The organism is Xanthobacter flavus (genome assembly GCF_017875275.1).
Classification (GTDB): domain Bacteria; phylum Pseudomonadota; class Alphaproteobacteria; order Rhizobiales; family Xanthobacteraceae; genus Xanthobacter; species Xanthobacter flavus_A.
The window spans coordinates 4,985,072-5,099,566 of the sequence record NZ_JAGGML010000001.1 but is presented as its reverse complement, the minus strand read 5'-3'; the positions used below and the strand labels follow the sequence as shown (position 1 = coordinate 5,099,566).

Annotated in this window: 98 protein-coding genes, 5 tRNA genes, 2 pseudogenes and 1 riboswitch (2 of these 106 only partly in view); of the genes and pseudogenes, 45 read left to right on the top strand and 60 right to left on the bottom strand. The window is 68.2% G+C overall.

Annotation, left to right across the window (positions count from 1 at the left end; all coding sequences use genetic code 11):
• The 4 genes in view from J2126_RS23875 to J2126_RS23860 are tightly spaced (at most 2 nt apart) and all read right to left on the bottom strand, a layout consistent with a single transcriptional unit that may run on beyond the window.
• Positions 1-264, bottom strand: partial view of an ABC transporter ATP-binding protein gene (locus J2126_RS23875; RefSeq protein WP_209490547.1) — the start only. Its footprint begins 504 nt before the window's first position; the window shows 264 of its 768 coding nt (coding positions 1-264); it begins with the start codon at positions 262-264; its stop codon lies off the left edge, out of view.
• A gap of 2 nt (positions 265-266) precedes the next feature.
• Positions 267-1,202: an ABC transporter ATP-binding protein gene (locus tag J2126_RS23870; protein WP_209489288.1), complete on the bottom strand. Its 936-nt coding sequence runs from the start codon at positions 1,200-1,202 to the stop codon at positions 267-269.
• Positions 1,202-2,689 carry a high-affinity branched-chain amino acid ABC transporter permease LivM gene (gene livM, locus J2126_RS23865; protein WP_209489286.1) on the bottom strand — a complete coding sequence of 496 codons (1,488 nt, stop codon included), beginning with the start codon at positions 2,687-2,689 and terminating at the stop codon, positions 1,202-1,204. Before livM ends, J2126_RS23870 begins: the two co-directional genes overlap by 1 nt.
• Positions 2,689-3,606, bottom strand: a complete 918-nt coding sequence (locus J2126_RS23860) for a branched-chain amino acid ABC transporter permease (protein ID WP_209489285.1) — start codon at positions 3,604-3,606, stop codon at positions 2,689-2,691. Before J2126_RS23860 ends, livM begins: the two co-directional genes overlap by 1 nt.
• 396 nt (positions 3,607-4,002) lie before the next feature.
• On the opposite strand from J2126_RS23860, the gene J2126_RS23855 reads away from it, so the two are divergent.
• The 5 genes from J2126_RS23855 (at position 4,003) to J2126_RS23835 (ending at position 9,859) form a co-directional block, all read left to right on the top strand.
• Positions 4,003-5,067, top strand: a complete 1,065-nt coding sequence (locus J2126_RS23855) for a bile acid:sodium symporter family protein (protein ID WP_209489283.1) — start codon at positions 4,003-4,005, stop codon at positions 5,065-5,067.
• A gap of 159 nt (positions 5,068-5,226) precedes the next feature.
• Positions 5,227-5,745, top strand: a complete 519-nt coding sequence (locus J2126_RS23850) for a (2Fe-2S)-binding protein (RefSeq protein WP_209489281.1) — start codon at positions 5,227-5,229, stop codon at positions 5,743-5,745.
• A gap of 76 nt (positions 5,746-5,821) precedes the next feature.
• Positions 5,822-8,200 (top strand): xanthine dehydrogenase family protein molybdopterin-binding subunit, encoded by a 2,379-nt coding sequence (locus J2126_RS23845; protein WP_209489279.1) that lies wholly within the window; start codon positions 5,822-5,824, stop codon positions 8,198-8,200.
• A gap of 9 nt (positions 8,201-8,209) precedes the next feature.
• Positions 8,210-9,010: an FAD binding domain-containing protein gene (locus J2126_RS23840; RefSeq protein WP_209489277.1), complete on the top strand. Its 801-nt coding sequence runs from the start codon at positions 8,210-8,212 to the stop codon at positions 9,008-9,010.
• 240 nt (positions 9,011-9,250) lie between these two features.
• The gene (locus J2126_RS23835; protein ID WP_209489275.1) at positions 9,251-9,859 is read left to right on the top strand and encodes a TMEM175 family protein; all 609 of its coding nucleotides are present in this window, start codon (positions 9,251-9,253) and stop codon (positions 9,857-9,859) included.
• 76 nt (positions 9,860-9,935) lie between these two features.
• Here J2126_RS23835 and J2126_RS23830 read toward each other — a convergent pair whose 3' ends face one another.
• From J2126_RS23830 to J2126_RS23810, 5 genes are all read right to left on the bottom strand, one after another.
• Positions 9,936-10,277, bottom strand: a complete 342-nt coding sequence (locus J2126_RS23830) for a hypothetical protein (protein WP_197023024.1) — start codon at positions 10,275-10,277, stop codon at positions 9,936-9,938.
• A 167-nt stretch (positions 10,278-10,444) separates the two neighbouring features.
• Positions 10,445-11,617, bottom strand: a complete 1,173-nt coding sequence (locus tag J2126_RS23825) for an isovaleryl-CoA dehydrogenase (protein ID WP_209489273.1) — start codon at positions 11,615-11,617, stop codon at positions 10,445-10,447.
• Positions 11,618-11,744: 127 nt separating this feature from the next.
• Positions 11,745-12,848, bottom strand: coding sequence for a serine/threonine protein kinase (locus tag J2126_RS23820; protein WP_209489271.1), 1,104 nt, complete (start codon positions 12,846-12,848; stop codon positions 11,745-11,747).
• Positions 12,849-12,857: 9 nt separating this feature from the next.
• Positions 12,858-14,303 carry a methylenetetrahydrofolate--tRNA-(uracil(54)-C(5))-methyltransferase (FADH(2)-oxidizing) TrmFO gene (gene trmFO / locus J2126_RS23815; RefSeq protein WP_209489269.1) on the bottom strand — a complete coding sequence of 482 codons (1,446 nt, stop codon included), beginning with the start codon at positions 14,301-14,303 and terminating at the stop codon, positions 12,858-12,860.
• A 203-nt stretch (positions 14,304-14,506) separates the two neighbouring features.
• A complete protein-coding gene (locus J2126_RS23810; protein ID WP_209489267.1) occupies positions 14,507-14,668 on the bottom strand; it encodes a DUF1127 domain-containing protein in 162 nt (53 codons plus the stop codon).
• Positions 14,669-14,973: 305 nt separating this feature from the next.
• Here J2126_RS23810 and J2126_RS23805 point away from each other — a divergent pair, with 305 nt between their 5' ends.
• On the top strand, positions 14,974-15,690 hold the full coding sequence (locus J2126_RS23805) for an FkbM family methyltransferase (protein ID WP_209489265.1): 717 nt from the start codon (positions 14,974-14,976) through the stop codon (positions 15,688-15,690).
• 279 nt (positions 15,691-15,969) lie between these two features.
• Here the strand turns inward: J2126_RS23805 and uvrA are convergent.
• Positions 15,970-18,867 (bottom strand): annotated as a pseudogene (uvrA, locus tag J2126_RS23800) (excinuclease ABC subunit UvrA); the annotation flags it as partial.
• A 444-nt stretch (positions 18,868-19,311) separates the two neighbouring features.
• On the opposite strand from uvrA, the gene ssb reads away from it, so the two are divergent.
• The 4 genes from ssb to recQ all read left to right on the top strand — a co-directional run bounded on the left by ssb (position 19,312) and on the right by recQ (position 25,495).
• Positions 19,312-19,860, top strand: a complete 549-nt coding sequence (gene ssb / locus J2126_RS23795; protein WP_209489261.1) for a single-stranded DNA-binding protein — start codon at positions 19,312-19,314, stop codon at positions 19,858-19,860.
• A 350-nt stretch (positions 19,861-20,210) separates the two neighbouring features.
• The gene (gene gyrA, locus J2126_RS23790; RefSeq protein ID WP_209489259.1) at positions 20,211-22,973 is read left to right on the top strand and encodes a DNA gyrase subunit A; all 2,763 of its coding nucleotides are present in this window, start codon (positions 20,211-20,213) and stop codon (positions 22,971-22,973) included.
• Between the two features lie 38 nt (positions 22,974-23,011).
• On the top strand, positions 23,012-23,623 hold the full coding sequence (locus J2126_RS23785; protein WP_209489257.1) for a LysE family translocator: 612 nt from the start codon (positions 23,012-23,014) through the stop codon (positions 23,621-23,623).
• A 54-nt stretch (positions 23,624-23,677) separates the two neighbouring features.
• Positions 23,678-25,495: a DNA helicase RecQ gene (gene recQ / locus J2126_RS23780; protein WP_209489255.1), complete on the top strand. Its 1,818-nt coding sequence runs from the start codon at positions 23,678-23,680 to the stop codon at positions 25,493-25,495.
• Between the two features lie 176 nt (positions 25,496-25,671).
• Here the strand turns inward: recQ and J2126_RS23775 are convergent, their stop codons facing one another.
• Positions 25,672-26,556: an ATP-binding protein gene (locus J2126_RS23775; RefSeq protein ID WP_209489253.1), complete on the bottom strand. Its 885-nt coding sequence runs from the start codon at positions 26,554-26,556 to the stop codon at positions 25,672-25,674.
• Between the two features lie 231 nt (positions 26,557-26,787).
• Between J2126_RS23775 and J2126_RS23770 the strand changes: the two genes are divergently transcribed.
• Positions 26,788-27,426, top strand: a complete 639-nt coding sequence (locus J2126_RS23770; RefSeq protein WP_209489251.1) for a hypothetical protein — start codon at positions 26,788-26,790, stop codon at positions 27,424-27,426.
• A 15-nt stretch (positions 27,427-27,441) separates the two neighbouring features.
• On the opposite strand, the gene J2126_RS23765 is transcribed toward J2126_RS23770, so the two are convergent.
• Both J2126_RS23765 and dusA read right to left on the bottom strand, forming a co-directional pair.
• Positions 27,442-28,278 carry a sulfite exporter TauE/SafE family protein gene (locus J2126_RS23765; protein WP_209489249.1) on the bottom strand — a complete coding sequence of 279 codons (837 nt, stop codon included), beginning with the start codon at positions 28,276-28,278 and terminating at the stop codon, positions 27,442-27,444.
• 133 nt (positions 28,279-28,411) lie between these two features.
• Positions 28,412-29,404: a tRNA dihydrouridine(20/20a) synthase DusA gene (dusA, locus tag J2126_RS23760; protein WP_209489247.1), complete on the bottom strand. Its 993-nt coding sequence runs from the start codon at positions 29,402-29,404 to the stop codon at positions 28,412-28,414.
• Positions 29,405-29,676: 272 nt separating this feature from the next.
• On the opposite strand from dusA, the gene J2126_RS23755 reads away from it, so the two are divergent.
• The 5 genes from J2126_RS23755 (at position 29,677) to J2126_RS23735 (ending at position 42,989) form a co-directional block, all read left to right on the top strand.
• The gene (locus J2126_RS23755; protein WP_209489245.1) at positions 29,677-39,786 is read left to right on the top strand and encodes an autotransporter outer membrane beta-barrel domain-containing protein; all 10,110 of its coding nucleotides are present in this window, start codon (positions 29,677-29,679) and stop codon (positions 39,784-39,786) included.
• Positions 39,787-39,910: 124 nt separating this feature from the next.
• A complete protein-coding gene (locus tag J2126_RS23750) occupies positions 39,911-40,279 on the top strand; it encodes a hypothetical protein (protein ID WP_209489243.1) in 369 nt (122 codons plus the stop codon).
• Between the two features lie 146 nt (positions 40,280-40,425).
• Positions 40,426-40,920 carry a copper chaperone PCu(A)C gene (locus tag J2126_RS23745; RefSeq protein WP_209489241.1) on the top strand — a complete coding sequence of 165 codons (495 nt, stop codon included), beginning with the start codon at positions 40,426-40,428 and terminating at the stop codon, positions 40,918-40,920.
• Between the two features lie 102 nt (positions 40,921-41,022).
• Positions 41,023-41,266: riboswitch (cobalamin riboswitch) on the top strand.
• Positions 41,267-41,302: 36 nt separating this feature from the next.
• Positions 41,303-41,986, top strand: coding sequence for an energy-coupling factor ABC transporter permease (locus J2126_RS23740; RefSeq protein ID WP_209489239.1), 684 nt, complete (start codon positions 41,303-41,305; stop codon positions 41,984-41,986).
• Between the two features lie 166 nt (positions 41,987-42,152).
• Positions 42,153-42,989, top strand: a complete 837-nt coding sequence (locus tag J2126_RS23735) for an aldo/keto reductase (RefSeq protein WP_209489237.1) — start codon at positions 42,153-42,155, stop codon at positions 42,987-42,989.
• Here J2126_RS23735 and J2126_RS23730 read toward each other — a convergent pair.
• The 5 genes from J2126_RS23730 to J2126_RS23710 form a co-directional block, all read right to left on the bottom strand.
• Complete coding sequence (locus J2126_RS23730; RefSeq protein WP_209489235.1) at positions 42,986-43,897, bottom strand: cation diffusion facilitator family transporter; 912 nt, start codon at positions 43,895-43,897, stop codon at positions 42,986-42,988. The two genes, J2126_RS23735 and J2126_RS23730, sit on opposite strands and share 4 nt — an antisense overlap.
• A 70-nt stretch (positions 43,898-43,967) precedes the next feature.
• A complete protein-coding gene (locus J2126_RS23725) occupies positions 43,968-44,684 on the bottom strand; it encodes a TIGR02281 family clan AA aspartic protease (protein WP_209489225.1) in 717 nt (238 codons plus the stop codon).
• Between the two features lie 6 nt (positions 44,685-44,690).
• The gene (locus J2126_RS23720; protein ID WP_245327552.1) at positions 44,691-44,927 is read right to left on the bottom strand and encodes a DUF1289 domain-containing protein; all 237 of its coding nucleotides are present in this window, start codon (positions 44,925-44,927) and stop codon (positions 44,691-44,693) included.
• Positions 44,928-44,987: 60 nt separating this feature from the next.
• A complete protein-coding gene (cobS, locus tag J2126_RS23715) occupies positions 44,988-45,776 on the bottom strand; it encodes an adenosylcobinamide-GDP ribazoletransferase (RefSeq protein ID WP_245327551.1) in 789 nt (262 codons plus the stop codon).
• Between the two features lie 184 nt (positions 45,777-45,960).
• Positions 45,961-46,488 (bottom strand): outer membrane protein assembly factor BamE, encoded by a 528-nt coding sequence (locus J2126_RS23710; RefSeq protein ID WP_394101946.1) that lies wholly within the window; start codon positions 46,486-46,488, stop codon positions 45,961-45,963.
• A 128-nt stretch (positions 46,489-46,616) separates the two neighbouring features.
• On the opposite strand from J2126_RS23710, the gene J2126_RS23705 reads away from it, so the two are divergent.
• The 6 genes and pseudogenes from J2126_RS23705 to J2126_RS25545 form a co-directional block, all read left to right on the top strand.
• A complete protein-coding gene (locus tag J2126_RS23705) occupies positions 46,617-47,180 on the top strand; it encodes a ubiquinol-cytochrome C chaperone family protein (protein WP_209489223.1) in 564 nt (187 codons plus the stop codon).
• On the top strand, positions 47,177-47,686 hold the full coding sequence (locus J2126_RS23700; protein ID WP_209489222.1) for a YceD family protein: 510 nt from the start codon (positions 47,177-47,179) through the stop codon (positions 47,684-47,686). Before J2126_RS23705 ends, J2126_RS23700 begins: the two co-directional genes overlap by 4 nt.
• Before the next feature lie 167 nt (positions 47,687-47,853).
• Entirely contained in the window at positions 47,854-48,924 is a 1,071-nt protein-coding gene (gene plsX / locus J2126_RS23695; protein WP_209489221.1) for a phosphate acyltransferase PlsX, read from the top strand.
• Entirely contained in the window at positions 48,921-49,895 is a 975-nt protein-coding gene (locus J2126_RS23690) for a beta-ketoacyl-ACP synthase III (RefSeq protein ID WP_209489220.1), read from the top strand. The genes plsX and J2126_RS23690 overlap by 4 nt, the downstream gene beginning before the upstream one ends.
• A gap of 200 nt (positions 49,896-50,095) precedes the next feature.
• On the top strand, positions 50,096-50,413 hold the full coding sequence (locus J2126_RS23685; RefSeq protein ID WP_168457829.1) for an integration host factor subunit alpha: 318 nt from the start codon (positions 50,096-50,098) through the stop codon (positions 50,411-50,413).
• 159 nt (positions 50,414-50,572) lie between these two features.
• A pseudogene (locus J2126_RS25545) lies at positions 50,573-50,831 on the top strand (MerR family transcriptional regulator); the annotation flags it as partial.
• A gap of 2,391 nt (positions 50,832-53,222) precedes the next feature.
• Here the strand turns inward: J2126_RS25545 and J2126_RS23675 are convergent.
• On the bottom strand, positions 53,223-53,582 hold the full coding sequence (locus J2126_RS23675) for a septal ring lytic transglycosylase RlpA family protein (protein ID WP_209489218.1): 360 nt from the start codon (positions 53,580-53,582) through the stop codon (positions 53,223-53,225).
• Positions 53,583-53,843: 261 nt separating this feature from the next.
• Here J2126_RS23675 and J2126_RS23670 point away from each other — a divergent pair.
• Positions 53,844-53,921: transfer RNA gene (locus J2126_RS23670), tRNA-Pro, on the top strand.
• Between the two features lie 468 nt (positions 53,922-54,389).
• Entirely contained in the window at positions 54,390-55,259 is an 870-nt protein-coding gene (locus tag J2126_RS23665; RefSeq protein ID WP_209489217.1) for an MBL fold metallo-hydrolase, read from the top strand.
• 160 nt (positions 55,260-55,419) lie between these two features.
• Here the strand turns inward: J2126_RS23665 and J2126_RS23660 are convergent, their stop codons facing one another.
• On the bottom strand, positions 55,420-55,884 hold the full coding sequence (locus J2126_RS23660) for an SAM-dependent methyltransferase (RefSeq protein WP_209489216.1): 465 nt from the start codon (positions 55,882-55,884) through the stop codon (positions 55,420-55,422).
• 121 nt (positions 55,885-56,005) lie between these two features.
• Here J2126_RS23660 and mazG point away from each other — a divergent pair, with 121 nt between their 5' ends.
• Positions 56,006-56,866 carry a nucleoside triphosphate pyrophosphohydrolase gene (mazG, locus tag J2126_RS23655; protein WP_209489215.1) on the top strand — a complete coding sequence of 287 codons (861 nt, stop codon included), beginning with the start codon at positions 56,006-56,008 and terminating at the stop codon, positions 56,864-56,866.
• A 15-nt stretch (positions 56,867-56,881) separates the two neighbouring features.
• On the opposite strand, the gene hflX is transcribed toward mazG, so the two are convergent.
• The 10 genes from hflX to dusB all read right to left on the bottom strand — a co-directional run bounded on the left by hflX (position 56,882) and on the right by dusB (position 70,431).
• Positions 56,882-58,207 (bottom strand): GTPase HflX, encoded by a 1,326-nt coding sequence (gene hflX / locus J2126_RS23650; protein ID WP_432445355.1) that lies wholly within the window; start codon positions 58,205-58,207, stop codon positions 56,882-56,884.
• A 221-nt stretch (positions 58,208-58,428) separates the two neighbouring features.
• A complete protein-coding gene (gene hfq, locus J2126_RS23645; protein WP_209490536.1) occupies positions 58,429-58,683 on the bottom strand; it encodes an RNA chaperone Hfq in 255 nt (84 codons plus the stop codon).
• A 163-nt stretch (positions 58,684-58,846) separates the two neighbouring features.
• Positions 58,847-59,704 (bottom strand): D-amino-acid transaminase, encoded by an 858-nt coding sequence (locus J2126_RS23640; protein ID WP_209489213.1) that lies wholly within the window; start codon positions 59,702-59,704, stop codon positions 58,847-58,849.
• A gap of 14 nt (positions 59,705-59,718) precedes the next feature.
• Positions 59,719-61,128 carry a hypothetical protein gene (locus tag J2126_RS23635; protein ID WP_209489212.1) on the bottom strand — a complete coding sequence of 470 codons (1,410 nt, stop codon included), beginning with the start codon at positions 61,126-61,128 and terminating at the stop codon, positions 59,719-59,721.
• Positions 61,129-61,151: 23 nt separating this feature from the next.
• Complete coding sequence (gene trkA, locus J2126_RS23630; RefSeq protein ID WP_209489211.1) at positions 61,152-62,528, bottom strand: Trk system potassium transporter TrkA; 1,377 nt, start codon at positions 62,526-62,528, stop codon at positions 61,152-61,154.
• Positions 62,529-62,635: 107 nt separating this feature from the next.
• Positions 62,636-64,003, bottom strand: coding sequence for a sigma-54-dependent transcriptional regulator (locus J2126_RS23625; protein WP_209489210.1), 1,368 nt, complete (start codon positions 64,001-64,003; stop codon positions 62,636-62,638).
• Positions 64,004-64,006: 3 nt separating this feature from the next.
• Positions 64,007-66,202, bottom strand: coding sequence for a sensor histidine kinase NtrY-like (locus J2126_RS23620; protein WP_245327549.1), 2,196 nt, complete (start codon positions 66,200-66,202; stop codon positions 64,007-64,009).
• A 443-nt stretch (positions 66,203-66,645) separates the two neighbouring features.
• The gene (ntrC, locus tag J2126_RS23615; protein WP_209489208.1) at positions 66,646-68,088 is read right to left on the bottom strand and encodes a nitrogen regulation protein NR(I); all 1,443 of its coding nucleotides are present in this window, start codon (positions 68,086-68,088) and stop codon (positions 66,646-66,648) included.
• 7 nt (positions 68,089-68,095) lie between these two features.
• Complete coding sequence (locus tag J2126_RS23610) at positions 68,096-69,181, bottom strand: two-component system sensor histidine kinase NtrB (protein ID WP_209489207.1); 1,086 nt, start codon at positions 69,179-69,181, stop codon at positions 68,096-68,098.
• Positions 69,182-69,411: 230 nt separating this feature from the next.
• Positions 69,412-70,431, bottom strand: a complete 1,020-nt coding sequence (gene dusB / locus J2126_RS23605; protein ID WP_245327547.1) for a tRNA dihydrouridine synthase DusB — start codon at positions 70,429-70,431, stop codon at positions 69,412-69,414.
• Between the two features lie 169 nt (positions 70,432-70,600).
• Between dusB and J2126_RS23600 the strand changes: the two genes are divergently transcribed.
• Positions 70,601-71,800 carry a bifunctional 2-C-methyl-D-erythritol 4-phosphate cytidylyltransferase/2-C-methyl-D-erythritol 2,4-cyclodiphosphate synthase gene (locus J2126_RS23600; protein ID WP_348634371.1) on the top strand — a complete coding sequence of 400 codons (1,200 nt, stop codon included), beginning with the start codon at positions 70,601-70,603 and terminating at the stop codon, positions 71,798-71,800.
• Between the two features lie 17 nt (positions 71,801-71,817).
• Complete coding sequence (locus J2126_RS23595; protein WP_209489206.1) at positions 71,818-72,306, top strand: CinA family protein; 489 nt, start codon at positions 71,818-71,820, stop codon at positions 72,304-72,306.
• A gap of 54 nt (positions 72,307-72,360) precedes the next feature.
• Here the strand turns inward: J2126_RS23595 and J2126_RS23590 are convergent, their stop codons facing one another.
• The 3 genes from J2126_RS23590 to J2126_RS23580 all read right to left on the bottom strand — a co-directional run bounded on the left by J2126_RS23590 (position 72,361) and on the right by J2126_RS23580 (position 77,367).
• On the bottom strand, positions 72,361-74,241 hold the full coding sequence (locus J2126_RS23590; protein WP_209489205.1) for an SPOR domain-containing protein: 1,881 nt from the start codon (positions 74,239-74,241) through the stop codon (positions 72,361-72,363).
• Between the two features lie 123 nt (positions 74,242-74,364).
• Positions 74,365-76,125 (bottom strand): arginine--tRNA ligase, encoded by a 1,761-nt coding sequence (gene argS / locus J2126_RS23585; RefSeq protein WP_209489204.1) that lies wholly within the window; start codon positions 76,123-76,125, stop codon positions 74,365-74,367.
• Between the two features lie 36 nt (positions 76,126-76,161).
• Positions 76,162-77,367 carry a deoxyguanosinetriphosphate triphosphohydrolase gene (locus J2126_RS23580; RefSeq protein WP_209489203.1) on the bottom strand — a complete coding sequence of 402 codons (1,206 nt, stop codon included), beginning with the start codon at positions 77,365-77,367 and terminating at the stop codon, positions 76,162-76,164.
• A gap of 145 nt (positions 77,368-77,512) precedes the next feature.
• On the opposite strand from J2126_RS23580, the gene erpA reads away from it, so the two are divergent.
• On the top strand, positions 77,513-77,887 hold the full coding sequence (gene erpA, locus J2126_RS23575; RefSeq protein ID WP_209489202.1) for an iron-sulfur cluster insertion protein ErpA: 375 nt from the start codon (positions 77,513-77,515) through the stop codon (positions 77,885-77,887).
• 89 nt (positions 77,888-77,976) lie between these two features.
• Here erpA and J2126_RS23570 read toward each other — a convergent pair whose 3' ends face one another.
• Both J2126_RS23570 and J2126_RS23565 read right to left on the bottom strand, forming a co-directional pair.
• Positions 77,977-79,143 (bottom strand): alginate O-acetyltransferase AlgX-related protein, encoded by a 1,167-nt coding sequence (locus tag J2126_RS23570; protein ID WP_209489201.1) that lies wholly within the window; start codon positions 79,141-79,143, stop codon positions 77,977-77,979.
• Positions 79,144-79,153: 10 nt separating this feature from the next.
• The gene (locus J2126_RS23565) at positions 79,154-80,560 is read right to left on the bottom strand and encodes an MBOAT family O-acyltransferase (protein ID WP_209489200.1); all 1,407 of its coding nucleotides are present in this window, start codon (positions 80,558-80,560) and stop codon (positions 79,154-79,156) included.
• Between the two features lie 167 nt (positions 80,561-80,727).
• On the opposite strand from J2126_RS23565, the gene xth reads away from it, so the two are divergent.
• On the top strand, positions 80,728-81,516 hold the full coding sequence (gene xth, locus J2126_RS23560; RefSeq protein ID WP_209489199.1) for an exodeoxyribonuclease III: 789 nt from the start codon (positions 80,728-80,730) through the stop codon (positions 81,514-81,516).
• A gap of 5 nt (positions 81,517-81,521) precedes the next feature.
• The gene (locus tag J2126_RS23555; protein ID WP_209489198.1) at positions 81,522-81,938 is read left to right on the top strand and encodes a GFA family protein; all 417 of its coding nucleotides are present in this window, start codon (positions 81,522-81,524) and stop codon (positions 81,936-81,938) included.
• Positions 81,939-81,953: 15 nt separating this feature from the next.
• Here J2126_RS23555 and J2126_RS23550 read toward each other — a convergent pair whose 3' ends face one another.
• From J2126_RS23550 to J2126_RS25540, 3 genes are all read right to left on the bottom strand, one after another.
• Positions 81,954-82,811 carry a tetratricopeptide repeat protein gene (locus J2126_RS23550; RefSeq protein WP_209489197.1) on the bottom strand — a complete coding sequence of 286 codons (858 nt, stop codon included), beginning with the start codon at positions 82,809-82,811 and terminating at the stop codon, positions 81,954-81,956.
• Positions 82,812-83,346: 535 nt separating this feature from the next.
• Entirely contained in the window at positions 83,347-86,136 is a 2,790-nt protein-coding gene (locus tag J2126_RS23545; protein ID WP_209489196.1) for a valine--tRNA ligase, read from the bottom strand.
• A 282-nt stretch (positions 86,137-86,418) separates the two neighbouring features.
• On the bottom strand, positions 86,419-86,811 hold the full coding sequence (locus J2126_RS25540; protein ID WP_245327545.1) for a PopZ family protein: 393 nt from the start codon (positions 86,809-86,811) through the stop codon (positions 86,419-86,421).
• Between the two features lie 30 nt (positions 86,812-86,841).
• Here J2126_RS25540 and J2126_RS25535 point away from each other — a divergent pair, with 30 nt between their 5' ends.
• A complete protein-coding gene (locus tag J2126_RS25535; RefSeq protein ID WP_245327543.1) occupies positions 86,842-87,351 on the top strand; it encodes a hypothetical protein in 510 nt (169 codons plus the stop codon).
• A gap of 106 nt (positions 87,352-87,457) precedes the next feature.
• On the opposite strand, the gene J2126_RS23535 is transcribed toward J2126_RS25535, so the two are convergent.
• Both J2126_RS23535 and J2126_RS23530 read right to left on the bottom strand, forming a co-directional pair.
• Complete coding sequence (locus J2126_RS23535; RefSeq protein ID WP_245327541.1) at positions 87,458-88,774, bottom strand: TolC family outer membrane protein; 1,317 nt, start codon at positions 88,772-88,774, stop codon at positions 87,458-87,460.
• A 229-nt stretch (positions 88,775-89,003) separates the two neighbouring features.
• Positions 89,004-89,666, bottom strand: coding sequence for a protein-L-isoaspartate O-methyltransferase family protein (locus tag J2126_RS23530; RefSeq protein WP_209489194.1), 663 nt, complete (start codon positions 89,664-89,666; stop codon positions 89,004-89,006).
• 277 nt (positions 89,667-89,943) lie between these two features.
• On the opposite strand from J2126_RS23530, the gene J2126_RS23525 reads away from it, so the two are divergent.
• The 6 genes from J2126_RS23525 to J2126_RS23500 all read left to right on the top strand — a co-directional run bounded on the left by J2126_RS23525 (position 89,944) and on the right by J2126_RS23500 (position 94,147).
• Positions 89,944-90,387 carry a group III truncated hemoglobin gene (locus tag J2126_RS23525; RefSeq protein WP_209489193.1) on the top strand — a complete coding sequence of 148 codons (444 nt, stop codon included), beginning with the start codon at positions 89,944-89,946 and terminating at the stop codon, positions 90,385-90,387.
• 52 nt (positions 90,388-90,439) lie between these two features.
• Positions 90,440-91,459 carry a glycosyltransferase family 2 protein gene (locus J2126_RS23520; RefSeq protein ID WP_209489192.1) on the top strand — a complete coding sequence of 340 codons (1,020 nt, stop codon included), beginning with the start codon at positions 90,440-90,442 and terminating at the stop codon, positions 91,457-91,459.
• Between the two features lie 84 nt (positions 91,460-91,543).
• A tRNA-Cys gene (locus J2126_RS23515) sits at positions 91,544-91,617 on the top strand.
• 166 nt (positions 91,618-91,783) lie between these two features.
• On the top strand, positions 91,784-93,634 hold the full coding sequence (locus J2126_RS23510) for an ABC transporter ATP-binding protein (protein ID WP_209489191.1): 1,851 nt from the start codon (positions 91,784-91,786) through the stop codon (positions 93,632-93,634).
• Positions 93,635-93,757: 123 nt separating this feature from the next.
• Positions 93,758-93,833, top strand: a tRNA-Asn gene (locus tag J2126_RS23505).
• Positions 93,834-94,070: 237 nt separating this feature from the next.
• A tRNA-Pro gene (locus J2126_RS23500) sits at positions 94,071-94,147 on the top strand.
• Positions 94,148-94,166: 19 nt separating this feature from the next.
• Here the strand turns inward: J2126_RS23500 and J2126_RS23495 are convergent.
• Complete coding sequence (locus J2126_RS23495; RefSeq protein ID WP_209489190.1) at positions 94,167-94,313, bottom strand: hypothetical protein; 147 nt, start codon at positions 94,311-94,313, stop codon at positions 94,167-94,169.
• 198 nt (positions 94,314-94,511) lie between these two features.
• Between J2126_RS23495 and J2126_RS23490 the strand changes: the two genes are divergently transcribed.
• A complete protein-coding gene (locus J2126_RS23490; protein WP_209489189.1) occupies positions 94,512-94,796 on the top strand; it encodes a hypothetical protein in 285 nt (94 codons plus the stop codon).
• 55 nt (positions 94,797-94,851) lie between these two features.
• Here J2126_RS23490 and J2126_RS23485 read toward each other — a convergent pair whose 3' ends face one another.
• Positions 94,852-95,706, bottom strand: coding sequence for a transporter (locus J2126_RS23485; RefSeq protein WP_209489188.1), 855 nt, complete (start codon positions 95,704-95,706; stop codon positions 94,852-94,854).
• A 567-nt stretch (positions 95,707-96,273) separates the two neighbouring features.
• Between J2126_RS23485 and J2126_RS23480 the strand changes: the two genes are divergently transcribed.
• Genes J2126_RS23480 through J2126_RS23470 form a run of 3 tightly spaced genes read left to right on the top strand, consistent with a single transcriptional unit; the run spans position 96,274 to position 98,315 of the window.
• The gene (locus tag J2126_RS23480) at positions 96,274-97,110 is read left to right on the top strand and encodes a hypothetical protein (protein ID WP_209489187.1); all 837 of its coding nucleotides are present in this window, start codon (positions 96,274-96,276) and stop codon (positions 97,108-97,110) included.
• Positions 97,111-97,161: 51 nt separating this feature from the next.
• Positions 97,162-97,770 carry a chromate transporter gene (locus J2126_RS23475; protein ID WP_209489186.1) on the top strand — a complete coding sequence of 203 codons (609 nt, stop codon included), beginning with the start codon at positions 97,162-97,164 and terminating at the stop codon, positions 97,768-97,770.
• A complete protein-coding gene (locus tag J2126_RS23470; protein ID WP_209489185.1) occupies positions 97,767-98,315 on the top strand; it encodes a chromate transporter in 549 nt (182 codons plus the stop codon). Before J2126_RS23475 ends, J2126_RS23470 begins: the two co-directional genes overlap by 4 nt.
• A 30-nt stretch (positions 98,316-98,345) precedes the next feature.
• Here J2126_RS23470 and J2126_RS23465 read toward each other — a convergent pair whose 3' ends face one another.
• The 3 genes from J2126_RS23465 to J2126_RS23455 form a co-directional block, all read right to left on the bottom strand.
• Complete coding sequence (locus J2126_RS23465) at positions 98,346-98,855, bottom strand: DUF192 domain-containing protein (protein WP_209489184.1); 510 nt, start codon at positions 98,853-98,855, stop codon at positions 98,346-98,348.
• Positions 98,855-99,430 carry a cold-shock protein gene (locus J2126_RS23460; protein WP_245327539.1) on the bottom strand — a complete coding sequence of 192 codons (576 nt, stop codon included), beginning with the start codon at positions 99,428-99,430 and terminating at the stop codon, positions 98,855-98,857. Before J2126_RS23460 ends, J2126_RS23465 begins: the two co-directional genes overlap by 1 nt.
• Before the next feature lie 98 nt (positions 99,431-99,528).
• Positions 99,529-100,299 (bottom strand): SIR2 family NAD-dependent protein deacylase, encoded by a 771-nt coding sequence (locus tag J2126_RS23455; protein WP_209489183.1) that lies wholly within the window; start codon positions 100,297-100,299, stop codon positions 99,529-99,531.
• Positions 100,300-100,365: 66 nt separating this feature from the next.
• Between J2126_RS23455 and J2126_RS23450 the strand changes: the two genes are divergently transcribed.
• Together J2126_RS23450 and J2126_RS23445 are read left to right on the top strand one after the other, a co-directional pair.
• A complete protein-coding gene (locus J2126_RS23450) occupies positions 100,366-100,788 on the top strand; it encodes a VOC family protein (RefSeq protein ID WP_209489182.1) in 423 nt (140 codons plus the stop codon).
• 250 nt (positions 100,789-101,038) lie between these two features.
• Positions 101,039-101,113, top strand: a tRNA-Glu gene (locus J2126_RS23445).
• A 35-nt stretch (positions 101,114-101,148) separates the two neighbouring features.
• On the opposite strand, the gene J2126_RS23440 is transcribed toward J2126_RS23445, so the two are convergent.
• The 3 genes from J2126_RS23440 to J2126_RS23430 form a co-directional block, all read right to left on the bottom strand.
• Positions 101,149-101,922 carry a queuosine precursor transporter gene (locus J2126_RS23440; RefSeq protein ID WP_209489181.1) on the bottom strand — a complete coding sequence of 258 codons (774 nt, stop codon included), beginning with the start codon at positions 101,920-101,922 and terminating at the stop codon, positions 101,149-101,151.
• Between the two features lie 84 nt (positions 101,923-102,006).
• Positions 102,007-103,227 carry a class I SAM-dependent RNA methyltransferase gene (locus J2126_RS23435; RefSeq protein WP_348634370.1) on the bottom strand — a complete coding sequence of 407 codons (1,221 nt, stop codon included), beginning with the start codon at positions 103,225-103,227 and terminating at the stop codon, positions 102,007-102,009.
• A complete protein-coding gene (locus J2126_RS23430; protein WP_245327538.1) occupies positions 103,224-103,943 on the bottom strand; it encodes a TlyA family RNA methyltransferase in 720 nt (239 codons plus the stop codon). The genes J2126_RS23435 and J2126_RS23430 overlap by 4 nt, the downstream gene beginning before the upstream one ends.
• Positions 103,944-104,162: 219 nt before the next feature.
• On the opposite strand from J2126_RS23430, the gene J2126_RS23425 reads away from it, so the two are divergent.
• Both J2126_RS23425 and J2126_RS23420 read left to right on the top strand, forming a co-directional pair.
• Positions 104,163-104,741, top strand: a complete 579-nt coding sequence (locus J2126_RS23425) for a hypothetical protein (RefSeq protein WP_209489179.1) — start codon at positions 104,163-104,165, stop codon at positions 104,739-104,741.
• Positions 104,742-104,814: 73 nt separating this feature from the next.
• Positions 104,815-105,285 carry a hypothetical protein gene (locus J2126_RS23420; protein WP_209489178.1) on the top strand — a complete coding sequence of 157 codons (471 nt, stop codon included), beginning with the start codon at positions 104,815-104,817 and terminating at the stop codon, positions 105,283-105,285.
• Positions 105,286-105,339: 54 nt separating this feature from the next.
• Here J2126_RS23420 and ureG read toward each other — a convergent pair whose 3' ends face one another.
• From ureG to urtB, 12 genes are all read right to left on the bottom strand, one after another.
• Positions 105,340-105,963: an urease accessory protein UreG gene (gene ureG / locus J2126_RS23415; protein WP_209489177.1), complete on the bottom strand. Its 624-nt coding sequence runs from the start codon at positions 105,961-105,963 to the stop codon at positions 105,340-105,342.
• Positions 105,960-106,679, bottom strand: coding sequence for an urease accessory protein UreF (locus tag J2126_RS23410; protein WP_209490517.1), 720 nt, complete (start codon positions 106,677-106,679; stop codon positions 105,960-105,962). The genes ureG and J2126_RS23410 overlap by 4 nt, the downstream gene beginning before the upstream one ends.
• Positions 106,636-107,325 carry an urease accessory protein UreE gene (locus J2126_RS23405; RefSeq protein ID WP_209489176.1) on the bottom strand — a complete coding sequence of 230 codons (690 nt, stop codon included), beginning with the start codon at positions 107,323-107,325 and terminating at the stop codon, positions 106,636-106,638. The genes J2126_RS23410 and J2126_RS23405 overlap by 44 nt, the downstream gene beginning before the upstream one ends.
• A gap of 64 nt (positions 107,326-107,389) precedes the next feature.
• Entirely contained in the window at positions 107,390-107,929 is a 540-nt protein-coding gene (locus J2126_RS23400) for a Dps family protein (RefSeq protein ID WP_197024034.1), read from the bottom strand.
• Between the two features lie 87 nt (positions 107,930-108,016).
• Complete coding sequence (gene ureC, locus J2126_RS23395; protein ID WP_209489175.1) at positions 108,017-109,729, bottom strand: urease subunit alpha; 1,713 nt, start codon at positions 109,727-109,729, stop codon at positions 108,017-108,019.
• A gap of 39 nt (positions 109,730-109,768) precedes the next feature.
• On the bottom strand, positions 109,769-110,125 hold the full coding sequence (locus J2126_RS23390; protein ID WP_209489174.1) for a GFA family protein: 357 nt from the start codon (positions 110,123-110,125) through the stop codon (positions 109,769-109,771).
• Position 110,126: 1 nt separating this feature from the next.
• Positions 110,127-110,747 (bottom strand): urease subunit gamma, encoded by a 621-nt coding sequence (locus tag J2126_RS23385; protein ID WP_209489173.1) that lies wholly within the window; start codon positions 110,745-110,747, stop codon positions 110,127-110,129.
• Positions 110,748-110,769: 22 nt separating this feature from the next.
• Positions 110,770-111,627: an urease accessory protein UreD gene (locus J2126_RS23380; protein WP_209489172.1), complete on the bottom strand. Its 858-nt coding sequence runs from the start codon at positions 111,625-111,627 to the stop codon at positions 110,770-110,772.
• Complete coding sequence (gene urtE / locus J2126_RS23375; protein ID WP_209489171.1) at positions 111,593-112,288, bottom strand: urea ABC transporter ATP-binding subunit UrtE; 696 nt, start codon at positions 112,286-112,288, stop codon at positions 111,593-111,595. Before urtE ends, J2126_RS23380 begins: the two co-directional genes overlap by 35 nt.
• Before the next feature lie 4 nt (positions 112,289-112,292).
• The gene (gene urtD, locus J2126_RS23370; RefSeq protein WP_245327537.1) at positions 112,293-113,150 is read right to left on the bottom strand and encodes an urea ABC transporter ATP-binding protein UrtD; all 858 of its coding nucleotides are present in this window, start codon (positions 113,148-113,150) and stop codon (positions 112,293-112,295) included.
• Between the two features lie 5 nt (positions 113,151-113,155).
• The gene (gene urtC / locus J2126_RS23365) at positions 113,156-114,289 is read right to left on the bottom strand and encodes an urea ABC transporter permease subunit UrtC (protein WP_209489170.1); all 1,134 of its coding nucleotides are present in this window, start codon (positions 114,287-114,289) and stop codon (positions 113,156-113,158) included.
• Positions 114,286-114,495: the 3' portion of an urea ABC transporter permease subunit UrtB gene (urtB, locus tag J2126_RS23360; RefSeq protein WP_209490501.1), read on the bottom strand. Its footprint extends 1,362 nt past the window's final position; 210 of the gene's 1,572 nt are visible here — the last part of the coding sequence; the start codon falls outside the window, past its right edge — the gene reads right to left on this strand; its stop codon occupies positions 114,286-114,288. The genes urtC and urtB overlap by 4 nt, the downstream gene beginning before the upstream one ends.

Below are 114,495 nucleotides of genomic sequence, written 5' to 3'. Positions count from 1 at the left end.
CGGCAGGGCGGTAATGTCCCGCCCGGCATAGACGATGCGGCCGTCGCGGGCGCGAGGGGTGCCGCAGATGGTCATCATCAAGGTGGACTTGCCGGCCCCGTTGGCGCCGATCAGGGTGACGATCTCGCCCTCATTCACCTCGATGTCCACGCCTTTGAGCGCGATGATGTTGCCGTAATAGGCTGTGACGCCCGATACGGAGAGCAGCGGCGCCTTGCGCGCGGCGGGCGCGGGAGCGGCGGCGGTCTGGGTATCCGGCTGCATGCTCATGCCCCGGCCTCCACAACCGCGACGGCCTCTTCCTCGTCCTCGACGCCGAGATAGGAGGCGATGACGCGCGGGTCGTTGCGCACCTCGTCCGGCGTGCCGTCGGCGATCTTGGAGCCGTATTCCAGCACGACCACGTGGTCCGAGATTTCCATCACCACCGACATGTCGTGCTCGATGAGCAGGATGGACGCCTGGTGCTCGCGCCGGATGGAGAGCAGCAGCTCGTTCAGCGCCGCCGATTCGCGCGGGTTGAGGCCGGCGGCGGGCTCGTCGAGGCAGAGCAGCACCGGGTCCGTGCACATGGCGCGGGCGATCTCGAGCCGGCGCTGGTCGCCATAGGGCAAATCGCCGGCCGGGTCGTCGGCGCGGTCGATCAGGCCGATCTTGTGCAGCCAGTAGAGCGCGCGGTCCACGGCGCCCTTCTGCTTCCGCTGCCAGGACGGCAGGTTCAAAATGGCGGCCGGATTGAGCAGGCCCGAGGTGGTCAGCGACATGTGCTGGGCCACCAGCAGGTTTTCCAAGATCGTCATGCCCGAGAACAGGCGGATGTTCTGGAAGGTCCGCGCCACATGGGCCCAGGAGGCGACCTTGTGGTCGGGAAGGCGCTCAAGCAGGTAGAGCGCGCCGGCCTCCGACTTGCCCCACGCGAGGCCCGAGGCGGTGACGCCATCCACTTCCGCGTCCGTCGCCGGGCCGCCGTGGAACAGAGCAAGGCGGCCGGTGCTGGGCTTGTAGAAGCCGGTGATGCAGTTGAAGGCCGTGGTCTTGCCGGCGCCGTTGGGGCCGATCACCGCCGTCACCTCGCCCCGCCCGGCGGCGAAGGACACGTCGTTGACGGCGATGAGGCCGCCGAAGCGCATCGACAGGTGATCGACCTTCAGGATCGGGTTCAGATCCCATGGCCGGGCCGGGGAGAGGGGCGCGCCCGCCATCAGCCGTGCCCTTCCTTCACCAGCGACCCCGACACTGCCTTGCGCTCCTTGAGGAAGATGGTCGGCATGCGGCTGGAGACGAGGCCGCGCGGACGCCACACCATCACCGCCACCATGGCGAAGCCGAAGATGAGCATCCGATAGAGCGAGGGGTCGAAGTCCGGGCCGAACAGAAAGTCGGCCTTGAGGAAGGAGAGGTTGCGCAGCAGCTCCATGCCGCCGATGAGCAGGATCGCGGCGCCGGCGACGCCCATCTGCGAGCCCATGCCGCCGAGCACGACGATGGCGAGGATCACCGCCGATTCCATGAAGGTGAAGCTCTCGGGCGAAACGAAGCGGATGCGCACCGCGAAAAAGGCACCGGCGAAGCCGCCGAACATGGCGCCGGTGGCGAAGGCCGTGAGCTTGGTGAGCGTCGTGTTGATGCCGAGCGAGCGGCAGGCGATTTCATCCTCGCGCAGCGCCTCCCAGGCGCGCCCCACCGGCATCTTCCGAAGGCGGATGGTGACGATGGCGGTGAGCGCGGCGAGGCCGAGGATGACGAAATAGAGGAAGAACATGCGGTGCATGGAGTTGAACTCCAGCCCGAAAATGCTCGCGAACCCGGTGTCGGAGGAATCGAACGGCACGCCGAAGAAAGTGATGGGCGGAATGGAGGAGATGCCCGCGCCGCCATTGGTCAGCGACACCCAGTTGATGAGCACGAGCCGGATGATCTCGCCGAAGGCCAAGGTGACGATGGCGAGATAGTCACCGCGCAGCCGCAGCACCGGGAAGCCGAGGATGACGCCCCACATGGCGGCGAGGATGCCGGAGAGGGGCAGGCAGATCCAGAAGGCCCAGGCCGTCCAGAAGTCATCGCCGAGCGTGCCGGCGAGGAAGTCGTTGATGGGCACGCTGGTGGAGAGCAGGGCGAATGTGTAGGCGCCAACAGCGTAGAAGGCCACGTAGCCGAGATCGAGCAGTCCTGCGAGGCCCACCACGATGTTGAGGCCCCAGCCCAGCATCACATAGGTGAGCACGTAGATGCCGAGATCCACCCAGTAGCGGCTTGGGCTCAGCCCCCCGGCGAGCAGGATGGACAGGAAGGGATAGGCGAGTGCGAAGCTGAAGAACACCGGCTTGATCGCCGGGGCGGCCAGCGCGCCAAGGCGGGCCATGGCGCCGGGCGTGGTCGAGATTCGGCGAGGCGGCCGGTTCGGGTTCCACACCGTGACCATGAGCAGGAAGCGCCCCACCATCACGATGCCGGCGAAGATGGCGACGAGGCCGAAGCGATAGGTGAGCACCAGCGAGCCGGTGTTCGATTCGCTGGCGCGGAAACCCACCAGCGGCAGGAAGAGCAGGGCCGTCAGCAGGCCGCTGACGAGGGCGTCCCTGAGCGCGCCCGCCACCGCCGAAGGGCGGTCCTTCGCCGGCGGCGAAGGGAGGGTAGGGGCCGCGTTGGAGGGGGCGTCGGCGAGGTCCGCGGCCGGCACGGGCGCCATCACACCTTCTCCACTTCCGGCCGGCCGAGCAGGCCCTGCGGCAGGAAGATGAGCGTCACGACAAGGATGGAAAAGGCGGCCACATCCTTGTACTCAATGGAGAAATAGGCCGACCAGAAGGTCTCGATGAGGCCGATGAGGATGCCGCCCAGCACCGCCCCCGGCAGCGAGCCGATGCCGCCGAGCACGGCGGCGGTGAAGGCCTTCACGCCGGGCACGAAGCCGTCGGCGAAGTTCACCACGCCATAATACATCAGGTACATGACGCCCGCGACGGCCGCGAGCGCGGCGCCGATGACGAAGGTGAGGGCGATGGTCTGGTCCACGTTCACGCCCAGCAGCGCCGCCATCTTCCGGTCCTGCTCGCAGGCGCGCTGGGCGCGGCCGAGGGAGGTCTTCTGGACGAGATACCAGAACCCCATGAGCAGCACCGCCGTCACCACCATGATGATGATCTGCTTGTAGGCGAGGGTGACCTGATAGCCATTGGTGTCCATCACCACGATCACGTCCGTGACCATGGGCGGCAGCGGCTTGTTGCGCGGGCCCTGCGCCACCTGCACGAAATTGGAGAGCAGGATGGACATGCCGATGGCGGAAATCATCGGCGCAAGGCGGAAGGAGCCCCGCAGCGGCCGGTAGGCCACCCGCTCGATGGTCCAGCTGACGAGCCCGGTGAAGAGCATGGCGATCACGAGGGTGATGGCGAGGATGAGGAAGATCGAGCTCATCCCGATGACCGTGGTCAGCAGCAGCACGCAAATGAGCGCGATGAAGGCGCTGACCATGAACACGTCGCCGTGGGCGAAGTTCACCATTCCGATGATGCCGAAGACCATCGTGTAGCCGATGGCGATCAGTCCGTAGATCGACCCGAGGGTCAATCCGTTGATGAGCTGCTGGAGGAAGATATCCATCCGCCGCTTAAACCCCTCTGTTCGGACGCCTCTTATCTCATCGTGCCCGATGATTGTGCGCTGCCGTATCTGAGAGTCATAACCCGGCCCATCAGCTGACACAATTGCGTCGCCAATGCCGTCAACGAGAGCTTTCGGCCAAGCTTCCAGAACGCTTCCGAGGAGGCTCCTGACTTCCGTCGCTGACCAAATTTCGCCCTTGCGGGGACAAGCGCAGGTGGATACCTTCCTGGTATATTGTCGACAACAAGATCGGCGCAGCCGCCGCCGGGCATCTCAGATGCTCAGGTGACGGTAAAAGCGGAGCCTTCTGGAGCCTCAGGCGCCAACGGCTTTGACGGGACAGGAAACGGCCGCGGGGAGGGGACATCATCCCCACGCCTCGTCACACGGCTCATGTTGTCACGACTGAAGCTCGATCCCTTTCTCGTCGCCCTCGCCACCGCCGTCGTCCTTGCCCTCGCCTGGCCCAAGCCGGGCGTCACCGGCGGCATCCTGCATGCTGATAAAGCGGCGACGTGGGGTGTGGCTCTCATCTTCCTGCTCTACGGCGTCTCGCTCTCCCCGCGACGGCTCATCGAGAGCGCGGCCCGGTGGAACATCCACCTCGTGGTGCAGGCCACCACCTTCCTCGTCTTCCCCGCCGTGGTGGTGGGCGCGCTCGCGCTGGCCGGCGGGCTGTTTCCGGAACCGCTCGCCATCGGCTTCTTCTTCCTCGCGGCGCTGCCCTCCACCGTCTCGTCCTCGGTGGCGATGACCTCGCTGGCGCGCGGCAACGTGCCCGTGGCCATCTTCAACGCCTCCATCTCCAGCCTCATCGGCGTGTTCGCCACCCCGGCCCTGATGGCGTGGTATCTGCACGCGACCGGCGACGGGCTGGACCTCGGCGCGGTCATCCTGAAGCTGCTGACGCTGGTGGTGCTGCCGCTCGCCATCGGGCAGGGGCTGCGGCCGCTGCTGCTCAAGACGGTGGAGCGTCACCGGGCGATCGTGAAGGCGACGGACCGGGCGGTGATTCTCGCCATCGTCTACAATTCCTTCTGCGACAGCGTGGTCTCCGGCGTGTGGAAGGGGCTCAGCCCGCTGCTGCTGGCAGAGGTGATCGTCGCCGTCGTCGCGTTGTTCGCGGTGGTCTACGCCCTGACGCGCGGCATCTGCCGGCTGTTGGGCTTCTCCGCGCCGGACACGGTGGCGGCAGCCTTCTGCGCCTCCAAGAAGTCGCTCGCGACGGGCCTGCCCATGGCGCATGTGATGTTCGGCGCGGCTCCCGCCCTGTCGCTCATCATCACGCCCATCATGCTCTACCACTTCCTCCAGCTGGTCATCGTCGGCGTCATCGCCAACCGCTTCGCCTCCCGGGCCGATGCGCTGGCGATCATGGAGGCGGAGGAGAGCGAGCCCTCGCTGATCGCCGAGGACGATTCCCTGCCCATCCCGGAGCCCGCGCGCACGAGAGCGTGACGGGTTCCCCATCCGAACACCGACGTCTTGACCGCGTCACGCGCGCCGTCCCACATTGGAGGAATGAAAAACGGCCGGCTGCCGTGAACACCGGACGCGGGGACGAACCCCGCGCCGAGAATGACCGGGTAACCGGGCGCCGGCTCAGGGAGGTGAGGCATGTCCGAGGCGACGACCATCGTTCGCGTCCCCGTCCGACTGACCGTGAACGGCAAGTCCGTCTCAGCCGAGATCGATCCGCGCACCCTGTTGGTGCAGTTCCTGCGCGAGACGCTGGACCTGACGGGCACGCATGTGGGCTGCGACACCAGCCAGTGCGGGGCCTGCGTCGTCCATCTCGACGGGGTGGCGGTGAAGTCCTGCACCATGCTCGCCGCGCAGGCGGACGGTGCCTCCGTCACCACCATCGAGGGGCTGGCGACCGGCGGCAAGCTGCACCCCATGCAGGAAGCCTTCCGCGAGAACCACGGCCTGCAGTGCGGCTTCTGCACGCCGGGCATGATCATGAGCGCGGTGGATCTCGTGGCCCGCTTCGGTCCCGACCTCGATGAGGCGACCATCCGCGAGAACCTCGACGGCAACATCTGCCGCTGCACGGGTTACCATAACATCGTCAAGGCCGTCGCCGCGGGCGCCGCCGCCATGGGCTCCGCCGAGGCGCCGCGCGCAGCCGAATAGGCGGCTGCCGCACCCCGTCCGCCACGCATTTCGCAGACATAGCCCGCCCCCGAAGGGCGGCGCCGGGAGGATCCCGATGAACGCCAGCGTTTCCAGCTCCGTCACGCCCATCGGCGCCGCGGTTCGGCGCAAGGAAGACCACCGCTTCATCACCGGCAAGGGCCGCTACACGGACGATCTCGACCGTCCGGGGCAGGCCTACGCCTATTTCGTCCGCTCGCCCTATGCCCACGCCCGAATCCGCCACCTCGATGTCACCGCGGCGAAGGCCATGCCCGGCGTTGTGGACGTGCTGACCGGCGCCGACCTCGCCGCCGATGGCCTCGGCGACCTCATCTGCGGCTGGATGATCCATTCCAAGGACGGCAGCCCCATGAAGATGGGCTCCCATCCGGCGCTGGCGAAGGAGAAGGTGCGCTATGTAGGCGACCACGTGGCCGTCGTCATCGCCGAGACGCTGAACCAGGCGAAGGACGCCGCGCTGGCGGTGGAGGTGGAATACGAGCTGCTCCCCGCCGTCGCCGACCTCGCCACCGCCACCGACGGCGAGCAGATCCACGATTGCGCCCCGCGCAACACCGCCTTCGAATGGGAATTGGGCGACAAGGCCGCCACCGAGGCGGCGTTCGCCCGCGCGGCCAAGGTGACGAGCATCGACATCGTCAACAACCGCCTCGCCCCCAACGCCATCGAGCCGCGCGCGGCCATCGGCGAATATGATTCCGGCGACGAGGCCTACACCCTCTGGACCACCAGCCAGAACCCTCACGTCGCCCGCCTGGTGCTCTCCGCCTTCGTCGGCATCGCGCCGGAGAACAAGCTGCGCGTCATCGCCCCGGACGTGGGCGGCGGCTTCGGCTCCAAGATCTTCATCTATGCGGAGGAGACCGTCTGCGTCTGGGCGGCGAAGAAGGTGGGCCGGCCGGTGAAGTGGACGGGCGACCGCTCCGAGGCCTTCCTCTCCGACGCCCACGGCCGCGACCACATCACCCATGCCGAACTGGCGATGGACGAAGCCGGCCACATCATCGGCTTCCGGATCAAGACGCGCGCCAACATGGGCGCCTATCTCTCCACCTTCGCCTCCTCCATCCCGACCTATCTTTACGCGACGCTGCTGTCGGGCCAGTACGCCATTCCCGCCATCTATTGCGAGGTTGACGCCGTCTACACCACCACTGCCCCGGTGGACGCCTATCGCGGCGCCGGCCGGCCGGAGGCGACGTTCCTGCTGGAGCGCATCGTGGAGAAGGCGGCGCGCGAGCGTGGCGAGGACCCGGCGGAGTTCCGCCGCCGCAACTTCATCACGTCCTTCCCGCACCAGACGCCTGTCATCATGTGCTACGACGCGGGCGATTACATCGCCTCCCTCGACAAGGCGCTGGAGGTGGCGGACTACAAGGGCTTCCCGGCGCGTCGCGCGGAGTCCGAGCGCAATGGCAAGCTCCGCGGCATCGGCATGTCGGCCTATATCGAGGCCTGCGGCATCGCCCCCTCGGCGGCGGTGGGCTCTCTGGGGGCCGGCGTCGGCCTGTGGGAAAGCGCGGAAGTGCGCGTGAACCCGACCGGCAATGTGGAGGTGCTCACCGGCTCCCACAGCCACGGGCAGGGGCACGAGACCACCTTCGCCCAGCTCGTCTCCGCCCGCCTCGGCATCCCCATCGACCAAGTGACGGTCGTGCATGGCGACACCGACAAGGTGCAGTTCGGCATGGGGACCTATGGCTCGCGCTCGGGCGCGGTGGGCATGTCGGCCATCGTCAAGGCGCTCGACAAGGTGGAGGCCAAGGCGAAGAAGATCGCCGCCCACATGCTGGAAGCCTCCGAAGGGGACATCGAGTTCAAGGACGGCAAGTTCACCGTCGCCGGCACCGACCGCTCGCTCGCCTTCGCCGAGGTGGCGCTGAACGCCTATGTGGCGCACAAATTTCCCACCTCGGAGATCGAGCCGGGGCTGAAGGAAGGGGCGTTCTACGACCCCACCAACTTCACCTTCCCCGCCGGCTGCCACATCTGCGAGCTGGAGGTGGACCCGGAGACTGGCGTCGTGGAGATCAAGTCCTTCGTCGCCATCGATGATTTCGGCGAGATCATCAATCCGATGATCGTGGAGGGGCAGGTCCACGGCGGCATCGGGCAGGGCATCGGCCAGGCGCTGATGGAAGGCGTCACCTATGACGAGGACGGCCAGCTCGTGACCGGGTCCTACATGGACTACACCATGCCCCGCGCCGGCGATCTGCCCTCCTTCACGGTCGGTATGACGCAGACCCGCTGCCCCTCAAACCCGCTCGGCATCAAGGGCTGCGGCGAGGCCGGGGCCATCGGCGCGCCGCCCGCCGTCATCAATGCGCTCACCGACGCGCTCGGCACGGAGGATGTGCCCATGCCGGCCACGCCCTCGAAGGTTTGGGCCATCGCTCAAGGTCGCGCCGCCCGTCTTGCTGCGGAATAGGAGGACGCCATGTACGCCTTCGACTATCAGCGTCCCGACGCCGTCTCTGCCGCCGCCGCGCTGCTCTCCGCCGATCCGGAGGCCAAGGCGCTGGCCGGCGGGCAGACCCTGCTGCCGACCCTGAAGCAGCGCCTCGCCCAGCCCACCGCGCTGGTGGACCTCTCGCGCATCCCGGAGCTCTCCGGCATCTGCACCACGACGGAGGGCGTCTCCATCGGCGCCATGACACGCCATGCGGAGGTGGCCGCCTCCGAGGTGGTGCGGGCCGCCATCCCGGCCCTCGCCGACCTTGCCGGCATGATCGGCGACGTGGCGGTGCGCAACCGCGGCACCATCGGCGGCTCACTGGCCAATGACGACCCCACCGCCGACTATCCCGCCGCCGTGCTCGCCCTCAATGCGACAGTGGTGACCGACCGCCGGTCAATCGGCGCGTCCGACTTCTTCCGCGGCCTGTTCGAGACGGCGCTGAAGGAGGGGGAGATCATCACCCGCGTGGACTTCCCCAAGGTGGAGAAGGCCGCCTACGCCAAGTTCCGCAACCCGGCCTCGCGCTATGCCATGGCCGGCGTGTTCGTGGCGAAGACGGCGGCCGAGGTGCGGGTGGCGGTGACCGGGGCAGGGCAGTCCGGCGTGTTCCTGTGGACAGAAGCGGGGGACATCCTCGGCTCGGACTTCACCGTCCAGGCGGTTTCCGGCCTCGCGCTCGACCCGTCGAACCTCATGAGCGACCTGCACGGCAGCGCCGAATACCGCGCGCAGCTCGCGAAGGTGATGCTGAAGCGGGCGCTCGCCTCGATCACGGGGTGAGAGGGTCCGGCCCTATCGACCTCTGGCTGTCCCGAAGACGACGCATGCGGCCACCCAATTGTGCAATTTCCGCGTGTTGGGGTTATTTCGATGACGGCCAAATGTGATTGCCGCAAAAGAAGCTGACGTGCGCGTTGCGTGGCTGTCGAGGGGCCTTCGGGCGGGCGAGATGCCCGGTGGTGACCGTCCCTCCCGGCCGGGCTGTCGCGTGCGTCGCGCCAGCAGCCCGGAGCACATAGCATGCAACCCAGCGGCAGGAGCCTCTTCCCCAAGGCGCGCGTGGACGCCCTGAGCGACGGCATCTTCGCCTTCGCCATGACCCTGCTGGTGCTGGACATCCGCCTGCCGGACGACCTTCCGCTCACCTCGGCGGCGGAACTGACGGCGCATCTGGTCTCGCTGTCGCACCAGATGCTGACCTATGTGATTTCCTTCTTCGTGCTCGGCGCCTTCTGGCGCAGCGGCATCGAGATCCGGCCCACCAGCGAGAGGGTGGACCGGCACACGGTGCGCCTCGCGCTGCTGTTCCTGTTCTTTGTCACCACTGTGCCGTTCTCGTCGGGGCTGGTGGGACGCTATGGCGGGCTGGCGCCGGCGGTGGTGGTCTATGCCGGCAACATGACCATGCTGGCCGTGCTGACCATCGCCATCAGATATCTCGACGTGGAACCGCGCCACCGCTCGCTGCGGGGCGCCGCGGGCGGGGTGCTGCCGCTGTTCATCGCGACCGCCATTCTCTCGGTGCTCATCAGCGCCGTGGCACCGCGGCAGGCGATGTACGCCTACCTGCTGACCGGCCTGGCACGCCTGCCCTTCTGGCCGCGCGGCGGCTACGGCGCAGCGGACTGACCAAAAGGAAAGGCCGGCGCAGGGGAGCCCCGCGCCGGCCTTTCACTCAATCACGTGGCGATCACTTCACGCCCGATCACTTTACGCCGATGACACCGCCCACGGCACCACCGACCGCGCCGACCGCGCCGCCGACCACCGCGCCCACCGGGCCGGCAGCCTTCTCGCCTTCCTTGGCGCCCTTCTCGGCGCCGGTGCCGGTGCCCTTGACGCCGCCGGCGACACCGCCCGCGACTGCACCGCCCACACCGCCGACCGTGCCGCCGACACCGGCGCCCACGGGGCCGGCCGCCTTGTCACCGGCCGAAGCGCCGGCATTGGCGCCCTGCTCGGCACCCTTCACCACGCCCTGCGCGAAAGCGGCGGCGGGAGCCAGAGCCAGAGAGAGAGCGGTAGCGGCCAGAATGATCTTCTTCATGGCATTCCATCCTTCGGTTCGTCACTTCGACAGGCGACGGGAGCCGTTGCTTCCGCCGCCGAGCGCGCGACCGTGGGGCGTCGTGGTGCGCAGACCCGCCCCTACGATAATCCGCCGGCCGGCCTCCCGCCAGACACGCTGACGGGAGCTTGGCCGCAACGGTGGTATCAGGCGGTCTTGTCGAAAAGCTGGCGGCCGATGAGCATGCGGCGAATTTCGCTGGTGCCGGCGCCGATCTCATAGAGCTTGGCGTCCCGCAGCAGGCGGCCGGTGGGATAATCGTTGATGTAGCCGTTGCCGCCCAGGGTCTGGATCGCCTCCAGCGCCATCCAGGTGGCCTTCTCCGCCGCATAGAGGATGGCACCGGCCGCATCCTCGCGGGTGGTGGCGCCACGGTCGCAGGCCTTGGCCACGGCGTAGACGTAAGCCTTGGTGGCGTTCATCGTCACGTACATGTCGGCGATCTTGCCCTGCATCAGCTGGAAGGTGCCGATGGGCTGGCCGAACTGCTTGCGTTCGTGGACATAGGGCATCACCACGTCCATGCAGGCCTGCATGATGCCGGTGGGGCCACCCGCCAGCACCGCGCGCTCATAGTCGAGCCCGCTCATGAGCACGTTGACGCCCTTGCCCACGGCGCCCAGCACGTTCTCCTCCGGCACCTCGCAATCCTCGAACACCAGCTCGCCGGTGTCGGAGCCGCGCATGCCGAGCTTGTCGAGCTTCTGGGCGGTGGAGAAGCCCTTGAAGCCCTTCTCCACCAGGAAGGCCGTCATGCCCTTGGGGCCGGCGGCGGGGTCGGTCTTGGCATAGACCACCAGCGTCTCGGCGATGGGGCCGTTGGTGATCCACATCTTGGAGCCGTTGAGGATGTAGCGGTCGCCCTTCTTCTCCGCGCGGGTGCGCATGGAGACCACATCCGATCCCGCGCCCGGCTCGGACATGGCGAGCGCGCCCACATGCTCACCCGAGATGAGCTTGGGCAGGTACTTCGCCTTCTGCTCCGGCGTGCCGTTGCGGCTGATCTGGTTGACGCACAGGTTGGAGTGCGCGCCGTAGGAGAGGCCCACCGAAGCGGAGGCGCGGGAAATCTCCTCCATGGCGATGACGTGCTCGAGATAGCCGAGGCCCGACCCGCCATATTCCTCCTCCGCCGTCACGCCGAGCAGGCCCAAGGCGCCGAGCCTCGGCCACAGGTCGCGGGGGAACTGGTTGGTCTTGTCGATCTCGGCGGCGCGCGGGGCGATCTCGGCCTGAGAGAAATCGCGCACGGTGTCGCGCAACATCTCAGCGGTTTCGCCGAGGTCGAAATCGAATCCCCCGGGGGCGTTCGGCAGCATGGTCACATCCTCCCTCGCTCTCCGGATTATCATGCGCGGTCGCGGCCGCCGCCGGGAAGCGAGAGTTAGAATAAAACGGTTGTCCGTTTAATCAATGGGCCGGAGCCACGCGGCCCGCAGACTTTCGTCAGGCGGCGGGGCGGGTGATGCGATCGGTGAGGTTGAGCCGCCCGCGCGCGATCTCGGCCACCTGAAGCCGCACGGCCTCGGAGCCCGAGAGCTGGTCCAGCATCTCGATCTGGTTGCGGGCGATGAGCAGCAGCAAATCGTCACGCACCGCGCCGTCCGGCCCCTTGGGCAGGGCCGGCACGATCTGGAGATGGTCGAGGTGCGTCCGGTCGGGCAAGGTGGCGGCGAGATGGGCGCGCAGGGCGTCCGCCGTCACCGGCGCCGAGGGCGCGACGAAGGCGTAGAGGCCCACCTTGCCGCCCAGCGTCTGGAAGTCAGACATATGCACATCCGCCACGGCGGGATGGCTGGCGAGGGCGGCGGCGATGCGCGGCCCCACCTGAGTCACCCTGGGGCCGCGACCTTCGGTGTCGGAATAGGACATCAGCCGCCGGGTCACGAAGCGATAGACCTTCTTGCCGGTGGCCATCCACACGCGGGTGGGCAGGCTCTTGGTGGCCAGCACCTTCTTCTCGCGCGGGGTCAGCCGGTCCGGGCAATAGGTGCGCTTGTGCTTGAGGAGGTGGCGCAAATCCTCATAGGCCAGCACGCGACCGAGCTTGGAGCGCCGGCTGATCGGCAGCGCCAGCTGGAAATCCATCAGCCAGGCTTCGCCATCCGCCCCGCGCAGCCAGTTCTGCTGCTTGGCGAGGTCGTTATGGACGTAGCCGGCGCGGTGCAGCGTCAGCAGCGCCGCCTTGGCAGAGTGGAAGAAGTGCATGTCGCCGGCCGGCCGGGCGATCTGCAGCGGCGCGCCGTCGATCCAGCCGCGCACCAGGAAGCGCTTGCCCACAGCGAGCAGGGGCGTGGTGACGCCAGTTCGGGTCACCTTCTCCAGCGCGTGGATTTCATGGGCGGCCAACTGGTAGGCGATGGGCGCGAACCAGAGCGAGACCTCATTCCAGCGCCGGCGCACGGCGGGCCACTCCCGGCCGTGGCGGTCGGTCCAGGTGCCCCGCTCCACCGTGGAGAAGACATCGCGCTTCAGCACCGTATCCACGGCGAAGCGGGACGGATCGGCATCATATTCCAAAGGCGGCGGCGTGACGGACTGGCGCGGCATCCGGGCCTCTTAAGCCGCCTCTGGCGGGCTGTCGAGCCAGGTGAGGATGTCGGTGAGCGCGCGCGCGGCGAGCGCCTTCTTCTTGGCGAGCGTCTTCTCCGCCCCGCGCAGCCGCTTGCCGGCCTCGCCCTTGGGCGCCTCGGCGAGCGGAGGGAAGAGGCCGAAATTCACGTTCATGGGCTGGAAGGATCGGGGGCCGCCTTCCGCCTCCGCTTCGATATGCCCGCCGGTGATGTGGGCGAGCAGCGCCCCGTGCGCAGTGGTCAGCGGTGGCAGCGGTGCTTCCTGCCCCAGCCGCTCGGCGGCGGCGAAGCGCCCGGCCATGAGGCCCACGGCGGCGCTTTCCACATAGCCCTCGCAGCCGGTGATCTGCCCGGCGAAGCGCAGGCGCGGATCGGCCTTCAGGCGCAGGGTGCCATCGAGAAGGCGCGGGGAATTGAGATAGGTGTTGCGGTGGAGGCCGCCGAGCCGGGCGAATTCCGCATTCTCCAGCCCCGGAATGGTGCGGAACACGCGGGCCTGCTCCCCATGGCGCAGCTTCGTCTGGAAGCCCACCATGTTGTAGAGCGTGCCCAGCTTGTTGTCCTGCCGCAGCTGGACGATGGCATAGGCCTTCACGTCCGGCGCGTGGGGATTGGTGAGGCCAACCGGCTTCATGGGGCCGAAGCGCAGCGTCTCGCGGCCCCGCTCGGCCATCACCTCAATGGGCAGGCAGCCGTCGAAATAGGGAGTCTTGGCCTCGAAGTCGCGCACCGGGGCCTTGTCGCCCGAGATCAGCGCATCGACGAAGGCGTTGTACTGCGCCTCGTCCATGGGGCAGTTGATATAGTCGGCGCCGGTGCCGCCCGGCCCCGCCTTGTCGTAGCGCGACTGGAACCACGCCTTGCCCATGTCGATGCTGTCGAAATGCACGATGGGCGCGATGGCGTCGAAGAAGGCGAGAGCACTTTCGCCGGTGAGGTCCAGAATGGCCTCGGCCAGGGCCGGGGAGGTGAGGGGGCCGGTGGCGAGTATCACATTGTCCCACTCGGCGGGCGGCAGGCCGGTGATCTCCTCGCGACGGATCTCGATGAGGGGATGGCTCTCCAGCGCGGCGGTGACGGCGCGGGAGAAGCCCTCCCGGTCCACCGCGAGCGCGCCGCCGGCGGGCACCTGATTGGCATCCGCCGCCTTGAGGATCAGCGAGCCGGCGCGGCGCATCTCGGCATGGAGCACGCCCACCGCATTGCCCTGCGGATCGTCGGAGCGGAAGGAATTGGAGCAGACCAGCTCGGCGAGGCCATCGGTAAGGTGGGCTTCGGTGCCGCGTACCGGCCGCATCTCGTGAAGAACCACGGGAACGCCCCGCGCGGCCAGCTGCCAGCTCGCCTCCGAGCCTGCGAGACCGCCACCGACCACATGGACGGGTGCGACATTATCGCCATTCGGACGGTCAGGCCAAAAAGTGTCAGGCATCGCGGCTCCAGTGTGCCGCCGGCAATCGGGGGCACCCGGCGGGACAAGCGGTGTGCCACACGCGCCGCTCGCTCTTCAACCCTCTGCGCGTTTCACGGGCTATTGGCCACGCGCGCAACCCTGAAAACGAAAATGGTCCCCTGAGGGACCATTCTCCGGTACCTGCCCGAAGGCAGGCTCAGCCAAGACGGCGCCGCCTGGAATCAGGCGGCGACCGAAGCGTGGCGCGCCACGGCGCGGATTTCGCTGCGCGACACGTTGATGTCGGCGAGCGAACGATCGTCAAGGCTGGAGAGCTCGGCAACGGTACGGTTGTAAACCTGCCACCGGCGGAACTGGCGAGCCAGGAAACCCCAGAGCAACATCTTACTTCTCCTGATGTGGCCGCCGACCCGGCGACTCCACTCAATGCCGCAAACATATGCGCACATGCTGCAGCGCCATAGGACCGCTGACGCATTGCTGCAATGCAACGCGCGCATGGTAGGAGAACCTCTCGTTAAACTATGGGAATGCTGCAATGCTGCATTGCAATCAGCGCAGCCGCTCGCGTTTTTGTAGAGGTATTTTTTTGCCGCTCGATAATATTATATCCTGATCGGGCGAAACTCGACAGTACGCGTTGCTCAGGTTGCGCGCGTCGTATGCGTAAACCATGCGGGGGCATGTGATGAATTCGGCACACGCGGTCGAATTGGCCGGGAACGCGATCTATACGGCCCAGGAAGAACGGGGACTTACCTCGCGCTTTCTTGGCTCGGCGGGCACCTTCGTGGAGGTGGGGGCGTACGATCCCGTCTTCCAGAGCCAGACCCTGCATCTCGAATTGACCGGCTGGCGGGGGCTCCTGGTGGAGCCGGTGCCCGAATTTGCCGAGAATCTGCGCCGCGCGCGCCAGGCGCAGGTTGTGCAGTGCGCATGCGTGGCGCCGGAGGCGTCCGCTGCCGGCCGCGTGGCGCTGCTGGAGCGGCGCGGACACAGCACCATCATCTTCAATCCGCGCAAGGTGCGGCCCGAGGAAATGGTGATGGAAGTGCCGGCCGCGACCCTCGACAGCATAATCGACGGGGCCGGTCTCTCCCGCATCGACTTCCTCTCCGTGGATGTCGAAGGCGCGGAGCCCGACGTGCTGAAGGGCGTCACCCTGAGCCGTTTCCAGCCGAAGCTCGTCGTCGTCGATGACCGGGAGCGCTTCGGCGAGACCTGCGCCGTTCTGCGCGCGGGCAATTACCATCTGGTGCGCCGCACCGGCCACAATGCCTGGTTCGTGCCGCACGAGACCGCGCGGCACCTGCACTGGCGGGCGCGGGCGCAACTCATGTGGACCTACGGCGTCGGCCGCCTGCTGCGTCGCGGCCTCCGGCCGGGCGTCGCCCAGTCGGCCTGAGCCCGGCGGGAGCCCCTACTCGGCTGCCTGACGGCGCCTCCGACCGCGCGCGGGGCGTGATGCCTCCCCCGGACTGTCGGCCTCCCGGGAAATCTCGGCGGACGGAGCAGGGGGCGCCGAAGCCTCCTGCGCAACGGAAGGCCCGACGACCGCCGCCTCTTCGGCGGCATCCCGCTCCGCCTCTTCAGCCACGGCGGCGCGCCTGAGCGTCTTGCCGCGGCCGGCAGCTCCCGACTTCCCGGCATCCTTGCCGGGCGCCGCCTTCTGCCCATCCGCGAACGGACGGCGGGCGAGCACTTCGGCGAGGAAGTGGCCGGTGTGGGAGCGCTTGTCCGCCGCCACCGTCTCCGGGGTGCCGGCCACCACGATCTCCCCGCCGCCGTCGCCGCCCTCCGGGCCGAGGTCGAGAATCCAGTCGGCGGTCTTGATGACCTCGAGATTGTGCTCGATTACCACCACCGAATTACCCTGCTCCACCAGCTCGTGCAGCACCTCCAGCAGCTTCTTGACGTCGTGGAAATGCAGGCCGGTGGTCGGCTCGTCGAGGATGTAGAGGGTGCGCCCGGTGGCCCGCCGCGACAACTCCTTGGAGAGCTTCACCCGCTGCGCCTCGCCGCCCGAGAGCGTGGTCGCCTGCTGGCCGACCTTCACATAATCGAGGCCGACGCGGTGCAGCGTCTCCAGCTTCTCGCGGACGGACGGAACGGCCTTGAAGAACTGCGCGCCCTCTTCCACCGTCATGTCGAGCACGTCGGCGATGGACTTGTTCTTGAAGGTGACTTCCAGCGTCTCGCGATTGTAGCGCTTGCCCTTGCAGACGTCGCAGGTGACGTACACGTCCGGCAGGAAGTGCATCTCGATCTTGATGACGCCGTCGCCCTGGCAGGCCTCGCAGCGCCCGCCCTTCACGTTGAAGGAGAAGCGCCCGGCGCCATAGCCCCGAGCCTTGGCTTCCGGCAGGCCGGCGAACCACTCGCGGATGGGCGTGAACGCGCCGGTATAGGTCGCCGGATTGGACCGGGGTGTGCGGCCGATGGGCGACTGGTCGATGTCGATCACCTTGTCGAGGTGTTCCAGCCCCTCCAGCTTGTCGAATGGGGCAGGGGCCTCTGAGGCGCCGTTCAGCCGGCGCGCGACCGCCTTGTAGAGCGTGTCGATGAGCAGCGTGGACTTGCCGCCGCCGGACACGCCGGTGATGCAGGTGAACAGGCCGAGCGGGATTTCCGCCGTGACGTTCTTCAGATTGTTACCGCGTGCGCCTGAGAGCTTGAGCATGCGCTTGGGGTTGGGCTTGCGCCGCGCCGGCACGCCCACGCTCAGTTCGCCGGTGAGATAGCGGCCGGTGAGGGACGCGGGATTGGCGAGGATTTCCGCTGGCGTGCCCTGCGCCACGATCTCGCCGCCGTGAATGCCTGCGCCCGGTCCCACATCCACCACATGATCGGCGGCGAGGATCGCGTCCTCGTCATGCTCCACCACGATCACCGTGTTGCCGAGGTCGCGCAGGTGCTTCAGCGTGCCCAGCAGCCGCTCGTTGTCGCGCTGGTGCAGGCCGATGGAGGGTTCGTCCAGCACGTAGAGCACGCCGGTGAGGCCCGAGCCGATCTGCGAGGCGAGGCGGATGCGCTGGCTCTCGCCGCCCGAAAGCGTGCCGGAGGAGCGCGCCAGCGTGAGGTATTCCAGCCCCACGTCCAGGAGGAAGCGCAGCCGCTCGCGGATCTCCTTCAGGATTCGCCCGGCGATCTCGTTCTGCTTGTCGGTGAGCCGGGCGGGGAGCTCCTCGAACCACCCGGACGCGGCCCTGACGGAAAGCTCCCCGATCTCGCCGATATGCCGCCCGTCGATCTTCACCGCCAGCGCCTCGGGCTTCAGCCGGTAGCCGTTGCAGACCTTGCAGGGGACCGTGGAGAAGTATTTGGAAATCTCCTCCCGCGCCCAGTCGCTGTCGGTCTCCTTCCAGCGCCGGTCGAGGTTGCGCACCACGCCCTCGAAGGTCTTCGAGGTCTCGTAGGCGCGCATGCCGTCGTCATAGTGGAAAGTGATCTTCTCGCTGCCCGAGCCGAACAGCAGCACCTCGCGCGCCTGCTCCGGGAGGTCGGCGAAGGGCACGTTCAGCTTGAAATGGTAGTGTTTGGCCAAGGCATCCAGCGTCTGCCCGTAATAAGGCGAGGTGGACTTGGCCCAGGGGGCGATGGCGCCCTGCTTCAGCGAACGGGCCTTGTCCGGCACCACGAGGTCCGGATCGATGGTCTGCTCCACGCCGAGGCCGTCGCAGGCGGGGCAGGCGCCGAAGGGATTGTTGAAGGAGAACAGCCGCGGCTCGATCTCTGGAATGGTGAAGCCGGAGACCGGGCAGGCGAACTTCTCGGAGAAGATGATGCGGCGTGGATCGCCGGCCTCGTCCTTCTCGTCGGCAAACTCGGCCACCGCGATGCCATCGGCGAGCCCGAGGGCGGTCTCAAAGCTGTCGGCGAGCCGCTGGGCGAGATCCGCGCGCACCACGATGCGATCCACCACCACGTCGATGTCATGCTTGAACTTCTTGTCGAGGGCCGGCGCCTCCGCGATCTCGTGGAATGTGCCGTCGATCTTGACCCGCTGGAAGCCCTTCTTCATCCACTCGGCGAGTTCCTTGCGGTACTCGCCCTTGCGCCCGCGCACCACCGGCGCCAGCAGGAAGAGCCGCGTGCCTTCCGCAAGGGTGAGCGTGCGATCCACCATTTGAGAGACGGTCTGGCTCTCGATGGGCAGGCCCGTGGCCGGCGAATAGGGCACGCCGGTGCGCGCCCACAGAAGGCGCATGTAATCGTAAATCTCGGTGACCGTGCCGACCGTGGAGCGCGGGTTCTTGGAGGTCGTCTTCTGCTCGATCGAGATAGCCGGCGAGAGACCGTCGATCTGGTCCACGTCCGGCTTTTGCATCATCTCGAGGAACTGGCGGGCGTAGGCCGAGAGGCTTTCCACATAGCGCCGCTGGCCTTCCGCATAGATGGTGTCGAAGGCGAGCGAGCTTTTCCCCGACCCGGACAAGCCAGTGAACACCACCAGACTGTCGCGGGGGATTTCGAGGTCCACGTTCTTGAGATTGTGCTCACGCGCGCCGCGCACCGAAAGGGTGCGGGCATCGCGGCGCGGAGTGGGGGACGCGGGACGCTGGGAGGCTGCGCGATCAGACATGGGCATCCGCTGGCGCCTGCGGCGCAAAAAGGGGTCAGGGCCTGAGGAACGATCGTGCCGCCCAAGCGGCGGCGGGCACGCCAGCGGCCGAAAGGCCCCTCTGCGCACCCGGGAGCGTGCTCATGAACTCATGGAAATGTAGTGGACCTTGTGCGATGCGGAAGAGAACATAATCAGAACCCCTGAAGGCAGCCAGCCAAAAAGAGCGGCGAGTCGCGTCGAATGCCCGCGACGCTCTTGCCAGTGTGGCGGAAGTCGATTAAGAACACAACGTGAACATTAAGACCTGTCCTGTTACGCACGGCGGCTGGCGAAGGTTCACCGGTTCATGGGGATAAAGCCGCGCTGGGGGTCGCATGGCCAGCCGGGAGCGCTAGGGTGCGAGTTTCGCGGAGCGCCGATAGCGGCCGCGGCGAACGATGGAACTACGGCAAGGAGAGCGGGATGGCCGGCAGCGTCAACAAGGTGATCCTGATCGGCAATCTGGGCCGCGACCCGGAGGTGAAGTCGTTCCAGAACGGCGGCCGCGTCTGCAACCTGTCCATCGCCACCTCCGAGAACTGGCGCGACAAGGCTTCCGGAGAGCGTCGCGAGCGCACCGAGTGGCACCGCGTGGTGATCTTCAACGAAAATCTCGTCGGCGTGGTCGAGCGCTTCCTGAAGAAGGGCTCCAAAGTCTACATCGAGGGGCAGCTCGAGACCCGCAAGTATGAGAAGGACGGCCGCGAGACCTACACCACCGAGATCGTGCTGCGGCCTTATCGCGGCGAACTGACGCTGCTCGACGGCCGCGAGGGCGGCGGCGGGGCCGGCGCCGACGATTACGGTGGCGGCTCGGACTTCGGCTCCGCGAGCCCCATGGGCGGCGGAGGCGGCGGCTACAGTGGCGGCTCCGGCGGCGGGCGTCGTCAGGCCCCGGCCGGCGGCGGCATGGGTGGCGGATCTGGCGGTGGACGACCCGTCGCCGACCTCGACGACGAAATTCCCTTCTGAGCGGATCTTCGCGGACGGACAGAACCGGTCGACGGGCGGCCTCGCCTCCCGCTCGGCCTTCGTTCCGGCGCCTTGCGCTGGTTCCCGGCCACCGGGGCATTTGCATTATCGTGCGGCGCCGGCAGGAGCTTTCCACCCCGGCGACGCGGACGCTTGGCGGCTGGCTTTTCCGCCTTTTGCGGCCCTGTTTGACGCAAAAGCGCCAGATTGTGCGAATGCCCGTGAGATGCGCCCCATAAGTATCTGATTTTTAAGGTGAAAATTTAAGCCTGCTGGAGGGGTTTTACTGGCGCTGGAAGGGTGAATCGGCTAGAAGGAAGCACCTCACCAATCCATGCGAGTATTGACTTTTGGCCGAATCCGAAACGCCGAAGAGTGGCGGCGAGCCGCCGTCCGACATCCGGCCCGTTTCCATCACGGAGGAGCTGTCCCGCTCCTATCTCGACTATGCCATGAGCGTCATCGTCGCCCGGGCCCTGCCCGACGTGCGCGACGGCCTCAAGCCCGTGCATCGGCGCATCCTGTTCTCCATGCACGAGAATGGGTACGAGTGGAACAAGCAGTACCGCAAGTCGGCCCGCGTGGTCGGCGACGTGATCGGTAAGTACCATCCCCACGGCGACCAGTCGGTCTACGACGCGCTGGTGCGCATGGCCCAGACCTTCGCCATGCGGCTCCCTCTGGTCGACGGTCAGGGCAATTTCGGCTCGGTGGACGGCGACGCCCCGGCGGCCATGCGCTACACCGAGGTGCGCCTGGAGAAGGTGACGAACACCCTTCTCGACGACCTCGACAAGGAAACGGTTGATTTCCAAGAGAATTACGACAATTCCGAGCGGGAGCCGACCGTCCTCCCTGCCAAGTTCCCGAACCTGCTGGTCAACGGCGCCGGCGGTATCGCGGTGGGCATGGCCACCAATATCCCGCCCCATAATCTCGGCGAGATCATCGACGTCACCGTCGCTTTGCTGGACGACCCGCTGCTGGAGCCCGAGGCGCTGCTCGATCTGCTGCCCGGCCCGGACTTCCCCACCGGCGCGCTGATCCTCGGCCGCACCGGCATCCGCCAGGCCTATCTCACCGGGCGCGGCTCGGTGCTGATGCGCGCGAAGGTCGCTATCGAAAATATCCGCAAGGATCGCGAAGCTCTCATCGTCACCGAGATTCCCTATCAGGTGAACAAGGCGACGATGATCGAGAAGATCGCCGAGCTGGTGCGCGACAAGCGGGTGGAGGGCATCTCCGAAATCCGCGACGAGAGCGATCGCGACGGCATGCGCGTGGTCATCGAGATCAAGCGCGACGCCCAGGCCGACGTGGTGCTGAACAACCTCTACCGGCTCACGCTGCTGCAGACCTCCTTCGGCGTGAACATGGTGGCGCTATCCGGCGGAAAGCCGGGCATCCTCACCCTGCACGACGTGCTGACCGCCTTCATCGCGTTCCGCGAGGAAGTCATCAGCCGGCGAACCAAGTTCCTGCTGCGCAAGGCGCGCGACCGTGCCCACGTCTTGGTGGGCCTCGCCATCGCGGTTGCCAACATCGACGAGGTGATCCGCCTCATCCGCACCGCGCCGGACCCGGCGACCGCCCGCGAATCCCTGATGGGCCGCGACTGGCCGGCCAAGGACATGGCCCCGCTCATCGCCCTCATCGCCGATCCGCGGCACAAGCTGAAGGAGGACGGCACCTATCGCCTCTCCGAGGTGCAGGCCCGCGCGATCCTCGATCTGCGGCTCCAGCGCCTCACCGCCCTCGGCCGCGACGAGATCGCTGACGAGCTGGACAAGCTCGCCGCCGAGATCGCCGATTATCTGGACATTCTCGCCAGCCGGCCGCGCATGCGGGCGATCATCCGGGACGAGCTTCTCGCCATCAAGGCGGAGTTCGGCACGCCGCGGCGGACCGAGATCGTCGAAGGCTTCGGTGATCTCGAGGACGAGGATCTCATCCAGCGCGAGGAGATGGTCGTCACCGTCTCCCACGCCGGCTACATCAAGCGCGTGCCGCTCTCCACCTACCGGGCGCAGCGGCGCGGCGGCAAGGGCCGCTCGGCCATGCAGACGCGGGACGAGGATTTCGTCACCCGCCTGTTCGTGGCCTCGACCCACGCGCCGGTGCTGTTCTTCTCCTCCAAGGGGCAGGTCTACAAGATGAAGGTGTGGCGCCTGCCGCTGGCGGCGCCGCAGGCCCGTGGCAAGGCCCTTATCAACATCCTGCCGCTGGAGCAGGACGAACGCATCACCTCCGTCGTGCTGCTGCCGGAGGACGAGGGCGAGAACCAGCGCCTGCAGATCATGTTCGCCACCACCGGCGGCACCGTGCGGCGCAATGCGCTCACGGACTTCCAGCAGGTGAACCGCAACGGCAAGATCGCCATGAAGCTCGCCGAGGGCGAGGCCATCGCGGAGGTGGGCCTGTGCACGGAGGAAGACGACGTGCTGCTGACCACGGCGGCCGGCGCCTGCATCCGCTTCCCCGCCACCGAGGTGCGCCTGTTCAAGGGGCGCGACAGCGTCGGCGTGCGCGGCATCCGGCTGGAGGAGGGCGACAGCGTCATCTCCATGGCCATCATCCGCCATGTGGATGCCGACGCCGAGCAGCGGCTCGCCTACATCAAGATGAGCCGGCGGGTGCGCGGCGAGGCGGGCGAAGCGGCCGAGGTGGACCAGGAAGAGGCCGCGATCGGCAACGGCCAGCTCGGACAGGATCAGTACGCCGCCATGGGCGCGGCCGAGCAGTTCATCCTCACCGTCTCCGAGAACGGCTACGGCAAGCGCACCTCGTCCTACGAATATCGCGTCACCGGCCGTGGCGGTAAGGGCATCGTCGCCATGGCGGTGAACGAGCGCAACGGCCGGCTTGTCGCCTCCTTCCCGGTGGAGGATGCCGACCAGATCATGCTCGTCACGGATGGCGGCCAGCTCATCCGCTGCCCCGTGGACGGCATCCGCATCGTCGGCCGCGCTAGCCAGGGCGTGATCGTGTTCGATACGGCGGAAGGCGAGCGCGTGGTCTCGGTGGAGCACATCAGCGAGGACACGGGCGCCGAGGGTGCAGAAGCGGGCGAGGGTGGCGCGGACGCCGCCGGAGACGACACGCCGGAGGCCTGAGCCCCGAGCGGGCGGGGCCTTTCGGGAGGGAGAAGACGATGATCTCGGCTGAAAGCCTCGCCCTGTTCGTGCTCGCCTGCATCGCGCTGGGGGCCACGCCGGGGCCGAACGTGGCGCTTATCGTCGGCACCAGCCTCAAGCATGGACGGCAGGCCGGCCTCCTCACCGCCACGGGCGTCAATGTGGGCCTCATCGCCCAGCTGGCGCTGGTGGCGGGGGGGCTAGCCTATGTGGTGGAAGCCTTCTCCCACCATTTCGATCTGGTGCGCTATGCCGGCGCGGCCTACCTCGTGTGGCTGGCGGTGATGCAGTGGCGCGCCGCCGGCAAGGCGGTGGAGGCGCCCGCGCCGTCCGCCCATGCCGCCTTCGGGCGCGGGCTCGCGGTGGCATTCGCCAATCCCAAGACGCTGCTGTTCCACGCGGCCTTCCTGCCGCAGTTCGTCACCGACACCGCGAACCCCGTGCCGCAGATCGCGCTGCTGGCGGCCATCTTTGCCGTCATCGCGCTGGTGGGCGACATGCTGTGGGCGGTGGTCGCGGACAAGGCGCGTGCGGCGCTGAAGGGCCGCTTCACCCTCGTGGCGGATCGCGTGTCTGCCGGCATTCTTGTGGGCGGCGCTGCGCTGCTGCTGGCGGCGGGGCGCCGATAGGCGGCGCGGCTCGATCCCGCATTGCCCGGCGAGGGCAGGGGGCTATAAGGCCCCATGTCTGCGACGCTCGATGATTCCGCCCCGCTTGAGGTCCTGCGCCACGTCTTCGGATACGAGGCGTTCCGTGGGCGGCAGCGGGAGATCGTGGAGCATGTGGTGGGCGGGGGCGACGCCCTCGTGCTCATGCCCACGGGCGGGGGAAAATCCCTGTGTTATCAGGTGCCGGCGCTGGTGCGGCCGGGCACCGGCATCGTGGTCTCGCCGCTCATCGCTCTGATGCACGACCAGGTGCAGGCGCTGCGCCAGCTGGGCGTGAAGGCGGCCATGCTCAATTCCTCCCTCGCCCCCGGCGAGGGGCGGCAGGTGGAGCGAGCGCTCGCCATGGGCGATCTCGACCTGCTCTATGTGGCACCCGAGCGGCTGCTGACGGACGGTTTCCTGAACCTGCTCGATGGGGCGCGGATCTCGCTGTTCGCCATCGACGAGGCCCATTGCGTCTCCCAGTGGGGGCACGATTTCCGGCCCGAGTATCGCCAGCTCACCATCCTGCACGAGCGCTATCCCGGCGTGCCGCGCATGGCGCTGACCGCGACGGCGGACGGGCCGACCCGCCGGGAGATCGTCGAGCGGCTCAATCTGGAGGAAGGGCAGGTTTTCCTGTCCTCCTTCGACCGCCCGAACATCCGCTATCGCATCGCGCCCAAGGCCAATCCGCGTGCCCAGATGAAGGCTTTCCTGGACGCCCATGACGGCGAGGCGGGCATCATCTATTGCATGAGCCGGGCGAAGGTGGAGGCCACCGCCGAAATGCTCGCCACCGAGGGCCGCACCGCGCTGCCCTATCACGCCGGTCTCGACGCCGACACCCGCGCCCGTCATCAGGACCGCTTCCTCAAGGAGGAGGGCGTGGTGATGGTGGCGACGATCGCCTTCGGCATGGGCATCGACAAGCCGGACGTGCGCTTCGTCGTCCATCTCGATCTGCCCAAGAGCATAGAGGCCTATTACCAGGAGACCGGCCGCGCCGGCCGCGACGGGCTGCCGTCCGAGACGCTCCTGCTCTATGGCGTCGAGGATGTGGCCAAGCTCATCCAGTTCGTGGACGGCTCGGATGCTCCGGAGGCACGCAAGCGCGTGGAGCGCAGCAAGCTCGATGCGCTGCTGGGGCTCGCCGAGACCGCCTCGTGCCGCCGGCAGGTGCTGCTGAAATATTTCGAGGAAGACCTGCCGCAGCCGTGTGGCAATTGCGATACGTGCCTCGACCCGCCGCGCACCTTCGACGGCACCGAGGCGGCGCAGAAGCTGCTCTCCTGCGTCTACCGCACGGGCGAGCGGTTCGGCGCCGGCCATGTGATCGACGTGCTGCGCGGCGACGCCAACGACAAGGTGACCAAGTTCGGCCACGACAAGCTTTCCACCTTCGGCATCGGCGGCAATTTCTCGCGCGATGAATGGCGGGCCGTGGTGCGCCAATTGGTGGCCATGGGCTATCTATGGGTGGACGTGGAGGGGCACGGCAGCCTCGGCCTCACCGAGAAGTGCCGCCCGGTGCTGCGCGGCGAGGAGCGGGTCGAACTGAAGGCCGAGGCCCGCCCGCGCGCCGCCCGCGTCACCGGCGGCGGGCGCGGACCTACCGCAGCTTTGGCCGATCCTGCCGACGAGGCGCTATTCCAGAAGCTCAAGAAGCTGCGACTGGAGCTGGCGCGGGCGCAGGGGGTGCCGCCCTATGTCATCTTCCACGACACCACGTTGATGGCCATCGCCGAGCTGAAGCCCACCTCCATGAAGGCGCTGGGCATGATCTCCGGCATCGGCGAGGCCAAGCTGATGCGCTACGGCCAGCAATTCCTGCAGGTCATCGCGGAGGGGTGAGTGGGCGGGTTCGCGCTGCCACTCCAGACCGCCGTCGTCCTCCGGCTCGACCGGAGGACCCATCCCCCACCGTCCCACCCGCCCGGACGCGGCGCTGAACCACATCATGGGCCCTCCGGTCGAGCCGGAGGGCGACGGAATACCAGCAGAACATCCGGCGGGGCAGGGCCTCCCGCTCACGCCGCCTTCAGCGCCACCCCCAGCCGGCCGGCGAGATCCTGCACGAACTGGTAGGCGGTGCGGCCGGAGCGGGCGCCGCGGGTGGTGGCCCATTCGAGGGCCTGCGGCCGCCATTCCTCTTCCGTCGCCGGAATGCCGTGGTGCTCCACATAGGCCGCGACCATGGCGAGGTATTCGTCCTGGCTGCACTTGTGGAAGCCGAGCCACAGGCCGAAGCGGTCGGAGAGGGAGACCTTCTCCTCCACCGCCTCGCCGGGATTGATGGCGGTGGACCGCTCATTGTCCATCATGTCGCGCGGCAGCAGATGGCGGCGGTTGGAGGTGGCGTAGAAGATCACATTGTCCGGCCGCCCCTCGATGCCGCCTTCCAGCACCGCCTTCAGCGACTTGTAGGACGTATCGTCGGAATCGAAGGAGAGGTCGTCGCAGAACACGATGAAGCGGTGATGGGAGCCGCGCACCAGGCCCATGAGCGCAGGCAGCGTCTCGATGTCCTCGCGGTGGATCTCCACCAGCTTCAGGCGCGGACCGTCTGTGGAAAGCGAATGGTTGATGGCGGCATGAGCGGCCTTCACCAGCGAGCTCTTGCCCATGCCCCGCGCGCCCCAGAGCAGCGCATTGTTGGCCGGCAGGCCGCGGGCGAAGCGCTCGGTGTTCTCCACCAATTGGCCACGCACCCGGTCGATGCCCTGCAAAAGGTCCATCTCCACCCGGTTCACCCGCGCCACCGGCTCGAAGCGGATGGGATCGGTGTGCCAGACGAAGGCGTCGGCCGCCTCGAAATCAGGCGTGGGCACCGCGGGCGGGGCCAGGCGCTCCAGCGCCCCGGCAATGCGGGTGAGCAGATCGAGGGTCGCGCTCGAAAGGTCCGGCTGTGTCATTATCATCCTCCCGCGGGGGGATTAGGACGCGCCCGGCCCGGCGGCAAGGCGGCATGGCGCGGCTGTGGCGCAAAAGCCATGCGGCGCGCGCATGCGGGGGCGGACGCTGCAGCGCAACAATTCCGCCTTAACTTCTCCCCATCCATCCTCGACCAAGCACCCGAGAGGAATGGTAGCTGCGTGCGCGCTGCCGTTCCGCCGCCCACCCTCTGCCCCGGGAGGTCGAGACCCATGGCGATCCGCCCCTTCACCTGCGCCGCGCTTCTGGCGACCCCGCTGTTCGCCGCTCCGGCCTTCGCCGACGGCACCGAGGCCAAGACCGCGCTGAAGGCGGACGGCTCGACCTCGCTCACCTATTCGACGCCAGTGGAAGACTATGGCGCGGTCGTGGGATTGGACCTGTCGGCCGCAGGCTCCAGCGTCGCGCCCACGGTCGGCCAGAGCGCGGACGGTCTCGGTGGCACCGCCTATGCGAAGGTCACGGTCGCCCGCCTGCCGGACTGGATGGTGTGGGAGAAGGGCACGGTGAACGTCTCCGTCGATCCCAATGATGCGGCGAGCAAGCTCGCCACCACCTTCGAGCGCAGCATTTCCCTCACCAGCGGGCTCGCCGCCACGCTGGCGGACACCTATCAGGTCAAGGCCGGCTCGCAGGCGTGGGAAACCGACAAGTCGCTGAGCCTGAAGCTGACGGAAACCGGAACCACCTTCGCCGTCGCGGCCAAGACCACCAGCACTTCGTCGCAGCTTCTGCCCACGGTGAGCGCCCAGCAGCAGTTGGCGCCCGACCTCACCGTCACCACCTCGGTGGCCGATACCGGCTCGACGCTGAACAAGAGCATCACCGCCGGCTTCACCCATCGCTGGTGATTCGGCGAGCGCCCGTCAGCCGTGGATGATGGCGACGAGAAAGCGCACGCCGATCACCATCAGGAACAGGCCGAAGCCGATCTCCAGATGGCGCCGGCTCATCCGGTGCGCGAGGCGCGCGCCATAGGGCGCCACCAGCGTCGCGACCGGGGCGATGCACAGGAAACCGATCACGGACACATAGCCGATGGACAGCGGCGGCAGCTCGGAGAGGTGCGACCAGCCGGCGATGGCATAGCCGATGACCCCCGGAATGGGGATGATGACGCCGATGCCCGCGGAGGTGGCGACAGCGGCGTGGATCGGCACGCCATAGAGCAACAGGATATTGGTGGAGATGCCGCCGCCCGAGATGCCCACCAGCGACGACGCAAGCCCGATGAAGAAGCCGTAGAACCGCATCATCGCTGAGGACGGCAGGTGGTCGGAAATACGGATGTCGTTGCGGCCGATGAGGCTCTTCAGCCCCAGAAGCGCCACCACCGCCACGAACACCGCCTGCAGCACCCAGCCCGCCGCCACCGCCGCGATGGCGCTGCCGACGATGATGCCGATGATGGCTGGGATGCGCCATTTCGCCAGCACGCCCGGCATCGCCGCCCCCTTGGCGACGTGGGTGCGGTAGGAGGCCATGGCGGTTGGGATGATGATGGCGAGCGAGGTGCCGACGCACAATTGCATGCGCACGCTGTCATCCACCCCGAGGAACCCGAACACCTCGTACAGCACGGGAACGATGACACCGCCGCCGCCGATGCCGAAGAGGCCAGCGAGCAGGCCGGTCAGCACGCCGCCGGCCAGCATGGCGCCGACGAGCAGGACGAGTTCCTGCACCGGAACGTTGGAAAACATGAGCGGGACCGGAAACTTGCGGCGGGAAGGCCACGAGGAGTGGCCCGGAATTCGCGCCCTGTCCACTGCGATGGCCGCATGGCGTTCGCAGCAGGCCCGCTGTTCACGCAAATCTCGTGGTGGTGCCGACCGCTCAGGCCGCCAGGCGGTCCCTGCTGCGCACCTCATCGACGGCACCGCGCAGCACATCGAGCCCGGCGCCGGGAATGATGGCTTCCGTCGAGAGGCGGCGGCGGAAGATGCGCGCGCCCTTCTTTCCGCCGAACAGGCCGAGCATGTGGCGCGTGATGTCGGAGAGCCGGCCACCAGCCTCCAGATGCCAGGCGATATAGGGCTCGAACGCCTCCAGCGCGGCGAAGGTGTCCGCGTGCGGCGCCGGGACGCCGTGAAGGACGGGATCCACCTCCGCCAGCAGCTCCGGCGAATGGTAGGCCGCGCGGCCGAGCATGATGCCGTCGAGGCCTTCCGCCTCGCTCAGCCCGTGCGCAAGGCTTTCGAGGCCGCCATTCAGCGCGACCGGCACATGGGGCAGGCGGGCCTTGAGGCGGCGCACGCGGTCATAGTCGAGGGGCGGGATGTCCCGGTTCTCGCGCGGGGAAAGGCCGTTCAACCAGGCCTTGCGGGCATGGACGATGAGCCCGTCGCATCCCGCCGCCAGCACGGCATCGGCGAGGGTGTCGAGCGCTTCCTCGGGATCCTGATCGTCCACGCCGATGCGGCACTTCACCGTGACGGGCAGGGCGACCGCGCCCTTCATGGCGGCCACGCACTCGGCCACCAGCTGCGGCTCGCGCATGAGGCAGGCGCCGAAATTGCCGCCCTGCACCCGGTCGGAGGGGCATCCGACGTTGAGGTTGATCTCGTCATATCCAAAGTCCGCGCAGACGCGCGCCGCCTGCGCCAGCAGCGCCGGATCGCTGCCGCCGAGTTGCACCGCCACCGGATGCTCCGCCTCGGAAAACCCGAGCAGCCGCGCCCGGTCCCCATGGATCACCGCCGGCGCGGTCACCATCTCCGTATACAGCAGCGCATGGCGCGAGAAGGTGCGGTGGAAGGCCCGGCAATGGCGGTCCGTCCAATCCATCATAGGGGCGACCGAGAGCGTAAATGATTGATTTCTAAACATTAGTATCGAAGCTGCTGCCGTTGCGCGGACACGAGGTTAATTTGCCTGCGCCTGTCGCTCGAAGTCGATGGGCCGAGAAGGCCGAGCCCGAGTGGCGCCGCGGCGGATCGTTGATGCCCTCGATATAGTCGATCACGACGGCCTTTGCATGGTGATACAGCCAAGTCGTGGCCGTTCGCCGCCAGCGGCTTTTCGGGGAGACGCAATCGCGCTTATTGCTCTTTTGTCCGGCGGACAGCAATCTCCGACCTCGGGCTTTGCTGGGGGCGGGAATGCCGGTTGGTGGGATTGCGCAGAACCGTGCGCCGCGCGGCGCGGCATCGACCGTCTATGGCGCATCCACCGCGCGCATGCTGCTCTCCACGGCCCTGACCACATCCCTGTGCGGATTGGCTCTTGTGGCTATTCCCGCCGCCGTCCCGCCGGCCACGGCGCAAACCGTCGTAACCATGCCCTTCAGCCAGACGATAACGGGCTCGGCCGGGTCGAACGGGGCGAATTACAACTACGATTTTGAAAGCGCTACCGGCGGCAGCGGCGACAGTGGAGCCGCCATCGGGGCGACATCCATCACGATCAGCGGCGGATCGACCAGCACCTACGCCATAAAGAGCACAACCCAGGGCGGCATGGGCGGATCGGGCGGCGAAGGTACGGTCTCTTACGGGACCGGCTCCGGGACGGGTGGCTCGGGTGGAACCGGTGGCGATGGCGGCACATTCTCGGCAATCCTGGACGGGGTCACGGCCAACCAGGCCAGCGGGACGGTCATCGCCGCCAGCTCCACGGGCGGCGCAGGCGGCGCAGGCGGTTACGGCTTCAGTTATCTCGGCCAGGCATTCGGAGGTTCGGGCCAGACCGGCGGCAATGGCGGCAACGTCAGCATCTCGGTTTCCGGTTCAAACCTGTCATCCCAGGTGGGCGGCATCATCATTTCGACCGTCGGAGGCGTCGGTGGCCTGGGCGGAGAGGGCCGTGGCGCAGCCGATTCCACAGGCGGCAGCGGCGGCAATGGCGGAGACGGGGGCATCGCCACCGTCACGATCTCGTCGTCCACCGTCAGCAGCGGCAGCGGACCGGCCGTCAGCGTGATCTCAGCCGGCGGGACGGGCGGCAACAGCGGCGAAGTGCACGCGCTTGCGGCGGCGACCGGCGGCGCCGCGGGCGCCGGTGGTAATGGTGGCGCGGTGAGCGTCACCCTCTCCAGCGTGACCCTGACGAGCGCGGGCGGAGTCGGCCTGTATGCGGCCTCACTGGGCGGTGCAGGCGGGGCGTCGGCGGAAGCCGATTCAACGACGGCCAACGCCACCGGGAAGGTCGGCGGCGGCGGTGGCAATGCCGGAAGCGTCGAGATCGTTGTTTCCGGCACGATCTCATCGCCGCAATCCGGCATCGTGGCTCAGTCAGTTGGCGGGGCAGGCGGGCAAGGCGGATACGGCTATGGCGGCTTCTCCGATTCCTGGGGCGGCAATGGCGGCGCTGGTGGCAATGGCGGGACCGTTTCCGTCACTGTCCAGCAGCAATCCCAGATCACGACCACCGCAGCATCGGCGTCGGCCATCATCGTCTCCGCCAACGGCGGCGCGGGCGGCTCCGGCGGAAGCGCGAGGTCTGATGCCACGGCCTTTGGCGGCAATGGCGGAACGGGCGGCACAGGCGGAACAGCCAGCCTCACGGTCCAGGGCGGCGTCACCATCACCACCAGCGGCGACGCGGCGCATGGCATCATCGTCTCCGCCAACGGCGGGGCGGGCGGCAACGGTGCGCCCGGTGACGATTCGCTCAACGAGATCGGCGGCAATGGCGGTACGGGCGGCAGCGCCGCGAGCGGCACCGTGGTCAATGTCAGTATCGCGGCCGGCGCAACCGTCAGGACCTCGGGCTATGCCGCGAATGCCGTCGTCGCGCAGAGCCTCGGCGGCACCGGCGCCAACGGCGCGTCCGTGGGCGGTTTCATCACCAGCTCGGGCGGTGTCGCCGGGCCGGGCGGCACCGCGGGCAACGTCTATCTGAAATCCGCAGGCGCGGTCTCGACCACCGGCAACGGCTCGGTGGGCATCGTGGTGCAGTCGGTGGCGGGCGGCGGCGGCAACGGCGGGTCGGCCGATGCGGTCTTCGTCTCCATGGGCGGCAACGGCGCCATCAGCGGCGATGCGGGTTCGGCGACGGGCATCAATGCCGGCACCGTGACCACCACCGGCAATTACGCCCACGGCATGCTGGTGCAGTCGGTGGGCGGCGGCGGCGGAAACCTCGTTATCGGCTCGTGCGGCAGCACGACGAGCGGATGCGTGGCGGTGGGCGGCTCCTCGGCCGGGACCTCCGGCACGGGCACGAGCAGCGGGGCGACGGCGACGAACTCTGGCTCCATCACCACCAGCGGCGCGTTCTCCGACGGCATCCTCGCCCAGTCCATCGGCGGCGGCGGCGGCAATGGCGGCGGCGCGGGCGGTGTCGCCTCCCTTGGCGGGCAGGGCGCCGCCGGAGGCAACGGCGGCACGACGACGCTCACCAACACCGGGACGATCGTCACCACCGGCGACAATGCGCTCGGCATCGTGGCGCAATCGGTGGGTGGCGGCGGCGGACGTGGCGGTGGCGCCATGAGCCTCGGCCTCGGCATCTCGGCGGCCATCGGCGGCAACGGCAGCGGCGGAGGCCACGGCGGCAACGTTTATGTGACGAATACCGGCGCGACCCCGAGCACCGTCACCGTCTCCACCGCCGGCGACTACGCCACGGCCATCCTCGCCCAGTCCATCGGCGGCGGCGGCGGCGCGGGGGGCAGCGCGTCGGGGACGACGGCCGAAGGCCTCTCCCTCACCATTGGCGGCAGCGCCGGCAGCGGCAATTACGGCGGGATCGTCCAGGTGACCAACGCCGCCGGCGTCGTCACAACGGGTGACCGTGCCTCCGGCATCATCGCGCAATCCGTGGGCGGCGGCGGCGGATCGGGCGGCAGCGCGCTGTCGCAGAGCGCAGGCATCTATTTCAGCGCGGCGGTCGCGCTGGGCGGCAGCGGCGGATCGGGCGGCAACGGCGGAAATGCCACCGTCACCAATTCCGGGGTCATCGTCACGAGCGGCCTCGATTCCATGGGCATCGTGGTCCAGTCCATCGGCGGCGGCGGTGGCAACGGCGGTTCCTCCGCCGCCAAGAGCCTGACGGTCGGCGCGGATACCGCGGTCTCGGTGAATGCGAGCCTGGGCGGCAGCGGCGGCAGCGGGGGCTATGGCGAAAAAGCCTATGCCACCAACACCGGCAGCGTCAGCACCAAGGGCGCGGGGGCGACCGGCATCCTCGCGCAGTCGATCGGTGGCGGCGGCGGCACCGGGGGCGATGCCAGCGCGCTCGGCGTCTCGGTGGCGGCGGGCGTGCCCGTCACGGTGTCGGTCACGCTGGGCGGATCGGGAGGCGAGGGCGCGAACGGCGGGCTCGTCAACGTCGACAATTCCGGAACGGTCGTCACCACGGGGAATTTCGCCGACGCGATCATCGCCCAGTCCATCGGCGGCGGTGGCGGCAACGGCGGCGTTGGCACAACCTCGTCCAATGCGGCATCCCTGTCCGGCAAGACCTCCGTCAGCCTGTCCCTTGGCGGCGGCGGTTCCGGCACATCCGCCGGAAACGGCTCGAACGTCATCGTCACCCAGTCGGGTAGCATCGCCACGTCCGGCACCAGCGCACGCGGCATCCTCGCGCAATCGGTGGGCGGCGGCGGCGGCACGGCGGGCGGCGGCACGGCCGATGCCACCGGGGGAACGGTGGACCTCTCGGTGGCGCTCGGCGGCAAAGGCGGCGGCGGCGGAGCAGGCGGCCAGGTTACGGTCACCAACACCGGGCAGATCGCCACGAGCGGCGCCGATGCCGACGCGATCCTCGCCCAATCCGTCGGCGGCGGCGGCGGCACGGGCGGCTCCGCCTCCGGCAAGACCGATACGAAATCAAGCGATCTTTCAGGAAGTTCCTCGTCGTCTTTCACGCTCAACGCGAATCTTGGAGGCGCCGGCGGGCTCGGGGGGAACGGAGAAGCGGTCACCGTCACCTCCACCGCCAGCGGCGTGACGTCCACGGTCCAGCTTCTCACGACGGGCGATCACGCCTCGGCCATCGTGGCACAGTCCATCGGCGGCGGTGGTGGCAAGGCCGGCGCGGCGGCGGGCTCGGCGAGCGGCGGGCAGGCGAGCCTCGATTTCACCCTCGGCGCCAAGGGCGGCAATGGCGGCACCGGCGGTGACGTGACCGTGACCACCGATGCCGTCATCGCGACCAGGGGCGACCAGTCCGCCGCGATCATCGCCCAGTCCATCGGCGGGGGCGGCGGCATCGGCGGCAACACCAACACGGTCGCGACCTCGAAAATCTCCCTCGGCGCCGCCATCGCCGGTGGCGGCGGGAATGCCGATGGTGGCGGCAGCGTCACGGTGACGACGGCGGGCAGCATCTCCACATCCGGCAAGATGTCGGACGCGATCATCGCCCAGTCGGTGGGCGGCGGCGGCGGGATCGGCGGAAGCGCGGGGGCGGACGCCCACGCCTCGGGCAGCCAATCCGTCTCGGCGACGCTGACGCTCGGCGGGGTCGGGGGTGCGGCGTCCTACGGTGGCGTCGTGACGGTCAACAACACGGCGGATATCTCGACCTCGGGCGCGATGTCCAACGCCGTCCTCGCCCAATCGGTGGGCGGCGGCGGCGGCAAGGGCGGCTCGTCCACCGCGAAGGGGTCCGGCGGCAGCTATTCCATCGGTGCCACCCTGGGCGGCGCGGGCGGCGCCGGTTCCCACGGTGGGGCGGTGGCGGTCACCAGTTCCGGCAAGATCGTGGTGACCGGTGATGAATCAAGGGCCATCGTCGCCCAGTCCATCGGCGGCGGCGGCGGCGTGGCGGGCGCCAGCGCGGATGCGAGCGCGGCCAAAACCGCGAGCCTGAGCTTCTCCCTCGCCGGCACCGGCGGCACCGGGGGATACGGCGGGGCCGTGACGGTCACCAGCACGGGCGACATCCGCACCGAGGGCCAGAACGGCACCGGCATCCTCGCCCAGTCCATTGGTGGCGGCGGCGGCAATGCCGGCAGCGCCACCAATGCGGCCAACGGGAAATTCGCGGTGGGCGCCGCCATCGGCGGCACAGGCGGGGGCGGCGGCAACGGCGGCACCGTTACCGTCACCCTCGACAATGCCAAGCTGGGCAGCCTCGTCACCACCGGCAACTCTGCGGACGGCGTGCTGGCGCAATCCATCGGCGGCGGCGGCGGCAACGGCGCCGCGGGCTCCGGCAAGGCAGACGGCGCGGGCGGCAACAGCGCTTCCCTCGATGTCGCCGTGGGCGGCGGCGGCGGTTCCGGCGGCACCGGCGGCAACGTCTTCATCAACAACGGCAGTGCGACCACCGACGGCGTCTCGATCGCCACCTTCGGCACGGGGTCCAACGGCCTCGTGGCGCAGTCGATCGGCGGTGGCGGCGGCAAGGGCGGCGCCTCCACCTCTTCGAGCGCCACCAAGGGATCGTCCTCCACGGCGAGCCTGTCGGTCGGGCTCGGCGGCAATGGCGGCTCCGGAAATACGGCCGGCAACGCCTATGTGAACACGGTGGGCGGCACCATCGTGACGGCGGGGGACCACGCCTCGGGCATCGTGGTCCAGTCCATCGGCGGCGGCGGCGGCATGGCGCTTGCCACCCACGCGGCGGCGGAATCGACCAGCGCCGAGGCGGTCGTGACCGCGACCCTCGGCGGCGCGGGCGGCTCCGGAAACACCGGCGGCATCGCCGAGGTGAACAACGGCGCCGGCATCCTCACCCAGGGGTCCTTCAGCTACGGAATCCTCGCCCAATCCATCGGCGGCGGCGGTGGACAATCGGGCACCTCGGGCGGAGCCGCCAACGGCGGAACGGCGAATGTGAGCCTCGCCCTCACCGGCTCCGGAGGGAGCGGCGGGGCGGGTGGCACAGCCTCGGTCTACACCTCGGGCAGCGTCTACACGCTGGGGCACGGCTCGACCGCCATCCTGGTGCAGGCCATCGGCGGCGGAGGCGGCGCGGCCGGCAGTTCCGACAATGCGGCGACGGGAAAGATCAGCATCGGCGCGGCGGCCGGCGGAACGGGGGGCGCGGGCGGTGACGGCGGGCTCGCCACCGCCGTGCTGTCAGGCACCGGCGGCGGCAAGATCATCACCTCCGGCGACGCGGCGGACGCGGTGCTCGTCCAATCGATCGGCGGCGGCGGCGGATCGGCGGGCGCGGGCACCGGCAAGGTGGATGGCAAGGGCGGCAACGGCCTCGGCCTGTCGGTGGACATCGGCGGCGGCGGCGGCAGCGCTGGAAATGGCGTATCCGCCACCATCATCAACGGCACCGGATCCGACCCCGGCTCCACCGCCTTCACTGTCGTGACGCTCGGCACCGGCTCCAACGGTCTTGTCGCCCAGGCCATCGGCGGGGGCGGCGGCAAGGGCGGCGCCGCATCGTCCACCGCGTCGGGCAGCGATGCCGCGAACCTCTCCGCCAATCTCGGCGGAGGCGGCGCGACGGGCGGAAACGGCGGCCTCGCGGGCGTGGTCAACGCCGGCCTCGTCCAGACCCAGGGCGACCACGCCAGCGCCATCGTCGTGCAATCCATCGGCGGGGGCGGCGGAAACGCGGTGTCCACGGTCTCGACCGCCTCGGGCCAGAGCGCGAAGCTCAATCTCAGCGCAAGCCTCGGCGGCAGCGGCGGGGGCGGCGGCAACGGCGGCGAAGCCAGCGTCACCAATTCCGGGACGCTCGTGACGATGGGCGATTTCGGCCACGGCATCCTCGCCCAGTCCATCGGTGGCGGTGGCGGCGCTGCCGCCGTGACGGGCGACAGCGGCACCGGCGGCTCGGCCACCGTCTCCCTCTCCCTGAGCGGAAGCGGCGGCAGCGGAGGCTTCGGCTATTCGGTGGCGGTCTACAACACCGGCAACATCTCGACCTCGGGCACGGGCGCCAGCGCCATCCTCGCCCAGTCGGTCGGCGGGGGCGGCGGCTTCGCCGGCAGCGCCCAGAATGCCACCAGCGGCCAGATCGCGGTGGGCGGCATTGTCGGCGGCACGGGCGGCAGCGGCGGCAATGGCGGCGGCGTCATCGTGTCCGCCCAGGCGGATGTCACCGTCTCCACCACCGGCGGGGCAGCGGACGCCATCGTCGCCCAATCCATCGGCGGCTCCGGCGGCGTCGGTGGCGCGGGCAAGACCAAGGCGGACGGCAAGGGCGGCAACGGCTTCAGCCTGTCCGCCGCGGTGGGCGGCAGCGGCGGCTCGGGCGGCAACGGCGGCACGGTCGAAGTGCTGTTCGGCAGTGGTGGCAACGCCCTCGTCGCGACCAGCGGCCACGATTCGGCGGGCATCCTCGCCCAGTCCATCGGCGGGGGCGGCGGCAAGGCCTCCGTCGCCACCTCGGCGAGCGGCTCCACCGGGGCCGCCAGCGTGGGCGCCACCCTCGGCGGCACCGGCGGCGGGGGCGGCAACGGCGGCAACGTGACCGTGACCGTGGATGGAAGGATCCAGTCGCTGGGCGCCGGCTCGGACGGCATTCTCGCCCAGTCCATCGGTGGCGGCGGCGGCAATGCGTCTGCGGCCAACAGCACCGCGAGCGGCGGCCAGAACACCGTGACCGCCACCCTGACGCTCGGCGGCGCCGGTGGCGTCGCGGGGAATGGCGAGACCGTCACGGTCAACCAGCAGGGCACCATCCTCACCAAAGGCGACCTGTCCAACGGCATCGTGCTCCAGTCCATCGGCGGCGGCGGCGGTCGGGCCTCGACGGTGGCGACGGATTCCGGGAACGGATCGTTCGCGGCCACCGTGGGCCTCGGCGCATCGGGCGGGGCGGGCGGCGCCGGCGGGGCGGTCTATGCGAACGTCTCCGGCGTCATCCAGACCTTCGGCGATGCCTCGATCGGCGTTTTGGCGCAGTCCATCGGCGGCGGCGGCGGCATCGCCGCGACCAGTTCATCGGCGACGGGCGGCAGCCATTCGGTGGCGCTGACTTTGGGCGGCGATGGCGGCAGCGGCAGCACGGGCGGCCTGGTCACCATCGATCTTTCGTCCACCTCGGTAATCCGGACCTCCGGCACCAATGCGTTCGGCGTCCTCGCCCAGTCGATCGGCGGCGGCGGCGGAATGGGTGGCACCGCCTCCTCGGACGCAACGGCCGCCGTGGCGTTCGGCGGCGGGGCTGGAAGCGGCGGCAATGGCGGCGACATCTATGCCCTCGCCGCCGGAACCATCGTGACCAGCGGGCAGGGCGCCTCCGCCATCTTCGCCCAGTCGGTGGGCGGCGGCGGCGGCATCGGCGGTTCGGCGGCAAGCGCTGCCTTCTCCCTTCAGGACGGCATTCAGGGCACCGGCGGCGGCAACGGGAACGGCGGCGCCGTGACAGTGACCGTCACCGGCGTCGCGAGCACCTCCGGCGCCAACGCACCGGCCATCGTCGCCCAGTCCATCGGCGGCGGCGGCGGCATGGCGGCGACGGCGGGCGGCGTCGGACTGGGCACCGCGGGCGGCTCGGGCACCGGCGGGCCGGTCACGGTGCTGGTTGCCGGCAGCGTCATCGCCACCGGCGACAATTCAGCCGGCATCTTCGCGCAAAGCCTCGGCCCGAGCGGAAACGGCCAGATCCAGATCCTTGTCGCCGATGGCGGCGTGGTGCGGGGCGGGGCGGGCACCTCGGCCATCGTGCTCTCGGGCGGCGAGCAGAACACGGTGACCATCGCGCAGGGCGGGACAGTGACCGGCCTCGGCGGCTCCGCCGTTCAAGCGGGCATTGGCGACGACACGGTCATCAACAAGGGCACGCTCAACGGCAGCGTCGATCTCGGCGGCGGCACCAATGGCCTCATCAACGAGACCGGCGCCACCTTCAATTCCGGTACCCTTGTCAGCGCCACATCGGACACGGGGCCGACCCTGCGGAGCGCGGGACTTTCGGCGCCGGGTTTCACCAACCACGGCACCGTCAACCCTGGCGGCCTGGGGGTGATCGCGACCACCAATGTCGCCGGAGGCATCGGCTCCGATGGCGTGCTTCAGGTGGACGTGGATTCGGCCTCCGCCCGCCACGACCAGATCCGCGTGGTCGGCGGCGCGACCATCAGCGGCACAATCGATCCGCGCGCGTCCAGCATCGCGCCTCAGGACAGCTACACCATCCTGGTGGCCGACCAGCTCACCGGCACCGCCGTCGCCAAGGACAGCGGGCTCGCCTACAGCTGGGCCGTTCATGCGGACGCCACCTCACTCACCATCAGTCCCATCGCGCACTTCCTGCCGCAGGGCATCTGGCTGTCGTCAAACGAGGCCTCAGTCGGCGGTGGCCTTCAGCGAGTGTGGGACACCGGCGATATCGGCGGCATGTCCAAGGTGTTCAACGGCCTCATCGACGTGAGTTCGCCGCTCGCCTACCAGAGCGCGCTGGGCCAGCTCTCCCCGCAGTTGCTGCAGGCGCCGGCCGGGCTGCGCATCGGCGAGAGCCAGGCCTTCCTCGACCGCACCATGAGCTGCCCGGTCTTCGTGGCGCAGAGCACCCAGCTGAGGGAGGACAATTGCGCCTGGGCGCGCATCATCTACGACCGCACCAGCCAGTCCACCACGGCGCAGATGGCGGGCTTCGCCTCCGACAGCGTGATCTTCCAGGCCGGCGTGCAGCGCGAGCTTGCCACCGACTGGTTCCTCGCCTTGTCCGGCGCCTACCAGCAGTCCTCGGTCTCCAGCACCAGCGGCTGGTTCTCGTCGAGCGGCAACGGCGGGGATATCGGCGTCGCCTTGAAATACCAGACCGGCCCCTGGCTGTTCTCGGCCGCGCTCGATGCCGGCTGGGTGTCCTACGACAACACGCGCATCATCGGCCTCGCGGGCGGGCAGGCCACAAGCACGTCCGATGTCTACAACCTCACCGGCCGGCTGCGGGCGGCCTACGAGTTCACCTACTCCAACTTCTACGTCCGTCCGCGCGTGGACCTCGATGTGGTGCATGTGGAGATGCCGGCCTTCACCGAAATGGGCCTGACGGGCGCGGAGCTGGCGTTGCAGGCCTCAAGCCTCACCACCTTCATCGCCACGCCGGCGGTGGAGTTCGGCGGCCGGATCGACCTGCCGGACGGCATCGTCCTGCGGCCCTACATGACCCTCGGCGCCTCCTTCGCCTCCAACGACGCGTGGCAGACCACCGCCCGCTTCCTGTGGGCGCCGCTCTCCGCCGGCAGCTTCACCACCACCACGCCGATCCCCAACGTGCTCGGTAATCTGGACCTCGGCCTTCAGGCCGTGACCCGCGACAATCTGGAACTCAAGCTGGAGTACGGGCTCAACGTGGGCCAGGACTTCGTGTCGCAAAGGGGCGTGGCGCGGCTCGCCATCCACTTCTGAGGGGCGTGGCCAGGGGCAGCGGGCCGACGCCGCGTGGCGGCGGATGACTTTCCACGCCGCGCCGTTAACATGCCGGCCCATGGTCGAGGTTCGGGAGCGACGGGTGGCGCACTGGCGGAGGGCAATGTGGATACGCGGCGCGCTCAGCGTCGTGCTCGCCTATGCCTTCCTTTTGCAGCTGGTGGTCGCCGGTCTGGCCTTCGATCGCTCCGGCGCCATGGACATGGCTGCCGGCACCGATGGCAGCGTCCTGTGCATCGGCACGGCCGACGGGCAGGGTGGCGATCCGTCCATGCCGCGGGCGGACCATTCCGTCTGCTGCGCCTTATGCGCCGGCCATTCTCCGGCCCCGTTACTGCCCGCCGTCGCCGGGGCGGGGATGCCGGTTGCTTCGGATCATCGACCGGGCGCCCTTCCGCTCGCCGGCATCGAGGGGACGGGCCGGGACCGGCGCGAGCCGCGTTCGTCCCAGGGGCCGCCGCTGGCTGGCTGACGCTGTCTCGCGTCCTTTCCTTTAGCCGTTGCGGGTCTCCGCGCACCCCGATGCGCTGGCACCGCGCCGCGCGCGATCCCTTTCATCCAGCCCTTCACTCCATCCCGCCGAGCGGCAGCAGCCCCCGGCGCCATGCAGGAGTACACATGTCCATCTTTCACCTCACCCGCCGCACCATCATCGCCGCCGCCATCGCCACCGCGGCGCTGGCCGGCGCCGCCGTCGCGCATGACTTCAAGGCCGGGCCCCTGCAGATCGACCATCCCTGGTCGCGCGCCACGCCCGGCGGCGCCACCGTCGCCGGCGGCTATCTCGTGGTGAAGAACACGGGAACCGCCCCCGACCGCCTCGTCGCCGCCACCGCGCCGTTCGCCGGGCGCGTGGAAATCCACGAAATGAGCATGAAGGATGGCGTGATGGTGATGCGTCCCCTGCCGGACGGTCTCGCCATTCCGGCCGGGGGCAGCCTCGAGCTGAAGCCCGGCGGCTACCACATCATGTTCCTCGACCTGAAGGCCCCGCTGAAGGAGGGCACGCTGGTGGACGGCACGCTGACCTTCGAGAAGGCCGGCACCGTCCCTGTTCAGTTCAAGGTGGAGGGCATGGGCGCTCAGGGCAGCGGCGCCCACTCCAGCCACTGACGCGGAGCTTCCCGCCCCGAGCGGCAGGATGCGCGCCCGGCGAAGGCCACGGCGCGCGTCCCATTGCTACGGGATTGCTTGACAGGGCGGCGGCGTTCGGTGCCTGCTGCGCTTGCGAACGGTGCTCCGGCTGCCTCGGCATCCGGAGTGAAACGGGAATGGGGTAGGGCGGGATTGCGCGGAGAATCATCCGCGAGATCCGGCCGAAGCCTCAACCGCCCCCGCGACTGTAAGCGGCGAGCGATCTTCCAGCATGCCACTGGCCACAGCCCTTCGGGCCGGCCGGGAAGGCGGGGGTGAGCGTAGACCCGCGAGTCAGGAGACCGGCCGGTCGCATGATGAACCCCTCGGGCCGTCGGGTGAGACGGCAACGGAGACGAACATGCATATCGAACCCGGACTCGTGGACGGGGCCAAGATCGGCCTCAGCTATGTCACGGCGGCCGCCGCCGGCGGCTACGCCCTCAAGCTTGCCTATGAGGCGGCGCGTGAGCGCGGCGTCCTCTCGCTGGCGGGCCGCACCCTCGCCACCACCGCCCTCGTCTTCTCCTTCTTCGAGGTTCTGCCGCACTATCCGGTGGGTGTCTCGGAAGTGCACCTCATCCTCGGCTCGACCCTGTTCCTGATGTTCGGCGCGGCTCCGGCGGCCCTCGGCCTCGCCTTCGGCCTGCTCGTCCAGGGCCTGTTCTTCGCGCCGTTCGACCTGCCCCAGTACGGCATGAACGTGACCACGCTGCTGGTGCCGCTGTTCGGCGTCGCCGCCGTCGCGCGCCGCATCGTCGCGCCGGGCACGCCCTACGTGGAGCTGAAGTACGGCCAGGCGCTCGCCCTCTCCACCACCTATCAGGCCGGCATCGTCGGCTGGGTGGCGTTCTGGGCCATCTATGGCCAGGGCTTCGCGGCGGAGAACGTCGCGTCGGTGGCGACGTTCGGCGGCGCGTACCTGCTCGTCATCATCGTCGAGCCGCTTGTGGACCTCGCTGTCCTCGCCGCCGCCAAGGCGCTGCATGGTGCCTTCAAGGGCGGCAGCCCGCTGCTGGAGCGCCGGCTCTACGACGCGGCCTGATCGCGCTCTTTTTAGAGACAAGGCGAACGCCGGCGGTGCTCCCGCCGGCGTTCTGCGTCTCAGGGCGGGGGCCAAGACGGTCGGAGCACTCTCTGGACCTCGCTCACGCAGCCGCTATGGTCGCCCGAAATCGGCCAGCGGCCAGTCGAATGCCAAGGAACCGGCAATGAGCAAGACCGTGACCCTTCCCAGCGGCGAGACGGTGCCCGCCCTCGGCCAGGGCACCTGGTACATGGGCGAGCGCTCCACCGCCCGCGTCGCGGAGGCGAACGCGCTCCGGCGCGGGATCGACCTCGGCCTGACCCTTATCGACACGGCGGAGATGTATGGCGATGGCGGTGCCGAGGAGGTGGTGGGCGAAGCCATCGCCGGACGTCGGCACGAGGTGTTCCTCGTCAGCAAAGTCTATCCGCACAACGCCAGCCGGGCGGGCGTCGCCGCCGCCTGCGAGCGCAGCCTGAAGCGGATGAAGACCGACGTCATCGACCTCTACCTTCTCCACTGGCGCGGCAACCATCCCCTGTCCGAGACCATCGCGGGGTTCGAGGCGCTGCAGAAGGCCGGCAAGATCCGGCATTGGGGTGTGAGCAACCTCGATACGGACGACATGGAGGAGCTTCTTGCCGCCAGGGGCGGAACCGCCTGCGCCGCCAATCAGGTCCTGTACAATCCGAGCCGGCGCGGGCCGGAGTTCGCCCTGTTTCCGGCCTTGCGCGCCGCCCGCATTCCCATCATGGCCTACAGCCCCATCGAGCAGGCCCGCCTGCCGCGCAACGGGGCTTTGGGCGCCGTGGCGAAGAAGCACGGCGTGGACCCGTTTCAGGTCGCTCTGGCGTGGGTGATGCGGAGCGGCGATGTGATCGCCATTCCCAAGGCGAGCCGCATCGAGCATGTGGAGATGAACGCCGCCGCGCGCGATCTGGCGCTCGATGCGGACGACCTCGCCGCCATCGACAAGGCCTTCCCGCCGCCCCGGCGCAAGGTCGGGCTGGAGATGCTCTAGGTCGCCTCGGTCGCCGGATCATAAGGCGCGGCGATCACCACCACGTCGGCATCGGGAATGGCGGCGGTCAGCGTCTGGCGCAGGCCCTCCGTCACCGAGCTGACGTCGGCGATGGTGCGATCCGGCGCGAAGCCCACCGTGATCTCCACATAAGCGACACTGCCGGATTTGCGGGTCCGCACGCCAATGAGCTGCTCGTAGCGGTCGAAATTGGCGGCGAGCGCGGCGTTCACCTTCATCTGCAACGGTTCGGCGAGCGCGCGGTCCAGAAGGTCGGGCAGGGCTTCCGAGATCATGCTGCCGCCGATGACCAGCATGAAGGCCGCGCCGATGAGCCCGCCGATATCGTCGGCCACCAGCGCCACCTTGGTGTGCGGAAGCAATACGTCGAGGGCGACGCACACCACCACCGTCACCGAGGCGATGGCCTTGGCGATGCGCGCGCGGAACTGGCTGAGCACGATGATGGACGTACCCGCGCGCGTCGCCCGCCACAGCGGAACCAGCGGCGCCAGATTCGTGAACAGGTTGTAGATGACAAGACCCAGAGCGGCCGCCACCCAGAAGGGTGGCAGGGGCTCGGATTCAGTCGAATCCATCACCTTGATGAGAATGAAGACGGCCGCCAGCAGCAGCAGCACGCCGATGGCTGCCGCCAACATGCGCTCGAGCTTGCCGATGCCGAAATCGTAGAAATAAAGGCGGCCGCGATGGGCAGCGCGCAGCGTCAGCAGGGCGAGGCCCTCCACCAGCAACAGCAGGCCGCCGCGCAGCATCTCCGCCAGCATGGCCAGGGAACCGATCCGCCACACCGTGACGAGGTAGGGGACGAAGACGCTGAAATCGAGAAGGATCGCGAACAGGATCGCGCGTTCCTTCTGGAGATCGGTCGCAGTGGGGACGCGCATCGGGGTTCGCAGATCAGGCGGGGTGGACGCCCGAAAACCTAACCGAGGCGGGCAGCGAGCGGAAACACAATCATTTGCCGCCGCGCATCACGAGCTTGTCGCCGCGGAACTCGAAGCCCTCGAGCCGGGACAGGAAGCTCATGCCGAGGAGGCTCGTGCGCAAGGCGCCGGCGGGCGAGACGAGGGCGGGCACGCGGCGCTCGACGATGCTGCCGATGGTGATGGTGTCCAGCACCACGGCGGCGGCGCGGGTGCGGCCGGCGGCGGTATCGACGGGCACGTCATATTTCAGGAAATCCACCGGCAGGCCCACCGCCTGCGCCGCCTCATGGGTCAAAACGACGGACGAGGCGCCGGTGTCCACCAGCATGCTCACGCCTGAGCCGTTGATTCCCGCGCGCACTGCGAAATCGCCGGCCGCCCCGCGCGTGACCTCCACCATGCTCGTGCCGGTCTGCGCGAGGTTCACCGCATAGCCCGGCGCAACCTCGGCCAGCACCTTGCGGCCGACCTGGGCGAGGGGATCGCGATAGGTGTAGCCGAGCGCCAGCATCGCCGCGAGCACCAGCCAGAAGGCGGCCGCCATGAGCGATTCGGCGATCCGCCCGCGAAAGACCGACCACGCCGCCGCGCCGATGAAGATCGCGATCGAGAGCTGACCCACCAACGCGCCGAACTTGTTGATGTCGATGCCCGCCACCTCGCCCTGCTCGTGGTTCACCGCGAGGATGACGCCGCCGGCGAACAGGCCGATGAGGAGGATCCAGAGAAGACGGTCGCTGCGCATGGCGGCCTATTCCATGAACGCATCCGGCGCCGTCTCCTTGAGACGCGCCAGCCGGTCCGGCAGGACAGCCATGATCCGCTCCCGCGCATCCGGCGAGAACGAGGCCCAGCCGCCGATCTCCCGCAGCGTGCGTCCGCAGCCGATGCACAGGCCGCTCAATGGCTCCACCACGCACACCTTGATGCAGGGCGAGCGGATGGCGCCGGGGCGGGAAACGGTCCGGGGGTCTGACGGCTGGGTCATGGCTGCGCGGTCGGGCGCTCGGCTCCTTCCGGCTGAGGCGGGGCGGGAATCGCCGCTCGCCTACCGTCCGCCGAAGATAAGCACGCCGAGGAGGAACACAATCACCGCCACCTGCTGGGTGGCGCCCGCCACGTCGCCGGTCTGTCCGCCGATGAGCCGGGCCGACAGGCGCATCATCACGAGCAGCACCAGCGCAGGGCCGATCAGTCCGGCAAACGCGGCACCGATGCCGAAGGAGGCCACCATCAGCACCGAAACGATGAGCGCCGCGACCAGCGCACAGGACAGCGCCGCCGCCTCCGAGGGCCGGCCGACGGACGCCCCGGCGCCATCGGTGCGGGCCGGCGGCAGGGCAGCGATGAGCAGCACGCCGGCGGCGCGGGAGGCGGCCTCGCCGGCAATGAGGACCAGGCCCGCGCGGAGCGGTCCCACCGACAGGGCAAGCGCCTCCAGCGCGCCGATCCGCAGCAGCAGGCCCAGCAAAAGCGCGGTGGCGCCATAGGTGCCGATGCGGCTGTCGCGCATGATGGTGAGCTTGTGGATGCGGTCCCGCCCGCCGCCGAGGCCATCGGCGGTGTCGGCCAACCCGTCCTCGTGGAAGCAGCCGGTGGCGAGCGCCAGCGCCGTCACCGCGAGCGTGGCGGCAAGGAAGGCCGGCAGCTTCAGGGCCATGGCCAGGATGAGGACGAGCGCCCCGATAAGGCCCAGCACCGCGCCGGCCACCGGCACGGCATAGGCGATGCGGTCGATGTCGGGGGCCGCGAAAGCGGTTTCGTCCCGGGCCGGCAAGGGCAGGCGGGAATAGAAGCGCAGCGCGGCGGCGAGGTCCTGTCCGAGTGTTCTGGCCATCGGTTCGGGCTCGTCGCTCCGGGCAGGCATTGCGAAGGGAAAAGCGTGGCGTAGGGCAGGACGTCCCGAAGGGGCACGGGCTCCGGCGCCGCCCCTTGGGAGCGTCATTCGCGGCTGAGGTCAAGGTCTCCTCAGGTCGCTGTCCGGCGCGCGCGATGCGCGGCCGGACTGTGCTGATACCAGATCAGAAGGTGATGAGGCCGATCAGCTGACGGATAAGGCTCAGCTCCTCGCCGCTGGTGGGCGTGGTCTGCGACACGAAGTCGAACACCTTGCCGTCCTTGATCCCGTACTGGGCGACGCGCGTCACCCGCTTGTTCTTGTCGAAATAGACCGCCAGCACCTTCTGCTCGGTGATTTCCGGCTTGAGGAAGGCGACCCGCTGCTGGGTCTGGGAGATGTAGAAGAAGGCGTCGCCGTTCAGGGTCGCGACCGTCGACGGGGTGCCAAGCACCAGCAGCACCTGTTCCTGGCTCGATCCGACCGGGACCTGCTCCAGCGCACCCTCCGCCAGCACGTAACCGCGCTGATAGGTGCGAACGACACCGGTGAGCTGGCCGCCCGTGCCGTTCACGGCCACCTGGTCGCAGCCCGTAAGCGCCATGCCGGCGAGCAGGAGGGCGGCGGTTCCCGCAAGGCCAAGCCTCCGGCTCGTGGTGTTCCGGCCGTTCCCCGTGTGCTCCTGGCTCTTTTCTCGTGACGCCACACGCATCCCCATCATTGTGCTGTGAACAGTGCCCCGAAGCGTCGCCTCGGCTACCGCCCCTTGCCATGCGGGCGATGGCGCGTTACGCCGCTTGCCCGTTCAACTCCTCGCCGGACCTTGGCCCGGGATTTTAAATGCTGAACCTGTTCCGCTCGTTAAAGCGTGCCAAGTCCCGCGAGACCATCGAGCGCCTGTATGGCGCGATCGTGGCACAGTCGCGGCGGGCGGAGTTCTACACCGACTTCGGCGTTCCCGATACGCTGGAGGGACGCTTTGAAATGGTCGTGCTCCATACCGTGCTTGTCTGCCACCGCCTGAAGGGCGGCGACGACACCGCGCGCGCCATGTCGCAGGAGATTTTCGACGCCTTCGCGGCCGACATGGACAGCACCATGCGCGAGCTGGGCGTGGGCGATCTCACCGTGCCGAAGAAGATGAAGAAGATCGGCGCAGCCTTCTACGGCCGTGCTGCGGCATATGATACCGCGCTCGCCGCCCCCGGCAACGCCCTCCTCGCCCAGGCCCTCGCGCGCAATATCCTCGGCACGGACGAAGCGTCGCCGCGCGCCGAGCCCTTCGCGGCCTACGTCCGCGCCGCCGTCGAACGCCTTGAGGCGACGCCTTTTGAAACCTTCGCCCGGGGCGAGCTGCTGCTGCCGCCCCCCGAACACGGGCGTGCGCCGGAGGCCGGACAATGAGCGACCTTCCTTATTCCCACATGATTTCCATCGCCGACCTCCCGCCGCTCGGCCTCCACCTCAAGCTGGAGCCCGACGCCGCGACCACGGCGGTGCTGGCCCGCCATGTGGGTGTCCTTGAGGCCGAAGGCATCCTGGCGACCCTTCACATCGTTCCCCAAGGCAAGGAGGGGGTCCACGTCTCAGGCCGGCTCCGCGCCACCGTGCGCCAGACCTGCGGTGTTACGCTGGAGCCGTTCGACGCGCCCATCGACGAGGAAATCGACGTCCACTTCGCCCCCGCCGGCACCTATAAGCCTTCCGAAGAGGATGAAGAGAACGGGATCGATCCGCCCGACGAGATCGTCGACGGCCGCATCGATGTGGGCGCGCTCGTGTGCGAGTTCCTGGCGCTCGGCGTCGATCCCTACCCGCGCAAGCCCGGCGCGGTGTTCGAGCCGCCGGCGGAGGATCCCGCCGCGCTGTCGCCCTTCTCGGCGCTCTCGCGGTTGAAAGACAAGGAGTGAACAGCGTCCCGGGGCAGTTGCGATGGCGCGGCGACGCGCTATTGTCCGCGCGCCGCACCGGCCACGGCTGCGACGGGACATGATTGCCGGGATTTGTTGCGATCCTCACCTTTTCCGCCAGGGCAGTGCCCGCCGCCATTCGATCGAAGCAGGGATTTAAGCCTGAGATGACCGTAGCCGTCCGCATCGCCGTCGACGCCATGGGCGGCGACCATGGACCCGCGACGGTCCTTGCCGGAGCGGAAATTTCCCTGGGACGCCATCCGGATACCAGCTTCCTGCTCTACGGCGACGAGGCCCGCATCCGCGAGGTGCTCAAGAGCCACCCCAAGCTCGCCGCCGCCTCCCGCATCGTCCACACCGACGTGGTGGTGGGCATGGACGACAAGCCGAGCCAGGCGCTGCGCCGCGGCCGCTACAAATCGTCCATGTGGAAGGCCATCGACGCGGTGAAGATCCATGAGGCGGATGTGGCCGTGTCCGCCGGCAACACCGGCGCGCTGATGGCCATGGCCAATTTCAACCTGCGCACCATGCCGGGCATCAGCCGCCCCGCCATCGCCGCCATTTGGCCGACGCTGCGCGGCGAGACGGTGGTGCTGGATGTGGGCGCCTCGATCGGCGCCACCGCCAAGAGCCTGGTCGAGATGGCGATCATGGGCTCGGCCATGGCGCGGGTTCTGTTCGACATCGAGCGGCCCACCGTCGGCCTGCTCAACGTGGGGGTCGAGGAGATCAAGGGCGTCGAGGAGGTCAAGGAAGCCGCGCGCATCCTCCGGGAGGAGGAGGGGGCGGTGAACTACCACGGCTTCGTCGAGGGCAACGACATCGGCGCCGGCACAGTGGACGTGGTGGTCACCGAGGGCTTTTCCGGGAACATCGCGCTCAAGACCGCCGAGGGCACGGCCAAGCAGCTCGCCTCCTACCTGCGCTCTGCCATGAGCCGCACGCTCAGGGCCAGGATCGGCTATCTCTTCGCGCGCGACGCTTTCCGTGTGTTGAAGGAGAAGATGGACCCGCGCCGGGCCAACGGCGGCGTCTTCCTGGGATTGAACGGCATCGTCATCAAGAGCCATGGCGGCACCGACGCGAAAGGCTTCGCCGCCGCCGTCGACCTCGCCTATGACATGGTGCGCCACGAGCTTCTGGCGCGCATCGAACAGAGCCTTACCAGCCGCAGGGCGCAGGAGATTTCCGAGCGCCGGCCGGAGGCCGCAGGGGCGGAAGGACAATCGTGAGCGGTATCAGGTCCGTCGCCCGGGGCACCGGGTCCTATCTCCCCGAGCGGGTTCTCAGCAACGCCGATCTCGCGGCGCGCATGGACACGTCCGACGAATGGATCGTGCAGCGCACCGGCATCCGTCAGCGGCATATCGCTGCGGAAGGTGAATTCACCTCCCACCTCGCCATCAAGGCGGCCGAGCGGGCGCTGGCGGCATCCGGCCTCACCGCCGCCGACATCGATCTCATCGTCCTCGGCACCGCGACGCCGGACCAGACCTTCCCCGCCACCTCCGTGACGGTGCAGGCCGAGCTGGGCATCACCCGCGGCGCGGCCTTCGACGTGCAGGCGGTTTGCTCCGGCTTCGTGTTCGCGCTCGCCACCGCCGACGCCTATCTGAAGACGGGCGCCTTCAAGCGGGCGCTGGTGATCGGCGCCGAGACCTTCTCGCGCATCCTCGACTGGGAGGACCGTGGCACCTGCGTCCTGTTCGGCGACGGTGCCGGGGCGCTGGTTCTGGAAGCCGTGGACGCTACGGCGGCCGGCAATTCCGGTCTCCTGACCTCTCACCTGCGCTCGGACGGCCGCCATCGCGCCAAGCTGTATGTGGACGGCGGACCGTCCACCACGGGCACCGCCGGCCATCTGCGCATGGAAGGCAAGGAAGTGTTCAAGCATGCGGTGGGCATGATCACCGACGTGATCGAGGATGCCTTCGCCGCCACCGGCGAGAGCGCCGCCAGCATCGACTGGTTCGTGCCCCATCAGGCCAATCGTCGCATCATCGACGCCAGCGCCCAGAAGCTGGGCATCGCGCCGGAGAAGGTGGTGACAACCGTCGACCTGCACGGCAACACCTCCGCCGCGTCCATCCCCCTGGCACTCGATGTCGCAGTGCGGGATGGCCGGATCGCCAAAGGTGATTTGGTATTGCTAGAGGCGATGGGGGGCGGATTCACCTGGGGGTCGGCACTGATCCGCTGGTAGGCCACATAAAGCGTTGACCTTGTTCGGCCGGCGCGGCTAGTTTGCCGGACGCCGTTGCCCACAGGCGCTGGGGCTCGTGGACGTTCGGCGGCGTATCCGTCACATTCGTGCAGCCTCAACTGTTAAGAATTGCTGCATTTGCATGGCTGGGCGGGCGTTGGCGGCCGGTCCGAGCGCGCTTTCAGGGGTCGGGGAGACATATGGCTGGTCGGACCGTAACGCGGGCGGATCTGTGTGAGGCCGTCTATCAGCAGGTGGGACTCTCTCGCACCGAGTCTGCCCAGCTCGTCGAGATGGTTCTGAAGGAGATCGCGGACTGCCTCGCCCGTGGCGAGACGGTGAAGCTGTCTTCGTTCGGCTCCTTCGTCGTGCGCGACAAGGGCGAGCGCATCGGGCGCAATCCCAAGACCGGGCAGGAAGTGCCGATCGAGCCGCGCCGGGTCATGGTGTTCAAGCCCTCCAGCATCCTCAAGCACCGCATCAACGGCACCGAGCCGGACGGAACCGACGAGGACTGATCCTCGCCCCCCGCCGTCGGACAGGATTTCGTAACCGACCGCGCGAACAACCGGGGACAAGCCCTTGTGGCGGCTTGCCCGCCTTTCCGCACGCGCCAATCACACCTATGATTCCCGCACGGGCTCTGGGCGATTCGGTCGAACGAGGCGGGAGACAAGGTGGGCGACGCGCGCGAGACGGAGAAAGCTCCGGACGCCTTCCGGACCATCAGCGAGGTCGCGGACGAGCTTGAGCTCCCGCAGCACGTCCTGCGTTTCTGGGAGAGCCGCTTCACCCAGATCAAGCCGGTGAAACGCGCCGGAGGCCGGCGCTTCTATCGGCCGGAGGACGTGGACCTCCTGCGCGGCATCCGCCACCTGCTCTACACCGACGGCTTCACCATCAAGGGCGCCCAGCGGGTGCTGAAGGACCAGGGCGTGCGCTACGTCCAGGATCTCGGCATCGAGCGCGAGGTGGCCTCCATGCGCTCCGCCCGCCCAGCCCGCGCCGCCGGCGGGGAGGGCGTCACCTTCGGCGGCCTGCTCGGCCTTCTGCCGCGTCGGCGCGGCAAAGGCAGGGGCGGGGAGCAGGATGTCCTTCCCGAGCTGCCGGAAAGCGCCGAGCTGCCGCTTCCCTTCCCCGATCCGGAGGCCGACCGCGATCTCGCCGCCGAGCCGGAGGCTCCGCCCCGGCCCTTGCGGGACGCCCGCGCCCGTGCGGGCGGTGAACGGCGTGACCCGGCGTTCGACGTCCCGCAGCGGGAGATGCCGTTGCGCGATGCACCTCCGAGGGACGAGCCGGCCTTCGACCCGCCCCCCCGTCCGTCCGAACGCGGACCGCAACGCGACGACCGCCGCCGCGCAGGGGATACCCGCGCCCCGGACGCCGGCCGGCGCGAACCCTCGTTCGGGTCGCTCGACGACGATCGGGATCACGTGCCGGCAGGGCGTCCCGCATCCCGGCAAGGCCAGGAGCCCGAAGGCGCAAGCATTCCGCAGGGTCGGCGCGACCCGAGGCTCGAGCCGCTGGCGGACCCGCGTGACGATCATCCGCCCCAGCGCGAGATGGATGCGCAGGATACCCGCGCCCATTCGCGCGACCAGTCGCGGGAATGGGACGAGCCCCGCCGCGCGCCGCCGGACGGCCGCGCCGAGGAACGGATGGAGCCCCGGCTGCGTCCCATGCAGCGTCCGACCCGGGGCCCGGCCTCGCGCCTTGCCGGGCCGGGCGACGACAGCGCGCCCCGTTCGCCCGGGCTCGACGACCCGCTGCTGCCGTTCCTCGACGATTTCGCCCCGGCTCCGCAGGTCTCCGAGCCTATCGAGGACCGGATACGCCGCCTGAAGGCCCAGGACAGGCGACCACCCCGTCCCCACGAGGTGCCGGAGCAGGACGCGCGTCATCCGTCTCCCTACGCGCCGGCCCGTCCCGAGCGCGCCGGACCGCCGATCGACCCGGAGGACGATGACGGCCCGCCGGAGGAATTCCTTCCGCATCGTCCCCATCGCGCCGCCCCCGGTGAGCGCCGCGACTGGATCGCCGGCGAGCCGCCGGTCCCGCGAGAGCGGGATGCGCGGGACGGCCGCCTGCTGCGCGACGGCGCATGGCAGCAGACCGACTGGGTGGAAAGCACCGCCATCGAGCCAGAAAACCGCGCGCCTGAGCAGCGCGAGCCGCTCCGGTCGGCGCGGGGGACCAGCGACGGGCGCGCTACTTCCGCCATGCGCGACCCGCGCCAGCAGGGAGAGGAGTGGCTGGAGGAAGACCGCTGGTCCAGCAATGACCCGCATGAACTGAGTGAGCACGTCATCCGCGAGCAAGAAGCGCGCGAGGGCGCCTATCCGCCCGCGTCGCGCCAGGCCGACGACGATTGGCCTGACGCTGCGCAACCGCCGGCCGAGCCGGCGCGCCCTTACCGACAGGCCCCGAGGGCCGCCGAGCCGGAGCATTTCATGAACGACCCGAACAGGTCACCGGACCGGCGCTCCTTCGAGCAGACCGGTGACCGCCCCCGCAGGCCCGAGCTGCGGCGCGAGCCCCCGTTGGAGGCCCCCACGGCCTATTCCCAGCGCGGAGCGGAGCGACCCGCGCCGCGTGAGGCCTACCCCTCTGAGGCATACGGCCCCGCCGAGGTGCAGGCCCGCATGCCCCGCTCGCCTGCGAACTGGCCGGGCGAAGCCATGCGCCGCGCCATCGATGAGGAATGGGGGGAGGGCGCCCCGCAGGCCCTTCCGCGCGCCACACGCGTCGGGCCGCTGATCGGCCCCATCAGCGAGGAGGGCCAGGACGGCTTTCCCATGCCGGAGGCGGAGCAGCGGCTTCTGGCAGAGCGCATGGCCAGCCGAAGCCTCGCGCCCCCGCCGGCGTCTCCGGCCCCGGCGCCTGTGGCTCCGGCCCGTCAGCAGCCGGAGCGAATCTGGTCGGCATCCGCACCCGTTGAGGAGGTCGCCGCACGGGCACCAGCCGAGCCGGGCCAGCGTCTGCCGCGCGAGCCTTTGCGCCCCGGGCCGCCCGAGCAGTATCTGCCACCGCATCTGAGGTCGGAGCCGCGTGTTTCGGGCCAGCCGCCCATGGCGGCGCCCGTGCTCTCACGCGACGACGTGCATCGCATGCAGTCCGCGCTGTACGAGCTGGGCGAATGCCGCCGGCTGATGGAAGGCCTCACCGGCCGCCGGGGGGCCGCGCGGGCCGAGGACTGAGGCGCACGTGCATCAAGCGCTCATGATTGATCGGGAAGGCCGGGCGGCGCCCCAAGGCGCGCCGCGCCCGGCCTTCTTCACATGTGCCGCGATATTGCCCGCGGCATGGGCCGCGATCCGGGCTCTGCGATCAGTCGATCACGGCCAGAGAGACGCGGGTGATGCCCGAGCCGGTAAAACCGAGCTCGGAGGCTGCGGCCTTGGACACGTCGATGACCCGCCCGCGGACGAACGGTCCGCGATCGTTGATGCGGACCACGACGGCTTTTCCATTACGGAGATTGGTGACACGCACCTTGGTGCCGAAGGGTAGGGAACGATGGGCGGCCGTGTAGGCCGTGGGGTTGAAACGTTCACCACTCGCGGTGCTGCGGCCTTGCCAATAGTAGGAGGCGATGCCGGTGGAGGTGTCCGCGTTCGCCATGCTCGGAACGGCCATGGAGGCCGGCAGGGACAGGGCGGCGCAGGACAGGACCACGCGTATCTTCATCCGTTCAATCTTCCGTGTTGTTGAGGAAGATAGCCGAATGACCGCGCAATCAGGCCACATTGACACCATTCGCCGGCGAAAGAGTGACGATTCGTTCTCCCTGCCACAATCCTGCCGCGATACGGGACCGACGTGCACAGCTTAAGGTGGTATTCCCTTCCTGTCTTCTGGAAGGCTGGGGAGAGCTTATCGCCTTGGGCACAATCGGGAGGGTTGGGGCTTGCCGCGGTCCCGGCGATGGTCTAAACCCCGCCTCCACGTCGGAGCGTAGCGCAGCCCGGTTAGCGCACTAGTCTGGGGGACTAGGGGTCGGAGGTTCAAATCCTCTCGCTCCGACCATTTCCATCTCCATCATATGCCACCGCCCTTCCGTCAGCCGCGCGCGATGGCTGTCGTCGACCCCCCTTGATGGTCGCTCGCCTTCCTCTCCCTGCCCCTCGCCTTATCCGCTGCCCTGACCCGATCCGCTGCGTTGACCCGCTTGGCCGCCACCGCATGGCTATGGTCGCCGCTCAGCGGCCGCCTCCGCGTGCCACAACGGCTACTGCGACCCCTTCATCTGAAGTGTTAAGCGAATCGCGACTCGCATCCTTATGGTGACGCAGGCTTTCCCGCTCAGATTCGTGCGGCACATGAGGGGGCGAGGACCAGAGAGATTGCCCAACGATTTCGGCCAGACTGAAATACGTTGTGTTCCAGCCGCGACCGTGTGACTCCCGCGCCGAAGACGGTGTGACTCCCGCGCCGAATTGGAGCACCCTTCCGGCGATTCTGCGCCGGGCGACGCCCGCCGCCGGGAGAGACGTGATGCCCCCCTCCAGCGAGACCGCGACGCTCACCTTCACCATCCTCGGCTGCGGTTCGTCCGGGGGCGTGCCGCGGGTGGGGCAGGGCTGGGGCGTGTGCGATCCGGCCAATCCCCGCAACCGCCGCCGCCGGTGCTCCATGCTCGTCGAGCGCGCAGGGCCTGAGGGCAAAACCACTGTCCTCGTCGATGCTTCGCCGGACTTGCGGGAGCAGTTGCTCGACGTCGGCGTAACCCATCTGGACGCGGTCCTCTTCACCCACGAGCATGCGGACCACACCCACGGCATCGACGACCTGCGGCCGCTGGCCATCCACAATCGCAGGCGCGTCGACATCTATGCCGACGACGAGACCGCCCGGATGCTGCATCAGCGCTTCGGCTATTGCTTCGCCACGCCGCCCGGCAGCGGCTATCCCCCGATCCTGTCCGACCACCGGTTCCGGGAAGGCCGCGAGATCGTCATCGCCGGCGCAGGCGGTCCCATCACCGCGCTACCGTTTCGCCAGCGGCACGGCGATATAGACGCCTTCGGCTTCCGCTTCGGCAACGTGGCCTACTCCAGCGACGTGAACGGGTTCCCCGAGAACACCCTGTCGCATCTGCACAATCTCGAAGTCTGGATCATCGACGCCCTCAGGGAAGCGCCGCATCCCTCGCATTTCACGTTGCAGGAAGCGCTGGACCATGTGGGGCTGCTCAAGCCCAATCTCGCGATCCTGACCAACCTGCACACGGACCTCGACTATTCGGTACTCGCGGCGCGCCTGCCGGAGGGGGTCATCCCGGCCTATGACGGACTGCAATTCACCTCGCAGATGCGCGATGGGACAATCCTGAATGAGCGCGGCGGCGCCGAAGCTTCTGGGTAAAACTGATTCGCCCATCGCTTTTGAAGCGAGCGACAAGCTCCTGAAATGATGTGAGAGTTTTGTGAATTCATCCGGACTGAAGGCGGCGGGAATGATCAGGCCTCACCTTGGATATTCCATAATATCTCTTCTGCGTTTTTGATGCCGTGCCGTTATCCGGTCATCCATGCTGCACCTTGAGGTCGACAAGCGGCGTGCCGTCGAGGCAGTCGAGGCCGCGGACCATCACGTTCATCCCCTCCACGCCCACGAGGCTCACGACCGAGGATGCGATGGGATTGGGCCGCACGGGCGAGCGCAGGGCGAAGGTGCCGCGCGTGGCGCCGTCGCGCGGGCTCTGGAGCACGAGGTCGCGGCGCGCCCGGTCCATCCAGTAGAGCACCTGCAGACGTGGACAGTCGGCAACGCCCGCCAGCGCATCGGCCCAGCGCGGATCGATCTCCAGCGTGCAGACGGGCCCCTCCTCCGCATCGCCCCGGCGCGGACAGGTGCCGCGCTCGGTCCAGGGTGTGCGGATGCGGCCGATGAAATAGAGCCCGGCGTCGAACCGCTCCGGCAGCGGCACGCTCACCTCGCCGGCGCGGATGTCGTCATCGGTGGGGCCGGCGGGGGCGATCTCGATCATGGGGAATTCCTCGGGGGGTGCAGCATAAGCGCCGCCGCCCTCTGCTCAAAGGCGGCATCAGGCGCAGTCGCGCACGGACGCCTGCCGCATTAGGATGGAGGCTCATTCTCCGGAGCCTCCCATGCTGCCCTCCCGCGACATCGCGCGCCTCATCGAGATCATGGCGGCCCTGCGCACGCCGGGCAGTGGGTGCCCGTGGGATCTGGAGCAGACGTTCGCCACCATCGCCCCCTATACGCTGGAGGAGGCCTATGAGGTGGCGGACGCCATCGCCCGCGCCGATCTGCCCGATCTGAAGGAGGAACTCGGCGACCTGCTGCTTCAGGTCGTGTTCCACGCCCGGATGGCGGAGGAGGAAGGGGCATTCGCATTTCCCGATGTGGTGGAGGCCATCACCACCAAGCTCGTGCGCCGGCACCCCCATGTATTCGGCGACGCGCGCGACCTGTCGCCGGAAGCGGTCAAGGGCCTGTGGGCGGAGATCAAGGCGCAGGAGAAGGCGGAACGCGCCCAGGCCCGCGCCGCGGCGGGGCTGCCGCCGGAAGAGGCGGGCACGGGTGCCCTCTCCGGCGTCGCCCTGCCCCTCCCTGCCCTTACCCGCGCGCTGAAGCTTCAGGAGAAGGCGGGCCGCGTCGGCTTCGACTGGAACGACGCGCGGCAGGTTCTGGCCAAGATCCGCGAGGAGACGGAGGAGGTGTCGGAGGCTCTCGATGCGGGCGGGTCCGAGGCCATTCGCGACGAGATCGGCGACCTGCTGTTCGCCGTGGTTAACCTTGCCCGCCATGCCGGCGTCGATCCCGAGACGGCGCTGCGCGGCACCAACGAGAAGTTCACCCGCCGCTTCGGCCATGTGGAGGCCAAGCTCGCCACCGAAGGCCGCCGGCCTGAGGAGGCGAGCCTCGACGAGATGGAAGCCCTCTGGCAGGACGCCAAGCGGCTGGAGGCGCAGAAGGACGCGCCGGCGAAGCGCGCAGCCGAATAGGCGCCGCGCACCCTCTTACATGCTGTGAACGCGCCGCGCGCCGAATCGTCGGGTAACGAGGCCGGCGCGTTCGGGGGGAATGCGCAGCGCGACCTGCAGCACGCCGTCCTTGCCGGTGGAGCGCTCCAGCACCTCGCCATGGCGGTAGAGCCAGCCGAGGCCTTCTCCATCCTCCGCAGCGAGCGTCACCGAAAGGGTCACGCGCCCGGAGGTGATGCGGCGCTCGATGACACCGAGGAGGTCGTCGGTCCCCTCCCCGGTCAGGGCCGAGACGGCAACCGGCGCCTCGGCGCCCGCACGAAGGGTCTGGTTTTGCACCTGCTCGCGCGCCTCGGGCGAAAGCCGGTCGATCTTGTTCCACACCTCGATGACGCGGCCGCCGTCCTTCACCTCCACGCCAAGGTCTTCCAGCACGTCGGCCACGTCCGCCGCCTGCGCCTCGGTGTCCGGGTGGGAGATGTCGCGCACGTGGAGGATCAGGTCCGCCTCCAGCACCTCTTCCAGTGTGGCGCGGAAGGCGGCGACGAGCTGGGTCGGCAGTTCGGAGATGAAGCCCACCGTGTCGGAGAGGATGATGCGCGTGCCGTGCGGCAGGTCCACCGCCCGCAAGGTCGGATCAAGGGTCGCGAACAGCAGGTCCTTGGCCATGACCTCGGCGCGGGTGAGCCGGTTGAACAGCGTGGACTTGCCAGCGTTGGTGTAGCCCACCAGCGCGACGATGGGATAGGGCACCCGCTTGCGGCTCGCCCGGTGCAGGCCGCGCGTGCGCTTCACCTGCTCAAGCTCCTTTTCGATGCGCAGGATGCGCTCGCCGATAAGACGGCGGTCGGCCTCGATCTGCGTCTCGCCCGGGCCGCCAAGGAAGCCGAAGCCGCCGCGCTGGCGCTCCAGATGGGTCCAGGAGCGCACCAGCCGGGAGCGCTGGTAATTGAGGTGGGCCAGTTCCACCTGCAACGCGCCCTCCTTGGTACGGGCGCGCATGCCGAAGATTTCAAGAATCAGCGCCGTGCGGTCCACCACCTTGGTGGACCAGGCCTTTTCCAGATTGCGCTGCTGCACGGGAGACAGAGCGGCGTCGAAGAACACGAGGTCGATATGCTCGGCCTTCACCACGTCGGCCAGCTCTTCCACCTTGCCGGTGCCGAGATAGGTCGCCGGCCGGACTTCCGAGAGCGAGATGAGGCCGGAAAAGACCACGACGAGCTCGATGGCGGCGGCGAGGCCGACGGCTTCGTCCAGCCGCGCCTCGGGGCTGCGCCGCTCGGGCGCGCCTCCCCTGCCCCGCCGGCTCACCACCGGGGTCACGACGGCACAGCGCACGGCCGGCGCGCGGCGATCTATGCCTCGCGTCGGGCCGTGCGGCGGCGTGTGGGGAGGATTTTCGGTATCCGTGCCGGTTTCAGGCAACAGCGCCTCATCTTCGCCGGGGACTGCAATATCTTCCCCGGTGGCGATGGGATCTTCAACCGTGCGGCCTGCGAGCTTGGACGTTGCCGTCTTCGACGTTTCGGTTCTGGACTTCGAACGTCCGCCCGCCTTCTTCCCGCTTTGATGCTCCACGCTTAAGCCTTTTCTCCCCCATCATCCGTGGGATCGAACAACTGAACCGGATGTCCCGGCATGATGGTGGAAATGGCGTGCTTGTAAACCAGCTGCGAATGACCGTCCCGGCGCAGGAGCACGCAGAAATTATCAAACCAAGTGACGACGCCCTGCAATTTCACTCCGTTCACCAGGAAAATCGTGAGGGGAGTCTTGCTCTTGCGGACGTGATTGAGAAAAGTGTCTTGGAGATTTTGTGTCCGTTCCGCCGCCATTTTCGTATCCATTGTTTCGGCGTTGAGGCCCACGGGGCAAGAGCACGACTCGAGCACTCGTCTGGAGCGTACACCCCCGTGAGAGTTGGACCGCTAGAATGGCACAGCCCCATGGCGGCGCAATATTATTTTGCTCCGCAACATGATACGGCCTGGGGCAAAGTCAGGCGATTTCCGAAAAGTCGTGGAATTTCAGGCGCAAAGCCAGGGCGACGGGGCCTGGGACGCCCGCCCCGACCGGCGTTCCATCGATGGCCACCACCGGCATGATGACGGTCGTCGCCGCGGAAATGAACGCTTCGTCTGCCGCATGGGCTTCCGCGACGGTAAAGGCCCGCTCCTCCACCGTGTAGCCGAGGTCCGCCGCAACCTCGAACGCCACGGTGCGGGTGATTCCCCGCAGGATACCGTTGTCCGCCGGACGGGTGACGATGGTGCGGCCGGCGGTCACGATCCAGGCGTTGGTGGACGCGCCCTCTGTGACGTATCCGCCCGCATCGACGAACCATGCCTCCCGCGCGCCGGCCTCCTTCGCCATCTGCTTGGCGAGCACGTTGGGCAGGAGGGACACACTCTTGATGTCCACGCGCGGCCACCTGTTCTCCGACACCGTGATGACGGCGACGCCCTTGCGCGCCAGCGCCTCCTGCGCTTCCCGGTCGGTGCGGCGGGCGGTGACCACTACGGAGGGAACCGTGTCGGGCGCCGGAAAGGCATGATCGCGCCGGGCGACACCCCGCGTCACCTGCAGGTAGACCATTCCGTCGCGCACCCCGTTGCGCCGCACCACTTCCCTGAGAACCGCGGCCAGCGCCGCCCGCGACATGGGCGCGGATATGTGTAGCTCGCGCAGCGAGCGGTCGAGCCGGTCGAGATGCCGCCGCTCGTCCACCAGCCGGCCGCCGAGCACCTCGCAGACCTCATAGACGCCATCGGCGAACTGATAGCCGCGATCCTCCACATGCACGCTGGCGTCGCGGTGGGGGAGATAGCGTCCATTGACGTAGGCGATGCGGGACATGACCGTGCCGGCCCTCAGGTGCGCCAGATGGCGAGATGGATGAAGACGAAGAGCCCGATGATCTCCAGCCGCCCGGCGATCATGCCGATCCCGGCAACCAGCACCGAGCCCAACGGCAGCGAGGAGATGGCCGGCCAGCCGCCCGAGGCGTCGTAGACCGGGCCGGTATTGGTTACCACCGCCGCAGCCGCCGCCAACGCCGCCTCCAGCGACGGCAGTCCGGGGCTCAGCGCGATCACGCAGACGGCATACATGAAGGCGAGGCTTGCGGCGCCCGCCCACACGCCCCGCATGGCGGAGCCGACACCGCCCTCCAGCGCCGAGGGCAGCACGATGTGGGGATAGACGAGGCGCAGCAGATCGCCCCTGGTGCGCAGAAGGATGGCCCGCAGCCGCAGCATCTTGAGCCCGCCCGCCACGGAAAGCGCGCCGCCGCCCAGCAACACCACGAGAATCACCAACCCCAGCGGCAAGCTGCCATAGGTGCCATCGTGCGGGCCGATGCCGCTGGTGGAAATCAGCGACGCGGCGGTGAAGAGGCCATCCCGCACGGCGTCGAGGGAGGACATCTCGTCGGTGCGGAACAGCAGCGCGCCGAGGATGATGCCGAGCACCGCCCACCAGCCGATGATGATGAGGCTTTCCACCTGCTCCGGTGCAGCGTTGATGCGGCGGGTGATCAGCGCCCGGTGCCAGCGCACGCTGGTGGCGCTGAAGATGAGGAAGGGCAGCAGCAGCCACTTGGGGGTTTCGTCCATCGCCAGCGCCAGCTGCGCCTCGGGCGGCAGGTGCGCGCCGGCGGAGACCACGGCGGTCGCCAGTGTGAAGGCCACATAGAGCGTCTCGCCCGAGACCAGCAGCACCAGCATCGCCAGCGCGGTCGCCGCCAGATAGGCGGGCGCGATCTCGCGCAGCACCTGCACGAGGTCCACCACATCGAGCGCTGTGCCGCCGCGCGGCGTGCGGTCCGGCAGACCGCCGAGCCCCGCCGGTGCCAGCACGGCAACCGCCGTGACCACGGTCAGGAGACCTCCGGCCCATTGCAGCAGGCCGAGGAACACGTAGAGGCTCGCCGGCCCCCGCTGGAGCGCGGTGAGACCCGTCGCGGTGAAGGCGGAGAGCGCCTCGAACCACGCCTGAAGCGGCGACAGGCCGGCGACGATGGCGACCGCCGGCGTCGCCATCAGCGGCAGCACCAGCCACATGCACGCCACCAGCGCCACGGCGCCCGCCCGCGTTATGCGCGTCTCAAGTCCGTGGGTGGTGAAGCGCAGCAGGCCGGCGAGGAACAGGCAGAAGCCGGCCGTCGCGACCCAGACCGCCACCGGCCCGCCGCCGCCGCGCGCGGCGACCGCCATCGGCAGGAGCGCGAGCGCCCCGATGCCGGCGATTCCAGCGGCGAGCGGGCGAGCGGCGTTGGCCATGAGCGCGGAACCTTGCGGTCGGTTCAGAAGAATTCGAGGGCGACGCGGAACAACTGCTCCACGCGCTTGATGCGGTCGGCGAGGGCGAACAGCACCACCCGGTCATGGGCGCGCACGACGAAATCGCCGCGCGGCAGCAGCACCTGCCCGTTCCGCACCACCGCGCCGATTCGCAGCCCGTCGAGCAGGCCGAGATCGCGCAGCGGCTTGCCCACGAGCGGCGAGGTTTCCAGCGCTTCCGCCTCGATCAATTCGCCCGAGCCGTCGAGCAGCGCATGGACGCCGCGAATGCGCCCGCGGCGCACATGCTGGAGCACCTTGGAGACGGTGATCTGGCGCGGGTTCACATGGGCATCGATTCCCAGCCCCCGGGCGAAGGTGGCGTAACCCTGCTCGTTCAGCAGCGCCAGGATGCGCTTCGCCCCCACCTGCTTGGCGAGCAGGCAGGAGAGGATGTTGATGCGGTCGTCGTTGGTGAGGGCGATCATGGTGTCCGCCTCCCCGACGCCGGCCTCGTCGAGGATCGCGCGCTCCAGCGCGTCGCCATTGAGCACGACGGTGCGGCGCAGTTCCTCCGCGATGGTCTGGGAGCGCTCGCGGGAGGCCTCGATCAGCTTCACCCGGGCGGCCGCGTTGCGCTTCTCCAGCTCGGTGGCGACGTAGTAGCCGATGTTGCCGCCGCCCGCGATGACGATGCGTTGCGCCGGCACCTCGTCGTGGCCGAACAGGGAGAGCGTGCGCTGCACGTGATCGGCCTGGGCAACGAAATAGACGAGATCGCCGGTGAGGATCTGGTCGTTGGAGCGGGGCACGAAGGTGCGCGTCCCCCGTCGCACCGCGACGATGGTCGCCTGGATGTCCGGGAACAGCTCGGTGAGCTGCTTCAGCGGGGTGTCCACCACCGGGCAGTCCTCGAGACACATCACGCCGACGATGACCACGGCCCCGTCGGCGAAGCTCACCGTATCGGAGGCGCCGGGCAGAGAGAGGCGGCGCAGCACCATCTCGCCCACCTCCACCTCAGGGGAGATGATGACGTCGATGGGCAGCTGGTCGCGGGCGAACAGATCACGCCATTCGGGGGCGAGATAAGTCTGGGCGCGGATGCGGGCGAGCTTGGTCGGCACGTTGAACAGCGCATGGCCCACCTGGCAGGCCACCATGTTCACCTCGTCGTGGAGGGTCACGGCGATGAGCATGTCCGCCTGCTCGATGCCGGCGCGGGCGAGCACGTCCGGGTGGGAGCCCTGCCCCACCACGCCGCGCACATCCAGCTGTTCCGTCACCATCTGGATCCGGCGCGGGGACGTGTCGATGATGGACACGTCGTTCTGCTCACCGGCGAGGCGCTCGGCAATGCCGAACCCCACCTGGCCCGCGCCGCAGATCACGACCTTCATGAACCCTCCCCCCGGCGCCCGGTCCCCTCCGCTCAGCGGACCGGACCTGCCGATGCAGCCCCCTTTTTGGGCACCCCGTCAACCCATCCCGATCTTCACCGGGGCCATCAGCCTACGCCGAGAGCCTTAAGCTTTCGATGAAGGGCCGAGCGCTCCATGCCGACGAATTCGGCGGTGCGCGAGATGTTGCCGCCGAAGCGGTTGATCTGGGCAGCCAGATACTCCCGCTCGAATACCTCCCGCGCCTCGCGCAGCGGCAGGCCCATCAGGTGCTCGCCGCCATTGCCGTTGGGCAGGGTCGGCACCAGCGCGCCCACGTCCGGCGGCAGCATGGCGGCGGTGATGGTCGCTTCCGGATCGCCGCCGGCGAGGATGAGCAGGCGCTCCACATTGTTGCGCAGCTGGCGCACGTTGCCCGGCCAGTCGTGGGATTGCAGCACGGCCATGGCGTCCTCGCCGATGGGGCGGCGCGGCAGGCCGGTGGTCTGGGAGATGCTGTCGAGGAAGAAATCCACGAGATCGGGGATATCCTCGCGCCGCTCGGCCAAAGGCGGCACGCGGATCGGCACCACCGAGAGCCGGTGGTAGAGATCCTCGCGGAAGCGGCCCTTGGCGATCTCCTCCTCCAGGTTGCGCCCGGTGGAGGAGATGATGCGCACGTCCACGGTCACCTTGTCGTTGGAGCCGAGGCGGGTGAAGGTCTGCTCCACCAGCACGCGCAGCACGCGGTTCTGCGTCTCGCGCGGCATGTCGGCGATCTCGTCGAGGAAGAGCGTGCCGCCGTGCGCCTCCTCCAGCGCGCCGCGCTTCTGCTCCTGCCCCTCTCCTTCCGCCACGCCGAACAGCTCGAACTCGAGCCGCTCAGGCGTCATGGCGGCGGAATTCAGCACCACGAAGGGCCCTTGCGCGCGCCCGGAGACGCTGTGGATTAGGCGGGCAGTGAGTTCCTTCCCCGAACCGGAGGGGCCGACGATGAGAATGCGGCTGTTGGTGGGGCCGACCCGCTCGATGGTGCCCTTCAGCTGCTGGATGGCGCTGGAGCGGCCGACCAGGATTCGGCCATGCGGCGTCAGCTGCTTCAGCTCCTTCAGCTCGCGCTTGAGGCGCAGCGTCTCCAGCGCCCGCTCGGTGACCATCACCAGGCGGTCGGCGTTGAACGGCTTCTCGATGAAGTCGTAGGCGCCGCGCTTGATGGCCGCGACCGCGGTCTCGATGTTGCCGTGGCCGGAGATCATCACGACCGGCAGGTCCGGGTGCTGCGACTTGATCTCGTTGAGCAACTCCAGGCCGTCGAGGCGGCTGCCCTGCAGCCAGATGTCGAGGAACACGAGATTGGGCCGCCGCGTGGCGATGGCGCCGAGCGCGCCGTCGGCATCCCTGGCGGTGCGGGCGGAATAGCCCTCGTCCTCCAGGATGCCGGCAACCAGCTCACCGATATCGGCCTCGTCGTCGACGATGAGGATGTCCATGGCCATGGATCAGGCCCTCCCTGCTTGAGGGACCGGTTGCGCCCCGCCCGCGCCGGCCGGTGGTAGACCATCCGCCCGCATGCGGAGCCTGATCCAGGCGCCGCGACCCTCGGGCGAATCATTCAGTTCGATGCCGCCGCCATGCTCTTCCATGATCTTGCCGACGATGGCGAGGCCGAGCCCCGTCCCCTTCTCGCGGGTGGTGACATAAGGTTCCAGCAGGCGGCTGCGCTTGTCGCGCGGCAGACCCGCGCCGTTGTCGATGACGTCGATCAGGAGATCCTCCCCCGCCTCGGTGACGCGGACGCAGATGCGGCCCTTGCCGCGCTCCGCGTCCGGAACGGCCTCGATGGCCTCGGCTGCGTTCTTGAGAATGTTGGTGAGCGCCTGGCTGATGAGCCGGCGATCGAAGCGGGCCGGCTGCGCCGCGGGCAGCTCGGCCTCGAAGGCGACGTCCGGGTGTCCGACGCGCATGAGGAACACCGCCTGCCGGACGGTCTCGGCGAGGTCCTGCGCATCCACCACGGGCTTGGGCATGCGGGCGAAGGAGGAGAACTCGTCCACCATGCGGCCGATATCGCCCACCTGCCGGATGATGGTGTCCGTGCACTGGTCGAACACGTCGCGATCCTGGGTGATGTGGCGTCCGTACTTGCGCTTCAGGCGTTCGGCGGACAGCTGGATGGGGGTGAGCGGGTTCTTGATCTCGTGGGCGATGCGCCGCGCCACATCCGCCCACGCCGACGTGCGCTGGGCGGTGATGAGGGCGGTGATGTCGTCGAGCGTCACCACCCAGCCGTGCGCCTCCGCCCCCGATTGCTCAGTGGTGACGCGCATGGCGAAGATGCGCTCGCGGCCGTCGCGCTGCACCGTGATGTTGCCCTGCACCGCCCGCTGGCCGGCCCCGCGCGCCTCCTCGAGCAGCGCGGCGGTCTCCGGCACCACTTCGGAGAGCGGGCGGCCGAGGCCCTCGGCCTCGGTGACGCCGAGAAGCCGCTCCGCCGACAGGTTAAGGATGGTGACGCGCGCGTCCGCGTCGAGGCCGATCACGCCCGCGCCGACACCGGAGAGCACCGCCTCGGTGAAGCGGCGGCGGCTGTCCATCTGGTCGCGGGCACTGACGAGGGCGTTGCGCTGGGTCTTCAGCTCGCCGGTCATCTTGTTGAAGGTCTCGCCGAGAGTGGCGAGGTCGCCCTCGGCGCGGTTCACCGGTACCTGGATGTCGAGATTGCCCTTCGCCACGCGGTCCGCCGCCCACATCAGCCGGCGGATGGGCGCGACCAGCCACTTGGAGAAATTGATGGCCATCCACCCGACGGAGAGCAGAACAATAAGGGTAATGAAGGAATACATGAGCGCGAAGGTGATCTGCACGCGGAAGCGCCTGTTTTCCAGCGCGCGATAATCGGCGAGCGTCTCGCTCGTGACCTTCAGATATCCGAGCACCCGCGGGTCGATCGGCCGCGCCACATAGAGGAAGAGATCGTCGAAGCCGGTCAGCGGCACCACGGCGCCCACATAGTCGGCATCGACGTAAATGATGGGCTGCTCGGCGGTCGCCTCATTGATGGCGATGTTGGTCGGGACGAGGAATTCGCGCCCCGTGCGCAGGTTCGCGCGTTCCACCACGGAGAGGTCGCGATGGATGATCTGGGCGCCCGGCACGTTGCGGAGGGCCGCCTGCGCCGTCAGCACCTGGCGAAACTTTTCGATGTCGGTGTCGTAGAGAGTTTTCTGCTGCGACAGGTCGTTCGCCATGGCCAGCGCGTCGCCCCGGATGGAGAGCGCGTGCTCGCGTACGTAGGTTTGCGCCACCGAGGACGCCGAGCCGACGATTTCCTGCGTCCGCTCGGAGAAATAGCGGTCGAGCGTCCGGTCGAGGGTAAAGCTCGCCACCAGCGCCACCACCACCGCCGGCACCACGGCGACGCCGGCGAACAGACCGATGATGCGCACATGCAGGCGCGAGGCCGCCCGCCCGCGCGCGCGGGCCCGGAAAATGCGCCAAACTTCCCGGCCGATGATGGCAACGAGAACAAGCACGGCGGCGCCGGCCGCCGCCAATACCCCGTTCACCACCTCCTCGGTCGGCACGATGGAGGTCAGGCCCATGATGATCGCGAAGGTCGCGACCGCCAATGCCAGGGACAGGGCAACCACAATCGGCACGACCAGACGCGCGAACAGGCTGCGCCGCGGCCTCATGTCTTTTGCGGCGTATCCAACCGCCTCATCGCTCATGTGTGCCTGACCATCCCAGAGCTACCGGCCGGCGCGACGACTCGCGCGACCCGGAGTGATGCAGTGGAACGACACTGGTGCAAAAATGTGACAGACGCATCCCCCCTCCACCGCATTTCAGGTGATGAGGCGAAAGGCAGGTAGCCCGGTCACGGAATATCCGGCCACGCTCCCGACGCCGGTGCGTCCAGCAGCCGCAAGACCTCGCCGGGGCGGAAGCGGGGATTTCCGGCTCAACCGAATCGGCGCGTGGCGGCCCGCGCCGGCGGGATGGGGCCAAAATCCGCCAGGGCCTTCGGGCCGGCCGGGCGGCGTCTGAGAGCGCCGGCCATGAAAAACCCCGCGGATGGAGCCATCCGCGGGGTATTCGATTCAGATCTTGCGGCCGGACCGAGGGGCCGAAAGGCTCACCGGGAGGTCCGGATCACCTGGATGTCGAGATCGCGAATCTTCTTGCGCAGGGTGTTGCGGTTCAGCCCCAGAAGCTCCGCCGCCTTGATCTGGTTGCCCCGCGTGGCCGCGAGCGCAGCCGAGAGGAGCGGATATTCCACGTCCTTCAAGATGCGGTGATAGAGGCCGGGCGGGGGCAGGTTCTCGCCGAAGCCGGAGAAGTAGGTGTTGAGGTGGCGCTCGACCGAGGCCGCCAGCGTCGCGTCCACCGGGCCCTCTTCCGACAGCATGTTCGGCATGGGCTCGGAGAGCTCGGCCTCGATGATGGCGGGGGTGATGACCTCCTGCGGGTAGAGCGCGGCGAGGCGGCGGACGAGGTTTTCCAGCTCGCGCACGTTCCCCGGCCAGCGATAGCGCTTCAGGCGGTCGAGGGCGGCGGAGTCGATCTGCTTGGCCGGCAGGCCCTCCCGCTCGGCCTGCAGGAAGAAGTGCCGCACCAGGTCCGGTACGTCCTCGGAGCGCTCGCGCAGGGGCGGCAGACGCAGGGGCACCACGTTCAGGCGGAAGAACAGGTCTTCGCGGAACAGGCCCTGCTGGATGAGGGTGCGCAGATCCTTGTTGGTGGCGGCGATGATGCGCACGTCGGTCTTGATGGGCGTGCGCCCGCCCACCGTCGTGTATTCGCCCTGCTGGAGCACGCGCAGAAGGCGCGTCTGCGCCTCCATCGGCATGTCGCCGATCTCGTCGAGGAAGAGCGTGCCGCCCTCCGCCTGCTCGAAGCGGCCGGGGTTGCGCGTGGTGGCGCCGGTGAACGATCCCTTCTCGTGGCCGAACAGCTCGGATTCGATGAGGTCGCGCGGGATAGCCGCCATGTTGATGGCGACGAACGGCCCGGTCCGACGCTTGCCGTAATCGTGCAGCGCGCGGGCCACCAGTTCCTTGCCGGTGCCGCTCTCGCCCGCGATCATCACGGTGAGGTCGGTCTGCATCAGCCGGGCGAGCAGCCGGTAGATCTCCTGCATGGCGGGCGAGCGGCCCACCAGCGGGATGTTGTCCTGCTCCTCGGGGGCGTGGTGGTGGCCATCGCCCTTCTTCGGCTCCGAGAGCGCGCGGCCGACGATGGAGATCAGCTCCTTCAGGTCGAAGGGCTTGGGCAGATATTCATAGGCCCCGCGCTCGGAGGCGCGGATGGCGGTCATGAAGGTGTTCTGCGCGCTCATGACGATGACCGGCAGGTCCGGCCGCGCCTTCTTGATGCGCGGCAGGAGATCGAAGGCGTTCTCGTCGGGCATCACCACGTCGGTGATGACGAGATCGCCATCGCCCTGGCTCACCCAGCGCCACAGCGTGGCGGCGTTGCCGCACGAGCGCACCTCGTAGCCGGCGCGCGAGAGCGCCTGGTTGAGCACGGTGCGGATCGCGGCATCGTCGTCGGCGACCAGGATGCTTCCGGATGGCATCGACACCTCAATGGTCCTCTCGAACAGGGCTCTTGCCGCGATACATGGGCAGGAGCACGCGGAACGTGGTGCGGCGGGGCTGGCTATCGCATTCGACGATACCGCCGTGGTCGCCGATGATCTTCGCCACCAAAGCAAGACCGAGGCCAGAACCGGTCGGCTTGGTGGTCACGAACGGGTCGAACAGGTGCGGCACCAGATCCTCCGGCACGCCCTTGCCGTTGTCCCGCACGCAGAATTCGAGTGGCAGGCTCACCCGCGTGGAGGCACCGGGAACCATCAGCCGCACGCCGGGGCGGAAGGCGGTGGAGAGCAGGATTTCGCCGTCCTGATCGCTGTCGATGGCTTCCGCCGCATTCTTCACCAGGTTCAGGAACACCTGGATCAGCTGGTCGCGGTTGGCCAGCACCGGCGGCAAAGAGGGGTCGTACTCCTCCACGAAGCGGATGTGGCGGGCGAAGCCCGAGGCCGCCAGCGTGCGCACATGCTCGAGCACCGCGTGGATGTTCACCGGCTCGCGCTCCACGGGGCGCTCGTCCGAGAACACCTCCATCCGGTCCACGAGCTTCACGATGCGGTCGGCCTCGTCGCAGATGAGCCGGGTCAGGGCGCGGTCGTCGTCATCGGCCGACTGCTCCAGAAGCTGGGCCGCACCGCGGATGCCGGAGAGCGGGTTCTTGATCTCGTGGGCCAGCATGGAGGCGAGCGCGCTCACCGAGCGGGCGGCGCCGCGGTGGGTGAGCTGGCGGTCCATCTTGTCGGCGATGGTGCGCTCCTGGAGCATCACCACCACGTTGTCGGGCTGCTCGTTCACCGGCGCGACGTGGATGTCCACGATGCGCTCGCCGCCGTTGCGGGGCGTGCCGAGGTCCACGCGATATTCGTTTACCGGCGCGCCGCGCTGGCGGACCTGGTCGATGAGGCCGAGGAGCGGCGTGCCGAAGGGCACGAATTCGCTGAGGGGCCGCCGGCGCAAAAGGGGTGCGCTGACTTCGAAGAAGGCTTCGGCCGCCACATTGGCCTCCACCACGTGCCCGTTGCCGGCGATGGTGAAGAGAGGATGCGGAACGGCATCGAGAATGGCGCGCGTCATGCCCGGCTCGGCGCCGCTGGTCTTCGCAACATCCTTTACGGCTTCCGGCGCGGCCGGCTGAGGCGCAGGCGTCACGGCCTCGTCTGCCGTCGCAGCCTTTCCCGCAGTCTTGCCCGCAGCAGTCTTGCCCACAGTTTTTGGCGCCGTCTTCGGCGCGTCTTTCTGCGAGTTCGAATTGCCCTTGCCCTTTTTATCCATCTTGATCGCGTCTTGCTTTCTGGCTTCGGCCGTCATGCCGCCGCCCTCCACATGAGTTCGTCGTAGGCCGTCATGATGCCGTTCTTCACGCGGCCCGGTTCATCGAGCACCAGCAGCGCCTTGCGCCAGCGCGCCACGAAGGCGGCGCGCTCTGGGCCCTGCCCTGCATTCGCCGCTTCAAGCGCCCAGCCCACATGTTTGCGCGCCTGTCGAACGCCGAGGGCGGTGCCATAGAGCGACAGCCAGCCCTCGTAGAGCTCCAGCAGGATGTCTCGCTGGATCTCGATCGACGGGTCCTCGTCCACCTTCTGACCGGCCAGCGTCTGCGCCACCCGGCCGGGAAACCACGGGCGCCCCTGCGCGCCTCGGCCGATCATCAGCCCATCGGCGCCGGATGCCGCCAGGATCGCCGGCCCGTCCGAAAGGTGGACCACGTCGCCGTTGGCGATCACCGGGATGGAGACGGCGTCCTTCACGGCACGGATGGCCGTCCAGTCGGCATGGCCGGTGTAGAACTGGCAGCGGGTGCGCCCGTGGATCGTCACCATGGAGAGGCCGCACGCCTCCGCCATCCGCGCCAGCGCGACGGCGGTGGGCGAGCCGTCGTCCCAGCCAAGGCGGGTCTTCACCGTCACTGGAACGCTGACCGCCCCGCGCACCGCTTCGAAGATGGCGCGCGCCAAGGGCAGGTCCCGCAGCAGGGCCGCGCCGGCGGCGCCTGTCGTGACGCGCTTGGCCGGACAGCCCATGTTGATGTCGATGAGCCCGGCGCCCGCCGCCTGCGCCACCCGCGCGGCCTCGCCCATGAGCCTCGGGTCGTTGCCGGCGATCTGCACGGCGTGGAAGGAGACGCCCTCCCCTTCTGCGCGCAGGAGCATCTCGGGGTTGCCCTCGAGGAGGGCTTCGCTGGCCAGCATTTCTGATATGACGAGGCCCGCGCCGTGGCGGACCGCCATCCGTCGCACCGGCGCGTCGGTGATTCCCGCCATGGGGGCGAGGATGACCGGGTTTGGGAGAGTCGCGGCGCCGAGGCGCAACGCCGGAATGGACAATGGGACAGTCTCTTGCACAGAATTTAGGCCAGCTGTGTTCTGCCTACATCTTAGACAAATGCGCGAGGCACGCAAGGGCAGTGTGTGCACCGCCGCATCGCAGCATGGCTGACCGCGTTCCGACCCGCCAATTCGTGGCCCGCCCGTCTGCTTCGGCGGAGGAACGGCCGTGACCGAATCTCAAGCCGAGAACTGCGTGGCGATCGTCGTTGCAGCTGGCCGGGGAAGCCGGGCGGGCGGCCCTTTGCCGAAGCAATATCAGCAGATAGGCGGCGAGCCCGTGCTGCGCCGCACGCTGCGCCTTTTTTGCGAGCACCCGTCCATCAAGGCCGTGCTCACGGTTATCCATAGCGATGATTCAGGCCTCTTTGCGGACGCCGCGGAAGGCTTGCCCAAGATTCTGGCACCGGTCTCCGGCGGCGCGACGCGGCAGGACTCGGTACGCGCGGGGCTGGAGGCGCTGGCCGGCCCGGACGCGCCGACCATCATCCTCGTTCATGATGCCGCCCGCCCCTACGCGACGCCCGACCTCATCACCCGCGCCGTCGCCGCTGTGGGCGAAGCCGATGCGGCCATTCCCGTGCTTGCCGTCACCGATACGGTGAAGCGCGTCGATGCGGCCGGGCTGGTGGCGGAGACGCCGGATCGCGCCGCGCTGCGGGCCGTGCAGACGCCGCAGGCGTTCCGCTATGACCCGCTCCTCGCCGCCCATCGCGCGGCCGCCGGGAGCGGTGTCACCACGCTCACCGACGACGCCTCGGTGATGGAATGGGCCGGCCATCGGGTTGCGACCTTCGCCGGCGAGACAGGGAACATCAAATTGACCACTGCCGAAGACATGTCCCGCGCCGCCGCAACCACCCTCGCCGATCTGCCTGACGTGCGGACGGGCACGGGATTCGACGTTCATGCCTTCGGGCCGGGCGACCACGTGATGCTCGGCGGCGTCGTGGTGCCCCACGGTTTCGGGCTGGTCGGCCATTCGGATGCAGACGTCGGCCTGCATGCGCTCACGGACGCGCTCCTCGGGGCGCTGTGCGACGGCGACATCGGCGCCCATTTCCCGCCTTCCGATCCACAATGGAAGGGTGCCTCCTCGGACCGGTTCCTCGCCCATGCGGTGGAGAAGGTGACGGCGCGTGGCGGGCGCATCGCCCATCTCGACCTTACCCTCATTTGCGAGGCGCCGAAGGTCGGCCCCCATCGCGACGCCATCCGTGCCGAGATCGCGCGCATCACCGGCGTTCCACTCGCGCGCATTTCGGTGAAGGCGACCACCACGGAGAAGCTCGGCTTCACCGGCCGGCGAGAGGGCATCGCCGCCATGGCCAGCGCCACCATCCGCCTGCCGGCGGGCGACGACATCTAGCGGACGGAGATCTGACGATGGATGAGGAGACCTACGCCCGCGCCGTCAGCGTCCTCGACGCCTTCCGCGCCCGCGGCTGGACTTTGGCGACGGCAGAATCCTGCACCGGCGGGCTCGTGGCTGGCGCCCTCACCGAGGTGCCCGGATCGTCCGACGTGGTGGACCGCGGCTTCGTCACCTATTCCAACGCCGCGAAGATGGCGATGATCGGCGTGCCAGAGGCTACCCTCGCCACCCATGGCGCCGTGAGCGAGGCGACCGCCCGCGCCATGGCGGAGGGTGCGCTGAAGGCGGCCGGCGTCGATGCAGCCGTGGCCATCACCGGCGTCGCCGGGCCGGGGGGCGGATCGGAGACAAAGCCCGTGGGGCTCGTGCATTTCGCCTGCGCCCAACGTGACGGAGAGACCATCCACCGCGAGAAGCGATTCGGCGAGATCGGCCGGGCGGAGGTGCGCCGGCTCTCGGTGCTCGAAGCCCTCGACCTGCTCCGCAGCGCGGCATCCTGAAACGAAAAAGCCGCCCGAGGGCGGCTTTTCTGTCTCGCTGGCCCCGAAGGCCACTCAGTTCCGGGTGACCACGCAGTCGCCGCCCTGCGCGCGCAGGGACTGGCAAAGTTCGTTGGCCTGATCGCGGCCGGCGAAGGGGCCGACCTGGGCGCGGTAGTACACGCCCTTGTCGCCGAGATCCGCCTTCTTGACCGTAGCCTTGTAGCTGCCGAGCAGGTTCGGATACTTGGCCTGCAGCGCCTTCCACGAGCCAAGCGCATCGCTCTCCGAACGCTGCGAGGCCACCTGCACCACATAGGTGCCGGCCGCCGTGGGCGCCGGGGATGTGCTGGCGGTCGCGTCCGCCGGCGGAGAGGCGGGCACGGTGGTGACGGGATTGGGCTGGGGCAGACCGACCGGAATCGGGTTCTGGCTCGGCGCATAGGCCGAAACCGCGCTGGTCGGCACGCCAGGTGTCACGCTGCCATCGGCACGCACGGTCATCGTGCGCACGCGCTTGGGCTCGGTGAGGTTCTGCGTCGCCTGCATGGGCTGCGCGGCGGGCGCCGGACCGGCATCCGCGGGGGCACGGGCGGCGGAGGTCACGTCCACCGGCTGCTCTTCGCGGGGGACCATCTTCTCGTTTCCGGCCGTCACCGGGCCACCGACGCGATCATAGATGGACTTCTGCGCGTCGGTCGTGGCCTGCGGTGGGGTCGTGGTCTTCGCCGGCGCCGAATCGGCCTTGATGACCGGCGGGCCGCCGGAGGAGGACATCAGGCCGGAGCGACCCACCGCCATGTTGTAAGCGAACACGCCCGCGACGCCGGCCACCACCAGACCCAGCACCGAGATGCCCAGAAGTAGCGCGGTGCGGCCGCGACGGCGGCGGGGCTCGGGCTCGTACAGATCCTCGCCGTGGGGCGGCATGTAGCCGTCATCCGCATATTCGGGATCGTAGCGGTCGTCATAATCGTCGTAATCGTAGTCGTCGTCCCGACGGGCGGCGGAAAAGGCATAACCGGCCTCATCCGTCTCATCGTCATAACGCGACGCCTGCCGGGACGGCTGACCCGGCGTGACACGGCGATCATCCTGCTGACGGGGATCCTGATACCGCGTCTCTTGCCGATACCCCTGCGCGTCGGCCCGGCCATAGGCCTGGGGGGCCTGACCCTGCCCATAGCCTGCGGCGCGGGCGCGCGGATCGGCCTGACGGGGATCGGCCTGACGCGGATCGTCTACGCCGTCGTCATCGTAATCGTCGTCATAATCGTCATAGTCCTGCGCCGGCTGCTGCGGCACGGCACGGGCGGCTGCAGCGTCGCGGGCGAGGGAGCCGTAGCCGGTCCGCACATCGGCCGTGCGCGCATCCACCGCCGGCCGGGGTGGCGGCGCATAGGACGGAGCGGGCTGCGCGTAACCCGGGGCATTGTAGCCCTGCGGCGCGCGGGACTGGGGCTCCGGCGCGTAGGAGGACCCGGCGCGAACCGGAGCGGCAGGCTGGCGCGCGGGCACGGTGTTCGCGGGCGCGGTGTTCCACGCCTCCGCGTCGTCGTCCTCGTCATACTCGGGCTCGGGCTCGGGAGCCGGACGGGACGGCGGCTGGAGCACGGCGCGCGGCGGCTGAGGGGGCGCGAAACGCTGCGCGGGAGCGGCAGGCGCTGGGGGCGCCGGAGGCATATAGCGCTGGACGGCCGCACGGCGCGGATCGAACGGCTGGGCCGCGCCCTGCTGCGGCGGCGCGGAGCGCGGCGGCGTCTCTGGCGGAAGCCCGTCGAAATCGTCAAACGGATCGTGATCCATGAGCCGAGCCAGCTCGGCGAGGGGATCACGACCACCCGCGCGATCGGCACCCGCGCGATCACCGGCGGCGGCCTGCGCCGGCCGGGAGCCGGGGCCGCTTCCCGTGGCAGCATCGTCACGCCGGTAGCGGTACCTGCTTTCGTCGCCCATGTCGCCTCGATGTGTTGCGCCGCCCACCCGGCCGGATCCTCGCGAAACGGATCTTCGCAAACCGGCCAACAAGCCCCGCCCGCACCTCGGCCAGCATACGCCGGACCGCAACCGCACGAGCGATTATTTCATCTCGTCAACGGCCTCCACTCCGAGCACCTTGAGACCGGAAGCGAGTACCGTGGCCACGCCATGCACCAATGCCAAGCGCGCCGAGGTCAAATCTCGATCATTCTCGATAATGAAGCGTAAATGTGGCAAGTCTTTTCCCCGGTTCCACTGGGCATGGAACTCGCTTGCCAGCTCATGAAGGAAGAAGGAGACGCGGTGCGGCTCCCGCGCCGTCGCGGCCTGCTCCACCAGGCGCGGCCATGAGGCGATGCGGCGCAGCAGCGTCAGCTCACCCTCGTCGTCGAGTCGCGAGAGCGCGGCTCCGGCGAAGTCGGCGGGGTTCGCCGGCAGGTCCGGGAACTGCTCGTTCGCGTTGCGAAGGATCGATTTGGCCCGGGCGTGTGCATACTGCACGTAGAAGACCGGATTCTCGCGGGATTGTTCGATCACCTTGCCGAGGTCGAAGTCCAGCGGTGCGTCGTTCTTGCGGAACAGCATCATGAAGCGCACCGCGTCGCGGCCCACCTCGTCCACCACCTCGCGCAGGGTCACGAACGAGCCCGCGCGCTTGGACATGCGCACCGGCTCGCCGTTGCGGAACAGTCGCACCAGCTGGATCAGCTCCACGTCGAGGCTGGCCCGACCCCCGGACACCGCCTTCACCGCCGCCTGCATGCGCTTGACGTAGCCGCCATGGTCGGCGCCCCAGACGTCGATCATCTTGAGGAAGCCGCGCTCCACCTTGTCCTTGTGGTAGGCGATGTCGCCGGCGAAATAGGTGTAGCTGCCGTCTGACTTCTTCAGCGGCCGGTCCACGTCGTCTCCGAAGTCGGTGGAGCGGAAGAGCGTCTGCTCGCGGTCCTCCCAATCCTCGATGGGCGCGCCCTTGGGGGGCGGCAGGCGGCCCTCATAGACCTCGCCGGACGCGCGCAGCGCCTCGATGGTGGCGCCCACCTTGTCCACGGCGCCGAAGGCCAGCGAGCGTTCTGAGAAGAACACGTCGAACTGGATGCCGAGCGCGGTCAGATCCTCCCGGATCATCTCCATCATGCAGCCGATGGCGAAGGAGCGGAATACAGGCAACCACTCGCTCTCCGGCGCGGCCATGTATTCGCCGCCGTGCATCTCGGCGAGCTGCTGGCCGACGGCGATGAGGTAGTCGCCGGGATAGAGTCCGTCCGGAATGTCCGCCGTCTCACCGGTCACTGCCTCCCGGTAACGCAGGAAGGCGGAGCGGCCGAGCACGTCCACCTGGGCGCCGGCGTCGTTGATGTAATATTCCTTGGTGACGGCAAAGCCGGCGAACGCCAGCAGGCGCGCCATGGCGTCACCGAATACCGCGCCCCGGCAATGGCCCACGTGCATGGGGCCGGTGGGGTTGGCGGAGACGTATTCCACATTCACCTTCTCGCCCGCCCCCAGTGTGGAGCGGCCGAAATCGAGGCCGGCCGTCAGCACGGCGGCGAGCACCTTGGGCCAGAAGGCGGGATCGAGGGCGATGTTGATGAAGCCGGGCCCGGCCACGTCGACCCGCGCCACGCCCGGCACCGCCTTCAGCTTGCCCGCGATCATCTCAGCCAGATCGCGCGGCTTCATGCCGGCGTCCTTGGACAACACCATGGCCGCGTTCGTGGCGAGATCGCCGTGGCTCGCATCGCGCGGCGGCTCCACCACCACGCGGGTAAGGTCGAGGCCGGTTTTGACGAGGCCCTCGGCGGCAAGGGCGGCGACGGCTTCGCGGACGTGATCGGCGAAGATCGCGTAGACGTTCATGGAATGGGGTCCAATCGGGTTCGGTTGCCGGCGCGCCTAACGCAAGTCCGGGGTCGAGTCAAAAAAGCGAGCGTGCTGGTCGAGGGCGTAGCGGTCGGTCATGCCCGCGATGTAGTCGCAGACCCGGCGGGCGAGGCGTTCGCCCTCCATCGCATCGATACCATCCTGCCAGGACGGTGGCAGGTCCCTGGGGCGGTTGATGAAATAGGCGAACAGGTCGCGGATGACGCCCTGCGCCTCGGCCATGATGCGGTTGACCCGCTCGTGGCGGTACATGCGCGGGAAGAGGAAGCCCTTCAGCGCCTTCTCCTTCTCCCGCATGGCATCCGAAAAGGCGACGATGGGCGCGCCGAGCGCCCGCACGTCGGCGGCGGATGTGACGCCGGCGGCCCGCGCCCGGCGCAGGCTTTCCGCCACCACGTCCTCGATCAGCAGGGTGATGACCAGCCTCAGCACCTCGTTCACCGTCCGCGGCACGTCGAGGCCGGGATAGCGCGCGCGGACACTCGCCAGCGCCTCGCCCACCAGGGGCAGGCCGGCGATGTCGTCCAGCGTGAACATGCGGGCGCGGAGCCCGTCGTCGAGGTCATGCACGTCATAGGCGATGTCGTCGGAAATGGCCGCGACCTGCGCCTCCGCCGAGGCGTGGCTCCACAATTCGAGATCCTGCTGGGCGGAATGCACGCGGATGGCGTGGGGCAGGCCGTCGCGATAACGGCCGATGCCGTTCCCCTGGCGATCCGTGAGCGGCCCGTTGTGCTTGGCGATGCCCTCCAGCGTCTCCCACGTCAGGTTGAGGCCGTCGAAGGCGGCGTAGCGGCCTTCGATACGGGTGACGACGCGCAGCGACTGGGCGTTGTGGTCGAAGCCCCCCTGCCCCGCCATGCAGGCGTCCAGCGCCCGCTCTCCGGCATGGGCGAAGGGTGGATGGCCGAGATCGTGGGCCAGCGCCAGCGCCTCGGCGAGATCCTCGTCCAGCCCCAGCGCGCGGGCGATGGAGCGGGCCACCTGCACCACCTCCAGCGTGTGGGTGAGGCGCGTGCGGTAATGATCGCCCTCGTTGAAGACGAAGACCTGCGTCTTCTGCTTGAGACGCCTGAATGCGGTGGAATGGATGATGCGGTCGCAATCGCGCCGGAACGGGCTGCGCGGCGGCATCTCGGGCTCGGGAACGAGGCGGCCGCGGGAATGCTCGGCCTCGCACGCCCAGGCCACGCGGGGCGTCGCGCCGCTCACCGCCATGCCTGTCCCTCCCCGCTTCCCGAACGCGCGATGCAAGGCATCGTTGCCCTGCACAAAACCGTTTCGCACCGCCCGCCCTTTAAATCGGAGGCGGATGGACTTACCTTAGAGGCCATTGCCAGCTTCAATTCGTAAAGTCGATACCATGGAAACATCCCTCGCCCCGACCGTTCCCGCCGAAGTCCCCGTGACCGAGGTGGATTTTACCGTGACGGAGGCGGCCGCCCGCCGCATCTGCCAGATTCTCTCCCCCGAGCCTGCGGGCACCTTCCTGCGCATCAGCGTGGAAGGCGGCGGCTGCTCCGGCTTTTCCTACAAGTATGACGTGACGCAGGAACAGTCGGACGACGACCTCGTCATCGAGAAGGAAGGCGCCAAGATCGTGGTCGATCGCATGTCGCTCGACTATTTCAAGGGCTCCCAGCTCGACTACAAGGCCGACCTGATGGGCTCGGCCTTCAAGATTTCGAACCCCATGGCCACCGCCAAGTGCGGCTGCGGGTCCAGCTTCGCCGTCTGACCCGACATCAGACGCAAGTGCACGCGAGCCAGACCATTCGGCGGCCGACGCGTCGCGCGGTTTGTTGACGCGCGCGCGACTGCGGCTCGCTATGGCGCGACGTTTCGCGGGACCGCGTTGCGCCACAGACGCGGCAGGCCCTTCGGCCAGTCATCGCCGTAGCAGGGGAAAAAGCGCTCCGTGCGGGCATAGATGATGAGGTCCGGCGCGTAGCGCTTCACGTCGTCGAAGCTGAAGTCGCAATTGCCGGTCACCCGCGCGGAGGCGTGCATCCACGCGACTTCCTTGACCGGCGCATTGGCGAACAGGCGCGGCCACGAGGTGGCGGTGAAGGAATCGCCCATGATGAGGACCCTGAGCCCCTCGGGCGCGTAGTCGCGCACAACCGACTTGAACGCGATATGCTCGTTGAGGCTGCGCAGCACAGGGTCGGGGCGCGGACGCGATGCCTTGGCCGGCACGTTGAGGCGGAAATCCTCTTCCTTCACCTCGGGCGGCATGCGCATGGCGCGCAGGAGGTCGCCGCGCGCGGCCGGCTCAAGTCCGCCGACGACCTGCGCCGGGTCCACCTGCCAGTCGGGATGACCGGCGGCGACCATCACCGCATTGAAGGCGAGCACGCTGGAGCGCGCATTCCAGTGGGTATCGGTAAGGAGATAGCGCGGCGCCGGGCTCGCCTTCAGCACCGGCCGCAGATCCACGGTCGTAATGCCCCGCGCCTTCAGCCCGGCCAAAGCGAGGTCGTATTCCGTCGTGGGATAGGCGAGCGCATCGTTCCAGAGCGGCAGCGCCTCGGTCTCCACCGACTGGGCGTTGGGCGGCAATGCGACGACGATCCTGGTGCCTGCGGGCGCCAGGATGCGCTGCATCTCACCGATCATGTCGACGAAGCGCTCCACATTGGCCGCCCGCACCAGCGCGCCGGCCGACTGAGCGGGTGTCTGCTCCCGCCCCCAGAACAACTGTCCGTCGCGGCCGGCGTAGAAGGGCTTGCTGTCCGGCGAGTTCAGCTCCGCCCGCAGCTCGCGGCGGAACACCGGGAGGGTGGCGCGGAAGCCGAAATTGTCCTGGATGAAGATGCCGATGTTGCGGAACCACAGGTTCAGCTTGCGATCGAGGGACCATTCCGGCGCCACCTTCACCCGCCACTGCATGCTCGCCAGTGGATCAGGGATGAGGTTCGACAGCAGCAGGAAGCCGAACAGGCCGGCGACCAGGATGCCCAGATAGCGGCGATGCCGGGAGAGCAGTGTCATCGGGCGCGCCTCAGAACCGGTAATAGAGGAAGGGCGTGCCATTGGTACCGCCCACCCAGGCGACGCTGGCCAGCATCAGCACCGCGATCAGCGCGAAATCCGCCACACGCGCCATGGCCCCCTCCCCGGACACGATCTTCCAGCGCGGCCAGCGGAAGAAGCCGATCAGCCCGCCGGCCACGAGCGCCATGATGGCCAGCGGCGTCAGGCCGAAGCCGAGCGCCATGGAGGCGCGGCTGAAGCCGTTCAGGCCGGCGAGGCCTTGGAACATGTCGATGGCGCCCGGCAGGCTGTCGGCGCGGAACCAGACCCAGCCGATCATCACCACCAGCACCGTGTAGAGGTGGCTCACCGGCCCCGGCATCCGCTTCAGCCAGCGGCCGAGGAAGGCGCGCTCGATGATGAGGAAAGCGCCATGGTGCGCGCCCCAGATCACGAACGTCCAGCTCGCCCCGTGCCAAAGGCCGCACAGCAGGAAGACGATGGAGAGGTTGATGTAGGTGCGCATCTCCCCGCCGCGGTTTCCGCCCAGCGGGATGTAGAGGTAATCGCGCAGGAAGGCCGACAGGCTCATGTGCCAGCGGCGCCAGAAATCGGTGATGGAATGGGCGGTGTAGGGCAGCCGGAAGTTCCGCGGCAGCACGAAGCCCACCATCACGCCAAGGCCGACCGCCATGGTGGAGTAGCCGGCGAAGTCGAAATAGATCTGCACCGTGTAGGCATAGAGGCCGAGCCAGGCCTCCACGAAGGTGGGATGGGTGGTGGTGTCGAACACCCCGTCCACCAGCCGCGCCACCTCGTCGGCGATCAGCACCTTCCACGCAAGGCCGATGACGAACAGCCGCGCGCCCGCCGAGAACCGCCCGATCGTCACCCGCCGATCCGAGAGCTGCCGCGCCACCGTCGCGTACCGCACGATGGGGCCGGCCACGAGCTGCGGGAACATGCACATGTAGAGGGCGAACTGCGCCGGATCGCGGTTCGCGTGGACCTTCTTCTTGTAGATGTCCGCGAGGTAGGAAATGGCGTGGAAGGAATAGAAGGAGATGCCCAGCGGCAGCGAGATCTGCGGCACCGGCAGCCCCACGCCCATCGGCTCGATGACGGCGTTGAGATTCTCCACGAGGAAGCCGGTGTATTTGAACACGCCCAAAAGGAGGAGGTTCAACGTCACGCCCAGCACCAGCACCCGCTTGCGATCCGCCCCCTCGCGGCCTTCAATGGCCTTCGCGAGAAAGAAATTAGCCGCGACGGACGCGAGCAGGATCATGATGTGCGGCGTATAGCCAGCCGAATAGAAGACGAGCGAGAAGGCGAGAAAGATGTAATTCCGCGTCGTGATCGTCTTCGCGGAGAAATAGGCGACCAGAAAGAGCGGGAAAAAATAGAACAGGAATTCGATGGACGCGAAGGTCATGCCGCCCGGCCGCCAGAGATGGTCATGCGCGTGATAGTCATCCGGCGTTCCTGCCACTCTTTGCCCGAGGTCGCAAGCCTTTGGCAGGCATCGATAGGGAAGGTGCGCCGCCCCATTGCCTCACCGGCGGGCGGGGGTATCCTCCGCCGCGAAGGAGCCCCCATCCCATGCGCATCGCCACCTGGAACGTGAATTCCATCCGCCAGCGCCTTGACCATGCGGTCCGCTGGCTTGGCGAGACCCGGCCGGACGTGGTCTGCATCCAGGAGATCAAATGCCAGACGGAAGCCTTCCCGAAGGAGGCCTTCGAGGCGCTGGGCTATAACGTCACCGTCCATGGGCAGAAGGGCTTCAACGGCGTCGCCCTCCTCTCCCGCCTGCCGCTGGAGGACGTGACCCACGGCCTCGCCGGCGACGACGGCGATGAGCAGGCGCGCTTCATCGAGGCGGTGGTCTCGGTGAAAAGCGGCGTGGTGCGCGTCGCCTGCATTTACCTCCCCAACGGCAACCCGCCAGACACCGAGAAGTATCCCTACAAGCTCGGCTTCATGGAGCGCCTCTCCGCCTTTGCCGCCGAACGGCTGAAGCTGGAGGAGCCGCTGGTGCTGGCTGGCGACTTCAATGTGATTCCCGAACCGCGCGACGCCGCCGACCCCGCGGCCTGGACGGGCGATGCCCTCTTCCTGCCGCGCACCCGGCAGGCCTTCCGCTCGCTGGTCAATCTCGGATTCACCGACGCCCTGCGCGCCACCTCCGATGCCGGGCGGCTGTTCACCTTCTGGGACTACCAGGCCGGCGCCTGGCAGCGCGACAACGGCATCCGCATCGACCACCTGCTGCTGTCGCCGCAGGCGGCCGACCGGCTCATCGCCACCGGCGTGGACAAGCATGTGCGCGCCTGGGAGAAGCCGTCCGATCATGTGCCGGTCTGGGCTGACTTCTCCATCGCGGCATGACCGCGATGGCGGATGACGCGACCCGCCTTGAGGGTGGCTGCCTGTGCGGCCGCCTGCGCTACCGGCTGGAGCGGGTGAAAAGCGCCTATTGGTGCCACTGCACCCTATGCCGCCGCGCCTCCGGCTCCGCCGCTTTGCCCTGGGTGTCCGTAGCGCGGGAGGATTTCGCCTTCATCGCCGGCAAACCTGCCATCTTCGAATCGAGCCCCGGCGTCGCCCGAAGCTTCTGCGGGACGTGCGGCAGCCCCATCGTGTTCGACATGGCGCGGGAGAGCGACGTGGACATCACCATCGGCACGCTGGACGCGCCCGACCGCGTGACGCCGACGCACCACATCTGGGTCGCCTCGGCGCTGCACATGGCGGATGATCTGGGATCGGGCCTGCCGCGCCACGAAGGCGAGCGTCCCGACGAAGGTTGACGGCGAACGCGCGGATCAGCGCTTCGCTGTCTTCAGCCACACTTCGAGATAGTCGAGCGCCTTCTCGCGCTCGTCGGGCGTCGCCTCGGCGAAGGCCTGCTCGTGCGCGCTGACCACCCACTTGTCACCGGGGCGGACGGCGGCGTCGCGGGCCAGCGTCAGCCACATGAGGCCGCGGGCGCGCTGGCGGGGCACGCCCTCGTCGCCACGGAAAAGCAGCACGCCGAGGGTGGCCTGCGCTTCATACTGGCCCTTCTGCGAGGCGAGCGTGAGCCAGCGGCCGGCGTTGCGCGCGTCGCGGGGACCGCCGACGCCTTCCAGATAGAGCTTGCCGAGCTGGTACTGCCCGTCCGCGTCGCCGAAATAGGACGCGGCGTAGGAGAACATGTCCCGCGCGCGGGACGGATCGCGCCTCACCCCGGCGGAGGGGATGCCGACGAGGTAATAGGAGCCCAGCGCCACGAAGGCATTGGCCACGAAGCGCGACTGCGCGGTGCCGGGATAATCCTCGGCGTGGCTGCTGGCGATCTTCTGGAAATATTCGAAGGCCTTGGCGTCGTCGCGCTTCACGCCGTCGCCGTCCATGTAGATGCGGCCGAGCTTCCATTGGGCCATGGCGTGGCCCTGGGCGGCGGCATAGCCGAGGGCGTCGATGCCCTTGGCGGTCTGGCCGGCCCGCAGCGCCTGCGCGCCGGTACGGAAGGCTTCGTCCACGGGGCGAACCTGCGGCGCCAGCGGCACGTTCGCCGGCGGCGTCAGCGGCTGCATCTCATAGGGCTGGAGGGTCTGGGCGGTGCCGTCGAAGGCATAAGCGCTGCCGGCCGAAAGTCCGGCGGCGAGAAGAAGACTGGCGATGGCGACGGGCGTGCGCATGTGGCCGGACCGGCGCGTCAAGCGCTTTGCCGGCCTGCTCGCCCCGCCCCCCGATGTCCCGTGTGTCGCAACCAGAGTCATGATCGACGAAGCATGACCGGACGCAGCGGCAATATCGGGGCCGAGGAGAGGCCGACCGGCGGCACCTCTGAGGCGACCTTTCGGGCGCAGCCCGGCGCGGCCCGCCGGGGCATCCTCTCGCCATGTGCAACGACCGTCCATCCGGACCCACCCCAGGCGCGGCGTCCGGAAACACTTCCCGGGCTACACTCACCGCCACGCGTTGAGCTTCGATTTCATGTCGTTTTGTGGCGAGTTCGCGGCGTAAGGCCCTAACGGGAACTGCGCGCGTTCAAAGGATCGGGAGTGTGTCTTCTCTGTCACAATTTGCAGGCCCAAGACCCTAGCAAGAAGGCGGCCGGTAACCTCAAGTCTTTACCATGTCCGAGACCGACGGCAGAAACCGAGGCGCGGGGGCAACACTTGCCCCCAGCGCCCCTTTTGATCACCGTTGAGAGGGGGAATACCGCGTCCCTCAGGCGCCGCCGGAGAGCTGGCTGATGGCGGCTCGCACCTTCTCCTTGCGCAGGATGTATTCCTCGCGCTTCTCGCGCTCCGCCTCCACCACCTCCTCGGGCGCCCGGGCGACGAAGCTCTCGTTGCCGAGCTTGGCGTCGATGCGGGCGACTTCCTGATCGAGCTTGCCCTCTTCCTTGTTGAGGCGGGCGAGTTCGGCACCGAGGTCCACCACGCCGGCGAGCGGCAGGGCCACCACTTCGCCGCGCACCACCATCTGCACCGAGCTGGCGGGCACAAGGTCCGACACCGAGACGTCGGAGAGGCGGGCGAGCCGGCGGATGGCGTCGTCCCACGCCGCGACGCGCGCGGTTGTCTCCGAGCCGGGCTGCACCAGCACGAGGGGCACCTGCGCGCCGGCCGGCACGTTCATCTCCGCCCGCACGGAGCGGATCTCGGTGATGAGGTCCACGACCCAGCCCACCTCGGCCTCGGCGTCCGGCGCCTCGAGGCCAGCCAGGTCCGGCCACGGCGCCAGCGCCAGAAGGCTGGAGCGCGCCGGCCCCTCCTTCCCGGTCTCCGACCACAATTCCTCGGTCAGGAACGGCATGAAGGGATGCAGCAGGCCCATGGCCACGTCGAGCACATAGGCGGTCGCGGCGCGGGTCTCGTCCTTGGCCGCGCCATCGGGTCCGGAGAGCACCGGCTTCGCCAGCTCCAGGTGCCAGTCGCACACCACGTTCCAGATGAAGCGGTAGACCGCGCCCGCCGCCTCATTGAAGCGATAGGCGAGGATCGCCTCGCTGACCTCTGACGACGCACGCGCGGCCTCGCCGATGATCCAGCGGTTGAGGGTGCCTTCCACCTTCGCCGGATCAAAGCCCTCGGTCCGCACGCAGCCGTTCATCTGGGCGAAGCGCACGGCGTTCCAGAGCTTGGTTGCGAAATTGCGGTAGCCCTCGACGCGCGCGGTGGCGAGCTTGATGTCGCGCCCCTGCGCGGCCATGGCGGCCAGCGTGAAGCGCAACGCATCCGCGCCGTACTTCTCCACGAGGTCCAGCGGGTCGATGACGTTGCCCTTGGACTTCGACATCTTGGCACCCTTCTCGTCGCGGACGAGGGCGTGGATGTAGACGTCCTTGAACGGCACTTCGCCGTCCATGAAATGCAGGCCCATCATCATCATCCGGGCCACCCAGAAGAAGATGATGTCGAAGCCCGTCACCAGCACGCTGGTGGGATAGAACTTCTTCAGTTCGTCCGTCTCGTCCGGCCAGCCCATGGTGGAGAACGGCCAGAGGGCGGACGAGAACCACGTGTCCAGCACGTCCTCGTCGCGGGTGAGGAATTGGGCGCGCTTGTCGGCATCGTCGATCAGCGCCTGCGCCTCATCCGGCGAGAGGCTCTCGTTACCGACATTGTGGGCCAGCGCCTCTTCGAACGCCTGGTCCTCGTCCTCCGCGACGAAGACGTTGCCGAAGGGGTCGTACCAGGCGGGGATCTGATGGCCCCACCACAGCTGGCGCGAGATGCACCAGGGCTGGATGTTCTCCAGCCACTCGAAATAGGTCTTCTCCCAGTTCTTCGGCACGAAGGTGGTGCGCCCCTCGCGCACCGCCGCCAGCGCCGGCTGGGCGAGGGTCTTGGCGTCCACGTACCACTGGTCGGTCAGCCACGGCTCGATGACCACGTTGGAGCGGTCGCCGTGCGGCACCATGTGGGTGTGCGGCTCAATGGTCTCCAGCAGCTCCAGCGAGGTGAGCAGCTCGACGATGTGCTTGCGCGCGGCGAAGCGGTCCATGCCCGCGAGGTGCGTGAGCACGCCCGCGGCGTCCGGCAGGTCCACATAGGCCTCGGGACGCTCGGCGTAGTCGTCCTGGATGCCCTGCGGGTCGATCCGCGCCTCGGCGTCGAGCACGTTGATCATCGGCAGGTCGTGCCGGCGGCCGACCTCGAAGTCGTTGAAATCGTGCGCGGGGGTGATCTTCACCGCGCCGGAGCCCTTCTCCGGGTCGGAATACTCATCCGCCACGATGGGAATGCGCCGACCCAGCAGCGGCAGGATGACGTTTTTGCCGATAAGGTCGCGATAGCGCTCGTCGTCCGGATGCACCGCCACGGCCGTATCGCCAAGCATGGTCTCGGGACGGGTCGTGGCGACGACGATGAAGCGGTCCTTCTCGCCCTCGATGGGATAGCGCAGGTGCCAGAGATTGCCCTTCACCTCCACCTGCAGCACCTCGAGGTCCGAGATGGCGGTGATGAGCTTGGGGTCCCAGTTGACGAGGCGCTTGTCCTTGTAGATCAGCCCCTCGCGAAAGAGCTGGACGAACACCTTGAGGACGGCGCGGGAGAGCCCCTCGTCCATGGTGAAGCGCTCGCGCGACCAGTCGCAGGAGGCGCCGAGCTTCTTCAGCTGGTCGACGATGGTGCCGCCCGATTCGGCCTTCCACGCCCACACCTTCTCGATGAAGGCCTCGCGGCCGAGATCGCGCCGGCCCGGCAGCTTCTGGGCGGCGAGCTGGCGCTCCACCACCATCTGGGTGGCGATGCCGGCATGGTCTGTACCGGGTTGCCAGAGCACGTCCTTGCCGCGCATGCGCTCGAACCGCGCCAGCACGTCCTGCAGCGTGTTGTTGAGCGCATGGCCCATGTGCAGGGAGCCGGTGACGTTGGGCGGCGGGATGACGATGGAGAAGCCTTCCGCGTCCTTGCGCTCGGGGCGGCCGCAGCGGAATGCGCCGGCATTTTCCCAGCGATCGGCGATGCGCTCTTCAACGGCGGCGGGATCGAAGACTTTTTCCAGCATGAACGGGACTCCGCGGTGCCGCTCGGCCGCCGCCGGCGCAGCGCGCCGGGCCGGCTCCGCGTCCGCTGTGGTCGGAACGGGTCAGCGGGCGTTTAAGCCGGACGCGCGGTCCGGCGTCAACACACCGCCCGCACGGGAATGGAAAGAGAGGTGAGTGGCGGACCCGCAGGTCTAGAGCGATCCGATCAAGCTGGAAACGACTTGAACGGTGAATCGCCCTCTCAACCTAAGAACGAGAGCGCGGTAACCGATCTGACTGCGACGCAATCAGATCGCCGTGTTCTAGCGCTGGCGGCGGGCGACGCGCTCGATCTCGGCGCGCACCAGATCCTCGACGATGGTCGGGAGGTTGGCGTCCAGCCAGTCCTTGAGCATGGGGCGCAGGATCTCCTTCACCAGATCCTCCACCGTCCGCTCCTTCTGCGGCAGCAGCACATCGCCGAGATTGCGGAAGGCGGCCATCACGGCGGCATCCGCATTGGCCGAGAGCAGATCGCGACGGCGCACGGCCTCCCCGGCAGGCTCGTTCGCGGGCTGGCCCGCACGATCCTCGAAGGCGGCAGCGGCCGGCTGGGGACGCATCGCGCGCGGCTGGGCCGCGGGAGCTGCGGTGGGGGCGGCGTGGCGCTCGTCCGTCGCCTCGGCTGGGTGATGGGGATAGGGTTGCTGGGCCATCGGCCGCGCGGGACGGGGCGCCTCGGCGTGATGCTCGCGCTGAACTTGATGCTCGCGCTGAACTTGCCGCAACGCATCAGCCGCTTCGGCGAAAACCGCTTCGTCCTGCTCGTCCAGCCACGCACGCTGCGCTCTCTCGGCCGCGGCCGAAGGCAGACGTTCCCCATTTCCACGGCCAGTGGGGGCTGGACTGGGGGCCGGCCTCTGCTGCGCCGCATAGCCTGCCGGCGCGGCAGGGGCCGCATCGTGCGGAGGGACGGAACGGCGCGGGACCGGCGGAGGCTCAAGCGGCGCCTGCCGCTGGGCAACCACGCGAGGCTCAGGTGGACGCCGGGTCCGCGTCTCGCCCGGGTGCGGCGGCTCGCTGCGGCGGTGGGGCGGCTCGGCATGCTGCGCCGGCTGCTCGTCATCCGCCATGATGCGGCGGATGGAAGCCAGAATCTCTTCCATCGACGGTTCCTGCGCCTTGGGGCTTGCAGCCATGTCCCGACCCCGGTCGAAGACGGGCCGACGAACATGGCCGAGCGAGGCGATCCGTGAGCGGATGGCCTCGCAGCCGATGCCGACGGCGAGAATCACTATCTATCAGAGGAGTATGGCACCGCCCCAGTTGGCAGCAAGAACAGACGTGGGGCGGCTACCGGTATTATTTACCGTCCGGTGTGCGGACACCGGCCCAGCTGTCGCGCACCTGATTGTAGTGCACGCGCGGGTCGTAATAATTCACCTTCAGGCCGAGCGAGAGGGCGTCGAGCCGGCCGACGGTCGAGACCAGCGCATAAGCGGCGACCACCCGGTCGCGCTGGGCGACGACGAGGGACGATTGCGAGTTGGTCAGGTCACGCTGCGCGTTCAGGACGTCCGTCGTGGTGCGCTGGCCCACGCGCCATTCCTCGCGAACACCTTCCAGCGCCAGCGTGTTGGCGGCCACGGAGGCCTGCGCCGCCTGGATCTGGGCCTTCGCGGCCTGGAGCGCGCCCCAATACTGAACCGCCTGCGCACGGATGGTGTCGCGGTTCACATCCACCTCGATGCGCGCCTGCGTGAGCAGTTCCTTGGCCTGACGGATGTTCGCGTATTCGACGCCACCCTGGTAGATCGGCACCGAGAGATTGAGCGTAACCGCCGCCCCGCTCTGGGAATCCACCGAGAAGTTCTGGTCGTAGGACTGCGAGAGCTGCCCCTGCAGCGAGAGGTTCGGCATCAGGCCACCCTCGGCGACCTTCACCTGGAACATGGCCGCATCCACGGCAAATTCCGAAGCCTTCACGGCCGGATGATTGCTGAGGCCGGTGGCGATCACCTTGTCCACGGAGGGCGGCAGCGTGCCCTCGATGGGGCGCGGAGTCGTGAGCTTGCCCGGCTCCACGCCGATGACCTGCCGGTAGTTCGCCTTCGCCGTGGAGAGGTTCGCCACCGCCTGGCTCACCTGATACTGGGCGTCCGCCACCCGGGCCTCGGCCTGGGCCACGTCGGTGCGGGTCACCTCACCCACGTTGAAGCGGTCGCGCGTGGCGCGCAATTCCTGCTGGAAGGCAGCGAGGCTCTGGTTCTGCAGGTCCAGAAGAGCGATCGCCTGGATGACGTTCATATAGGCCGTGACGCCATTCAGCATCACCGACTGCTCGGTGTTGCGCAGCGTCTCCCGCGAACCGCGCACCTGCGATTCGGCATTGCGGGTCTGGTTCGCGGTCACGAACCCGTTGAACAGCGTGTAGGCGGCATTGAGCGCGAACGCCCGGGGCCAGAGCCAGCCGTTGGTCTTCACGCCCGAAGCCTGCTGCTTGGCATATTCCGGGCCGGCCTGCGCGGTGGCGTTCAGGGTGGGGCGATAGCCCGACAGCGCCTGGGGCACGGTCTCGTCCGTGGCGCGCGTGCCGGCGCGCTGGGCGTTCAGCGTGGGGTTGTTGGTGTAGGCCATGGCCAGCGCCTGATCCAGCGACTGGGCCGACGCACCACCCATGGCCAAAGCAAAGACACCAACGCCCGCCAAACATGCAACACCGCTGAGGCGAATGCGCTTTGCAACCGACATCCCAATCTCCCGATCCGACACGGCCATGCAGACTCGCCGCACCGACTCTGCCGCGCGGTAACTTTTCGGTAAGATATCGATCCTGATCCCGATCCGAAACCGATCGGTTCGATCCCGGCGGCGTTTTCAGCCTACCGCTGCAAACGCGCCACAGTGCTCAGAAAGTGAAGCGCGGCGCGGCTTTGAAGCCGGGGAGCGGCGGAACGGCCGCGTTGAAGGCGACCCGCTCGCTCACGGAACCTGCCACCTTGGTAAACACACAGGCCTTTCCGGCACCGCCGTGACCGACCACGGCGACGAGGCGGCCGCCCTCCTTCATCTGGTCGAACAGAGCGGCCGGAACCTCGTCCACCGATCCGTTGAGGAGGATCAGGTCGTAGGGGGCTTCCGCCTTCCATCCGGCGTTCAGCGGTCCCTGCATGACCGCGACATTGGCGACGCCGATGTCGGCGAGGGTCGTCGTGGCCGTCGCGGCGAGGCCGGCGTCCTCCTCGACGGCCACCACCTGCTGGGCAAGGCGCGAGAGCACGGCCGCCGAATAGCCGGTGCCGCCGCCGATATCGAGCACGTGGTCGTGCTCCTGCACGTCCGCCTGCTGGATGAGGCGCGCGAGGATCATCGGCTCGATGAGGTAGCGCGGGGGGCTGCCGCTGGTGAGGGCGAGGTCGTCGTCGATATAGGCGAGCGACTTGAGCTGGGCGGGGACGAAAAGCTCGCGGGGGATTTCGAGCATCGCACCGACGATGCCCGGGTCGGTGACGTTGTTGGTGCGCACCTGGCTATCCACCATGCCGCGGCGCAGCTCGACGTAATCGATCATTTTCCCGTCTCCGGCCATCCCCTTGGCCCGGGGCGCTCAGCGGAGGCGTGTCCCGTGCCGTCGGGCTCAAGAGCCATATTGCCGCCCCTTTTGCAAGGCGCCGATGGGCAACGGCGCGCGGGCCGGCGCGTTCATGTGGCCGCAAGTCGCATGGTTCCGGACGCGTTGCGGCGGGAGTGTCCCGCACCGACCCGCGGCGTGGACTTTCCTTCATGGGCTGACCCTTGCCGGAGGCCACCGCAGTGGCGCCCACAGGGCAGCCAGGAAGCACAATGCAATGACGGCACCTGATACCCCCTCCCCGACATCTCAGGGAGCCCATCCCGAAGGCCTTGACGAGGCGGGGGTCCGCCGCCTGGTTCACACCTTCTATGCGCGCGTGCAGACGGACGCCCTGCTCGGCCCCATCTTCGGCGGCCGCATCGCCGGGGATGCCTGGCCCGTCCATCTCGCCAGGATGTGCGACTTCTGGTCCTCGGTGCTGCTGAAGTCCGGCCGGTACGAGGGCCGTCCCCTGCCCCCGCACCTCGCGCTCGGCAGCGATGCGGGCGAGGCGCAGTTCGCGCGCTGGCTCGCCCTGTTCCGGCCGACCGCCCTCGAGGTCCTGCCGCCCGCCGCCGCACAGCAGGCCATCGCCCATGCCGAGCGGATGGCCCACAGCTTCCGCATCTCCATCGCCATTCACAATGGCGATGACGCCACGCGTATCCGGCCCATTTGAATAGCGTTTTTGACGGTCACGATTCCCTTGGGTAATAGGATGTGCAGGGGCGATGCCCGGGAAAATCGGGCGCTGGAAGGGATGTCGGCGTTTGTCCATATCGATTGCCGCGGTCATCCCACTTTATAATGGCGCGCCCTTCATCGCCGATGCGCTCCGAAGCGTTCTCAACCAGACCCGCCCGCCGGATGAGGTGATCGTCGTCAATGACGGCTCCACCGATGAGGGCCCCGGGATCGTTGAAGAGATTGCGCGGCATCATCCCGTCCGCCTGCTGAACAAGCCGAACGGCGGCCAGTCCTCGGCCCGCAATCTGGCGATCCGCGAGACGGCCTGCTCCCATATCGCGCTGCTGGATCAGGACGACCTCTGGTACGAGAATCACCTCGCCCTGTTGCAGCGGCCTTTCCTGGACGGCGACATCCGCCGGCTCGGCCTCGTCTACGGCAATCTCGACCAGATCGACCGCGGCGGCCGGCTCATTGCCGAATGCTGCCTGGATCAGGTGCCGACATCGCATCCCAAGCGCTCGCTGCAGCAGTGTCTGGAGCATGACATGTTCATCCTGCCCGGCGCCTCGCTGGTGGAACGGCAGGCCATGCTGGACGCCGGCCTCTTCGACGAGCGCCTGTCGGGCTATGAGGATGACGACCTGTTCGTCCGGTTTTATTCCATGGGGGTGAGGAGCCGCTTTCTCGACACGGCCGTCACCATGTGGCGCATCTACCCCCAATCGACCTCGTTCAGCGCCCGCATGGCGAAATCGCGGATGATCTATTTCGCCAAGCTCATCGAGGCGCATCCGGACGAACCCCGCCTCGGGCTGTACTGGCGGCGCGATGTGATCGCCCCCCGCTTCGCGAAGATCCTGCGCAACGAATTCGTCGAAGCCTCAAGGGCCGGCGACTGGTCCCGCGTCGAGCGCGCGTGGGCGGATCTGAAGACCGTGGCGCCCTATATGAAGAGCAGCGTTCAGACGCGGATGAAGCTGCTGGGGCCACTGATCAACGCGACTCTCGCCGGCCGGCTGCCCAGTCTGTCGCGCCGCCTGCTGCGCCACACCCTGCGCTGATGCCGGCGAACCACCAAGACGGGGGACAATCCCAACCGGCGCTTGCGCGGTCTGGGCGGACGCCTTAAGAACACGCGCTCGTGAGGCCACGTGGCGGAGTGGTGACGCAGCGGACTGCAAATCCGTGTACGGGGGTTCGATTCCCTCCGTGGCCTCCAGCTCCCCGATATCTCTCTCCATAGAAGCGCACACGCTCCAGCACCCGCCCGAGCTGCGGCGCTGCGCTGCGGCATGGCTGGCGCCCGGCAAGTTGACTTAGCCTCCCGCTGGCAGTTCATGGAGCCACCGAAGCGGTCCCGCCCCCGGACGCCGCCGGAGATGTACATGAACGCGAAAGCCGCCCAGCAGCGCCTCGGGCCTCCGCCCTCGTCGGACGAGACGAATGCCGTCCTGCGGCGCCTTCTCCTGTCCGACGGTCGCAAGCACTGGAAAGGCTATGTGCTGGCCTTCGTCTTCATGGGCGCGATGGCCGCCTGCACGGCAGGCCTCGCCTATCTGATGAACGACGCGGTGAACGCCATCTTCGTCCACCCCACCCCGGCGGCGGTGTGGGCGGTGTCGGGCATCGTCATGGCGCTGTCCATCATCAAGGGCGCCTCGGCCTACGGGCAGAGCATCACCATGGCCCGCATCGGCAACCGGGTGGTGGCGGACAACCAGAAGCGCGCCTTCGACCGGCTGCTGCTGCAGGATGCCGCCTATTTCGGCCACCGCCACACGGCGGAGATCACCACCCGCTTCACTGCCGGCGCCGCCGGCGCACGCGGCGCGCTGGACCTCATCGTCACCAGCATCGGCCGCGATTTCCTCTCGCTGATCATGCTGGCCGCGGTGGCCTTCGTTCAGGATCCCTTCCTGGCGGTCATCGCCCTCGTGGTGATGCCGGCGGCCGTGCTCGGCACGCGCAAGCTCATCAAGAAGGCCAAGACCATCTTCACCACCGGCTTCACCTCCGGCGTGAAGCTGTCGTCCATCGTCATGGAGGTGTTCCAGGGCATCCGCACGGTGAAGGCCTACACGCTGGAACCCGTGATGCGGGATCGCACCCACAAGTTCATCGACGACGTGGAGATCAACGCAAACCGCCTTGTGCGCACCCAGGCGAAATCCAGCCCCCTGATGGAGACGCTGGGCGGCCTCGCCATCGGCGGCGTCATCCTCTACGCGGGCTACAACGTCATCGAGCTCGGCCGCTCTCCGGGCCAGTTCTTCTCGGTGCTCACCGCTTTGCTGCTAGCCTACGAGCCGGCCAAGCGCCTGTCGCGCCTCCATGTGGAGCTGGTGAGCCATGTGATGGGCGCGCGCATGCTGTTCGACCTGCTCGACGCGCCCGCCCCCGATTCCGACGCCCCGGGCGTGACCGCCCTCCCCCGCCCCCGTGGGCGGGTGGAGTTCAAGGACGTGGTGTTCGCCTATCGCCCCGGCGAGAACGTGCTGCGCGGCCTTGACCTGCTGGCGGAGCCGGGGCGCACGACCGCGCTGGTCGGCCAGTCCGGCGGCGGCAAGACCACCATCATCAATCTCATCGAGCGCTTCTACGATCCGCAGTCCGGCGCCGTGCTGATCGACGACGTGGACACTCGCACCGTGTCGCGGACCTCCGTGCGCGCCTCGGTGGCCCTGGTGAGCCAGGATGTCTACCTGTTCTCGGGTACCATCCGCGAAAACATTGGCTTCGGCCGGCCGGGTGCCTCGGAAGAGGAGATCGTCGCGGCGGCCAAGGCGGCCCACGCGCATCCCTTCATCATGGGCTTCGAGCGCGGCTATGACACCGCCGTGGGCGAGCACGGCGCGCAGCTCTCCGGCGGCCAGCGCCAGCGCATCGCCATCGCCCGCGCCTTCCTGAAGAATGCTCCCATCCTGCTGCTGGACGAGGCCACCGCCGCGCTCGATTCGGAATCGGAGGCGGAGGTGCAGAAGGCACTCGCGGAACTCGCCCATGAGCGCACCACCATCGTCATCGCCCATCGCCTCCAGACAGTGGTGCGCGCCGACCGGATCTGCGTGGTCGAAGGCGGCCGGGTGGTGGAGAGCGGGACCCACGACGAGCTGATCGCCCGGCGCGGCCGCTATTATGGATTCTATTTCGCCCAGTTCGCGCACGAGGCTGATGCCTCCTCCAGCGCGGGCGGCGCGGTGGACCTGGGGCCAGACGGCGATTTGTTGAGGGCCTGAAAATCCTGCGCCGGCGCCACTTTGCGCGTCGGTGCGGCAACTTCCCCCGGAAAAGCGCGTCTTACGGCTTCACAAGCGGCGATGTGGTTGCTATATCGCCGGCCTCGGTCGCGAGACCCACGGTCCCTGATAGCTCAGTTGGTAGAGCGTTCGACTGTTAATCGAATGGTCGCAGGTTCGAGTCCTGCTCAGGGAGCCACTTCTACCTCCACCCGATATTCGCTTTGCACCAGAGCCGATGCTGTCGTTCGCTTGCTGCCGCAGGAGCGACGGGGCTGCATCTTCGGCATTTCAAAGACCGCGCGCTTTCGGGAGTGTTTCGGGACTTTGCGTCACGGAACACCGCATTCGTCCACCATTCGTTCTCGCAAGGAGGGCACCTCCCCTTGCGCCGACCGTCCCGAAAATGTAGCAACGAAGCCGTTCGGCGGAATGTCGGAGCATAGCGCAGCCTGGTAGCGCATCTGCTTTGGGAGCAGAGGGTCGCAGGTTCAAATCCTGCTGCTCCGACCATCCATCTCCCCGCCAGCCCTCAGCGCCCGGGCGGGTCCACCTTCACACCGTTGGGGCCGATCTCGATCTGCATGGTGTTCCGGTCGCGCTCATAGGCCTGATAGGCGAACACCCCGCCGACCACGACGAGAAGGGCGATCAGGCCATAGAGGACGCTGCGCGGCATCTTGCTGCTCCGGTACTGTTTTCTGGTGGAGCGGCAACGCCCTCGCTTGGCGGATGGTTCCGCTGAAGCCGCATCAGGGTTAATCTCGCCCACCGATGCCTCGCTGCGACCGGGCGGCTCCGTCCGCTTGCGGCGGGCATCGCGCCGAAGCGGCACGGTTTGCGCCACACGGCCCGATTTCAGGAAGGACGATTGCGCATGGCTTCGGATACGGAGCTGGCCGAGTGGCTCGCCTCGATGGTCAAGGCGGTTGGCACCACGCAGGCCCACACAATGGTGCAGCACTACATCCTGCGCGACATCGTCGCCCAGCTCGCCGGGGCGCAGGAGCGGCCGGACGCCTTCATCGCTGACATGTTCGAGCGTGTCAGCGGCCTCGTCGACCAGTGCGAGCTGGCCGGCAAGCCGGAGATCGAGGCGGAGATGCGCTGGTACGCGGAGACGTTCTTCACCTCCATCGGCAAGAGGCTTCAGCCCCGGTGAGAGCGGCCCCTCGGCGCGCAGGGACGTTCCGCCTCCGCGCGCCGGCGCCCCGAGATTACTTGTGCAGCAGAGCCGTCTGCTGCGTCGCCGCTGGCGGGTTCCAGAGCGGCACGATGATGCGGCCCCACAGGCGGGTGTCCTTTCCGCCGTAGTTCTGCTCATAAACGTCGGTGGTCAGATAGGCCTGCAGGATGACCGGACCGAAGTCATAGCCAACGAGGCCGCCCACCGCGAACTGGCTTTGCTTCTGATAAAAGGGGACCGGATTGTTCAGATCGGTTGAATAATAGGCAACGGGGCCGATCTCGAACTTTCCGAACTTCTTGGTGGCGGTGAGATCAACGTTCAGGAAATTCGGATTGATTGTCGTGCTCACCCCGTTCGCCTGGATGCCCCAGATGGCGTTCGCGGTGAGATTCCAGCCATCCGCCGTATAGCTGAGGGCGAAGCGCTGGTTGAACGAGGTGGAATCGAACGCGACGCCTGTGTTCACCCCCAGATAGAAACCGGCCATGTAGCTGAAGCCGAAGCCGTTCCCAAGGTCCCAAGCGACCTGGGCGGCAAAGAAGGGATTGTAGAATCCGGACGTATAGTCGCCATTCTGAACACCCACCCCGACGACCGGAACAGCCGTGAGAAGTTGCAGGCGCCCACCGAACAGGAACACGGGTGTCGCCCAGGCGAGTACAGGAATATCCACGCCCACACATGTACTGTCCGGCGAGGTGTTGCGGCATCCGTAGTCTGCCGTATTCACGGCATAGACACCTTCCGGCAGCGGAGCGCCGGCCGCGAGACCCACGGTCTCGCCCGGCTGTGTCACGGATCCGGCATGCGCGGGCATGGTTTCGGGCAGCATTGCCGCCGCAGACAAAGCGGCTACGGCCGCCATTCTTGCGAATGTCGTCATTGTTTCCTCCGAAAGGCGAAGCCCACGGCCGCCGTCCCAACGGCAGGGCTCGTCGCTGGCGCTTCCTCAGGCGCTGATGCGCCGCACTCTTTTTCGCCCACGGCGTCGAGGCCCTGGACGCAATCACTGCAAGCCCCGCGAACGGGGCAGTGGACACTGCGGGCACGCGCCCGAAGTGCAGAGGCTTCAACTGGGGAATGCTAGCGGCAGCGTGTCACGACCTTGGCGGCGCGGGGCCTGAACCCAGGGGCCGCCCGAGACCTTCGAGGATGTCCGGTGTCCCCGCCGGATCCTTGAAGCCGAAGCATCAGCGACGTTAGCTCAAATTTCGGGCAGACAACACAGATCAAATGGCCAGTCCGCCCAATTCCAACGCAATCATCCCATCTGTGACGTTCGCGCAACAGTATCGGGGGCGGGCCGGTACCGGGTTGCGGACGGCGCATCGGGAGGCAGTAGACATCCGATCGTGGCCGACGGAATGTGTTGCGCTGCTTCGGATTCGGTTTCTTCTCCCGAATTCCGGGCTTCAACGAATCCGGGCTGACCCAAGGTGAGCACGCCGCCATGCTCGATATCCACTACCGTGAATACAAGATTTTGCTCCGGCCGCAGCAATTCTACTCGCCCAAGCGCTTCGAGGACTATTGGAACGAGGTGAAGACGGTCGCCAAGAAGCACGGCGTCGGCGTCGTCACCAACAAGGATGCATTTCAACGGCAGGTCCGGGAAGTCCTGTTCTATGACACGCCGGATTTCGACCTCTACCGAAACTCGTTCATCCTGCGCAAGCGCACCTTCTACGATGATGGCTGGCCGCGCCCGGAGCACGAGCTTGCCTTGAAATTCCGCAGCCCGGACCAGGCCAAGGCCACCGGGATGGACATGGCGCCGCGCATCACGGGCGCGGTACAGGTGAAGTTCAAGGAAGAGCTGCTGCCGCTCAAGGAGGAGATCGGCGGCATCCGCTCGCTCTATTCGCACAATTGCATCATCACCTCGCTGGGCGTGGTGCTGAACCCGGCGCTGAAGAACATTATCACCGTCTTCCCCTGCATGACGGCGGTGGATGCCGACGGCGATTGCTCCGTCGACCTCGTGAACAGCATGGCGGTCGAAGAGATCCAGGTCGATCCCGGGCATTTCGATTTCGGCCATGGCTATGAGGCGAAGGCCACCATCGCCATCTGGCGCAACCGGGCGTCGGAGCAGTCCCTGGTGGGGGAATTCGCCTTCCAGGCGAAGTTCGATCACTACAGCGACATCAACGAGAAGGCGAAGCGCCTTTCGGAAGAGTTCTTCCGCGATGTCCAGAACATGGCGCCGGAATGGGTGCAGCTCGGCACCACCAAGACCGCGATGGTCTATGGCATCGGCGCCAAGGACGTCGCCCACTCCGAGTAGACCTACGGCGGGCAGCCCACGGCCCGCCCCTCTCCCTTCCGGCGGAAATCCATGAGCGCCATCAAGCCGCCCCTCCCCTCCCCCTCGCCCGAAGTGGGCGCCGCCGGCGAGACCCCGGTGTCGCTGCTGGAGATCTTCATCACCTTTCTCATCATCGGCGGCATCAGCTTCGGCGGCGGCGTGGTGGCCTACCTGCGCAATGCGCTGGTGGTGCAGAAGGCATGGCTGGATGAAGAGGAATTCCTCACCGCCCTGGAGATTTCCCAGGCCCTGCCCGGCCTCAACGCCACCAACATGAGCGTCATCGTCGGCGACCGCCTGCGCGGTCCGGTCGGGGCGATCGTCGGCTTTCTCGGAATGACCCTGCCGGGCGGCCTGCTCGTCTTCGTGCTCGGCATCGTCTACGTGTCGAACCACGGCAACCCCACCATGCACAGCATCCTCGCCGGCATCGGCGCGGCGGCTGTGGGCCTGCTTGCGGCGGTGACAGTGCAGATCGGCCACAAGCAGCTGGAGCACCTGCGCGAGATCCTGCTCATTCTCATCACGGTGGTGATGGTGAGCTTCCTCCACGTCTCGCTGGTGCTGGTGCTGCTGACCGTGCTGCCACTCGCCCTCTTCATCTACCGTCCGGGCCGCGGGGAGGCCGGCGAGCCATGAACAATCCGCACACCGATCTCAGCGTCCTCGGCGTCTTTTCGCTCCTGTCGCTCCTTGCCATCGGCGGCGGAACGGCGGTGCTGCCGGAGATGAAGGAACTCACCATCAACGCCCACCACTGGCTCACCGACAGCCAGTTCCGCGACATCTACAGCCTCGGGCAGGTGGCGCCGGGGCCGAACATGCTGATGGTCATCGTCATCGGCTACCACGTCGCCGGCACGCCGGGAGCGCTCCTCGCCTTCGGCGGCTTCTTCCTGCCGGCATCGGTCCTGGCGCTTGGCTCCTCGCGGCTGTGGAACCATTTCGATGGCTCGCCCTGGCGGCTCGCCCTGCAACTGGCGCTGGCGCCCATCGTCGTGGGGCTGATGGCGGCGGGAACCGTCGCCGTGGCGAAGACCGCCATAACCGGCACGGAGACGACGCTGATCGCGATCGCCGTGTTCGTCCTCGTCTATTTCGGACCGAAGATCACCGGGGCCAAGATCAACCCCGCCTTCTACATCTTCGCGGGAGGCCTGCTGGGCTACCTGACCCTGAACTAGGGCGGACCGCTCCCAATTTGAACGGTGGGTCTATTTGGCGGGAAACATGGGGTGGGCGATCCGGTCGCCTGCCTTCAGCCCGAGCCGGCGCGCCTCGCCGCCGCCGATCTCCAGCACCGCGCGCACCGGCTCGCCGGAGGAAATGGTCTGGGTGGAGAGCGGCGTCGTCATCGCGGCGATGCGGGCGATGCTGCCGTCCGCGCGGATGAACACCATGTCCAGCGGAATGAGGGTGTTCTTCATCCACATGTAGACCGGCTGGTCCACCTTGAAGTCGAACAGCATGCCGCCCCGCTCGGGCAGCGACTTGCGGCACATGAGGCCCTGGGTGCGCTGCTCGTTGGTGCGCGCCACTTCCACCTGGAAGGCGAGCACGCCCTTGGCGGTCGCGATCTCCAGCGGGTCCAGCACCGGATTGGGATCGACCTTGATCTGCGCGCATTCGGCCTCGGCCGCACTTGCGACGGCAGGCACCCCGGCGAGCGGAAGCGCAAACGCGAGTGTGGCCGCAAGGGCGGCCCGCGACAGAATCTGGCTCATCAATTGTTCCCGCTGGGGCCGCTGTCGGCCTTCACTTCCGCGGCCATGAGGCCCTTGGAGCCATCGCCGTAGCGCACCAGCACGCTCTGGCCGGGGCGCAGCTCCGTGAGGCCGTGGCGGCGCAGGGTTTCCATATGCACGAAAATGTCGGGCGTGCCGTCGCCCTGGGTGAGGAAGCCGAAGCCCCGCAGCCGGTTGAACCATTTCACCGTGGCGCGCTCGAAACCCGTGGTGGGCTCCACCACGTCGCGCGTGCGGGGGGCGGCCGGCGCGGTGTGGACGGCGGTCGACAGATCGAGCGAGAGCACGCGAAAGGCCTGGCGCCCCTTGGCGCGCTGGATGGCCTCGCACACCACGCGCGCGCCCTCCATGGCGGTCTGGAAGCCGTCGCGGCGCAGGCAGGTCACATGAACGAGGACGTCGGGGCCACCGTCGTCCGGCACGATGAACCCGTAGCCTTTCGACGCGTCGAACCATTTGATGGAGCCGATGACCTCGACGAGCCCGGCCGGCTCCTCGGTCCCGTCCTCCGAGCCGGCGGTCCGTGGCCCCAGCCCCAGTGCGTCAGACCCCATGACCACCCCGAAACTACGCGCGGCGGCGCACACGTTGCCGCGGAGATGGTAGGATAGCAACTGAATGGCGCAACGCCCACCCTCTTCGCGCGCCTTCATCACCCATCGTCGGCGAAGGATGCGAGCACGGCGCCGATCTCGTCCCGGACCACCAGATCGGCCATGTCGTCGAACTCGGTGGGCTCGCGGTTAAGGATGATCAGCCTCGCCCCCTTCTGGCGCGCCTTGAGCGGAAATCCCGCCGCCGGAAACACCACCAGCGACGAGCCGATGACGATGAACAGGTCACTCGCCTTGGTCAGCGCGTCCGCCCGCGCCATCTCGCGCTCGGGCATGGCCTGGCCGAAGGAGATGGTGGCCGCCTTCACCGGCCCGTCACAGGCCGGGCAATCGGGTGCGACGCCCCCGGCGGCATCGAAGCGCGCCTTCACCCAGGCGAGTTCGTAGCGCGTGCCGCAATCGAGGCAGGTGGCATAGGTGCCGTTGCCGTGCAGTTCCACCAGCGCGTCATCCGGCACCCCGGACGCCTGGTGCAGGCCGTCGATGTTCTGGGTGATGACGCCGGCGAGCCGTCCGCGCCCCAGAAGCCGGGCGAGCGCCCTGTGGCCCCGGCCGGGACGCGCGCCGGCGAACGCCTCCTCCATGGCGAACTTGCGCCGCCACGCCTCGTTGCGCGCGGCCTTGTGGGCGACGAACACGTCGAAGGGAATCGGCTTGTTCTGCGTCCACAATCCACCGGGGGAGCGGAAGTCGGGAATGCCGCATTCGGTGGAGATGCCCGCTCCGGTAAAGGCGACCGCGCGCGCCGACCCGTCCAGAAGTTCGCGGAGGCGCTGCTGCGCCCCCTTGAGATCGCCTTCATAGATCATACGTCACCTGCTACTTCACTCCGGCCGGCCCGCCGGCCTGCGCCCCTCATACGGACGAGATCCCCGATGCGCTTCCTGCACACCATGGTCCGCGTGACCGACATCGACCAGTCGCTGGACTTCTACTGCAACAAGCTGGGGCTCAAGGAGGTGCGCCGCAAGGAGGTGCCGCAGGGTCGCTACACCCTCGTCTTCCTCGCCCCTCCCGGCCAGGAGAACGTGGCCGAGATCGAGCTGACCTACAATTGGGACAAGGAGCCCTATGGCGAGGGCCGCAACTTCGGCCATCTCGCCTTCGAGGTGGACGACATCTACGGCCTGTGCGAGCGCCTGATGGCCTCCGGCGTCACCATCAACCGCCCGCCCCGCGACGGCTACATGGCCTTCGTGCGCTCTCCCGACAACGTCTCCGTCGAGCTGCTGCAGAAGGGCGGCCCCAAGCCCCCGGCCGAGCCCTGGGCTTCCATGCCCAACACCGGCAAATGGTGAGTTTCTCACTCTCGCCGGGTGAGCGTCCGCGTCTCCCGCGCGCGTCCATTTGACCGGGGACCCTCCCGCTATTGACGCGCCGGTCCCGTTGGAAGCCCTGTCATCCGGCTGTTGCCCGATCCCCGCAGCGCCTTTCGCCCACAAGGCGGGGGCGCGCGGCTTTGGATAATTCTCCCACAGGCTTGCAGCCAAGGCGCCCGCCCCCTATAAGGACGCCCTCTCCGGCGGCTCAAAACCCCGGAGCGGCCGCGCGCCCTTCGTCTATCGGTTAGGACGCCACCCTTTCACGGTGGAGAGAGGGGTTCGACTCCCCTAGGGCGCGCCAGCATCATCGTGCCAATCTGCTCACAATAGCCGCTGTCACACCTTCACCCGAAACGGCGTGAAGTCCGTGCCCACGTCATAGACGTCCACCCCCTCCCGCCGTTTCATGAAGCCAACGATCTTGTAGGTGACGGGGGTGAGCAGCGCCTCCCAGCCCACCTTGAGCAGGTAGTTCGAGACCATCACCGTCAGCACGAGATGGGTGTCCCACACGCCGAGGAAGGCGAGCGGGTAGAAGATGAGGCTGTCCACGGCTTGCCCGACGATGGTGGAGCCGATGGTGCGGGTCCACAGCATCCGGCCGCCGGTGAGCACCTTCATCCAGGCCAGCACGAAGGCGTTGGCGAACTCGCCGCACCAGAAGGCAAGGATGGAGGCGAAGAAGATGCGGGGCGTCTGGCCGAACACGCTGGCGATGGCGTCCTGCCCCGTCCAGCCCGGCGCGGGCGGGATGGCGACGATGATGGCGGTCATCAGCGCGGCATAGACGGAGGCGGCGAAGCCCACCCACACGATGCGCCGCGCGCGGGCATAGCCATAGACCTCGGTCAGCACGTCGCCGAGCACGTAGGACAAGGGAAAGAACAGCACCGCCGAGCCGAACACGAACGGCCCGATCACCGGCAGCTCGATCACCGAGACCTTGGCGGCGCCGACGAGGTTCGAGCAGATCAGGATGACCGCGAAGGCCACCATGCAGTAATCGTAATAATGCAGGCGCCGGCCCTCGAGGGCGCGCGCCTCCACCGGCGTGATGCCTGCGCGTGTCTCGACGCCACCGACGGCGAAAGGGGTCTGGTCGGGAAGCATTTGGGGGCAGCCTCTATGCTGCGCCGCATTAGACCCCAAAGCGCGCCCCAAGCCCAGCTTGCGCTACGGAAAGCCGGAGCGAGATCAGCGCGAGAAGGTCGCCACCAGCTCCACATGGGCCGAATAGCGGAACTGGTCCACCGGCACCACGCCCTCCAGTCTCATGCCGCCCGCGACGAGCAGCGCCGCATCGCGGGCGAAGGTGGCGGCGTTGCAGGAGACATAGACGAGGCGCGGAAGCCGCGAGACCGCAAGCTCGCGCGCCTGCGCCTCCGCGCCTTGGCGCGGCGGGTCGATTACCACGGCATCAAAGGCGGTAAGCTCAGCCGCCATCAGCGGCCGGCGGAACAGGTCCCGCGCCTCGCCCTCCACCGACTTCAGCCCCGGCGTGTGGCCGGCCTTGAGCAAAGCGGCGAGCGCGCCGGCATGGCTCTCGGCCGCGAACACGCGCGCCGTCTCGGCGAGGCGCAGCGCGAAGGTGCCGACACCGGCGAACAGGTCCGCCACCTTGCGGGCGCCGGCCATGCCCGCCGCCACCCGTTCCGCCAGCACCCGCTCGCCCTCCGCCGTCGCCTGGAGGAAGGCGGCCGGCGGCAGCTCCACCCGCGCCCGGCCCATGGCGAGGCGGGGCGGCTCGCGCTGGATGACGAGTTCGCCGTGCCTCGTGAGGCGCGCGAGCCGGAAGCGGTCGGCGATCACCGCGAGGTCAGTGAGGAGCGCGGGTGGCAGCGGGCCGGAGCCGCGCACGTCCATGTCGAGGCCGGTGTCCGTGGCGATGATCTGGAGGTCCAGCGGCTTCTTCAGCGGTGCCAGCGCCTCCGCCACCGCGCGGGCGGCGGGCAGCGCCTGGTCGAGGCTCGGCGCCAGGACGGGACACGCATCGATCGCGACCATGGCGTGGGACTTGCGCTCGGCGAATCCCACCACAGTGCGCGCGCCATATTGGCGGGCGTGGAAAATCACCCGGCGGCGCCCCGGCCCGTGGGCGTCGATGGTTTGGGCAACCTCCCCCGCAATGCCTTCGCGGGCGAGCGCATCCACCACCAGCTGCCGCTTCCAGGCGAGATAGGGCGCACGCTCCCAATGCTGGAGCAGGCAGCCGCCGCAGCGGCCGAAATGGGGGCATTCGGGGGCCACCCGCTCGACGCTCGGCTCGACGATGGCATCGAGGCGGATGCGCTCGCCCTCCACCTCCCCACGCACCAGTTCCCCGGCGAGGGTCAGCGGCGCGAACAGCGGGCCGGCGGGCCCGCGCGCGATACCATCGCCCTGCGCGCCCATGCGCTCGATGCGGAACTCGGTCACGGTCGGATCGCCCCCACGAGATATTCCTGATTGCCGTCGCCACCGGCGATGGGAGACGGGATGCGGCCGACGATGCGCCAACCGAGCGACGCGATTTCCGCCTCCACCTTGGCGCACACCTCGTCCCGCACCGCCGCGTCGCGCACCACGCCCTTGCGCACGAAGGCGCGTCCCGCCTCGAACTGCGGCTTCACCAGCGCGACGAGCCGCGCCGCCGGGGCCGCGAGCGCGAGCGCGGCCGGCAGCACCAGCGCGAGCGGAATGAAGCTGACGTCGATGACGATGAGATCGAAGCCGCCCGGCACAAGCGCGGGGTCGAAGGCGCGGATATCCGTCTCCTCGAACAGGCGCACGCGGGGATCGTCCCGGAGGCGGGCGTGGAACTGGTCCCGCCCCACATCCACCGCATGGACGCGGCGCGCGCCCCGGCGCAGCAGCACCTCGGTGAAGCCGCCGGTGGAGGAGCCGACATCCAGCGCCTCGGCGCCGGTGGCATCTATCGCGAAGGCGTCGAGGCCCGCCGCGAGCTTGAGGGCGCCCCGCGACACATAATCGTGTACGTCCTCGGCCTCGATGGATGCGCCGAGGTCCACCTCGGCGGATGCCTTGAGCACCACGGTCCCATCGACCTTGACCAGACCGGCCGCAAGCGCGGCCTGCGCGCGGGCGCGGCTGTCGAACAGGCCGCGCTCGACCAGCAACCGGTCCAGCCGCATGCGCCGGGCGGTGTCCTGTCGGCCCTCGGGGGCGGGATGCGAATGAGATTTCAACATTTTTTGCCGCGCGGCTCCCTGCCCGATGTCGCGGGCGGCCGGGGGCCGTGATATGCGATGACTTCGGGGGAAGCAAACACCAGTCGGCAGTTGCGAATCGCAGATCGGAGGCGTGTCCGCCGGTCACCGCGCCTGTCGACCATGCGGCGAGGGGCAGACCCGGTGGCGAAGGGCGGATGGTTCTACGGCCGGTGCGCGATCCTGATGGTCGCCGCGGCGTGCGTGCTCGCACCGGGTCTAGGCGAGGCTGCTCCCAAATCGACCGGCAAGTCCGGGGGGAAATCGGACTCGAAGAAGGCCGAGACCAAAACCGATCCCCGCGTCTGGATGATCGTCAAGGTCGACGACACCTATGTGCTGCGCTTCGGCCTTCCGAAGGTCGCTGATCCGGTGTTCGCCGTGTCCTGCCAGCCGGGCGCGCAGCTCATCCAGTTCACCGCGGAAGTCCCGGCCGGCAAGGTGAAGGCCGGCGACGGCGTGGCACTCACCCTCGCCGCTGGCAAGCGGCGCCTTGAGCTGGCGGCGTCGGCGTTTCGGGGTGCGTCCGAGGGCAAGGTGGTGGTGGAGGCGGCGGTCGCGCTCGACGGCCGCGTCCTGGACCTGTTCTCGGATGCGGACAATCTCATCGTGCGCCTGCCCGGGGCCACCGAGACCTATCCGCTTGCCGGCGCCAAGGCCAAGCTGCCGGACTTCCGCCGCGCCTGCCTGACCACCATGCCGGCCCCGGCCGACCGCCGGTAACTTAGCGGCTGGGAGGCATCTTTCCCTTTTGGGACGAGCCGGTATGATCCGCCGCCGCAAAAGGGACCCTGATATGCTTCGTACAGCTCTCGCCGCTGCCGCCGTTTTGATCTGCGCCGCTGTGCCCGCCACCGCGCAGGAAAAAATGACCTGGCACATCCAGGACGGCGACGATACCGCCGCTCTGGTGTTCGGCGTGCCGGACAGCGACAAGGCCGCCATCTTCTTCCTGTGCCACAAGGATGCGCCGGGCCTCACGGTTCAGTCCATGATCGGCTCCAAGGACCTGACGCGCGGCGCCCAGACCGCCATCGTGCTGACCGCCGGCAGCGTGAAGAAGAGCTTCCCCGGCAAGGCGGTGGCGATGGAGGAAGGCGACGCGGTGAATGTCGAGGCGTCGGCCCAGATGACGGACCTCAAGGCACTGGCGAAGGCCTCCGGCAACCTCACCATCGAGGTAAAGGGCGCCAAGCAGGCCGTCGCTCTCTCCGGCATTGGTCCTGCGGTCACCAAGTTTGAGACCGCCTGCAAGCCCAAGACCTGAAAGCCCAAGACCTGAGGACAGATCCGCCCGCCGGTGGCCGTTGTCGGCGACCGGTCAGGCGGCGCCCGTCATTCCCCCGGCCTTCTCGATGAAGGCCGCGACGACCTCCACGCCCACCCCATTGCGGATGGAGGAGAACACGTAAGGCCGCCCCGCCCGCATGCGGATGGTGTCCGCCTCCATCACCGCGAGGTCGGCGCCGACCATGGGCGCAAGATCGGTCTTGTTGACCACCAGCAGGTCCGACCGGGTGATGCCGGGCCCGCCCTTGCGCGGGATCTTCTCTCCCCCCGCCACGTCGATGACGTAGATGGTGATGTCCGCCAGCTCGGGCGAGAAGGTGGCCGCGAGATTGTCGCCGCCGGATTCGATCAGCACCAGATCGAGATTGGGGAAGCGGGCGTTCATGTCCGCGACCGCGCGCAGGTTGATGGACGCATCCTCGCGGATCGCCGTGTGCGGGCAGCCCCCGGTCTCGACGCCCAGGATGCGCTCGGGCGGCAGAGCGCCGGCGACCGTCAAAAGGCGCGCGTCCTCCTTGGTGTAGATGTCGTTGGTGATGGCGCAGAGGTCGTAGCGGTCGCGGAAGGCCTTGCAAAGCGCCTCCATCAGCGCAGTCTTGCCGGAGCCGACCGGACCGCCGACACCGACACGCAGGGGATTCTTGCCGGAACTCATGAGCGGAACAGCCTCGTATATTGGGTTTCGTGGCGAAAGCTGCCGAGATCGGCACGGAAGGTGGCGCTGCCGAGATCATCCAGCGTGAGGGCGGGAATGTCCGCCGCGAGCGCGCGGACGGTCGGGGCGAGGCCGGCGACGACACGGGTGCCGGCCGTCTGGCCCACGGGCGCGAGACGGATGCCGGACGATACCAGCGCCTGCACCAGCCCCAGCAGGAAGCCCTCCAGCGTCGGCGCGAGCGGAATACCATGCGCCCCCGCCGCCAGCCCCACCGCGACGGGATAGGCCACCTCCCCGGAGAGGGCGCCGGCTGCTGTTTCCAGCGCAGGCGAAGGCCAGGCCGCTCGCACGGCATCGAGGAAGGACCGGCCCTGCTGGCAGGTTTCCAGCCGCAGCTCGGCGGAGGGCGCAAGGCAGACCGCCAGCGCGTTCACCTCGGCGAGCGCCGCCCAGTCGCCTCCCACCGCCGCACGCCAGGCATGGGCCAGAAGGATGCCGTCGGACCGCCCGAAGCCGATGCGCATGAGGTCCGATACTTGCGCGGCGAGGCTCGCTTCGTCCCGCACGTCGCCGGCCTCCACCGCCCATTCCAAGGCGTGGGAATAGGCATAGGCCCCCACCGGGAACGACGGCGACAGCCACGCGAAGAGCGGAAGCAGATCGGGCGGGTCAGCCATGCTTGTGGTCATGCCCGCAGCCGGGGCCGTGGACATGACCTTCGGCGTGGTCGTGGGAATGGTCATGTCCGTGCTCATGGCCGTGATGGGCATCGCCATGATGGGAATGTTCGTGGTGTGCGTGATCGTGGCCGCATCCACACGCGTCGTCGTGAGCATGGTCATGATGCTCATGACCATGGTGTTCGTGCGCGTGGTGCTCGTGCCCATGAGACTCATGCGCGTGACCATGCCCGCCATGGGCCTCGGCGGCCTCGTAAGCCCCCTTCTCCGGGCGGAACGGGCGCGTCACCTTGGTGACGCCGGCACCGAGGCCGCGAACCATCTCCGTGAGCACATGGTCATCCACGAAATAGACGGCGGTCTCGGTGATCTCCGCCGGCACATGCCGGTTCCCGAGGTGCCACGCCACCTTCATCAGCCGCAGCGGATTGGCGGTGGTGACCTCCACCAGTTCCTCGGGCGCCGCCTTGACGCGAACGAGGCGCCCGTCCTCCAGCTTCACCGCGTCGCCGTCGTCCAGCACCGTCGCCTTGTCGAGGTCGAGCAGGAACGAAAGGCCGCCGTCTGCCGTGAAGGCGAAGCGGCGGCGGTGGCGCGCGTGGTGATCGAGGGTGATCTCGTCCGCCACCTTTTCCGGGCGGACGGCGGGACGGCGGACGACGGTGGTGGCGCGGATCATCGGGTTACTCCGGTACAGCCACCCGAGCGCCCTGCCCCACCGCCTTCGCGGGTTCCGGCTGCGCTCAGGTGGCGCTGTCCTGCCGATTCTGGTTGGTCTCGAACAGGAACCACAGGCGCTTCTCGGCCTCGTCCACATATTCTTCCAGCAGGCTGGCGGTGGCAATGTCCTCCGCCTCGTCGCAGATCTCGTGGGCCTCGCGCATGGTCTTGATGGCCGCCTTGTTGTCGGCGATCAGCTCCGCGAACATGGCCTCGGGCGAGACGTAGGGCTCGTTGTTCTCCTTGAGGCCGGTGAGCTTCAGGATCTCGCCATAGGAATGCACTGTGCGGCAGCCGATCTTGCGCACGCGCTCGGCCAGCGGATCGATGGTGGCCTGGATGGTATCGGCCTGCTCGTCCAGCAGCAGGTGATAGTCGCGGAAGTGCTTGCCGCTGACGTGCCAGTGGAAATTCTTGGTCTTCAGGTAGAGCACGAAGCTGTCGGCCAGAACGCGGTTGATGGCGTCCGCCACCTTCTGCGCCTTGGCGCTGTCGAGGTCGGTTGGGGTGGCGAGGGCAGAGGTCTTCGCCGGCTTCTTGGACAATGAACGAACGACGGCCATGGGTGTGGCTCCTGAAAGGAAGCGTTGCAACACCCGCTGCAACGAGGAACCACGGCAAAGGTTCCGCCGTGCCGGCGCGATATTCGCTCAAAACAGGAAGTAACGCTGCGCCATGGGCAGAACCTCCGCCGGCTCGCACACCAGCAGTTCACCGTCCGCGCGCACGTCGTAGGTCTCGGGATCGACCTCGATATGGGGGGTCGCGTCGTTGTTGATCATGCTCTTCTTGGAGATGCCGGAGCGGGTATTCTCCACCGCCACCAGCTCCTTGGCGATGCCGAGCCGGCCGGCGAGGCCGTCCTCGATGGCCACCTTCGAGACGAAGGTGAGCGAGGTGTGCGTCCGCGCCCGGCCATAAGCGCCGAACATGGGGCGGTAATGCACCGGCTGGGGCGTGGGGATGGAGGCGTTGGGATCGCCCATCTGCGCGATGGCGATGGCGCCGCCCTTGATGACGAGGTCCGGCTTCACGCCGAAGAAGGCCGGCGTCCACAGCACGAGATCGGCGAGCTTGCCGGCTTCCACCGAACCGATATGCCGCGACATGCCGTGGGCGATGGCCGGGTTGATCGTGTATTTCGCGATGTAGCGACGGGCGCGGATGTTGTCGCTGTCGGTCTCGCCGGGCAGCGGGCCGCGCTGGCGCTTCATCTTGTCCGCCGTCTGCCAGGTGCGGATGATGACCTCGCCCACCCGACCCATGGCCTGACTATCGGAACTCATCATCGAGAGCGCGCCGATGTCGTGGAGGATGTCCTCCGCGGCGATGGTCTCCTTGCGGATGCGGCTTTCCGCGAACGCCAGGTCCTCGGCGATGTCGGGGTCGAGGTGGTGGCACACCATGAGCATGTCGAGATGCTCGTCGATGGTGTTGCGGGTGTAGGGGCGCGTCGGGTTGGTGGAGGAGGGCAGCACGTTCGGCAGCCCCGCCACCTTGATGATATCAGGCGCATGTCCCCCGCCCGCCCCTTCGGTGTGGAAGGCATGGATGGTGCGGCCCTTGAAGGCGGCGATGGTGTCTTCGACGAAGCCCGACTCGTTCAGCGTGTCCGAATGGATCATCACCTGAACGTCGAGCGCGTCGGCCACGGTGAGGCAGCAGTCGATGGCGGCGGGCGTGGTGCCCCAGTCCTCGTGCAGCTTGAGGGCGGCGGCCCCGGCCAGCACCATTTCCTCCAGCGCGCCGGGCAGGGAGGCGTTGCCCTTGCCGGCGAAGGCGAGGTTCATGGGGAAGGCGTCCGCCGCCTCGATCATACGCGCGATGTGCCATGGCCCCGGCGTGCAGGTGGTGGCGAAGGTGCCGGTCGCCGGCCCGGTACCGCCGCCGAGCATGGTGGTAACGCCGGAAGCCAGCGCCTCCTCGATCTGCTGCGGGCAGATGAAATGGATATGGCTGTCGAAGCCGCCGGCGGTGAGGATCTTGCCCTCACCGGCGATGATCTCCGTGCCCGGACCGATGATGATGTCCACCCCGTTTTGAACGTCCGGATTGCCCGCCTTGCCGATGCGCGCGATGCGGCCGTTCTTCAGGCCCACGTCCGCCTTCACCACCCCCCAGTGGTCGAGGATGACGGCATTGGTGATGACCGTGTCCATCGCCCCATCGGCGTTCGTCACCTGCGACTGGCCCATGCCGTCCCGGATCACCTTGCCGCCGCCGAACTTCACCTCCTCGCCATGGACGGTGAAATCCTTCTCGATCTCGATCACGAGCGATGTATCGGCAAGGCGCACCCGGTCGCCCGTGGTGGGGCCGAACATATGGGCATAGGCGGCGCGGGGCATGCGGCCGGTGGTCATGGTCTCGCTCCTGAAATCTCGCGCATGCGGGTCGGGGGATTACTTGCTGGCGCCGTCGTGTTCGATGGGATGAAGGCTCTTGAGGTCCACGCCGTCGAGGCAGCGCGCATTCACCGCCACCGTCTCCGTCCCGTCGGGCGCCGTGCCGCGGGCGAAGGATTCGATGCCGCAGGTGGTGCAGAACAGGTGATGGACCTTGCCGGTGTTGAAGAGATATTCTGTGGTCTTGCCTTCCCCCGACGTCAGCGAGAAGGCACTGGCCGGCGCAAAAGCGAGGATGCCGCCGATCCGCCGGCAGCGTGAGCAGTTGCACGTCACCGTGCGGTCGAGATCCACATCAACCTCGTAGCGCACGGCGCCGCACTGGCAGCCGCCGGAATAGTGCTGGACCGCCATATCAGAGCCCACCCTGTATGGCCGCGCGGAAGCCATAGACCTCGCGCTTGCCGCCGAACGGCACCAGCGTCACATCCCGCGTCGCGCCGGGCTCGAAGCGCACGGCCGTGCCGGGGGCGATGTCGAGGCGCATGCCGCGCGCCTTGTCGCGGTCGAAGTCCAGCGCGGGGTTGGTCTCGAAGAAATGGTAGTGGCTGCCCACCTGGATCGGCCGGTCGCCGGTGTTGGCGACGGTGAGATGCACTCGCTCGGCGCCCTCGTTGAAATGGATGTCGCCTTCCTGCGGCAGCAGTTCGCCGGGCACCGTCTCGGACGGCGTGCCGCGGATGGGATGGTGGACAGTGACGAGCTTGGTGCCGTCCGGAAAGGTCGCCTCCACCTGGATGTCGTGGATCATCTCCGCGATACCCTCCATCACCTGATCGGAGGTCAGTACCTTGGCGCCGGCCTCCATCAGATCGGCGACGGTGCGCCCGTCGCGCGCGCCCTCCACCACGAAGTCGGTGATGAGGGCGACCGCCTCCGGATGGTTCAGCTTCACGCCGCGCGCGAGGCGCTTGCGCGCCACCTCGGCGGCCATGGCGACCAGGAGCTTGTCCTTCTCGCGCGGCGTCAGCAGCACGGCATCTCTCCTTGAACGAGCATCAGGTGGCCCATACGCGGGGCAGCGGAGCCTTTCGGAAGGCCATCAGAAACGAGGTCGCGGCCCGGCGCAACGTCCCGATGTCCGGGGCGAGCCAGCGGACGGCGAGAATGCCGTTCCAGACGCTGGCGCCGGCCTCGCAGGGCACGCTCTCCATGAGGGCGCGCGCCTCCTCCAGCCGCGCCTCGGCATCGGGCGCGATGTAGAGGAGGGTCGCAAGCGCGCGCGCTCCGCCCGCGACGGCCGGCCGCTCCAGCAGCGCGCCGATGGGTCCGGACAGGCGGAAGGCGTCGGCGAAGATGAGCCCGCCGCCGCGCCGGATGCGCCAGTGGTCCTCCAGATGCCCCTCGCCCATCGCGTCGCCATAGGCGAGGCGGCCGAGCATGAGCCCCTCGAAGGAGAGAAAAGTGGCGTTGGGTGCTATATCCACCTCATAGCGGCGCCGGAGGCGGGCGCGGTCGAACAGGATGGTTTCCTGCGGCAGCCACTCCAGCCGCGCACCGTCCCCGGCCGCGAGAGCGACGCCGATTTCAGCCAAGGGCCCATCAGAGCGATAGACCTTCTCGGCGGCCGGCGTCGCGACCGTGAGGTGCGCGCCCGGCCCGGCCGAGACTTCGATGGTGAAGCGGTCGCCGCAGCAGACCCCGCCGGCGGTGTTGACGATGACGGCTTCCAGCCCCGGCCCCCCGCGCGGCACGCGCAGGCGCATGGCCCCGCCTTCCGCGAGATCGGCGACGCGGGTCACCGCGCCGAACCGCGCGGCGGCGATGCGGACGCGGCCTTCGCTGCGCTGGCGCTGGGGCGGGAGGGCGGCCGGGGTATCGTCAGATCGCCATGAGGCGGCGAACGTCGTCGCCATCCAGCCCGCTCCTGTCCCCGCTCGCCACCACCTCGCCGCGCTCCATCAAAATGAAGCTGTCGGCGAGATCACGCGCGAACTCGAAATACTGCTCCACCAGTACGATGGCCATGTCGCCCTTGTCACGCAGATAGGAGATGGCGCGGCCGATGTCCTTGATGATGGACGGCTGGATGCCCTCCGTCGGCTCGTCCAGCACCAGGAGACGCGGTCGGGTGACGAGGGCGCGGCCGATGGCGAGTTGCTGCTGCTGTCCGCCGGAGAGATCGCCGCCGCGGCGCCGGAGCATGGATTTCAGCACCGGGAAGAGGTCGAACACCTCCTGCGGCACGTACTTCTCCTTGCCGGGCAGCCGCGCGTATCCCGTCTCCAGATTCTCCTTCACGGAGAGCAGCGGGAACACCTCCCGCCCCTGTGGCACGAAGCCGATGCCGAGCGCCGCGCGGTCGGGCGTCGGGAGCCTTGAAATCTCCTTGCCGTCCAGCGTGATCGAGCCCCCGGCGATGGGCCGCTGGCCGACGATGGCGCGCAGGAGCGAAGTCTTGCCCACGCCGTTGCGGCCGAGCACGCACGTGACCTTCCCAGCCTCGGCCGAGACCGACACCTTCTTCAGGGTGTGGGCGGCGCCGTAATAGAGGTCGAGGTTTTCCACCTTCAGCATGGCCTCACCTCCCCAGATAGACTTCGATGACGCGCTCGTCGGCGCTCACCTGATCGAGCGGGCCTTCGGCCAGCACCGAGCCTTCGTGCAGCACCGTGACCTTCACGTCGAGGTCGCGCACGAACTGCATGTCGTGCTCCACCACCACCACCGAGCGGGTCTTGGCGATTTCCTTGAGGAGCACGGCGGTGTCCGCCGTCTCCTGGTCGGTCATGCCGGCGGCGGGCTCGTCCACCAGCAGCAGGCGCGGCTCCTGCGCCAGCAGCATGCCGATTTCGAGCCACTGCTTCTGGCCGTGGGAGAGATCGCCGGCGCGACGGTAGCGTGAGTCCTTCAGGCGCACGCGCTCCAGAAGCTCCTCCACCCGCTCGCGCTCGTGGCGGCTCGGGTTCCATTCGATGTTCGCGAAGGGGCGGCGGTCGGCCTTCACGGCGAGGAGGATGTTGTCCTCCACCGAGTGCATGTCGAACACGGTCGGCGTCTGGAACTTGCGGCCGATGCCGAGCTGGGCGATGGACGCCTCGTTCAGGCTCGTTAGGTCGTTGACGCCGGCGAACAGAGCGACGCCCTGGTTGGGGCGGGTCTTGCCGGTGATGACGTCCATCATCGTCGTCTTGCCGGCGCCGTTGGGGCCGATGATGGCCCGCATCTCCGCTTCGCCGATGACGAGGGAGAGGGCGTTCAGCGCCCGGAAACCGTCAAAGGAGACGGTGATGTTGTCGAGATAGAGCAGCGCCGGGGTCAGGGCCTTGGGGTCCGGCGCGGGCTGCGCCTCCTGGAGGAAGCCCAGCTCGGCCTCCAGCGAGAGCGCGCCCTGCGACTTGACGGCATAGGGATCGGTGGAGGGAGACAGCATGCTCATGGGGCTCACTCCGCCGGTGTCGCGCTGGGGGTGGGTGCCGAGGCGCTACGGCGGGCCTTCCACTTGTCGGAAAGGCTGGCGGCGAGGCCGAGCACGCCCTTGGGCAGGAACAGCGTGACCAGCACAAACAGCGCACCGAGGGCGAACAGCCAGGCCTCGGGCAGAACGCCGGTGAACCAGGTCTTGCCCGCATTGACGATCAGCGCCCCGATCGCCGCCCCCACCAGCGTTCCGCGGCCCCCCACCGCCACCCAGATCACCATCTCGATGGACTGGGCCGGCGCAAATTCGGACGGGTTGATGATGCCCACCTGCGGCACGTAGAGCGCCCCGGCGACGCCGGCCAGCATGGCCGAGAGCACCCAGGCAACCAGCTTGTAGTTCTCAACCCGGTAGCCGAGGAACCGCGTGCGGCTCTCCGCATCGCGCACCGCCACCAGCACCTTGCCATATTTGGAGGTGACGAGCGCCCGGCAGATCAGATAGCCCCCCGCCAGCGCGACGGCGGAGAGAAAGAACAGCGTCAGGCGCGTCGAGGGCGCGGAGATCGGGAAACCGAGGATGTCCTTGAAATCGGTGAGGCCGTTGTTGCCGCCGAAGCCCATGTCGTTCCGGAAGAAGGCGAGCATGAGCGCGAAGGTCATCGCCTGGGTGATGATGGACAGATAGACGCCGGTGACCCGCGAGCGGAAGGCGAACCAGCCGAACACGAAGGCGAGCGCGCCCGGCACCAGCACCACCATGAGCATGGCGAAGGGGAAGATGTTGAAGCCTTCCCAGAACCAGGGCAGTTCCTTGTAGTTCAGGAACACCATGAAATCGGGCAGCACGGGATTGCCGTAGACGCCGCGCGATCCGATCTGGCGCATCAGGTACATGCCCATGGCGTAGCCGCCGAGGGCAAAAAAGGCGCCGTGGCCGAGCGAGAGCACCCCGCAATAGCCCCACACCAGATCCACCGAGACGGCGAGCAGCGCGTAGCACAGATACTTGCCGAGCAGCGGGATCATGTAGTCCGGCACATGCAGCGGATTGCCGGGGGGCAGCAGCAGGTTGGAGGCGGGTATGAGCACCCCCGCCGCCAGCACCACGATGAGGAAGATGCCGCCGGTGCGGTCGATGATGCGGGTGCGGTTCATGATTCCACCGCCCGGCCCTTGAGCGCGAACAGGCCGCGTGGGCGCTTCTGGATGAACAGGATGATGAAGACCAGCAGGAGAATCTTGCCCAGCACCGCGCCGGCAAAGGGCTCCAGCAGCTTGTTGGCGATGCCCAGCGTGAAGGCGCCCACCAGCGTGCCCCACAGGTTCCCGACGCCGCCGAACACCACCACCATGAAGCTATC

Coding starts and splice junctions, on each gene's coding strand:
- J2126_RS23850 (WP_209489281.1), top strand. CDS start 5,227: ATGTCCGAGGCGACGACCATCGTTCGCGTCCCCGTCCGACTGACCGTG.
- J2126_RS23700 (WP_209489222.1), top strand. CDS start 47,177: ATGAGCGACCTTCCTTATTCCCACATGATTTCCATCGCCGACCTCCCG.
- J2126_RS23665 (WP_209489217.1), top strand. CDS start 54,390: ATGCCCCCCTCCAGCGAGACCGCGACGCTCACCTTCACCATCCTCGGC.
- J2126_RS23465 (WP_209489184.1), bottom strand. CDS start 98,855: ATGAGCCAGATTCTGTCGCGGGCCGCCCTTGCGGCCACACTCGCGTTT.
- J2126_RS23740 (WP_209489239.1), top strand. CDS start 41,303: ATGCATATCGAACCCGGACTCGTGGACGGGGCCAAGATCGGCCTCAGC.
- J2126_RS23725 (WP_209489225.1), bottom strand. CDS start 44,684: ATGCGCAGCGACCGTCTTCTCTGGATCCTCCTCATCGGCCTGTTCGCC.
- J2126_RS25540 (WP_245327545.1), bottom strand. CDS start 86,811: ATGGCCCAGCAACCCTATCCCCATCACCCAGCCGAGGCGACGGACGAG.
- J2126_RS23840 (WP_209489277.1), top strand. CDS start 8,210: ATGTACGCCTTCGACTATCAGCGTCCCGACGCCGTCTCTGCCGCCGCC.
- J2126_RS23390 (WP_209489174.1), bottom strand. CDS start 110,125: ATGGCGGTCCAGCACTATTCCGGCGGCTGCCAGTGCGGCGCCGTGCGC.
- trmFO (WP_209489269.1), bottom strand. CDS start 14,303: ATGCCTGACACTTTTTGGCCTGACCGTCCGAATGGCGATAATGTCGCA.
- J2126_RS23430 (WP_245327538.1), bottom strand. CDS start 103,943: ATGCGGCTGGACCGGTTGCTGGTCGAGCGCGGCCTGTTCGACAGCCGC.
- J2126_RS23625 (WP_209489210.1), bottom strand. CDS start 64,003: ATGGCCATGGACATCCTCATCGTCGACGACGAGGCCGATATCGGTGAG.
- J2126_RS23620 (WP_245327549.1), bottom strand. CDS start 66,202: ATGAGGCCGCGGCGCAGCCTGTTCGCGCGTCTGGTCGTGCCGATTGTG.
- J2126_RS25535 (WP_245327543.1), top strand. CDS start 86,842: ATGCTCGCGCTGAACTTGATGCTCGCGCTGAACTTGCCGCAACGCATC.
- J2126_RS23525 (WP_209489193.1), top strand. CDS start 89,944: ATGACGGCACCTGATACCCCCTCCCCGACATCTCAGGGAGCCCATCCC.
- J2126_RS23485 (WP_209489188.1), bottom strand. CDS start 95,706: ATGACGACATTCGCAAGAATGGCGGCCGTAGCCGCTTTGTCTGCGGCG.
- J2126_RS23405 (WP_209489176.1), bottom strand. CDS start 107,325: ATGATCCGCGCCACCACCGTCGTCCGCCGTCCCGCCGTCCGCCCGGAA.
- J2126_RS23755 (WP_209489245.1), top strand. CDS start 29,677: ATGCCGGTTGGTGGGATTGCGCAGAACCGTGCGCCGCGCGGCGCGGCA.
- J2126_RS23685 (WP_168457829.1), top strand. CDS start 50,096: ATGGCTGGTCGGACCGTAACGCGGGCGGATCTGTGTGAGGCCGTCTAT.
- J2126_RS23710 (WP_394101946.1), bottom strand. CDS start 46,488: ATGCGTGTGGCGTCACGAGAAAAGAGCCAGGAGCACACGGGGAACGGC.
- J2126_RS23830 (WP_197023024.1), bottom strand. CDS start 10,277: ATGAAGAAGATCATTCTGGCCGCTACCGCTCTCTCTCTGGCTCTGGCT.
- urtC (WP_209489170.1), bottom strand. CDS start 114,289: ATGAACCGCACCCGCATCATCGACCGCACCGGCGGCATCTTCCTCATC.
- J2126_RS23495 (WP_209489190.1), bottom strand. CDS start 94,313: ATGCCGCGCAGCGTCCTCTATGGCCTGATCGCCCTTCTCGTCGTGGTC.
- J2126_RS23590 (WP_209489205.1), bottom strand. CDS start 74,241: ATGGGCGACGAAAGCAGGTACCGCTACCGGCGTGACGATGCTGCCACG.
- J2126_RS23470 (WP_209489185.1), top strand. CDS start 97,767: ATGAACAATCCGCACACCGATCTCAGCGTCCTCGGCGTCTTTTCGCTC.
- ntrC (WP_209489208.1), bottom strand. CDS start 68,088: ATGCCATCCGGAAGCATCCTGGTCGCCGACGACGATGCCGCGATCCGC.
- plsX (WP_209489221.1), top strand. CDS start 47,854: ATGACCGTAGCCGTCCGCATCGCCGTCGACGCCATGGGCGGCGACCAT.
- J2126_RS23530 (WP_209489194.1), bottom strand. CDS start 89,666: ATGATCGATTACGTCGAGCTGCGCCGCGGCATGGTGGATAGCCAGGTG.
- J2126_RS23580 (WP_209489203.1), bottom strand. CDS start 77,367: ATGGCGGTGAGCGGCGCGACGCCCCGCGTGGCCTGGGCGTGCGAGGCC.
- argS (WP_209489204.1), bottom strand. CDS start 76,125: ATGAACGTCTACGCGATCTTCGCCGATCACGTCCGCGAAGCCGTCGCC.
- J2126_RS23520 (WP_209489192.1), top strand. CDS start 90,440: ATGCCCGGGAAAATCGGGCGCTGGAAGGGATGTCGGCGTTTGTCCATA.
- J2126_RS23765 (WP_209489249.1), bottom strand. CDS start 28,278: ATGTTTTCCAACGTTCCGGTGCAGGAACTCGTCCTGCTCGTCGGCGCC.
- J2126_RS23730 (WP_209489235.1), bottom strand. CDS start 43,897: ATGCGCGTCCCCACTGCGACCGATCTCCAGAAGGAACGCGCGATCCTG.
- J2126_RS23820 (WP_209489271.1), bottom strand. CDS start 12,848: ATGCCGCGCCAGTCCGTCACGCCGCCGCCTTTGGAATATGATGCCGAT.
- J2126_RS23640 (WP_209489213.1), bottom strand. CDS start 59,704: ATGTCCCGCATCGCCTACGTCAATGGACGCTATCTCCCCCACCGCGAC.
- J2126_RS23555 (WP_209489198.1), top strand. CDS start 81,522: ATGGCGGATGACGCGACCCGCCTTGAGGGTGGCTGCCTGTGCGGCCGC.
- trkA (WP_209489211.1), bottom strand. CDS start 62,528: ATGAAGGTCGTGATCTGCGGCGCGGGCCAGGTGGGGTTCGGCATTGCC.
- J2126_RS23745 (WP_209489241.1), top strand. CDS start 40,426: ATGTCCATCTTTCACCTCACCCGCCGCACCATCATCGCCGCCGCCATC.
- J2126_RS23805 (WP_209489265.1), top strand. CDS start 14,974: ATGAATTCGGCACACGCGGTCGAATTGGCCGGGAACGCGATCTATACG.
- mazG (WP_209489215.1), top strand. CDS start 56,006: ATGCTGCCCTCCCGCGACATCGCGCGCCTCATCGAGATCATGGCGGCC.
- J2126_RS23705 (WP_209489223.1), top strand. CDS start 46,617: ATGCTGAACCTGTTCCGCTCGTTAAAGCGTGCCAAGTCCCGCGAGACC.
- J2126_RS23855 (WP_209489283.1), top strand. CDS start 4,003: ATGTTGTCACGACTGAAGCTCGATCCCTTTCTCGTCGCCCTCGCCACC.
- J2126_RS23660 (WP_209489216.1), bottom strand. CDS start 55,884: ATGATCGAGATCGCCCCCGCCGGCCCCACCGATGACGACATCCGCGCC.
- J2126_RS23775 (WP_209489253.1), bottom strand. CDS start 26,556: ATGACACAGCCGGACCTTTCGAGCGCGACCCTCGATCTGCTCACCCGC.
- J2126_RS23565 (WP_209489200.1), bottom strand. CDS start 80,560: ATGACCTTCGCGTCCATCGAATTCCTGTTCTATTTTTTCCCGCTCTTT.
- J2126_RS23860 (WP_209489285.1), bottom strand. CDS start 3,606: ATGGATATCTTCCTCCAGCAGCTCATCAACGGATTGACCCTCGGGTCG.
- J2126_RS23420 (WP_209489178.1), top strand. CDS start 104,815: ATGCTTCGTACAGCTCTCGCCGCTGCCGCCGTTTTGATCTGCGCCGCT.
- J2126_RS23440 (WP_209489181.1), bottom strand. CDS start 101,922: ATGCTTCCCGACCAGACCCCTTTCGCCGTCGGTGGCGTCGAGACACGC.
- J2126_RS23735 (WP_209489237.1), top strand. CDS start 42,153: ATGAGCAAGACCGTGACCCTTCCCAGCGGCGAGACGGTGCCCGCCCTC.
- J2126_RS23835 (WP_209489275.1), top strand. CDS start 9,251: ATGCAACCCAGCGGCAGGAGCCTCTTCCCCAAGGCGCGCGTGGACGCC.
- J2126_RS23785 (WP_209489257.1), top strand. CDS start 23,012: ATGATCTCGGCTGAAAGCCTCGCCCTGTTCGTGCTCGCCTGCATCGCG.
- J2126_RS23870 (WP_209489288.1), bottom strand. CDS start 1,202: ATGGCGGGCGCGCCCCTCTCCCCGGCCCGGCCATGGGATCTGAACCCG.
- J2126_RS23810 (WP_209489267.1), bottom strand. CDS start 14,668: ATGTTGCTCTGGGGTTTCCTGGCTCGCCAGTTCCGCCGGTGGCAGGTT.
- J2126_RS23475 (WP_209489186.1), top strand. CDS start 97,162: ATGAGCGCCATCAAGCCGCCCCTCCCCTCCCCCTCGCCCGAAGTGGGC.
- J2126_RS23550 (WP_209489197.1), bottom strand. CDS start 82,811: ATGCGCACGCCCGTCGCCATCGCCAGTCTTCTTCTCGCCGCCGGACTT.
- J2126_RS23610 (WP_209489207.1), bottom strand. CDS start 69,181: ATGACGCGCGCCATTCTCGATGCCGTTCCGCATCCTCTCTTCACCATC.
- J2126_RS23380 (WP_209489172.1), bottom strand. CDS start 111,627: ATGGCGACGACGTTCGCCGCCTCATGGCGATCTGACGATACCCCGGCC.
- J2126_RS23595 (WP_209489206.1), top strand. CDS start 71,818: ATGGATGAGGAGACCTACGCCCGCGCCGTCAGCGTCCTCGACGCCTTC.
- J2126_RS23455 (WP_209489183.1), bottom strand. CDS start 100,299: ATGATCTATGAAGGCGATCTCAAGGGGGCGCAGCAGCGCCTCCGCGAA.
- J2126_RS23720 (WP_245327552.1), bottom strand. CDS start 44,927: ATGACCCAGCCGTCAGACCCCCGGACCGTTTCCCGCCCCGGCGCCATC.
- hfq (WP_209490536.1), bottom strand. CDS start 58,683: ATGGCGGCGGAACGGACACAAAATCTCCAAGACACTTTTCTCAATCAC.
- J2126_RS23825 (WP_209489273.1), bottom strand. CDS start 11,617: ATGCTGCCGAACGCCCCCGGGGGATTCGATTTCGACCTCGGCGAAACC.
- urtD (WP_245327537.1), bottom strand. CDS start 113,150: ATGAGCATGCTGTCTCCCTCCACCGATCCCTATGCCGTCAAGTCGCAG.
- J2126_RS23460 (WP_245327539.1), bottom strand. CDS start 99,430: ATGGGGTCTGACGCACTGGGGCTGGGGCCACGGACCGCCGGCTCGGAG.
- ssb (WP_209489261.1), top strand. CDS start 19,312: ATGGCCGGCAGCGTCAACAAGGTGATCCTGATCGGCAATCTGGGCCGC.
- recQ (WP_209489255.1), top strand. CDS start 23,678: ATGTCTGCGACGCTCGATGATTCCGCCCCGCTTGAGGTCCTGCGCCAC.
- J2126_RS23545 (WP_209489196.1), bottom strand. CDS start 86,136: ATGCTGGAAAAAGTCTTCGATCCCGCCGCCGTTGAAGAGCGCATCGCC.
- J2126_RS23675 (WP_209489218.1), bottom strand. CDS start 53,582: ATGAAGATACGCGTGGTCCTGTCCTGCGCCGCCCTGTCCCTGCCGGCC.
- J2126_RS23635 (WP_209489212.1), bottom strand. CDS start 61,128: ATGGCCAACGCCGCTCGCCCGCTCGCCGCTGGAATCGCCGGCATCGGG.
- J2126_RS23410 (WP_209490517.1), bottom strand. CDS start 106,679: ATGTCCACGGCCCCGGCTGCGGGCATGACCACAAGCATGGCTGACCCG.
- J2126_RS23450 (WP_209489182.1), top strand. CDS start 100,366: ATGCGCTTCCTGCACACCATGGTCCGCGTGACCGACATCGACCAGTCG.
- J2126_RS23510 (WP_209489191.1), top strand. CDS start 91,784: ATGAACGCGAAAGCCGCCCAGCAGCGCCTCGGGCCTCCGCCCTCGTCG.
- xth (WP_209489199.1), top strand. CDS start 80,728: ATGCGCATCGCCACCTGGAACGTGAATTCCATCCGCCAGCGCCTTGAC.
- J2126_RS23750 (WP_209489243.1), top strand. CDS start 39,911: ATGTGGATACGCGGCGCGCTCAGCGTCGTGCTCGCCTATGCCTTCCTT.
- urtE (WP_209489171.1), bottom strand. CDS start 112,288: ATGCTGAAGGTGGAAAACCTCGACCTCTATTACGGCGCCGCCCACACC.
- ureC (WP_209489175.1), bottom strand. CDS start 109,729: ATGACCACCGGCCGCATGCCCCGCGCCGCCTATGCCCATATGTTCGGC.
- livM (WP_209489286.1), bottom strand. CDS start 2,689: ATGGCGCCCGTGCCGGCCGCGGACCTCGCCGACGCCCCCTCCAACGCG.
- J2126_RS23480 (WP_209489187.1), top strand. CDS start 96,274: ATGCTCGATATCCACTACCGTGAATACAAGATTTTGCTCCGGCCGCAG.
- dusA (WP_209489247.1), bottom strand. CDS start 29,404: ATGTTTAGAAATCAATCATTTACGCTCTCGGTCGCCCCTATGATGGAT.
- erpA (WP_209489202.1), top strand. CDS start 77,513: ATGGAAACATCCCTCGCCCCGACCGTTCCCGCCGAAGTCCCCGTGACC.
- J2126_RS23845 (WP_209489279.1), top strand. CDS start 5,822: ATGAACGCCAGCGTTTCCAGCTCCGTCACGCCCATCGGCGCCGCGGTT.
- J2126_RS23570 (WP_209489201.1), bottom strand. CDS start 79,143: ATGACACTGCTCTCCCGGCATCGCCGCTATCTGGGCATCCTGGTCGCC.
- J2126_RS23535 (WP_245327541.1), bottom strand. CDS start 88,774: ATGGGTGGTGCGTCGGCCCAGTCGCTGGATCAGGCGCTGGCCATGGCC.
- J2126_RS23770 (WP_209489251.1), top strand. CDS start 26,788: ATGGCGATCCGCCCCTTCACCTGCGCCGCGCTTCTGGCGACCCCGCTG.
- ureG (WP_209489177.1), bottom strand. CDS start 105,963: ATGAGTTCCGGCAAGAATCCCCTGCGTGTCGGTGTCGGCGGTCCGGTC.
- cobS (WP_245327551.1), bottom strand. CDS start 45,776: ATGGCCAGAACACTCGGACAGGACCTCGCCGCCGCGCTGCGCTTCTAT.
- J2126_RS23490 (WP_209489189.1), top strand. CDS start 94,512: ATGGCTTCGGATACGGAGCTGGCCGAGTGGCTCGCCTCGATGGTCAAG.
- J2126_RS23400 (WP_197024034.1), bottom strand. CDS start 107,929: ATGGCCGTCGTTCGTTCATTGTCCAAGAAGCCGGCGAAGACCTCTGCC.